The organism is Bradyrhizobium yuanmingense (assembly GCF_900094575.1).
Classification (GTDB): Bacteria; Pseudomonadota; Alphaproteobacteria; order Rhizobiales; family Xanthobacteraceae; genus Bradyrhizobium; species Bradyrhizobium yuanmingense.
Genome location: NZ_FMAE01000004.1, coordinates 672,644 through 784,530, shown reverse-complemented (window position 1 = coordinate 784,530; position 111,887 = coordinate 672,644). Strand labels below are relative to the sequence as shown.

104 protein-coding genes and 1 tRNA gene (1 of these 105 cut by a window edge) are annotated in these 111,887 nt (G+C 65.1%); 49 read left to right on the top strand and 56 right to left on the bottom strand.

The window, feature by feature from the left end; translation table 11 throughout:
- Positions 1-105: 105 nt before the first annotated feature.
- Positions 106-180 (top strand) — tRNA-Glu (locus tag GA0061099_RS17280).
- Between the two features lie 606 nt (positions 181-786).
- Here GA0061099_RS17280 and GA0061099_RS17275 read toward each other — a convergent pair.
- Positions 787-1,281 carry a hypothetical protein gene (locus tag GA0061099_RS17275; RefSeq protein WP_141697622.1) on the bottom strand — a complete coding sequence of 165 codons (495 nt, stop codon included), beginning with the start codon at positions 1,279-1,281 and terminating at the stop codon, positions 787-789.
- A 156-nt stretch (positions 1,282-1,437) separates the two neighbouring features.
- Here GA0061099_RS17275 and GA0061099_RS17270 point away from each other — a divergent pair, with 156 nt between their 5' ends.
- The 6 genes from GA0061099_RS17270 (at position 1,438) to GA0061099_RS17245 (ending at position 6,477) form a co-directional block, all read left to right on the top strand.
- Positions 1,438-2,055: a hypothetical protein gene (locus GA0061099_RS17270; protein ID WP_225156221.1), complete on the top strand. Its 618-nt coding sequence runs from the start codon at positions 1,438-1,440 to the stop codon at positions 2,053-2,055.
- A 149-nt stretch (positions 2,056-2,204) separates the two neighbouring features.
- Positions 2,205-2,831, top strand: coding sequence for a pilus assembly protein PilZ (locus GA0061099_RS17265; protein ID WP_036022965.1), 627 nt, complete (start codon positions 2,205-2,207; stop codon positions 2,829-2,831).
- A 97-nt stretch (positions 2,832-2,928) separates the two neighbouring features.
- Positions 2,929-3,171, top strand: a complete 243-nt coding sequence (locus tag GA0061099_RS41185; RefSeq protein WP_036022964.1) for a hypothetical protein — start codon at positions 2,929-2,931, stop codon at positions 3,169-3,171.
- Between the two features lie 295 nt (positions 3,172-3,466).
- Positions 3,467-4,507 carry a PrsW family glutamic-type intramembrane protease gene (locus tag GA0061099_RS17255; RefSeq protein ID WP_036022963.1) on the top strand — a complete coding sequence of 347 codons (1,041 nt, stop codon included), beginning with the start codon at positions 3,467-3,469 and terminating at the stop codon, positions 4,505-4,507.
- A gap of 70 nt (positions 4,508-4,577) precedes the next feature.
- Positions 4,578-5,156, top strand: a complete 579-nt coding sequence (locus GA0061099_RS17250) for an HdeD family acid-resistance protein (RefSeq protein ID WP_036022962.1) — start codon at positions 4,578-4,580, stop codon at positions 5,154-5,156.
- A gap of 235 nt (positions 5,157-5,391) precedes the next feature.
- A complete protein-coding gene (locus GA0061099_RS17245; RefSeq protein WP_036022961.1) occupies positions 5,392-6,477 on the top strand; it encodes a 3-deoxy-7-phosphoheptulonate synthase in 1,086 nt (361 codons plus the stop codon).
- Between the two features lie 62 nt (positions 6,478-6,539).
- Here the strand turns inward: GA0061099_RS17245 and GA0061099_RS17240 are convergent, their stop codons facing one another.
- From GA0061099_RS17240 to epmA, 3 genes are all read right to left on the bottom strand, one after another.
- Positions 6,540-6,794, bottom strand: a complete 255-nt coding sequence (locus tag GA0061099_RS17240) for a hypothetical protein (protein ID WP_035999808.1) — start codon at positions 6,792-6,794, stop codon at positions 6,540-6,542.
- A 68-nt stretch (positions 6,795-6,862) separates the two neighbouring features.
- Entirely contained in the window at positions 6,863-7,957 is a 1,095-nt protein-coding gene (locus GA0061099_RS17235; protein ID WP_036022960.1) for a lysine-2,3-aminomutase-like protein, read from the bottom strand.
- Complete coding sequence (gene epmA / locus GA0061099_RS17230) at positions 7,954-9,006, bottom strand: EF-P lysine aminoacylase EpmA (RefSeq protein WP_036022959.1); 1,053 nt, start codon at positions 9,004-9,006, stop codon at positions 7,954-7,956. The genes GA0061099_RS17235 and epmA overlap by 4 nt, the downstream gene beginning before the upstream one ends.
- Positions 9,007-9,168: 162 nt before the next feature.
- On the opposite strand from epmA, the gene efp reads away from it, so the two are divergent.
- The 3 genes from efp (at position 9,169) to GA0061099_RS17215 (ending at position 12,449) form a co-directional block, all read left to right on the top strand.
- Positions 9,169-9,735, top strand: a complete 567-nt coding sequence (gene efp / locus GA0061099_RS17225; protein WP_028136595.1) for an elongation factor P — start codon at positions 9,169-9,171, stop codon at positions 9,733-9,735.
- A 45-nt stretch (positions 9,736-9,780) separates the two neighbouring features.
- On the top strand, positions 9,781-11,382 hold the full coding sequence (locus GA0061099_RS17220; RefSeq protein ID WP_035999796.1) for a peptidase M23: 1,602 nt from the start codon (positions 9,781-9,783) through the stop codon (positions 11,380-11,382).
- A gap of 80 nt (positions 11,383-11,462) precedes the next feature.
- Positions 11,463-12,449, top strand: coding sequence for a DUF808 domain-containing protein (locus GA0061099_RS17215; RefSeq protein ID WP_035999800.1), 987 nt, complete (start codon positions 11,463-11,465; stop codon positions 12,447-12,449).
- Between the two features lie 29 nt (positions 12,450-12,478).
- Here GA0061099_RS17215 and GA0061099_RS17210 read toward each other — a convergent pair whose 3' ends face one another.
- Together GA0061099_RS17210 and GA0061099_RS17205 are read right to left on the bottom strand one after the other, a co-directional pair.
- Entirely contained in the window at positions 12,479-12,982 is a 504-nt protein-coding gene (locus tag GA0061099_RS17210) for a cupin domain-containing protein (protein WP_036022958.1), read from the bottom strand.
- 21 nt (positions 12,983-13,003) lie between these two features.
- On the bottom strand, positions 13,004-13,489 hold the full coding sequence (locus GA0061099_RS17205) for a carboxymuconolactone decarboxylase family protein (protein WP_036022957.1): 486 nt from the start codon (positions 13,487-13,489) through the stop codon (positions 13,004-13,006).
- Between the two features lie 54 nt (positions 13,490-13,543).
- Here GA0061099_RS17205 and GA0061099_RS17200 point away from each other — a divergent pair, with 54 nt between their 5' ends.
- Complete coding sequence (locus GA0061099_RS17200; protein WP_036022956.1) at positions 13,544-14,062, top strand: MarR family winged helix-turn-helix transcriptional regulator; 519 nt, start codon at positions 13,544-13,546, stop codon at positions 14,060-14,062.
- A gap of 35 nt (positions 14,063-14,097) precedes the next feature.
- Here GA0061099_RS17200 and GA0061099_RS17195 read toward each other — a convergent pair whose 3' ends face one another.
- The gene (locus GA0061099_RS17195) at positions 14,098-14,349 is read right to left on the bottom strand and encodes a hypothetical protein (protein WP_035999836.1); all 252 of its coding nucleotides are present in this window, start codon (positions 14,347-14,349) and stop codon (positions 14,098-14,100) included.
- Positions 14,350-14,541: 192 nt separating this feature from the next.
- Between GA0061099_RS17195 and GA0061099_RS17190 the strand changes: the two genes are divergently transcribed.
- Positions 14,542-15,771, top strand: coding sequence for a lytic murein transglycosylase (locus GA0061099_RS17190; protein ID WP_035999838.1), 1,230 nt, complete (start codon positions 14,542-14,544; stop codon positions 15,769-15,771).
- A gap of 50 nt (positions 15,772-15,821) precedes the next feature.
- On the opposite strand, the gene GA0061099_RS17185 is transcribed toward GA0061099_RS17190, so the two are convergent.
- On the bottom strand, positions 15,822-16,511 hold the full coding sequence (locus GA0061099_RS17185) for an FMN-dependent NADH-azoreductase (RefSeq protein WP_035999845.1): 690 nt from the start codon (positions 16,509-16,511) through the stop codon (positions 15,822-15,824).
- 108 nt (positions 16,512-16,619) lie between these two features.
- Here GA0061099_RS17185 and GA0061099_RS17180 point away from each other — a divergent pair, with 108 nt between their 5' ends.
- Positions 16,620-17,504, top strand: coding sequence for a LysR substrate-binding domain-containing protein (locus tag GA0061099_RS17180; protein ID WP_035999847.1), 885 nt, complete (start codon positions 16,620-16,622; stop codon positions 17,502-17,504).
- A 37-nt stretch (positions 17,505-17,541) separates the two neighbouring features.
- On the opposite strand, the gene GA0061099_RS17175 is transcribed toward GA0061099_RS17180, so the two are convergent.
- From GA0061099_RS17175 to recJ, 3 genes are all read right to left on the bottom strand, one after another.
- Positions 17,542-18,339 (bottom strand): aldolase, encoded by a 798-nt coding sequence (locus GA0061099_RS17175; protein WP_035999848.1) that lies wholly within the window; start codon positions 18,337-18,339, stop codon positions 17,542-17,544.
- 97 nt (positions 18,340-18,436) lie between these two features.
- Complete coding sequence (locus GA0061099_RS17170; protein WP_036022955.1) at positions 18,437-19,246, bottom strand: SDR family NAD(P)-dependent oxidoreductase; 810 nt, start codon at positions 19,244-19,246, stop codon at positions 18,437-18,439.
- An 82-nt stretch (positions 19,247-19,328) separates the two neighbouring features.
- Positions 19,329-21,170: a single-stranded-DNA-specific exonuclease RecJ gene (recJ, locus tag GA0061099_RS17165; RefSeq protein ID WP_036022954.1), complete on the bottom strand. Its 1,842-nt coding sequence runs from the start codon at positions 21,168-21,170 to the stop codon at positions 19,329-19,331.
- 283 nt (positions 21,171-21,453) lie between these two features.
- On the opposite strand from recJ, the gene GA0061099_RS17160 reads away from it, so the two are divergent.
- Complete coding sequence (locus GA0061099_RS17160) at positions 21,454-22,530, top strand: methyl-accepting chemotaxis protein (protein ID WP_035999854.1); 1,077 nt, start codon at positions 21,454-21,456, stop codon at positions 22,528-22,530.
- A 189-nt stretch (positions 22,531-22,719) separates the two neighbouring features.
- Here the strand turns inward: GA0061099_RS17160 and GA0061099_RS17155 are convergent, their stop codons facing one another.
- From GA0061099_RS17155 to GA0061099_RS17120, 8 genes are all read right to left on the bottom strand, one after another.
- Positions 22,720-23,781: a glycosyltransferase family 4 protein gene (locus GA0061099_RS17155; protein ID WP_036022953.1), complete on the bottom strand. Its 1,062-nt coding sequence runs from the start codon at positions 23,779-23,781 to the stop codon at positions 22,720-22,722.
- Between the two features lie 131 nt (positions 23,782-23,912).
- A complete protein-coding gene (locus tag GA0061099_RS17150) occupies positions 23,913-24,128 on the bottom strand; it encodes a hypothetical protein (protein ID WP_074447910.1) in 216 nt (71 codons plus the stop codon).
- Between the two features lie 136 nt (positions 24,129-24,264).
- On the bottom strand, positions 24,265-25,269 hold the full coding sequence (locus GA0061099_RS17145) for a 4-hydroxythreonine-4-phosphate dehydrogenase PdxA (protein ID WP_036022952.1): 1,005 nt from the start codon (positions 25,267-25,269) through the stop codon (positions 24,265-24,267).
- Positions 25,266-26,804 (bottom strand): tripartite tricarboxylate transporter permease, encoded by a 1,539-nt coding sequence (locus tag GA0061099_RS17140; protein WP_074447909.1) that lies wholly within the window; start codon positions 26,802-26,804, stop codon positions 25,266-25,268. Before GA0061099_RS17140 ends, GA0061099_RS17145 begins: the two co-directional genes overlap by 4 nt.
- 12 nt (positions 26,805-26,816) lie before the next feature.
- A complete protein-coding gene (locus GA0061099_RS17135) occupies positions 26,817-27,299 on the bottom strand; it encodes a tripartite tricarboxylate transporter TctB family protein (protein WP_035999869.1) in 483 nt (160 codons plus the stop codon).
- Positions 27,300-27,476: 177 nt separating this feature from the next.
- Positions 27,477-28,469, bottom strand: coding sequence for a tripartite tricarboxylate transporter substrate binding protein (locus tag GA0061099_RS17130; RefSeq protein WP_035999871.1), 993 nt, complete (start codon positions 28,467-28,469; stop codon positions 27,477-27,479).
- Positions 28,470-28,520: 51 nt separating this feature from the next.
- Entirely contained in the window at positions 28,521-29,780 is a 1,260-nt protein-coding gene (locus GA0061099_RS17125) for a CaiB/BaiF CoA transferase family protein (protein ID WP_074447908.1), read from the bottom strand.
- Positions 29,781-29,789: 9 nt separating this feature from the next.
- Positions 29,790-30,584 (bottom strand): enoyl-CoA hydratase/isomerase family protein, encoded by a 795-nt coding sequence (locus tag GA0061099_RS17120; protein ID WP_036022948.1) that lies wholly within the window; start codon positions 30,582-30,584, stop codon positions 29,790-29,792.
- A 117-nt stretch (positions 30,585-30,701) separates the two neighbouring features.
- On the opposite strand from GA0061099_RS17120, the gene GA0061099_RS17115 reads away from it, so the two are divergent.
- Positions 30,702-31,367, top strand: a complete 666-nt coding sequence (locus tag GA0061099_RS17115) for a GntR family transcriptional regulator (protein ID WP_036022947.1) — start codon at positions 30,702-30,704, stop codon at positions 31,365-31,367.
- Between the two features lie 218 nt (positions 31,368-31,585).
- Entirely contained in the window at positions 31,586-32,557 is a 972-nt protein-coding gene (locus GA0061099_RS17110) for an MBL fold metallo-hydrolase (protein WP_036022946.1), read from the top strand.
- Between the two features lie 62 nt (positions 32,558-32,619).
- Here the strand turns inward: GA0061099_RS17110 and GA0061099_RS17105 are convergent, their stop codons facing one another.
- Together GA0061099_RS17105 and GA0061099_RS17100 are read right to left on the bottom strand one after the other, a co-directional pair.
- On the bottom strand, positions 32,620-33,129 hold the full coding sequence (locus GA0061099_RS17105; RefSeq protein WP_036022945.1) for a DUF4269 domain-containing protein: 510 nt from the start codon (positions 33,127-33,129) through the stop codon (positions 32,620-32,622).
- Positions 33,130-33,152: 23 nt separating this feature from the next.
- Positions 33,153-33,881 (bottom strand): haloacid dehalogenase type II, encoded by a 729-nt coding sequence (locus GA0061099_RS17100; protein WP_036022944.1) that lies wholly within the window; start codon positions 33,879-33,881, stop codon positions 33,153-33,155.
- A 337-nt stretch (positions 33,882-34,218) separates the two neighbouring features.
- Between GA0061099_RS17100 and GA0061099_RS17095 the strand changes: the two genes are divergently transcribed.
- Positions 34,219-35,241, top strand: a complete 1,023-nt coding sequence (locus tag GA0061099_RS17095; RefSeq protein WP_225149562.1) for a hypothetical protein — start codon at positions 34,219-34,221, stop codon at positions 35,239-35,241.
- A gap of 64 nt (positions 35,242-35,305) precedes the next feature.
- Here GA0061099_RS17095 and glpX read toward each other — a convergent pair whose 3' ends face one another.
- The 5 genes from glpX to GA0061099_RS40055 form a co-directional block, all read right to left on the bottom strand.
- Positions 35,306-36,307: a class II fructose-bisphosphatase gene (gene glpX / locus GA0061099_RS17090; protein WP_036022942.1), complete on the bottom strand. Its 1,002-nt coding sequence runs from the start codon at positions 36,305-36,307 to the stop codon at positions 35,306-35,308.
- A gap of 144 nt (positions 36,308-36,451) precedes the next feature.
- Positions 36,452-37,768, bottom strand: coding sequence for a homoserine dehydrogenase (locus GA0061099_RS17085; protein ID WP_036022941.1), 1,317 nt, complete (start codon positions 37,766-37,768; stop codon positions 36,452-36,454).
- A 28-nt stretch (positions 37,769-37,796) separates the two neighbouring features.
- Positions 37,797-39,017 (bottom strand): LL-diaminopimelate aminotransferase, encoded by a 1,221-nt coding sequence (locus tag GA0061099_RS17080; protein WP_035999902.1) that lies wholly within the window; start codon positions 39,015-39,017, stop codon positions 37,797-37,799.
- Between the two features lie 228 nt (positions 39,018-39,245).
- Positions 39,246-39,521 carry a hypothetical protein gene (locus tag GA0061099_RS17075; RefSeq protein ID WP_036022940.1) on the bottom strand — a complete coding sequence of 92 codons (276 nt, stop codon included), beginning with the start codon at positions 39,519-39,521 and terminating at the stop codon, positions 39,246-39,248.
- A 12-nt stretch (positions 39,522-39,533) separates the two neighbouring features.
- Positions 39,534-39,776 (bottom strand): hypothetical protein, encoded by a 243-nt coding sequence (locus tag GA0061099_RS40055; RefSeq protein ID WP_141697621.1) that lies wholly within the window; start codon positions 39,774-39,776, stop codon positions 39,534-39,536.
- Here GA0061099_RS40055 and GA0061099_RS17070 point away from each other — a divergent pair.
- Entirely contained in the window at positions 39,775-41,583 is a 1,809-nt protein-coding gene (locus GA0061099_RS17070) for a PHA/PHB synthase family protein (protein ID WP_036022939.1), read from the top strand. The two genes, GA0061099_RS40055 and GA0061099_RS17070, sit on opposite strands and share 2 nt — an antisense overlap.
- A 121-nt stretch (positions 41,584-41,704) precedes the next feature.
- Complete coding sequence (locus GA0061099_RS17065; RefSeq protein ID WP_035999918.1) at positions 41,705-42,103, top strand: MAPEG family protein; 399 nt, start codon at positions 41,705-41,707, stop codon at positions 42,101-42,103.
- Positions 42,104-42,219: 116 nt separating this feature from the next.
- Here the strand turns inward: GA0061099_RS17065 and argC are convergent, their stop codons facing one another.
- Both argC and GA0061099_RS17055 read right to left on the bottom strand, forming a co-directional pair.
- The gene (gene argC, locus GA0061099_RS17060) at positions 42,220-43,203 is read right to left on the bottom strand and encodes an N-acetyl-gamma-glutamyl-phosphate reductase (protein ID WP_036022938.1); all 984 of its coding nucleotides are present in this window, start codon (positions 43,201-43,203) and stop codon (positions 42,220-42,222) included.
- Entirely contained in the window at positions 43,200-43,865 is a 666-nt protein-coding gene (locus GA0061099_RS17055) for an FMN-binding negative transcriptional regulator (RefSeq protein WP_036022937.1), read from the bottom strand. Before GA0061099_RS17055 ends, argC begins: the two co-directional genes overlap by 4 nt.
- A gap of 391 nt (positions 43,866-44,256) precedes the next feature.
- Here GA0061099_RS17055 and GA0061099_RS17050 point away from each other — a divergent pair, with 391 nt between their 5' ends.
- Positions 44,257-45,252: an MBL fold metallo-hydrolase gene (locus GA0061099_RS17050; RefSeq protein ID WP_035999929.1), complete on the top strand. Its 996-nt coding sequence runs from the start codon at positions 44,257-44,259 to the stop codon at positions 45,250-45,252.
- A gap of 53 nt (positions 45,253-45,305) precedes the next feature.
- Here GA0061099_RS17050 and GA0061099_RS17045 read toward each other — a convergent pair whose 3' ends face one another.
- Entirely contained in the window at positions 45,306-45,836 is a 531-nt protein-coding gene (locus GA0061099_RS17045) for a DedA family protein (protein WP_035999932.1), read from the bottom strand.
- Between the two features lie 274 nt (positions 45,837-46,110).
- Between GA0061099_RS17045 and parE the strand changes: the two genes are divergently transcribed.
- From parE to GA0061099_RS17025, 4 genes are all read left to right on the top strand, one after another.
- Entirely contained in the window at positions 46,111-48,153 is a 2,043-nt protein-coding gene (gene parE / locus GA0061099_RS17040) for a DNA topoisomerase IV subunit B (RefSeq protein WP_035999934.1), read from the top strand.
- Between the two features lie 440 nt (positions 48,154-48,593).
- On the top strand, positions 48,594-49,376 hold the full coding sequence (locus GA0061099_RS17035) for an outer membrane protein (protein ID WP_036022936.1): 783 nt from the start codon (positions 48,594-48,596) through the stop codon (positions 49,374-49,376).
- A gap of 193 nt (positions 49,377-49,569) precedes the next feature.
- The gene (locus tag GA0061099_RS17030; RefSeq protein WP_036000069.1) at positions 49,570-49,755 is read left to right on the top strand and encodes a hypothetical protein; all 186 of its coding nucleotides are present in this window, start codon (positions 49,570-49,572) and stop codon (positions 49,753-49,755) included.
- Positions 49,756-49,776: 21 nt separating this feature from the next.
- Complete coding sequence (locus tag GA0061099_RS17025; RefSeq protein ID WP_035999947.1) at positions 49,777-50,547, top strand: SDR family NAD(P)-dependent oxidoreductase; 771 nt, start codon at positions 49,777-49,779, stop codon at positions 50,545-50,547.
- 111 nt (positions 50,548-50,658) lie between these two features.
- Here GA0061099_RS17025 and GA0061099_RS17020 read toward each other — a convergent pair whose 3' ends face one another.
- The 4 genes from GA0061099_RS17020 to GA0061099_RS16995 all read right to left on the bottom strand — a co-directional run bounded on the left by GA0061099_RS17020 (position 50,659) and on the right by GA0061099_RS16995 (position 55,357).
- Complete coding sequence (locus GA0061099_RS17020; RefSeq protein WP_036022935.1) at positions 50,659-51,426, bottom strand: outer membrane protein; 768 nt, start codon at positions 51,424-51,426, stop codon at positions 50,659-50,661.
- A gap of 178 nt (positions 51,427-51,604) precedes the next feature.
- Positions 51,605-52,822, bottom strand: a complete 1,218-nt coding sequence (locus GA0061099_RS17015; RefSeq protein WP_074447907.1) for an FAD-dependent oxidoreductase — start codon at positions 52,820-52,822, stop codon at positions 51,605-51,607.
- Positions 52,823-53,033: 211 nt separating this feature from the next.
- Positions 53,034-53,462, bottom strand: coding sequence for a hypothetical protein (locus tag GA0061099_RS41180; RefSeq protein ID WP_036022932.1), 429 nt, complete (start codon positions 53,460-53,462; stop codon positions 53,034-53,036).
- 380 nt (positions 53,463-53,842) lie between these two features.
- Positions 53,843-55,357 (bottom strand): caspase family protein, encoded by a 1,515-nt coding sequence (locus GA0061099_RS16995; protein WP_074447905.1) that lies wholly within the window; start codon positions 55,355-55,357, stop codon positions 53,843-53,845.
- 205 nt (positions 55,358-55,562) lie between these two features.
- Here GA0061099_RS16995 and GA0061099_RS16990 point away from each other — a divergent pair, with 205 nt between their 5' ends.
- The 3 genes from GA0061099_RS16990 to GA0061099_RS16980 all read left to right on the top strand — a co-directional run bounded on the left by GA0061099_RS16990 (position 55,563) and on the right by GA0061099_RS16980 (position 59,569).
- Complete coding sequence (locus GA0061099_RS16990) at positions 55,563-56,528, top strand: helix-turn-helix domain-containing protein (RefSeq protein ID WP_085972046.1); 966 nt, start codon at positions 55,563-55,565, stop codon at positions 56,526-56,528.
- A 300-nt stretch (positions 56,529-56,828) separates the two neighbouring features.
- Positions 56,829-58,337: a DEAD/DEAH box helicase gene (locus GA0061099_RS16985; protein WP_036022928.1), complete on the top strand. Its 1,509-nt coding sequence runs from the start codon at positions 56,829-56,831 to the stop codon at positions 58,335-58,337.
- A gap of 164 nt (positions 58,338-58,501) precedes the next feature.
- A complete protein-coding gene (locus GA0061099_RS16980; RefSeq protein ID WP_036022927.1) occupies positions 58,502-59,569 on the top strand; it encodes a GGDEF domain-containing protein in 1,068 nt (355 codons plus the stop codon).
- Positions 59,570-59,657: 88 nt separating this feature from the next.
- Here GA0061099_RS16980 and GA0061099_RS16975 read toward each other — a convergent pair whose 3' ends face one another.
- From GA0061099_RS16975 to GA0061099_RS16935, 9 genes are all read right to left on the bottom strand, one after another.
- Positions 59,658-60,080 (bottom strand): TfoX/Sxy family protein, encoded by a 423-nt coding sequence (locus tag GA0061099_RS16975; protein WP_036022926.1) that lies wholly within the window; start codon positions 60,078-60,080, stop codon positions 59,658-59,660.
- Positions 60,081-60,246: 166 nt separating this feature from the next.
- On the bottom strand, positions 60,247-60,657 hold the full coding sequence (locus GA0061099_RS16970) for a HesB/IscA family protein (protein ID WP_074447904.1): 411 nt from the start codon (positions 60,655-60,657) through the stop codon (positions 60,247-60,249).
- Positions 60,658-60,706: 49 nt separating this feature from the next.
- Complete coding sequence (locus GA0061099_RS16965) at positions 60,707-61,078, bottom strand: SUF system Fe-S cluster assembly protein (RefSeq protein ID WP_036022924.1); 372 nt, start codon at positions 61,076-61,078, stop codon at positions 60,707-60,709.
- Positions 61,075-62,322, bottom strand: coding sequence for a cysteine desulfurase (locus GA0061099_RS16960; RefSeq protein WP_036022923.1), 1,248 nt, complete (start codon positions 62,320-62,322; stop codon positions 61,075-61,077). The genes GA0061099_RS16965 and GA0061099_RS16960 overlap by 4 nt, the downstream gene beginning before the upstream one ends.
- Positions 62,319-63,623, bottom strand: a complete 1,305-nt coding sequence (sufD, locus tag GA0061099_RS16955) for a Fe-S cluster assembly protein SufD (protein ID WP_036022922.1) — start codon at positions 63,621-63,623, stop codon at positions 62,319-62,321. The genes GA0061099_RS16960 and sufD overlap by 4 nt, the downstream gene beginning before the upstream one ends.
- 11 nt (positions 63,624-63,634) lie before the next feature.
- Positions 63,635-64,387 (bottom strand): Fe-S cluster assembly ATPase SufC, encoded by a 753-nt coding sequence (gene sufC / locus GA0061099_RS16950; protein WP_035999976.1) that lies wholly within the window; start codon positions 64,385-64,387, stop codon positions 63,635-63,637.
- A gap of 132 nt (positions 64,388-64,519) precedes the next feature.
- Positions 64,520-66,016, bottom strand: coding sequence for a Fe-S cluster assembly protein SufB (gene sufB / locus GA0061099_RS16945; RefSeq protein WP_036022921.1), 1,497 nt, complete (start codon positions 66,014-66,016; stop codon positions 64,520-64,522).
- Between the two features lie 113 nt (positions 66,017-66,129).
- Positions 66,130-67,269 (bottom strand): cysteine desulfurase family protein, encoded by a 1,140-nt coding sequence (locus GA0061099_RS16940; RefSeq protein ID WP_036022920.1) that lies wholly within the window; start codon positions 67,267-67,269, stop codon positions 66,130-66,132.
- Between the two features lie 52 nt (positions 67,270-67,321).
- On the bottom strand, positions 67,322-68,512 hold the full coding sequence (locus GA0061099_RS16935) for an acyltransferase family protein (RefSeq protein ID WP_036022919.1): 1,191 nt from the start codon (positions 68,510-68,512) through the stop codon (positions 67,322-67,324).
- Between the two features lie 189 nt (positions 68,513-68,701).
- On the opposite strand from GA0061099_RS16935, the gene GA0061099_RS16930 reads away from it, so the two are divergent.
- Both GA0061099_RS16930 and GA0061099_RS16925 read left to right on the top strand, forming a co-directional pair.
- On the top strand, positions 68,702-69,541 hold the full coding sequence (locus GA0061099_RS16930) for a LytTR family DNA-binding domain-containing protein (RefSeq protein WP_074447903.1): 840 nt from the start codon (positions 68,702-68,704) through the stop codon (positions 69,539-69,541).
- Positions 69,542-69,889: 348 nt separating this feature from the next.
- Complete coding sequence (locus tag GA0061099_RS16925) at positions 69,890-70,537, top strand: alpha/beta hydrolase (protein WP_025036034.1); 648 nt, start codon at positions 69,890-69,892, stop codon at positions 70,535-70,537.
- 10 nt (positions 70,538-70,547) lie between these two features.
- Here the strand turns inward: GA0061099_RS16925 and GA0061099_RS16920 are convergent, their stop codons facing one another.
- The 3 genes from GA0061099_RS16920 to GA0061099_RS16910 all read right to left on the bottom strand — a co-directional run bounded on the left by GA0061099_RS16920 (position 70,548) and on the right by GA0061099_RS16910 (position 72,773).
- The gene (locus GA0061099_RS16920; protein WP_036022913.1) at positions 70,548-70,871 is read right to left on the bottom strand and encodes a DMT family transporter; all 324 of its coding nucleotides are present in this window, start codon (positions 70,869-70,871) and stop codon (positions 70,548-70,550) included.
- A gap of 4 nt (positions 70,872-70,875) precedes the next feature.
- Complete coding sequence (locus GA0061099_RS16915) at positions 70,876-71,571, bottom strand: glutathione S-transferase family protein (protein ID WP_036022917.1); 696 nt, start codon at positions 71,569-71,571, stop codon at positions 70,876-70,878.
- Positions 71,572-71,669: 98 nt separating this feature from the next.
- The gene (locus GA0061099_RS16910; protein ID WP_036022911.1) at positions 71,670-72,773 is read right to left on the bottom strand and encodes an anhydro-N-acetylmuramic acid kinase; all 1,104 of its coding nucleotides are present in this window, start codon (positions 72,771-72,773) and stop codon (positions 71,670-71,672) included.
- Between the two features lie 166 nt (positions 72,774-72,939).
- Between GA0061099_RS16910 and tyrS the strand changes: the two genes are divergently transcribed.
- The 3 genes from tyrS to GA0061099_RS16895 all read left to right on the top strand — a co-directional run bounded on the left by tyrS (position 72,940) and on the right by GA0061099_RS16895 (position 76,160).
- Positions 72,940-74,193, top strand: a complete 1,254-nt coding sequence (tyrS, locus tag GA0061099_RS16905) for a tyrosine--tRNA ligase (RefSeq protein WP_036022909.1) — start codon at positions 72,940-72,942, stop codon at positions 74,191-74,193.
- Positions 74,194-74,249: 56 nt separating this feature from the next.
- Positions 74,250-75,521 carry an MFS transporter gene (locus GA0061099_RS16900; protein ID WP_036022907.1) on the top strand — a complete coding sequence of 424 codons (1,272 nt, stop codon included), beginning with the start codon at positions 74,250-74,252 and terminating at the stop codon, positions 75,519-75,521.
- A gap of 228 nt (positions 75,522-75,749) precedes the next feature.
- Positions 75,750-76,160 carry a DoxX family protein gene (locus GA0061099_RS16895; RefSeq protein ID WP_036000011.1) on the top strand — a complete coding sequence of 137 codons (411 nt, stop codon included), beginning with the start codon at positions 75,750-75,752 and terminating at the stop codon, positions 76,158-76,160.
- A gap of 86 nt (positions 76,161-76,246) precedes the next feature.
- Here GA0061099_RS16895 and GA0061099_RS16890 read toward each other — a convergent pair whose 3' ends face one another.
- Entirely contained in the window at positions 76,247-76,486 is a 240-nt protein-coding gene (locus GA0061099_RS16890; RefSeq protein WP_036022906.1) for a hypothetical protein, read from the bottom strand.
- Positions 76,487-76,550: 64 nt separating this feature from the next.
- On the opposite strand from GA0061099_RS16890, the gene GA0061099_RS16885 reads away from it, so the two are divergent.
- Positions 76,551-78,245: a methyl-accepting chemotaxis protein gene (locus GA0061099_RS16885; protein ID WP_074447902.1), complete on the top strand. Its 1,695-nt coding sequence runs from the start codon at positions 76,551-76,553 to the stop codon at positions 78,243-78,245.
- Positions 78,246-78,401: 156 nt separating this feature from the next.
- On the opposite strand, the gene GA0061099_RS16880 is transcribed toward GA0061099_RS16885, so the two are convergent.
- The gene (locus GA0061099_RS16880; protein WP_036022902.1) at positions 78,402-82,208 is read right to left on the bottom strand and encodes a YhdP family protein; all 3,807 of its coding nucleotides are present in this window, start codon (positions 82,206-82,208) and stop codon (positions 78,402-78,404) included.
- A gap of 195 nt (positions 82,209-82,403) precedes the next feature.
- Here GA0061099_RS16880 and GA0061099_RS16875 point away from each other — a divergent pair, with 195 nt between their 5' ends.
- Both GA0061099_RS16875 and GA0061099_RS16870 read left to right on the top strand, forming a co-directional pair.
- Entirely contained in the window at positions 82,404-83,105 is a 702-nt protein-coding gene (locus GA0061099_RS16875; RefSeq protein WP_074447901.1) for a peroxiredoxin, read from the top strand.
- Between the two features lie 111 nt (positions 83,106-83,216).
- Positions 83,217-84,572 (top strand): M23 family metallopeptidase, encoded by a 1,356-nt coding sequence (locus GA0061099_RS16870; RefSeq protein WP_193375177.1) that lies wholly within the window; start codon positions 83,217-83,219, stop codon positions 84,570-84,572.
- On the opposite strand, the gene GA0061099_RS16865 is transcribed toward GA0061099_RS16870, so the two are convergent.
- The 5 genes from GA0061099_RS16865 to GA0061099_RS16845 form a co-directional block, all read right to left on the bottom strand.
- The gene (locus GA0061099_RS16865) at positions 84,559-85,536 is read right to left on the bottom strand and encodes a DMT family transporter (protein ID WP_081492891.1); all 978 of its coding nucleotides are present in this window, start codon (positions 85,534-85,536) and stop codon (positions 84,559-84,561) included. The two genes, GA0061099_RS16870 and GA0061099_RS16865, sit on opposite strands and share 14 nt — an antisense overlap.
- 134 nt (positions 85,537-85,670) lie before the next feature.
- Entirely contained in the window at positions 85,671-86,552 is an 882-nt protein-coding gene (locus GA0061099_RS16860; RefSeq protein ID WP_036022899.1) for an NAD(P)-dependent oxidoreductase, read from the bottom strand.
- 2 nt (positions 86,553-86,554) lie between these two features.
- Positions 86,555-87,686, bottom strand: a protein-coding gene (gene prfB / locus GA0061099_RS16855; RefSeq protein ID WP_100213427.1) for a peptide chain release factor 2 whose coding sequence is annotated in 2 segments (ribosomal slippage) — positions 86,555-87,616 and positions 87,618-87,686 — 1,131 coding nt in all. Because the reading frame shifts where the segments join, the coding sequence is not laid out codon by codon here.
- A 107-nt stretch (positions 87,687-87,793) separates the two neighbouring features.
- On the bottom strand, positions 87,794-90,295 hold the full coding sequence (locus tag GA0061099_RS16850; protein ID WP_036022896.1) for a penicillin-binding protein 1A: 2,502 nt from the start codon (positions 90,293-90,295) through the stop codon (positions 87,794-87,796).
- 227 nt (positions 90,296-90,522) lie between these two features.
- Positions 90,523-91,818 carry an N-acetylmuramoyl-L-alanine amidase gene (locus GA0061099_RS16845; protein WP_036022894.1) on the bottom strand — a complete coding sequence of 432 codons (1,296 nt, stop codon included), beginning with the start codon at positions 91,816-91,818 and terminating at the stop codon, positions 90,523-90,525.
- A gap of 704 nt (positions 91,819-92,522) precedes the next feature.
- Here GA0061099_RS16845 and GA0061099_RS16840 point away from each other — a divergent pair.
- Together GA0061099_RS16840 and GA0061099_RS16835 are read left to right on the top strand one after the other, a co-directional pair.
- On the top strand, positions 92,523-95,630 hold the full coding sequence (locus tag GA0061099_RS16840) for an Rne/Rng family ribonuclease (protein WP_036000036.1): 3,108 nt from the start codon (positions 92,523-92,525) through the stop codon (positions 95,628-95,630).
- A gap of 66 nt (positions 95,631-95,696) precedes the next feature.
- The gene (locus GA0061099_RS16835; RefSeq protein WP_036022890.1) at positions 95,697-96,929 is read left to right on the top strand and encodes an NAD(P)/FAD-dependent oxidoreductase; all 1,233 of its coding nucleotides are present in this window, start codon (positions 95,697-95,699) and stop codon (positions 96,927-96,929) included.
- Between the two features lie 10 nt (positions 96,930-96,939).
- On the opposite strand, the gene GA0061099_RS16830 is transcribed toward GA0061099_RS16835, so the two are convergent.
- Positions 96,940-97,497, bottom strand: a complete 558-nt coding sequence (locus tag GA0061099_RS16830) for a biotin transporter BioY (RefSeq protein ID WP_036022889.1) — start codon at positions 97,495-97,497, stop codon at positions 96,940-96,942.
- 92 nt (positions 97,498-97,589) lie between these two features.
- On the bottom strand, positions 97,590-98,777 hold the full coding sequence (locus GA0061099_RS16825; RefSeq protein ID WP_036022888.1) for a pyridoxal phosphate-dependent aminotransferase: 1,188 nt from the start codon (positions 98,775-98,777) through the stop codon (positions 97,590-97,592).
- A 205-nt stretch (positions 98,778-98,982) separates the two neighbouring features.
- On the opposite strand from GA0061099_RS16825, the gene GA0061099_RS16820 reads away from it, so the two are divergent.
- The 10 genes from GA0061099_RS16820 (at position 98,983) to aat (ending at position 108,875) form a co-directional block, all read left to right on the top strand.
- Positions 98,983-100,383, top strand: coding sequence for a M48 family metalloprotease (locus GA0061099_RS16820; RefSeq protein WP_036022887.1), 1,401 nt, complete (start codon positions 98,983-98,985; stop codon positions 100,381-100,383).
- 96 nt (positions 100,384-100,479) lie between these two features.
- Positions 100,480-101,247, top strand: coding sequence for a DsbA family protein (locus tag GA0061099_RS16815; protein WP_036022886.1), 768 nt, complete (start codon positions 100,480-100,482; stop codon positions 101,245-101,247).
- A gap of 208 nt (positions 101,248-101,455) precedes the next feature.
- Complete coding sequence (locus GA0061099_RS16810) at positions 101,456-102,298, top strand: DUF1236 domain-containing protein (protein ID WP_036022885.1); 843 nt, start codon at positions 101,456-101,458, stop codon at positions 102,296-102,298.
- 226 nt (positions 102,299-102,524) lie between these two features.
- The gene (aroQ, locus tag GA0061099_RS16805) at positions 102,525-102,992 is read left to right on the top strand and encodes a type II 3-dehydroquinate dehydratase (RefSeq protein ID WP_036022884.1); all 468 of its coding nucleotides are present in this window, start codon (positions 102,525-102,527) and stop codon (positions 102,990-102,992) included.
- Between the two features lie 35 nt (positions 102,993-103,027).
- Positions 103,028-103,516 (top strand): acetyl-CoA carboxylase biotin carboxyl carrier protein, encoded by a 489-nt coding sequence (gene accB, locus GA0061099_RS16800; protein ID WP_036022883.1) that lies wholly within the window; start codon positions 103,028-103,030, stop codon positions 103,514-103,516.
- 82 nt (positions 103,517-103,598) lie between these two features.
- Positions 103,599-104,957 (top strand): acetyl-CoA carboxylase biotin carboxylase subunit, encoded by a 1,359-nt coding sequence (gene accC, locus GA0061099_RS16795; protein WP_036022882.1) that lies wholly within the window; start codon positions 103,599-103,601, stop codon positions 104,955-104,957.
- A 106-nt stretch (positions 104,958-105,063) separates the two neighbouring features.
- On the top strand, positions 105,064-106,590 hold the full coding sequence (locus GA0061099_RS16790) for a sensor histidine kinase (protein WP_036022881.1): 1,527 nt from the start codon (positions 105,064-105,066) through the stop codon (positions 106,588-106,590).
- Positions 106,587-107,027 (top strand): response regulator, encoded by a 441-nt coding sequence (locus tag GA0061099_RS16785; protein ID WP_036000093.1) that lies wholly within the window; start codon positions 106,587-106,589, stop codon positions 107,025-107,027. Before GA0061099_RS16790 ends, GA0061099_RS16785 begins: the two co-directional genes overlap by 4 nt.
- Entirely contained in the window at positions 107,024-108,139 is a 1,116-nt protein-coding gene (locus GA0061099_RS16780) for a sensor histidine kinase (protein ID WP_036022880.1), read from the top strand. Before GA0061099_RS16785 ends, GA0061099_RS16780 begins: the two co-directional genes overlap by 4 nt.
- 55 nt (positions 108,140-108,194) lie before the next feature.
- On the top strand, positions 108,195-108,875 hold the full coding sequence (gene aat, locus GA0061099_RS16775) for a leucyl/phenylalanyl-tRNA--protein transferase (RefSeq protein ID WP_036022879.1): 681 nt from the start codon (positions 108,195-108,197) through the stop codon (positions 108,873-108,875).
- 12 nt (positions 108,876-108,887) lie between these two features.
- Here the strand turns inward: aat and GA0061099_RS16770 are convergent, their stop codons facing one another.
- Complete coding sequence (locus tag GA0061099_RS16770; RefSeq protein WP_036022878.1) at positions 108,888-109,916, bottom strand: DUF2155 domain-containing protein; 1,029 nt, start codon at positions 109,914-109,916, stop codon at positions 108,888-108,890.
- Positions 109,917-110,120: 204 nt separating this feature from the next.
- Between GA0061099_RS16770 and GA0061099_RS16765 the strand changes: the two genes are divergently transcribed.
- Together GA0061099_RS16765 and GA0061099_RS16760 are read left to right on the top strand one after the other, a co-directional pair.
- Entirely contained in the window at positions 110,121-111,167 is a 1,047-nt protein-coding gene (locus GA0061099_RS16765; RefSeq protein ID WP_050995875.1) for a Na+-dependent transporter, read from the top strand.
- A 38-nt stretch (positions 111,168-111,205) separates the two neighbouring features.
- A complete protein-coding gene (locus GA0061099_RS16760; protein WP_036000102.1) occupies positions 111,206-111,460 on the top strand; it encodes a PepSY domain-containing protein in 255 nt (84 codons plus the stop codon).
- Between the two features lie 76 nt (positions 111,461-111,536).
- On the opposite strand, the gene GA0061099_RS16755 is transcribed toward GA0061099_RS16760, so the two are convergent.
- Positions 111,537-111,887, bottom strand: the 3' portion of a protein-coding gene (locus GA0061099_RS16755) for a GlxA family transcriptional regulator (RefSeq protein ID WP_074447899.1). Its footprint extends 588 nt past the window's final position; the window shows 351 of its 939 coding nt (coding positions 589-939); its start codon lies beyond the right edge, outside the window; its stop codon occupies positions 111,537-111,539.

Here is a 111,887-nt window from a genome sequence, read left to right as displayed (position 1 = left end):
TGCCCGGGAGCGCAAAGGCCACTATACGTTCGCCCGCTGCAAGCCGCCGGGCCCTGTTCGGCCGGCCAGCGGCCGTGCCGGGACAATCGGCAGGGCCCTGCGTTTGCTCCCTTCGTCTATCGGTTAGGACGCCACCCTTTCACGGTGGAGAGAGCGGTTCGATTCCGCTAGGGAGCGCCAGCAAAATCAATCACTCAAAGATCCACTCTGCCGCCGTGTCCAATGTGTGGCCAATAAACCCGTGCGAACACCCATGGACGTGGGGCTCGATCGCCGCCCCGCTTCGCGAGCGTGAACCGGCGGGCCATCGTGCTTACCGCCTGAGCCCGGGGCGGTGCGTCATCAGCCGCGGCCGGTCGCGCCTCCTGTGCAACCTGCGGTCGCCGCGAGGCAAGCCGCCGGCATCGCTCATTTATTTTTCGAAGCAGCCAGCGGCTACCCTGTTGCCGATTGAGTAGCAATCAGGAGGATTGGGCTTTGTGACCACGTGCTGGGGCGTTTCAACTCGTGGGCTCGACCACCCCCAAAGCACAGCAAGCAGGGCCAGACCCCCGAGGATCGCGAGCGCAACCATTTCAGGCGTGACGAGAGCGGGGCGCCGACAGAGCCCCTGGGGTGCAATCTGCTTCAACGAACACAACTCTGAACTGTAATAATCTAAACTGTAATAAAAATATCATATGTTAATTCCGGTTCCATTGCAAATGGCCGGTTGTTCCACGCGGAAATGCCCGAAACGAACGGCCCGCCAGCGTGAACCGGCGGGCCCTGCTCAATGGCGCTTCATTAGTCGCGCTCCGCCAGGATGCGGTTGATCTCGGCCGTCACGATCAGCTGGTGCTCAGGCGTGAGCTGGGCATACCTCGCCAAAAGGGCTCGCTCATCCCTCTGGTGCCCTCGGCGTTCGTCGATCATCCTCTTGAGGCCCCTTAGATCGCCGTCGAGTATCCAGTCGACGTTGATCCCGTGCTTCCGGCAGTAGTCGCACAGCTCGGCGCCGACCTTCGGAGCTCGTTCCAATCCCCATTCGATCGCGAGCCACAACAGGCGCCGGTTGTTGTTCTGCGCTGACGACGCGCCGTCGGCGTCGAGCCGCCCCCAACGGTGTCCGGAGGCGTAGCCGCCGACGCTTGGCGGCGTTGCGGCGCCGCGTGATGCCAGCGCGGGTGATGGGCTTCTCCTTTGCCACTGCGCGCGGATCTTCCTGAGCTTCGTTTGTGCCTTGTCGATGTCTATTTTTACGGAGGTGGACGGCCATGGACCTATTCTCATCTCTTTCACGATGGAGTGAGCGGTTCGATTCCGCTAGGGAGCGCCAGAGGCGCAAGCCGCCGCGGCAGCATGAACCTCCTCGCCCCTCGTCTCCGACCAATGTCAGGTCGAAACCGGTCGAGGCCCATGCCGCAGCTCAAAGCCGACATTGCAGACGCATCGCAGATGCCGGCGCTTCCCACATGGCTGCGCCACCCGCGCCAGCATGCGCCGGACCGGCGCGCCAAGATGCTGGCGCACATGGCCCACCTCCAATCACTGCCGGAGCGCCAAGCGGCGTTGACGCCGCCCTCGCCGGAGCGGTCAGGCCAGGCCGTCGCTGACATTCTCGGCGATGCCTTCGGCTACATCGTGCTGTTCGGTGTCATCGCCCTGCTCTTCCATTCGCGCGTTCCGCTCTACCTCGGTGCCTTTCTCTTCCTGACCGATGGCGAGCGCATCGAAAGCGCGCTGGCAAGCATCGGTATCCGCCTCGAGCCCGAAATGATCGGCCAAGACCTCGTCAAGCGCTTTGTATTCTGGTTCGGATGGTTCGCGTTGCTCGGCCCCCTGAAAGCCTCGGTTCCCGCCTGGCTCGCGTCTTGGCTGCCTCCGACCCAGTCATGGTCTTCCCTGGCCGGCATTGCCATTCTGCTCGCCCTCGTCGAAGCATTGACCGGGCTCGCGCTGCGGCGCGCATTGCCGCGCCTGCGATGGGAGATCCGTCCGAACGGACTGATATGGACGATGATCCAGTTCGCCTTTGCCGCATTGGCTATCCTGGTGCTGTTCGGACCTCGCTAGCCGTCGCTTATGCCGCGCTTCCCGCTGCTCTGCCGACCCGCGCCATTTACCGAAAATTCACCCCAGCTATTAGGCAGCAGTATCATTTGCTTAGAATTTGCTCGCTACCGTGGAACTACGGCAATCACCCGAACCCCCGGTCAGCGCTCATGTCCGTCGCAGACTTCCTGAGGCAGCGAGCAGTGGATGTTACGGTCAGCGGCAGCTACTCGCTGCCCCGCTGGTACGATTGCGAAGGCAAGCTGCGCAGCTTCGCCTGCCGCACCAAGCGCGTCTCGCCGTTCCGGATGATCGTGGACGTGCCCGTGGTCGGCAAGGTCGGCGAGCGCTTGACCTCCTACTTCGAGGATTTCGGCGAATTCCAGGGCACCATCAGCGCGACGCTGAAGGCGGGCTTCCTGATGGAGCTCGAGATGACGCGGGCGCGGCGCGCCTGGATGTCGGAAAAGCTGACCTGGCTCGAGAAGAAGCAGAAGGATGTCAATGTTCGGGACCTGCGGCGTGACGCGCGTTTCGTTCCGCAAGTCTCGCACACCGTGCTGACCCTCGCGGACGGCAGCTGCCATCCGTGCTTCATCATCGACGTCTCGACGGCCGGCGTCGCGGTGTCCTCCGAGTATGATCCGGTGGTCGGAACCCCGCTTGCGGTCGGCGCCTGTGTCGGGCGGGTGATCCGCAAGTTCGAGCACGGCTTTGCGGTCAAATTCGCCGAAAAGCTGGACCGTGACGACCTCGTCCGCCTGATCGTCCGCGCGCCCTTGCTGAAGTCGGCCTGAATTCGCCGCCCTATAGCGGCCCCAATGCCGGATCAGCTTTTGCAGGTCTGTGCCTCGGGCCGGACGTCATTTTGCAGACTTGCGATCGGGGGACCGAATGGCAGTCGACAAGATCACTTGGGACAGGGTCGGCCGGGTCACCGAGCCCGGACGCTACATGTACACGTTCGGTTGGCTCACCATCACCGCCGGCGATCTCGAAATCTGGAAACGATACCCGCGCGCCGCGTTCACGCTGCTGGCGCAGCGTTCCGGGTCACATGAGTCCGCCGGCGAGGAATTCCATCTCGGCGCCTTCGACGTCGCACCCGACGCGCCGCCCGCGATCACGACGCACTGACTAGACTAAGGCCAGCAGCCGGCACGCTGCGCAGATGCGCCAAGAATCGAGGAATCCCGCGCATTTCCTTGAGCTCGCTTGCAAATCTCGATCCGCAGCGCACCGGGCAATCGTTGCGGTGACTGGCGAGCTTCTGCCATCATGCGATTGATTGCGCTCGTATTCTACTCCCCACAATGAGCCCGGATGAACGGCAGCAGTCGCGCGCCTTCAGGGAGCCGACAGCCGGCGCATGACACATGGTCGCATCGGAGAACGTAGATAAGCGGATCAAGGGAACTTATTTTCGGCGCCAATGTACCTGATCGAAGCGCTCCCCACCGTCATCGGAACTGCCGCTATCGCCCCGGCGCTGCTGTTGCTCTGGCTCGTCATCGCTGCCGAGGAACGCCCGGGGCCGCCGGCCCAGGTCTGGACCGCATTCCTGTTAGGGGCGGCGAGCATTTCGCTCCTGGGCCTCGCCCGCGCCCCCTTCGCCAAGATGATCGCCGCCCCCGACGATCCCTGGGCGGCGCTGGCGATGCATTCGATCTTCGGCGTCGCGCTGCCCGAGGAAGCCGTCAAGGTGCTCGCCATCGTGCTGGTCTCCTCGACCAAGCGACGCACCTTTGCCAATCCGATGGACACCGTGGTCTACGGCGCCGCGGTCGGCCTCGGCTTCGCCGCCTACGAGAATCTCGCCTACCTGGTCCAGCACGCCGACATGTGGCGCTCGCTTGCCGCGCTGCGCAGCGTCCTGACCGTGCCGTTCCACGGCGCGCTCGGCATCATCGCCGGCGCCTACCTGACCATCGCGCGCGCCGGCACGGCGCTTGGCGCAAACCGCCACCATCGCGATTGGGCCCGTCTTTCCAGCCGGCTGTTGATCTTCGGTGGCCCGCTCGCGCTTCATACGGCCTTCGACTTCCCGCTGCTGACGCTCCAGCGCATGCCCGATCTCGATCCGACACTCCGCATGTGGTTGGGCGCTGCGAGCCTGTTGATCGGCTTCGGCTCGATCGCCTTCGCCATCCGCCTGGTCCGGCGCGTCGCGCGCCACCACGCGCCGCGAACCGATGTCGCGCGCGAGCGGCTCAGCCAGCTGCGCCGGATGTGGGCGCTGCTGCTCGCCGGCGGCGGCATCGGGTTCGTCGGGCTCGCCTTTGTCCTGACCTCGATCCATCACTGGCTGATCAACCCCGAGCGCAACCTGACGCTGGCGCTGATTCCGATCGGTTTCGTCTCGATCCTGCTCGGCCTTGCGCTTCTGATTGTCACATCGGCGATCTACATTCTCGGCCGCAACCGCATTCGCACCAACGCGGAAGGCTTTTCGTCGGCGCCCGGCGGCACTTGATCCAACGCATGGCGAACGCGCGACAGGCCCACTAGATTGGGACGCAATCCTCTCGTTCCGGAGCCAGACGATGACATCGCCCGAGGAATTTGCCCGCCTCCAATCCGAGATGAACCAGACGGTCAAGGCGCACTGGAAGGCTTTTCTGTTCGAAGGGATCCTGCTTGCCGTCCTCGGCATTGCCGCGCTCGTCCTGCCGCCGCTCGCCAGCCTTGCGACTGCGATCTTCCTCGGCTGGATGTTCCTGATCGGCGGCATCGGCGGACTGATCGCGACCTATTGGGCGCGCAGCACGCCGGGCTTCTGGTGGTCGCTGATCTCGGCTGCGCTCGCTGTGCTCACCGGCCTGCTGCTGCTGGCCCGGCCGATGCAGGCCGTGCTGACGCTGACCATCGTGCTCGGCGCCTATTTCCTCGCCGAGGGCGTCGCCACCATCATGTACGCGCTGGAGCACCGCCGTGAGCTCAGCGGCCGCTGGTCGTGGCTGCTGATCTCGGGCCTCGTCGACATCGCGATCTCGTTCATGGTGATCACGGGACTGCCGAGCTCGGCGGAGTGGGCCATTGGCGTCCTCGTCGGCATCAACCTGCTGTTCGGCGGCGCCACCCTGATCGGCATGGCGCTGGCGGCACGCAATGGCAACACCTGAGGCGCCTCGTCGCTCCACATTCTGATTGGGGGGTGACAAGGCGCCAGCGGCACGCTATATGGCCTTCCATGATCACCGTCGCCACCAGCTATTTTTGGTACTTTAGCTACGACAGCTCGCTGGCGGCGGGAGGATCGCGCTCAATCTGAAACATTGCAGCAAACGTCCGAACAGCCGCCAGACCCTGGCGGCTTTTTTGTTGGCCGGCAGGTTCTAAAACAGACAGGAGCCCGCCGTGCTGAGCACGACCGACGATCTTCGTATCCGCGAACTGAAAGAGCTGAGCACGCCGGAAGAGGTGATGCGGGAAGTCCCGCGCACGCTCACCGCGACGCGTGTGGTGATGGCCGCGCGCAACGCCATCCATGCCATCCTGAGCAATCAGGACGACCGCCTTCTGGTCGTCGTCGGCCCCTGCTCGGTGCATGATCCCAAGGCGGCGCTCGACTATGCCGAGCGGCTAGCAAAGCTTCGCGAGGATCTCGCCGATCAGCTCGAGCTCGTGATGCGGGTCTATTTTGAGAAGCCCCGCACCACGGTCGGGTGGAAGGGCCTCATCAACGATCCCGACCTCGACGGCAGCTTCGACATCAACAAGGGGCTGCGGCTCGCGCGCAACGTGCTCGCGGCGGTGAACAATCTCGGCCTGCCCGCCGGCACCGAGTTCCTCGACATGACCACGCCGCAATACATCGCCGACCTCGTCTCCTGGGCCGCGATCGGCGCGCGCACGACCGAGAGCCAGATCCATCGCGAGCTGGCTTCGGGCCTGTCCTGCCCGGTCGGCTTCAAGAACGGCACCGACGGCAATGTGCGGATCGCGGCCGATGCGGTGAAATCAGCCTCGCATCCCCATCATTTCATGGCCGTCACAAAGCTCGGCCGCTCGGCGATCGCCTCGACCGCCGGTAACGAGGACTGCCACATCATCCTGCGCGGCGGAGCTGAACCGAACTACGACGCGGCAAGCGTTGCGTCGGCCTGCAACGAATTGACCAAATCCGGCGTTGCCCCGCTGGTGATGGTCGATGCCAGCCATGCCAATTCGAGCAAGAAGCCGGAGAACCAGCCGCTGGTGATGGCCGATATCGCCCGTCAGATCTCGGGCGGCGAGAGCCGCATCATGGGCGTGATGATCGAGAGCAACCTCGTCGCCGGCCGGCAGGATGTCGTACCGGGCAAGCCGCTCACTTATGGGCAGAGCATCACGGACGGTTGCATTGACTGGGCAACGACGTCGAAGACGCTCGAGCAGCTCGCCGACGCGGTCGAAATCGGCCGCAACATCCGGCGCGCCGGACTGCACGAGCGATCAGCCTGACGGATGGCCGAGCTTGGGATGGCTCATTCCTCACCTCTCCCCGACGGGGAGAGGTGAAAGCCTCAGCAGCCGCGGCAGATGCTCTTGATCTTCTTGTCGAGCGCCTGGTTTTCCTTGCTGAGCGGATCGTTGGGATCGCTCAGATTCTTCTCGCTAGGCACATCGCTGGCACGCGGCTGGCGATGACCGACCGGCGCCGGCAACACCGACCCGGACGATGCGCCGCTTGAGGTCGATCCCTTGGAGCCGCCGGTCTGCGCAACAGCCGCGCCGCCAAGCAAGACCACGAGCGATACTGCCAGCATGATCTTCGTCATGTCCATTTCTCCATTCTCAAATCAGCGTCCAAGCCCAGCACTCAAGTCAGCGTCGATGCCATCGCCACTCATGCCTCGGGCGGATAGAGATGAACGTCGCCGCAATAGTCGACGATACGATAGCGCGTTTCTGATTCCGCTTCACTTGTCTCGTTTGCGGTATTTTTCACCGCCGACACGTAATTCGGACCCACCGGCGACTTGCCGGCACCGCCGGGAATGTCGATGACATAGTCCGGCTGACACAGGCCCGACACCCGCCCGCGCAACTGCCGCATCAAGGCCTGCCCCTCTGCCAACGTCGTGCGCAGATGCGCCGTTCCCGGGGCGAGATCGCCGTGGTGCAGATAATAGGGCTTGATCCGGCATTCGACGAAAGCTCGCATTAAATCCGAGAGAGCGGCGATGTCGTCATTGACGCCGCGCAAAAGCACGGACTGGCTCACCAGGGGAATTCCAGCATCGACGAGCCGCGCGCAGGCATCGCGCGCGGCCCTCGTCAGTTCGCGCGCGTGATTGGCGTGTACCGCGACCCAGGTGGCCGCGCCCGCAACCTTCAGGGCTGCAACCATCTCCGCGCTGACGCGCGCGGGTTCGGCCGCCGGGACACGGGTGTGGAGACGGATGATCTTGACGTGATCGATGGCCGCAAGATCGGCCATGATCTCGCTCATCCGCCGGGGCGACAGCATCAGAGGATCGCCGCCGGTCAGGATCACTTCCCAGATCTCGTCATGCGACCGGATGTAGTCGATCGCGGTGCGATAGGCGCTCTCCGACAGCGCATTCTCCTTGCCGGGCCCGACCATCTCGCGGCGGAAGCAGAAGCGGCAATAGACCGCGCAGACGTGCACGAGCTTGAACAACACCCGGTCGGGATAGCGGTGCACGATTCCCGCCACCGGCGAATGCGGGTGATCGCCGATCGGATCGGCATTCTCGCCCGGCTGCGCCTCGAGCTCGGCCGAAACAGGAACGAACTGCCGCGCGATGGGATCGTCGGGATCCGTCGCGTCGATCAGCCCGACCAGATCCGGCGTGATCGCCACAGCATAGCGCGCGGCGACGCGTTCGAGCGCCGGCAGCGCCGATGCGGGGACCAGGCCCTCGGCTACCAGCTCGGCAGGGTCGCGCAGAGTGCGTGCAAGGTTCGTCTTTGTCATCTCTCATCCGCAGGCGGTGTCCACACCACCTGATCAATTCGTGTGGCGCCGCTCGCCAGCATCACCAGCCGGTCGAAGCCGAGCGCGACACCGCTCGCCTCCGGCATTGCGGCGACCGCCGCCAGAAAATCCTCGTCGAGCGGATAGGCTTCGCCGTAGCGGCGCTGCTTCTCCGTCATGGATTCCGTGAAGCGTTTGCGCTGCTCCCCGGCATCGGTCAGCTCTCCAAAGCCGTTGGCGAGCTCGACGCCGCAGGCATAGACCTCGAAACGTTCGGCGACCCTCGGATCGTCCGTCTTCACCCGCGCCAGCGCCGCCTCTGGAGATGGGTATTCGAACAGGATGGTCAAACGCCCCTGCCCCAGATGTGGCTCGACGTGTTCGACCAGCACCTTGCTGAAGATGTCGGACCAGGTGTCATCCTCGGCGACACGGACCTTCCCGGCTGCCGCCTCGGCGAGCGCCGCACGGTTACCCTCGCCGCCCGAGATTGTCGACGACAGGTCGACGCCGGCGAACTGCGCGAAGGCGCCCTCGACCGTCAGGAGCTCCGGCTCGGCGAAGGGATCGGCGGTTCGGCCGCGGAAGGAGAAGGTCCCAATCCCGGTCGCCTGCGCCGCCCGGGCGATCACGACGACGCAATCGGCCATGATGGCATCATAGGGCGCTCCCGCCCGGTACCATTCCAGCATGGTGAACTCGGGCAGATGCAGGTCGCCGCGCTCGCGGTCCCGGAACACCCGTGCGAACTCGAAAATCCGCGTCTCGCCCGCCGCCAGCAGTTTCTTGCAGGCGAACTCGGGCGAGGTGCGCAGGTATCGGCTGGCCCGGCTGCCGTCGGGCCGCATGATCTCGGTCCTGGGGGCGTGCAGATGGGTCTCGTTGCCCGGAGAGACCTGGAGAACGGAGGTTTCGACCTCCACAAACCCCTGTTCGGCGAAAAAACCCCGCAAAGCTCCGGTCACGGCGGCCCTGGCCTGGAGGAACGGCCGTCGGTCGAGGTGGCGCGCGGGCGACCAGGACGGCGACATCGGCTTGTCCCCAGCCATCAACCGACCGCCCCGGCCGGCAGCAAAATGCTGGCATCCAACGGCAAAATCAGTATGTTGCGGCCCAAAACGGGTGCCGAGGTCCGGTTTGAGGCCCCAAGTCCCCCAGCAATTCGACCACGTCCTGGCTGGTGCCGGGCCAAGCAAGCAGGAAATACAGCTTTGAGAGTCATCGCCAGTTCTATTCGCAAGGGCAACGTGATCGAGCAAGACGGCAAGCTCTATGTCGTCGTGAGCGCCGAGAACATCCATCCCGGCAAGGGAACCCCGGTCAGCCAGATCGAAATGCGCCGAATCTCGGACGGGGTAAAGATCTCGGAACGCTACAAGACCACCGACCAGGTCGAAAAGGCCACCATCGAAGAGCGCAACTACACCTTCCTTTACGAAGATGGCGATGGCTACCACTTCATGAACCCCGAGACCTACGACCAGGTTCAGGTTTCCAAGGACGTCGTCGGCGACGCGGCCGCGTATCTTCAGCCGGACATGACCGTCAAACTGTCGATGCATGACACCAATCCGGTGTCGATCGCACTGCCGCAGCGCGTGACGCTGGAAGTGGTGGAGACCGAGCCGGTGACCAAGGGCCAGACCGCCTCCTCCTCCTACAAGCCGGCGGTGCTGTCCAACGGCGTGCGCACCACCGTGCCGCCGCACATCTCGGTCGGCACGCGCATTGTGGTGATGACCGAAGACGGCTCCTACTCCGAGCGTGCTAAGGACTAAACGAGCCATCGAGGATCGGAACAGGTACCGCCGGGGGGCGAAGCAGTGGGCAGGAACAGTCTCCGCTTCGTCTCGCTTCTCCTGGCGTTGCCGTCGCTCCTCGTTGCTGCACCGATCGCTGCGGATGAATTCCGCAGCCCCTCGCTGACGGCCCTGCGCATCGAGTGGCGCGCGGCGCTCGACCAGCTTCGCAGCGAGATCAACAGCCGTCCCCAGATTGCGGGCGACTTCATCTTCGCACCGCGCCGTTCGGTACCGCGCTACGATCCGCGCGCGATGCCGGCACTGGTGCAGCTCAACGCGGTCTCCTCGCGCTTCTTCACCGGCATTACCCGAAGTCCCGTCCCCGTGCTGCTGCCGTTCGACGCCGCCGCGTATCTCGACGCGCAGCGCAGCGGCGCGCCGGCGACGCTCGCGCTGTCGCGCTACCAGGCCGACTTCAATCCCGTCGACATGTTCGATGCCGGTCCTGCCGGCTACAGCGCGACCTTCTCGCTCGAGCCCGGCGCCGGTGACGGCATGCCAAGCCGGGTGTACGCAAAGCCCGTCGAGGTGCAGATCACGGGCTCGGCGCTGATCTACGACATCGCCGATCCGGCCGGGGGCAAGGGCGAGCCAGTCAAGCCGCTCGCCGCAACCTACCCGGATCTGCGTAGGTTCATCCGGGAAGGCTATGTGCGCTACGCCTTCACCCGCTTCGGCGCCACCTATGTGGTCTCGATCCAGTGCCTCGACAGTGTCGCGAGGCCACGGCGGCTCGCCTGCAAGGAGGCCTATCCGGTCGCCGAGCGCTTCCTGAAGGCGCTGCGCGTCGCAGGGGGCCAGCGCATGCGGCCCCTGGCGGACGTTGCCTCCAACATTATCGACCGCCCCGCGGTGCGTTCACCGGATTTCAGCTACCGGCCGAGCGGCGACATCATTCCGAACACCGGCTACCGCAAGCAGGGCGGTCATCCCGACGCCATGGCCTATGCCCAGATCCGCTTTCCCTTGGAGAAGGCGCCCGCCTTCGTGCGCTCCCAATCCTTCGGCAAGCGCGACAAGAGCGAAGGCCCGACCGCTTATCCCTGGCGCGACAATTTCTGCGAGTCGCGTAGTTTCGAGGTGTGGCAATGCGGCGGAGGTTACGGCCACCAGGGCGAGGACATCCGCGCCGCCGACTGCCCGCCACCCGGCGAAGCCCGCGAGCCCTGCGATTCCAAGCGGCGCGGCGTCGTCGCCGTGCGTGACGCGATCGTTATCCGTGGCGCCAAGGACCAGGCCGCAACGCTACAGGTCAATAGCCGCACCGAGCACATCCGTTTCCGCTACATGCACATGAATCCGCATGCGATGAACGCCGATGGCGTCATCAACGGCCGCATCGTCACCGAAGGCGAGAAGATCGGCGTGATCTCGAACTACCTCGACCGTCCCGCCGGCACCTCGATGCACCTGCATTTCGACGTCCAGGTGTTCACCCGCGATGGCTGGATCTGGGTCAGCCCCTACGCGACGCTGGTCTCGGCCTATGAACGGCTGATCCGCGCGCGCGGCCGCGAGATCGGCCCGGAGATCGCGGTCACGGCGCAGCCGGTGGCCCATGCGCTGCCGGAAGACGTGCTCAAGCCTGACCTGCGCGAGGGAGCGGGCGGCGAGGAGAACTGACAGCGTGCTGGTTCGTTGCTGGAGCGGGCAGGACGCATCTGGTCGCGCACTCCCCCGCTCGAACGAAGAAGGATGGGTTGATGAGTGTCGGACTGATCGGTCTTCTCGACGATATCGCGGGGATCGCAAAGGTGGCTGCAGCCTCGCTCGACGATGTCGCTAGCCAGGCAGCCAAGGCAGGCACAAAGGCCGCTGGCGTGGTCATCGACGATGCGGCGGTCACGCCGAACTACGTCATCGGTTTCGCTTCGAAACGCGAGCTGCCGATCGTCGGCAAGATCGCGGTCGGATCGCTACGCAACAAACTGCTGATCTTGCTGCCGATTGCCCTGCTGCTCGGCTATTTCCTTCCCGCTGCGGTCACGCCGCTGCTGATGCTGGGCGGCGCCTTTCTCTGCTATGAAGGCGCCGAAAAGGTGCTCGAAGCCGTGATGCCGCATCATGCGCACCAGCACGAAGCTCAGCTCGAGCCGATTGCGTTGAATGCCCAGTCGGTCGAGGACGAGAAGGTCGCTGGCGCCATCAAGACGGATTTCATCCTGTCGGCGGAGATCATGGCGATCACGCTGGCGGCCCTCCCGGCGGGCAGCATCTGGACGCAGGCGCTGGTGCTGGCGCTGGTCGGCCTCTTCATCACCGTTGGTGTCTATGGCGTGGTGGCCCTGATCGTGAAAGCGGACGATGCCGGCATCGCCCTCGCGCGGTTCGACGGCGCCTCGCTCGCCGGCGGCGCGATCCGATTGCTTGGGCGCGCGCTCGTCCGCGGCATGCCCGTTTTCCTGGCGGTGCTGAGCACGATCGGCACCGCCGCCATGATCTGGGTCGGCGGTGGCATCATCCTGCACGGCATCGAGAAGTACGGCCCACCCGCGATCGGCCACACGGTCCATGCCATAACCGAGGCTGCCGCACATCTCCTTCCATCCGTTGCCGGCATCGTCGAATGGTCGGTCGAAGCAGCCATCTCGGGTGCGCTTGGACTGCTCGTCGGCGCAGTCGCCATTCCGGTCGTCCAATACGGACTCGCGCCGGCTTGGAAGCGGTTGAGGCGATCGCGATCGGCCTGAGCACAGCCATTGCGGATGACGCGCGCAGCCTATTCCAGGAACGTCGTCAGTTGCGCGCCCTCATCCGCCACGAACACCGCGATCAGTTCCGCCGGCTCGGTCATGCTGGCATTGGCCGAGACCAGATGCGTCGAGCCCGGCGGTTCGAAGAAGGACTGGCCGACACCGAACGTCTCGACCGGGCCGCCACCGAGCTGCGAGCGGATCTCGCCCTTGGTGATGTAGGCGGTGACGGAGCCGGAGTGACGATGCGGCCGCGAAAACCCGCCCGGACCGTAGGACACGCGCACGATGGTAACGCGTTTGCCGGGCACGTTCGGAAGCGCGTAGGAGCCGATCGGCTCAACCTTGTCGAGCGGCGAGCCTTCCGCCGCCGTCGCGCAGAGCGGCGCGAGGGCGCTGGACACGCTGTCGATCGTCACCGGCAGAGCTTTGCCGATTGCCAGCGCGCAGACTAATCCTGCGATGACGGCGAACGCTGTCGAACGTGACGGCAACGGGTACTGCAGGGCCGAAAGGCTCATGACTGTCATCGTGATCCTCCCCTCTCTCCGTCAGGACGAAGCTGCAGCGGCGGCCGCTGCGACCGGCCGCTTTGCAGGCGTCCAGCGAAACGCCGCACCAAAACGGTTCCAGACGTTGATCGAGGCGACCGCCGAGGTCAGATACGTCAGTTCAGTCTCGGAGAATTCGCGGGACGCCTCGGCGTAAACCTCCTCGCTGACCCCGTCAGGCAGACAGGTCAGCGCCTCGGCCCAGGCGAGCGCGGCCCGCTCGCGCGGCGAAAAGATCGGCGCCTCGCGCCAGACCGCGAGCAGATGAAGCTTGTCGAGGGGAACGCCGATCCGTTCCGACAGCACGACGTGGTGTTGCACGCAGAACGCGCAGCCGTTGATCTGCGAGGCGCGCAGCTTGACCAGCTCGAGCAGCTGCTTGTCGAGGCCGGCCTTGGCCGCAAGCTGGCCCAGCGCCAGCACCAGATCAAACGCATCGGGCGCGATCTGCTTGAAATCTTCATATTCGCTGCGGGCGTGTGACATTGCCATTCACCTCGGCATATTATAAGAGCACGGACATCTTATAAGAGCTCTTATATGTCGCGCAAGACGAATGTCACGAAATCGCAATCGGGACCCAAGGCCGTTGCAGCCGGTGCGGTGCACGTTCCAGCACCGGGCGAAGGCAAGCGCGGCGAGCAAGGCTATCTCGGTTACCTGCTGCGCCAAGCCCACGCCGCCGTTCGGCTGACGATGGAACGCACGCTCGCCGATCTCGGCGTGACCTCGCCGCAATTCGCGGTGCTGACGATGCTGAACGCCTATCCGGGCCTGTCGGGAGCCGATGTCGCCCGCCTCACCTTCCTGACGCCCCAGACCGTCGGCGTCATCATCCGCAATCTCGAACGCGACGGCGCGATTGCGATGACGCCTCATCCCGTTCACGGCCGCATCCAGCAATGGACGCTGACGCCACGAGGCGCGACGCTTTTGAAGGCGTGCCGGCAGCGTGTGCTCGAATTGGAGAAGCGGCTCGCTCGCAATTTGGATTCAAAGGCGGAAACCACGATCCGGCGTTGGCTTTCCGGAATCGCGGCTGAGCTTAAGGAGGACTAGGCGGCCGGCATTCGCGGCTGTCGTGGCCGCTGGTGCTACCCGCCTTTCAAGGCGTTCTTGACTGCGCCGTCCGGCCAGCTCTCGTCGGCCGCGATCACCCGCACGCGGGTCTGGTCGGCGGGATTGACCAGCACGTGCGAATTCACCCGCTCACCGCTCGGCTCCAGACGCAGATCGGTTTCGGGCTTCCAGCTCAGCGTCGTCGCGAGGTCGCCGGGAAAGATCTTCCATTGCGATCCGTCGTCGAGTTCGACGATATGGCTTTCGGCATGCGTGCGTATCTTCATTCCACCCCGACGATTCGATGAACCAGGAAGGCCGGCCGTACCAGGACCGACTCTTCTCCTCCTGGCGTGGGAGGAATGCGGGAGTCCGGCACTTGTTCCGGTGGGAACGACCGACGGGGTCGGGCCGAGTTGCCGCACGCGGCCGTTTCGGAACCGACTCACGCGTGCCATGTTTCCGGCTAGAATGTGCCCATGAAGCACACTGATTCCTCGCCCCGTCACACACGCCGCGCCCTGCTCCAGTCGACGCTCGGTGCAGCCGCTTTGCTCGCGCTTCCCACCCGCGCTCTCGCCGCGCCTCCCGGCTTCGACGAATGGCGCGAGAGCTTTCGTGCGCGCGCGATGGCAAAAGGTATTTCCGCCGCGACATGGCAGCGCGCGATGGGACGGGTCGAACCGGACATGAGCGTGTTCGCGCAGATGCGCAACCAGCCCGAATTCCGCGAGCAGGTCTGGCAGTACATCAACCGCCGCGTCTCGGACTGGCGCATCATCAACGGCAAGATCGCGCTGAAGAACAACGAGGCGCTGTTCGCCCGCATCGAGCGCGATTTCGGGGTCGAGCGCGGCACGCTGCTGGCGCTTTGGGGCGTCGAGTCCGCCTATGGCGATCCGCTGGTGCAGCAGAACCACATGAGGCCGGTGTTTCCCTCGCTCGCCGCGCTCGCCTGGAACGAGCCGCGCCGCAAGGCCTATTGGGAGACCGAGCTGATCAATGCACTGCGCATCGTCGACAAGGGCTGGTCCACGCCTGAGGACATGCGGGGATCATGGGCCGGCGCGATGGGCCATTCGCAATGGATGCCGGAGGTCTGGCTCAATGTCGGCATCGACTATGACGGCAACGGCAAGGTCTCGCCATTCGGCAAGCCCGACGACGCGCTGGGCTCGACGGCAAAGTATCTCGTCAATCGTGGCAAGTGGCATCGCGGCGAGCACTGGGGCTACGAGGTGCGCGCGCCCGCCAACATGAGCGGCAGCCGGACCTATGCGGCCTGGCAGGCGGCCGGCGTGACGCGTGCCGACGGCCAACCATTTCCGCAGCCCAACGCATCCGCGCAGATGTGGACGCCGGTTGCGGGCGGGCCGACCTTCCTGCTCGGGCCGAATTTCTACTCGGTGAAGAGCTACAACCCTTCCATGAACTACGCGCTGGCGATCTGCCATCTCGGGGATCGCTGCCTGGGAGCTCCGCCCTTCATCCAGCCCTTCCCAGGCTCAGAGCGGGCGTTGACGCTCGCCGAGGTGCAGGAGATGCAGACGCGCCTGACCAAGGCCGGCTTCGACACGGGCGGCACCGACGGCCGGGTCGGCAACGACACCATGAAGGCAGTCAAGGAGTTTCAGCAGAAAGTCGGGATCGCGCCAGCCGATGGCTACGGCGGGCTGAAGGTGCTGGCCAAGCTGCGGCAAACCAACTAGCACGGCCGGAAGCGCCGGCGCTGGCGCCTCGCCGCAGCTGCAGCCGACCCTTAAGCCGCGTTTCGCTGTTCTGTCAGCTTCAGCAGCTCGTCGACGAGGTCATCCACGGTACGCTCGGCCGCGGCAATCGACGCCTGCAACCGATCGTCGGCGAATTCGTCGTACTCGACTGCGATGCTGTGGAAGGCCGTGATCCCGATGAAAGCAAACACGTCCCGGACGGCTCCTTCGACATGATTGACGGCGGCCATACGCCCGCCCGGATCGTACCCGTAGTCTCCGCGCGAGCCGAGCAGGACAAGGCGCTTGTCCATGCCCGCAAGCAGCGCCGAATATGGATTGTCTGGACATGATCGGTCGAAGCCGAACGTGCGTCCGACCCGAACGACGTTGTCTATGTATGCCTTGAACTGCGCTGGCACACCGAAGTTGTACATTGGCACGCCCGCGACGATCAGATCAGCTGTGAGCAACTCGTCGACCAACGCATCGCTTTCCGCCAAAGCCTCTCTCATCCATGGCTCGCGCCGATCGGGCTTCGCGAAGGCCGCCTTGACCCAGTCGTCCGTCACCGGACTCGGTGCGAAGCGACCGAGGTCGCGGCAGACGACGCGATCCCCCGGCCGCGACTGTAGCCATCGTTGGACGAAACGCTGAGTCAGACGCCTGGTGTGCGAACCGCGCGGATTTGCATCTGAAGGCTCTAACCGCGCGCTTGAATCGATTTGTAGCAGTTGCATTGCAGAACTCCTCTCATCTGTTTGCCCAATAGATCGGTTCAGGCCCCGTCGTTGACAAACGAAAGTTGCTCAGCTTATGGATGAACTGCATTCATCCTTGAGTTCGCGATGAGAAGGCTTCCTCCGCTGGCGGGATTGCGTGCATTTGAAGCGGCGGCACGTCACCTCAGCTTCAAGCGCGCCGCCGATGAGCTTCACGTCACGCCGACCGCGATCAGCCATCAGGTGCGACAGCTGGAGCAGACGGTCGGGGTCAGGCTGTTCGAGCGCCGGACACGGCAGGTTCTGCTCACCGCGGAAGGTCAGGTCCTGCTTCCGGTCCTGCGCGACGGCTTTGATGCGTTTGCGCGTGTTCTGGAGGGATTGAGCCGGAAGCGACGCCGGGCGGTGGTCACACTTTCGGCGACGCCGGCTTTCACAGCCAAATGGCTGGTGCCGCGTCTTGCTGGGCTCCGAAAGAGCAGAGCCGACATTGATCTCACATTGCTTGCGAGCTTGGAGGTGGCCGATCTCAATTCGACCGCGGACCTCGCACTTCGCTACGGTTCCGGTCCTTATCCCGATCTGATTGCCGAGCCGCTCACGGTCGATCGTTTCGCACCGGTGGTCAGTCCGCGCTTGGGCATCCGAAGACCGAGCGACCTGCGCTCAGCAACGCTGCTACATTTCGACTGGCACCGTCGTGATGCCCGAAATCCGACCTGGCGGCGCTGGTTCAAGACGGCCGGCATTGACGACGTTGATGCGCGCGCCGGCGTGCGTTTCAGCGATGAAACCCATGCCATCCAGGCAACCGTCGCCGGCGCTGGTGTCGCTTTGCACAGTCTTGTGCTCGTCGCCGACGAACTTTCGCAGGGAACGCTGGTCGCACCATTCGGGCCGGAGCTGGAAGGCTCTTCGCTGCACTTGGTCCGCAGCCGCGACCGGCCGCTCACCGAGCCGGTCGAGGCTGTACGACACTGGCTGAAGTCAGAGTTCGACGCGGCCCGCTGATACGCGCAGCTCTAGCGCGCCCGGAATGACATCGTGGTCAGTGCCGATATTGCGGCTCTTCCGCATCGAGCTGCCGCCGGATCGCGGCGAGATGCAGCCGGGCGGATTCGGTATCGCCCTCGCGCATCTGCCTGTAGGTCTCCGCCGCAACCGCGGGATCGACCGGCAGCACCTTCCGCCCCGTCGACATCGCCAGCACCTGCACCTCGGCGGCGCGCTCGAGATAATAGAGATCGTCCCAGGCTTCCGCGATGGTCGGCGCCAGCACCATCACGCCGTGATGCTTCATGAAGACGATGTCGGCATCGCCGACGGCGGACGCGATGCGGGCACCTTCGCGGCTGTCGAGCGCGAGGCCGTTGTAGTCGCGGTCGACCGCGGTGCGGCCGTAGAATTTCAGCGCGGTCTGGCCGGCCCAGATCAGGGGCTCGCCTTCGGTCATCGACAGCGCTGTCGCGTAGGGCATGTGGGTGTGGAAGGCGACCTTGGCGCGCGGCAGCAGCCTGTGCATCTCGGCATGGATGTAGAACGCGGTCGCCTCGGGCACGCCCTCGCCGTCGAGCACGTTGCCGTGGAAGTCGCAGATCAACAGCTTCGACGCGGTCAACTCGCGAAAGGCGTAGCCATAGGGATTGACGAGGAACAGATCGTCATGACCGGGCACCACGGCCGAGAAGTGGTTGCAGATGCCCTCCTCAAAGCCGTTGCGCGCGGCCATGCGGAAGCAGGCGGCGAGATCCTCGCGCGCGGTGCGGATCGCGTCGGTGGCGAGATCCGGCCGGTTGGAACGGAATGGCGCGGGCGCGGGTGAAGAAGCGTGAAGGCTGTGCGCCATGGCGAAGGACACCTCTTTCGGTCGGGAGCTGCCCAGTGTTGTACAGGGACTGCGCCTGCGCGTCAGCCCCTGCGGCCGCCACCCTGCCCTGCGCAGCTCAAGCGCGCCGCGGCACGCCGCCGGCATTCATGCCGCCGTCGATGACGAGCTCGCTGCCGGTGACGTAGCGCGAGGCATCGGAAGCCAAGTATAGCACGCCCGAGGCGATCTCCGCCGCCTGGCCCGCACGACCAAGCGGCGTCACCACCTTGGCGCGCTCCTCCGGATCGATCGGGGCGTTCTGGCCGGCGCCGGCCGCCCCCGTCGGGATCTTGCCCCAGATCGGGGTGTCGATGATGCCGGGGTGAACCGAGTTGACCCGGATGCCGTCGCCCGCCGCCGCGCACTCCATCGCAATGGATTTGGCGAACAGCCGCACGCCGCCCTTGGTCGCCGAATAGGCCGACAATCCGGGCGAGCCGCGCAGTCCCGCCAGCGAGGACATCATGACGATCGAGCCGCCCCCGATCTTGCGCATCAAAGGCAGGCAATGCTTGACCGAGAGGAACACGCCGTCGAGGTTGATCGCGTTCTGCTTGCGCCAGTCGGCGAGGGTCATGTCGACGATCGAAGGCACGGAGATGCCGATCCCGGCATTTGAGACGAGCACGTCGAGCCGGCCATGTCGCTTTGCGATCTCGGCGACGATCTCGATCCAGCGCTCTTCGCTCGTGACATCCTGCTCCAGGAAGGTCGCCTTGCCGCCCACGTTTGTTACGCGCCTGGCGAGCTCCGGGCCGCGCAGCTCGTCGATATCGGTGATGACGACAGTCGCGCCCTCGCGCGCGAACAGCTCGACGATGGCCTCGCCTATGCCGGAGGCGCCACCCGTCACCAGCGCGACCTTGCCCTCAACCTGCCCTGCCATGCTCACTCCCTTTTTTTGTTGTTTGGAACCGTTGTCTTTGATCGTTGTCGGAAAACCGCTTCGCACTTTTCCGGATCATGCGTCATCTAATCACGGATGGCCCCTGGTCCGGTAGCGCGACGTCGACGACACGGAATTGCACGCGCTCGGCGCCCTGGTAGCGATCGACCGAGAGCGAGCCCGCGACATGCATCTGCTGGCCGCGATTGGCGAGCAGCGCATTGCCGAGCTTCTGGCCGACTGAACGGAACGCGATGCCGTTGACGATGGCGCCGTCGCCCGCCTTGAAGCGCAGGCGCAGATGCGCCTGCCCGACCTCGTCGGCAAACACGAGTTGATGCGCCGGCAGCGCCAGCACCGGCTCCGGATTGCCGCTGCCGAAGGGACCGGCGCGGTTGAGCGTCGCCGCCAGCTCCGGCGTCACCGCACGGGCGGTGACTGCGCCGTCGATATAGAGCTCGTTGACGTGGCGCGCCTCGGCGACGTCGCGCGCCAGCGCGGTCTCGAGATAGGCGCGGAATTCGGCGAGCTTCTCCTTGCGCAGCGTCACGCCCGCGGCCATCGCGTGGCCGCCGCCCTTGAGCAGGATGCCGTCGGCGACCGCCTGCCGCACCGCCTTCCCGAGATCGACGCCGGCGATCGAGCGACCGGAGCCGGTGCCGATGCCGCCCGGCTCCAGCGCAATGGCAAAGGCCGGCCGCGAGAACTTCTCCTTCAGGCGGGAGGCAACGAGGCCGACCACGCCGGGATGCCAGCCTTCCGAGGCCGTGACGATCACGGCGAGCTTGTCCTCCAACCCGATCGAGGCCAGCGCCTCGGCTTCGGCCTGGGCTTCCGCCGCCTGCTCGATGACGCGACGTTCGCTGTTGAGACGGTCGAGCTCGGCCGCGATCCGCGCCGCCTCGACGCTGTCGCCTTCGAGCAGCAGCCGCACGCCGAGATCGGCGCGGCCGATACGGCCACCGGCATTGACACGCGGGCCCAGCATGAAGCCGAGATGCCAGGCCTCCGGCGGGCCGTTGAGCCGCGCCACGTCCATCAGCGCGGTGTGGCCGACATGGTCGCGCCGCCGCATCGCGATCAGCCCCTTGGCGACGAAGGCGCGGTTGAGACCGATCAGCGGCGCGACGTCGGCGACGGTGCCGAGCGCGACGTGATGCAGCATGCCCAGGAGATCGGGCTCGGGCATCTCGCTGGTCCAGAAGCCGCGCTGGCGCAGCTCGCGGTTGACCGCCACCAGCGTCACCAGCACGAGGCCGACGGCGGCGAGATGACCGAGGCCGGAGAGATCGTCGAGCCGGTTCGGATTGACCAGCGCATCCACCACCGGCAGCTCCGTGCCAGCCTGGTGATGGTCGATCACGACCACGGACATGCCGAGGCGCTTGGCCTCGGCGAGCGGCTCTATGCTGGTGGTGCCGCAATCGACTGTGATCAGCAGCGTGGCGCCCTTGGCCGCGAGCGCGCGCACCGCTTCCGTGTTGGGGCCATAGCCCTCGAAAATCCGGTCGGGAATATGGATCAGCGGATCGAGCCCGCAATGGCGCAGATGCCAGGCCAGCAGCGCCGCCGAGGTCGCGCCGTCGACGTCGTAGTCGCCGAAGATCGCAACCTTCTCGCCCTTGGTCGCGGCATCCGCGATGCGTTTGGCGGCGGTCTCCATCTCCGTCACCGTGAACGGGTCCGGCAGCAGCTTTCGGATGGTCGGATCGAGAAAGTCGGACACCGCGTCGATGTCGACACCGCGGCCCGCCAGTACCCGCGCCAGCAGTTCCGGCAATTGGTGCCGCTGCACGATGGCGAGCGCCTGGGCTGCCCCGCGCCCGTCCAGACGGTCGCGCCAGAGCTTGTCGGTCAGCGAGCGCGCGACGCCCAGGAAGGCCTGAGGCGCTTCGACGGGGAGTGCGGATGCGGGAGGCGTCATGACGAGGGCTATCGATTGGGAACTCGGGTCCGGGCGATCACGCTCGGGGCCGCGACTGGCTTGAAAGGATTGGCTGGGAAACCCCGGCGATTTGCAACGGCCGGGACGCACAAAGCGGTGGATGGCCGGCAGCCAGGCCGGAGTGACTATCATTTAGGCATCCCGTCAAACAGCAAATTAAGCAGGCGTTAGGCGGAATCCTCGAAAAAGAATCGTATTCGATCTGTAAGTCGTTGTTCCGGGTTCATTGCAGATCAGACCTCATTGCCAAGGGAAGTCCCCGATGTCTGCTGCGCTGGGTCTGAAAGCCAAGCCGATCGCCACCGAGCCCGCGGACGATGATTCCGACATCTCCGCGCTGATCAACCGTCTCACCGCCGAGGTCAACCAGATCGCGGTCGACAAGACCAAGTCGATCCAGCAGATCACCAACCAGATGAAGATGCTGGCGCTGAACGCGCTGATCGAGAGCTCGCGCGCCGGCGCGCAAGGCGCGGGCTTTGCGGTGGTGGCGCAGGAGGTGCGCGGCGTCGGCCAGCAGGTCGAGACCATCGCCCGCGAGCTCGAGACCCAATTGACGAAACGCACCGGCGATCTCGTCGCCTCGATCGACCGCATGAGCCAGCGCTCCCGCGGCGAGCGGATGGTCGACCTGTCGCTCAACGCGATCGAGCTGATCGACCGCAATCTCTACGAACGCACCTGCGATGTGCGCTGGTGGGCGACCGATTCCGCCGTGGTCGATTGCGCGGCCTCGCCCAGTGCTGCGGCCGTCTCCCATGCCTCGCAGCGCCTCGGCGTGATCCTCGGGGCCTACACCGTCTATCTCGATCTCTGGCTCTGCGACCTCGACGGCAACGTCATCGCCAACGGCCGCGCCGACCGCTTCCGCGTCGTCGGCCAGAACGTCGCCCACACCAGATGGTTTCGCGACGCGAAAGGCCTTCGCTCCGGCGACGATTATGTCGCCGGCGACGTCGAGAACCAGCCGCTGCTCGGCAACGCGCAGGTCGCGACCTATTGCGCCAGCGTCCGCGCCGGCGGGCAGGCCAACGGCGCGCCGATCGGGGTGCTCGCCATCCATTTCGACTGGGAGCCGCAGGCCCGCGCCATCGTGCAGGGCGTGCGCGTCGGCGACGGCGACAAGGCGCGCGTATTGCTGGTCGATTCCAATTTTCGCGTGATCGCGGCGTCCGACGGCCAGGGCATCCTCAGCGAACGCATCTCGCTGTCGCTGAACGGCCAGCGCTCCGGCTTCTATCAGGAACGCACGGGCACACTGGTCGCGTTCCATGCCACCCCAGGCTACGAGACCTATCGCGGGCTCGGCTGGTACGGCGTGATCGTCTGCGGCGCGTGAGGCGAGCGGGCCCGCCTCGATCAAAACTCGCGAAAACAACCCCATGCATAGTAGCCAAGGGGTTGTCTTACCTCGCTGTTTTTGCAACGCGCGAAGATTCTTTGACACGTCGGGCAAAACAGAAGGAATCCGGCTCGGCGACACCTCATTGGGCGCGGCGATCTAGCACAGCGACATCGCCGCCCCCCTTCACCTTTCCGACATTTGCGTGTTGACCTTCCGAGCTGCCGCGGCAGCCAGCTTGCGGTACTGATCTTCGTACTGGCGCGCCATTCGGTATGCGGTGAAGCGTTCTTCGAAGCGGGCGCGCACTCTCCTTCGATCCAGCTTGCCCAATTCGCCGACCGCCTTGACCGCCTGCTCCTCGTTCTCGACGATGAAACCGGTTAGGCCGTGCTCGATGACCTCAGGGACAGAGCCGGAGCGATAGGCGATCACGGGCGTTCCGCACGCCATCGCCTCGATCATGACCAGCCCGAAAGGCTCCGGCCAAGCGATCGGAAATAGCAGAGCGGCTGCTCCGCCAAGGAATGATTGCTTCTTCACGTCGTCGACTTCGCCGATAAGCTGGATCATCTCGCCGTCGATCCGGGGCGCAAGGTGTTTCCTGAAGTAGGCAGTCTCGGCGCGTGGAATCTTCGCGGCGATGCGAAGAGGCATCCGGGCTGCGTGCGCGATGCGGATGGCGTCCTCCGGACCCTTGTCCTCCGTGAGACGGCCAAGAAACGCCAGATAGGATCCCTCCTCATAGGATGGATCCAACAGCTCCGACGACAGCCCGTGCTGGATCGTTCCAATCCATTTCGCATCCGGAAGCGGCAGGCGCTGGTGATCCGAGATCGACACGAAGCTTGCTTCTGGGAACTGCCGAACCACGTCAGGCAAGCCAGGCAAGTCAAGGCGGCCGTGCATGGTCGTCAGGAACGGTACGCCAACGCGACTGAGCAACGGCAGCGGAAGCCAGTCGATATGGGCGTGGATCACGTCGAAGTCGTTGGCTCGTCTCGCGATCGCTTCCAGCAGCATCGCGCAGGCTGCGTTCGGATCGGCGCCCTTCCGGCCGAGACGCAGCGCGCGTGGCCATACCGGGTGGAGTTTGCCTCTCGTTCGGGAGTCACCGCTGGCAAACAGCGTGACGTCGTGACCGAGCTCGACAAGCTCATCCACAAGCCAGGCTACCACCCGCTCGGTGCCGCCGTAGAGCTTCGGAGGGACGCTTTCGGCAAGCGGAGCCAGCTGGGCGATACGCATTGGAGCTCGCTATATCGCTGAACGCACGATCAGCACGATGGCCGCAGACAGAAGGTTCGAAATCGCGAGCAAGGTCCAATCCGGCCTTGCGCTCGCGCTAGCCAGCCGACAGATACCGCCCTCGATGAGCCTCAACATTCGTCATCGGAAAGCCGCTCGAGATAGGCAAGCCCGAATGCTGCGAGTTCCTGGGCATCACCGTTACTCTCGCGCGCTTCCCGCCTCCCTTGCAGATGACGCTCGAGCAGGCAACGACGGCCATCCGCTGCATCGACGCTGCGATGCCGGGCAAGGTACACGCACCAAGCGGTGTCCACCGCTGTTCGTAGCGGGCTGTCGTCGACCATGTTCCAGCTCCGACGTGGAAGATGTTCATGGGGCGCCAACTCCTCGCGACGGCGGAAGTTTCCAGTTTTTCCCTAAAGTCTAAGTCTGCGCGCAAGGCGAGCGCAATCAGCGGTCGCTCCCTTCGCGCGTGCAAGTTCAGCCGAGACGACGCGCCGCCATCTCCGCGGCGAGCAGCAACGCGGCGCGGCTGGCGCCGATCGAGGCGATGCCCTGCCCCGCGATGTCGTAGGCGGTGCCGTGCGCGGGCGTGCAGATCGGGAACGGGAAGCCGCCGAGCAAGGTCACGCCGCGATCGAAACCCATCAGCTTCATCGCGATCTGGCCCTGGTCGTGATACATCGTCAGCACGGCATCGAAGGCGCCGGCCTTGGCGCGCAGGAACACGGTGTCGGCCGGAAACGGTCCCTCCGCGGCAATGCCCTCGCGCTGGCCCGCCGCAACCGCCGGAGCGATCACGTCGATCTCCTCGCGGCCGAAATTGCCGCCGTCGCCGGCATGGGGGTTGAGGCCTGCGACCGCGATGCGCGGCCGCGCAAAGCCGGCGTTCCGCATGCAGGAATCGGTCAGATCGAGCGCGCGACGGATGCGTTCGCCGGACAGTTTCGCAGCGACGTCCCTGAGCGGAATGTGCGAGGTGACCCGCGCGTTCCAGATCCCGTCGAGCACGTTGAATTCGCTTGCCGGCGTCTTGAGACCGACGATTTCGGCCGAGAACGCGATCTCGTCGTCGTACTCGGCACGGGCAAGGCGCATCGCCTGCTTGTTAAAGGGGGTGAAGCAGACCGCCTCGACATGGCCGTCGCGGCCGAGCTCGAGCGCATGCCTGTAATTGGCCAGCGCAAATTTTCCGCCGGCAAGGGTCGCTTTCTTCGGCTCGACCTCTCTGGGGTCGAGGTGGCGGAGATCGACGAACAGCGCATCTTCCTGCGCTGCGCGAAGATCGGCGCCCTGCTCTAGCATCTTCAGCTCCGGCTTGACGCCGGCAATGCGCGCGCCCTCGTCGAAAATGCGGCGGTCGCCGATGACGACGAGCCGGCAGCGCGCGCGGATGTCGTCCTGCGCCACGAGCTTGGCCGTCAGCTCCGGGCTGATGCCGGCTGGATCTCCCATGGCCAGCGCAATCAGCGGCTTTGCGGTCATATGATCGCCCTTTCCTGGACTGGCGCATCGGTCGCGGGCGACGCAGGTTTGCGCCAGAGCCGCGGCAGCTGCAACAGAAGCGGAAGCAGCAGCAGCGCGATGCCGCCCACGATCAGGCACGTCACCAGCTTGTTCGCAAAGAAAATGCCGAGAGATCCCTTGGAGATCAGCATCGACTGCCGGAAGGCGTCCTCGGCCTTGTCGCCGATGACGATCGCGAGCACGAGCGGCGCCAGCGGATAGAACAGCTTCTTGAAGAGATAGCCGACGACCCCGAAGCCGAGCATCATGACGACGTCGAGATAGGAGTTCGACACCGAATAGGCGCCGACGACGCAGATGATCACGATCAGCGGCGCGATCACCACGAAGGGAATCCGCATCAGGGCGGCGAACACCGGGACCGTCAGCAGCACCAGGGCGACGGCGACGATGTTGCCGACATACATCGAGGCGATCAGGCCCCAGACAAAATCCTTTTGGTCCACGAACAGCATGGGCCCGGGATTGAGGCCCCAGATCATCAACCCGCCCATCATCACGGCCGCGGTTGCCGAGCCCGGAATGCCGAGCGAGAGCATCGGCAGCAGCGCGCTGGTGCCGGCGGCATGATCGGCCGTCTCCGGCGACACGATGCCTTCGACCTCGCCGGTGCCGAAATGCCGGCCACGGTGTGAAAAGCGGCGCGCGATGCCGTAGCTCATGAAGGAGGCCGCGGTCGGGCCGCCCGGCGTGATGCCCATCCAGCAGCCGATCGCGGCGCTGCGCAGCAGGGCGACGCCGTGCCGCGGCAGGCGGCCGACGGCGCGAAACACCTCGCGCCAATCGATCTTGGAAGAGACCGCGCGGGCGTGAAACTCCTCCTCGACGGCGACCAGCAGCTCGCCAATGCCGAAGAGGCCCATCACCGCGACGACGAAGCTGACACCCTTGACGAGTTCGTCCACGCCCATGGTGAGGCGGACGCTGCCGGAGACGGTGTCGATGCCGATGGCGGCGATGGCAAAGCCGAGCGCCAGCGCCACGACGGTCTTGATCGGCGCCGCACCGCCCATGCCGACGAAGCTGGCAAAGGCGAGAAAATAGACCGCAAAATACTCGGCCGGCCCGAACGCGAGCGCAGCCTGCGCCACCCAGGAGGCGAGGAAGGTGATCAGGATGACGCCGACCAGCGCGCCGAACGCCGCCGAACCGAAGGCGGTCGCGAGCGCGGTGGTCGGCCTGCCGTCGCGCGCCATCGGATAGCCGTCGAAGGTGGTCGCCACCGACGACGGCTCCCCCGGGATATTGAACAGGATGGACGTCACCGATCCCCCGAATAGCGCGCCCCAATACATGCTGGAGAGCAGGATGATGGCCGAGACCGGCTGCATGCCGAAGGTGAGCGGCAGGAGCAGCGACACGCCGTTCGGCGCGCCCAGCCCCGGCAGCACGCCGACGAGAATGCCGAGCAGCACGCCGACCACCATCAGGACCAGATGCGGCACCGTGACCGCGATGGTGAAGCCGTGCAGGAGCTCCTGGAGATTGTCCATCCCGCTGCTCCCTCAGAACCCGAGCGCGGAAGCCAGTGCGCCGCGCGGCAGACTGACCTGGAACATGCGCTCGAACACGAGGTAGAGCGCGAGCGCCGTAGCTCCTGCCATAGCCAGCGCGCGCGGCACGGATTGGTGTCGGGGGATCGCCAGCACCGCGAAGACATAGAGAGCGGAGGCGACGTACATCCCGGCGAGCGGGATCGCAGCGACGAAGATGGCAGCCGGCACGAACAGGCCGACGAGCCGGCGCAGCTCGATCGACGTGATCGCGATGGGAACGCTTGCGAGCGTCGCGGCCGGCACCACGCCTCTCACCAGATTGTAGAGGCTGCCGAGCACGACGATGATCCCGGTCAGGAACGGGAATGTGCCGGCGTCCACGCCTGCGCTCGACCAGCCGATGCCGTTGTCGAGGCTGGAGACGACGACGGCCACGCCGAAGCTGCCGGTGAGCACGGCGGTCGCAAGTTCAAGCGCGCGACGGGAGATCATGGGCAGCTCCGGCGAAACAGTCCTCGTCCTGAGGAGCGCGCTTTTTCGCGCGTGTCGAAGGACGGCTCCAGGCGACATCGCATCCGCGGCCATCCTTCGAGACGCCCGCCTCCGGCGGGCCCTCAGGATGAGGACCAGGGCTACAGTTGGCGGCGCGATCGAAGCCCATCCTCGGCCTCACTTGACCAGCCAGCCCTGATCGCCCGCGACCTGCTTGATGCGCTCGAGGTCCTCCTTGATGAATTTTTCGAGCTCGGCACCGGTGAGGAACGTGTCGACCTGGGAGGTCTTCTCGATGTAGTCCTTCCACTCCGGCGTCGCCTGCACCTTCTTCATGAGGTCGACATAGAACGCGGCCTGCTCCGGCGTGACCTTGCCGGGCAGCCATACGGTACGCGGCTGCTCATATTGGTTGATGTCGAGGCCCTGCTCGACGCAGGTTGGAACGTCGCCCCAGCCTTCCGTCGCGGTGACCTTCGGCCCCTGCGGCAGCCGTTTCGGGCTGAACACGCAGAGCGGGCGCTGCGTGCTGCCGCGCCATTGCCCGAGGCTTTCGCTGGGGTTGTTGACGTGGGAATCGAGGTGTCCGCCGGCGAGCTGCACGGCGGTCTCGGCGCCGCTCTTGAACGGGATATAGGTCAGCTTGACCTTGCCGGCCTTCTCGATCATGCGCGTCAGCACCTCGTCGGTGTCCTTGGACTGCGCGCCGCCCATCTTGAATTCGCCCGCTGCGGCCGCCTTCAGATAATCGCCCGCGGTCTTGTACGGCGCGTCCTGCTTGACCCAGAGCAGGAACTCGTCCTGCGCCATCGCCGCGATTGGCGTGAGATCGGTGTAGTTGAAGGCGACCTTGGAGACGAGCGGCTGCTGCCAGGCATTCGAGGTGCCGAAGATCACCTTGTAGGGATCACCGGCGGAGGCCTTGCCGTAGACATAGCCTTCAGCGCCACTGCCGCCGCCCTTGTTGACGACGACGATCGGCTGCTCGATCAGCTTGTGCTTGGTGATGATGTTCTGCACCGCGCGCGCGAGATTGTCGGTGCCGCCGCCGGGGCCGGCGGTGGCCACGAACTCGATCGGCTTTTGCGGTTGCCAGGCGCTGAGCGCCGGCATGGTGCCGGCGAGCACGGCTGCGGCTGCGGAGAGCAGAAATGTTGACGTCCGACCCATGATTTCCTCCAGCTGATCTTTATCTTTTGTTGTTGTCGTATCGACGTCCGGTCAGGCGACGTGTTCCTCGCGTCGTTCCCGGGCCGAGACGATTGCGCCTTCTTTTTCGAGCGCTTCGATTCGTGACTGGTCGAACCCATGCTCGGCCAGAACCTCTTTCGTGTGCTCTCCATAGACCGGTGCGCCTGATCGCACTTTGCCCGGGGTCTCCGAAAACTTGATGGGAAGCCCGATCGTCTTGACGGACCCGAGCGTGGAGTGCTCGACCTCGACGACCATCTCGCGCGCCAGCGTCTGCGGATCGCTCAGCGCCTCCAGCATGTCGTGCACGGGGCCGCACGGCACGCCCTTCTCGTCCAGCGCCGCGAGCCAATGCGCCCGCGATTGCTTGCGGAAGCGTTCGCTGAGGACGGCTTCGAGCTCCTTCAGGTTGGCCATGCGATCGGCACCGGTGACGAAGCGCGGATCGTCGGCGAGCTCGCTCGCGCCGAGCGCTTCCAGCATCAACAGCCAATGCTTCTTGTTGGCGCCGCCGACCACGAGCCAGCCGTCCGAGGCTTCAAACGCTTGGTACGGCGCGTTGAGCGGATGCGCCGAGCCCATCGCGCGCGGCGCGGTGCCCGCGGCGAGCGCGATGGTCGACTGCCAATAGGTCTGCACCAAGGCGGCTTCATAAAGCGAGGTCTCGACCCATTGGCCTTCACCGGTCTTGAGGCGATGGGTGTAGGCGGCCAGGATGCCCATGCTCGCGAGCAGGCCGGCGGTGATGTCCGACAGCGGCGGGCCGCACTTGACGGGCGGACCGTCGGGCCGCTCGCCGGTAAAACTCATGATGCCGCTCATGGCTTGCGCGACGAGATCGAACCCCCTGCGATGCTTGTAGGGGCCGGTGCGGCCGAAGCCCGACAGCGAGCAATAGATCAGCGCCGGGAATTCCGCGTGCAGCGCCTCATAGCCGAAGCCGAGGCGCTCCATCGCGCCCGGCGCAAAGTTCTCGACCAGCACGTCGGCATCGGCGATCAGCCGGCGCAGCACCTCTTTGCCGCCGTCGGTCTTCAGGTCCAGCACGATGCCGCGCTTGTTGCGGTTCATCATCAGGAAGGAGGCCGCCTCGTCCCCGATCTTCGGCGGCACCGAATGACGGGTGTCGTCGCCGTTCGGCCATTTCTCGATCTTGATCACGTCGGCGCCCATGTCGGCGAGCATCAAGGTGCAGGTCGGTCCCGCCATGACGTGAGTGAGATCAATGACCTTGAGGCCGGCCAGCGGTCCCGAACGGCGGGAGGTGGATTGCGATGGATCGCTTTGCATCGGCTCGTCCTATTGGCCGCGCCATTGCGGCGCGCGCTTGTTGAGGAAAGCATCGAGCCCTTCGCGAAAATCCTGGCTCGTGTAGCACATCAGGATGAGGTCTTCGCCCTCGTCCTGCGTCAACCGGCGCTGCAGACGGCTGACAGCCTGCTTGGTCGCATTCAGCGTCAACGGCGCATGGCTCGCGACGAGCCGGGCCACCTCGTCTGCACGTCGTTCAAGGGCGGCAAGATCGTCGACGACCTCGCCGAGCAGCCCGACGCTTGCGGCCTCCCCGGCATCGACGAGGCGTGCGGTGAAGATGAGATCCTTGACGCGCGCGGCGCCGATCAGTGCGGTGAGACGGCTGACATTGGACATCGACAGGCAATTGCCGAGCGTCCTGGCGATGGGGAATCCGATCTTCGCAGCTTTTGTGCCGATGCGGAGGTCGCAGGCCGCGGCAATGCCGGCCCCGCCGCCGGTACAGAACCCGTTGATCGCCGCGATCGTGGGGACCCGGCATTGCTCGAGTGTGGTCAGCACCCGGTCGATGCGGTTCTCGTAGTCGACGGCGTCCTGCGGCGTCCTGAATTCGCGAAACTGATTGATGTCGGTGCCCGAGGCGAAGGCCTTGTCGCCGGCCCCCCGCAGCACCAGCACCTTGATGTCATGGTCGCGATTGGCCTCCTCGCAGATCGCGGCGAGCCGCTCGTACATGGCGAACGTGAAGGCATTGCGGGCCTGCGGACGGTTGAAGGTGATCCGCCCGATGCCGCCGTCGCGCTCGAACACGAGGTCTTCTGCCGCCACTTGCAGGTCCATTTCCTCATACCTTTCTGTTTTTTACATTTTTGAATGCAAAACTCTGAATTTTCAAGCTGGAACTTGGCCATATGGGCGTATAAGTTCATTTTTGCATTCAAAACAGAGCTCAGAGCCATGCTTCACGACGAGGTCGTCAACCGCATCCGCGCCATCCTGCTCGACGGCGAAATCCCGCCGGGCGCGCGGATTCCCGAGCGCGAGCTGTGCGAGCGGCTCGAGATTTCGCGGACGCCGCTGCGCGAGGCGCTCAAGGTGCTGGCGGCGGAAGGGCTCGTGCAGCTGCTGCCGCATCGCGGCTCGCGGGCAGCAAAGCTGACCGACAAGGACATGCGCGACCTGTTCGAGGTCTGCCAGGGCTTGGAGGCTCTCGCGGGCGAACTCGCCTGCGAGCGCATCAGCGACGCCGAGATCGATGCGATCGCCGCCGCACATGCGGACATGGTGCAGCATTATCGCGAGCGCGACCTGATCCAGTACTACCGTGGCAATCGCGCCATTCACGAAGCCATCGTGACCGCAGCGGGAAATCCTGTGCTCGCCGGGCTTTACGCCTCGGTGACCGCGCGCATCCGGCGCGCGCGCTATGTCACGCCGATGACGGCGCAGCGCTGGGCGCTCGCCGTGAAGGAGCACGAGGCAATCCTGAACGCGCTTCAGCGCCGCGACGGTGTCGGGCTCGCCCACATCCTGCGTGCGCATCTGCGTCACAAGCGCGAAGAGGTGCTGCAGGCGGGCTTTGCCGAGACGGAAGGCAATGACGTCACGTTGAGAATTGCGTAACGCGCAATTCCGCGCCTTGGCGCAGCCTGCCTTTGGACGTCGCTTTCGCGCTCCGGCTATCGTTCTCGTTCAGCGTGCCGTACCGGGTAATTCCACTTGCTAGCTTGTCGCAACCGGCGCAGCATGCTTTCCGCCGCCCTCCGGCCACGTGGCCGATCGGGCGGCCGCTTACCGCGCCAACGATTGCGCAAAACAAAAGACGAAAGCGGAGGAAAAGAATGACACTCGATGTCTCGCGTCGGTCCCTACTCGCACTTGGGGCCGGTCTCGGCGCCAGCGCCATGCTCGGCAGCAGCGCGATGGCGCGGGCGCCCAAGCTCGGCACTCAGACGCCCTACTGGCACCGCTTCATTCTCGGCGATGCCGAGGTGACCGTCGTATCCGACGGACCGCTTCCGCTCGGCGATCCCTCCGGGACCTTCACCGGCGTTCCCAAGGAAGAGGTCAAGAAGATGCTGGCCGACAATTTCCTGTCGCCGGACAATGTCGTGCTCGAACAGAACTCTCCGATCGTGAACACCGGTGACAAGCTCATCCTGTTCGACACGGGCATGGGCTCATCGAAGATGTTCGGCGCCAGCACCGGACGGCAGCAGAAGAGCATGACGGAGGCCGGCATCAAGCCGGGCGACATCGATGCCGTCGTATGCTCGCATGCCCATATCGATCATATCGGCGGCATCGTCGACGAGGGCGGCAAGCCGCTGTTCCCCAACGCGCAAGTCTACATTGCCCAGAGCGATTTCGACTTCTGGACCGACGAAGGCAAGCTCGGCAGCGCGGCCAAGGATTTCGTCATCCACGCCCGCAAGAACCTGCTGCCGGTCCGGGATCGGATCAAATTCTTCAAGGATGGCGAGGAATTCCTGCCCGGCGTGCAGGCGATCGCGGCCCCCGGCCACACCGTCGGCCACACCATCTTCATGGTGACGTCGGCCGGCAAGTCGTTCGCCTTCCTCGGCGATCTCTCGCACCATTCGGTGCTGCTGCTGGAGAAGCCACGGATGGAGTTCTCCTACGATTCCGACCCGAAGCAGGCGGCGGAGTCGCGCGTCAAGCTGCTGACGATGCTGGCGGCGAACAAGATCCCGGTGATGTCCTATCACTTCGCCTGGCCAGGCTATGGCCATGTCGCCAAAGCCGGAGATGGTTTCCGCTACTATCCGGAGCCGATGAAGATGACGTTGTAGCCGTCAGTTCAGATCCGGGCGGCGCGAGCCGCCCGGATCTGTGCGGTCCCACGCGGCGAACCTTACAGGCACTCCAGGCGGGCCCGCAGCTGGGCGTCGCTCTCACGGCCCAATGCAAGCAATGCGGAATACGGGTCCCCGGCAATGCCGAGCGCGGCGGCAAACGCGGGCTCGGTCTTCATCCCGCGCGCCCTATGGTCGGCCACGGCTTTGCGCAGACGCCCGTCGTCGAGCGCGAGCAATCTCCGCTCGATTTCGAAGTGCAGCCAGCCTTCCTGCTGATCGACCGGCTTGGGATCGCCGAACAGCTCGAACGGCCAGCCGTCCCACTCGAAGCGGGCGACCACCGGCCGCCGGCTGGAGCACCATTGGTAGAGCGCAAACCCGCCACAGGCGCGGTACCGGCGCCAGATCACTTCGGCGAAAGCCACCGCGTCCAGAACATGGCAGACGACATCGATGTCGCTCAATGGCGTCGCAAGCCCCAAAGGCAGCGTCCCGACCACGCGTGGATCGAACTCCCGCAGCTCGTCGAGCAATCCCGAACTGCCGATCGCACTTTCGTAGTCCATTGATCGCCGCTGCGCCGCGAATGTCAGCAGCCGAGCTGATCGGCGATGCCGCCAAAATCCTTCGCGACGATGTCCCACTTGCCGGTTGCTTCGAAATCGACCTTCTGAAGCGGGCCGTATTCGGTCGGTCGCGCCACGAAGGCGGTCTTCAATCCGTTCTTCTGGGCGGCAGCGAGATCGCCATTGTGGGCCGCGACCATCATCACCTCTTCCGGCTTGAGGCAGAGCAGCTTTGCTGCGCCGAGATAGGTTTCCGGATCGGGCTTGTAGTGCTCGAACAGCTCGGCCGACATGATGAGGTCCCACGGCAGGCCGGCGAACTTCGCCATGTTGGTGAGCAGCGCGACGTTGCCGTTCGAGAGCGGCGAGATCACGAACTTTGATTTCAGCCGCATCAAGCCGGCGACGCTGTCGGGCCAGGGATGCAGGCGGTGCCAGCCTTTGGTGAGGTAGTCGAGATCGGCCTCGGTGAGGCCCCTGATCGCGAATTGATCGACCAGCTGCTCCAGCGAGCGGCGATGCAGATCGTCGAGCATGACGTAGCCGCGCTCGGGATGTTGGCGCACGTCGTCCATCGAGGCCATGTACATGCCGCGCCAGCCGTCGACCAGCGCGGTCCAATCGGCGGTGATGCCGCGCTGCTTGCTCCACCACATGAAGTCGGTAATCAGGCTGGTGCGCCAGTCCACGACTGTGCCGAACACGTCGAAGACGAGGGCTTTGACGGCGGAGAGATTGGATGGTGTGGTCATGCTTCGCTCCGCTGATTTTGTTTTGGCCCGGCTAGCCGGCCGAGATCGAGGGCTTTAAAGCATGATCCGTTCCATGCAACAATAGCGCTAGTTCGGCGCATCAAGCACGTGAGGGACGAGTTTGGTCGCCTACCTCAACTCGTCGGGGTGAAGCGCACCGGCCATGACAACCGTCTCTGTCGCATACATATTGCTCGAGGATGCCCGCCTCCCGGACGAGGAGGCTTTGATCCAGTTCTTACGCGTTCGTCATGCCGACATACGCTGGAACCGTAGCACCTTCGCACCGAGCGACGGTGCTGACGGTCCCCTGTTCATCCGCGCAGGAGATCATCTCATGACGATCCTCCTGATGCCTGCGCCGATACCTTTCGATCAGCAATTGTGGGAGCGGGCTTCCTGGCTGTGGCCGGAAGCTTTCCACGCCGCTCGACGCCATCGTGCGCACCTCGTGGTCGCGCCGATGGGCTCTGCCGAAGGCAATACGGAAACGAAAGCGCTGGATTTTGCCGAGAATACGTACCTCACGACCGCCTTTGTGGGTGCCGTGGTTGCGGCACTGCCTAATGTTGTCGCCGTCATCTGGGACGGAAAAATCGGCCGTTCCCCCGAGATGTGGCTGGAGCAGTCAAGCCGCGCGTTCGAGGCGTATCCAGATCAGCCGTTCGGATTGTGGATGGACATCGTCCCCTTCCGTTCCGGCAAGACCCTGGGAGCTTATACGCTCGGATTGTCCGCGTTCGCTGGACGAGAGATCGAGTTTGAGGTGGACGGGCTTGACGAACGCACCGTCACCGGCCGGGTTGCCCAGCTCTCGGCATTTCTCATCGATGCCGACCCCGACGCGAGCTTCAAGAACGGTGAGGTGTTCAAACCGGACTCCGAGATCGACCATCGCGTTGCTGTGCTCCATCGCAAGTCGCGCTTCAACCTTGGGCCGGTCATCTCCTTCTCATCTCTTGATGATCGATCGGGGAGAATCAGGACCTATCCGATCATTCCTCCTTCCATCGCCGGAAATCATCCTCTGCTGATCATGCTGGCAAAGGTTGGGCATTTCGATCCGGCGCATCCAAGAAACAAAATCGGTCTCAAGCCTGATCACTACGTCTCCGAAGTACGCCTGGAGAGCTTCGATGAAGGCCTCGCGCAGGCGCTGTCCCGTATGATTGCAACTGACACCTATGCCGAGGCCGACATAAACGCGCGCAGCGCGCTCGCGCGCGGAGACATGGCGACCGCGAAGTCCATTCTTCAGCCCTGGGCCGATGAGGTTGGGCAGCTCCAGGGGGCCGTCATGCTGGCTCTGATGTTGCGCGACCTGCACATGTTCGCCCCGGCACCGCATCGCAGCCCATAGCAGACAGACGACGGATCCGTCTGCGACCAAAGCGCCGAGCAATCGCGCGCGGATGACCGCGGCCTCAATCCAGATGGAACTTTGCCAGCTCGCGATGCTCGGCCTTGATGTAGCGCACGGTGCCGGTGACGGAGCGCATCACCACCGTCTCGGTCTCGATCACACCGTCCTTGCGGAACTTGACGCCTGAGAGCAGCGAGCCCGTGGTGACGCCGGTGGCGGCGAACAGGCAGTCGCCGCGTGCCATGTCCTCGATGCCGTAGATCATCTTGGGATCGTTGACGCCCATCTTGGCGGCGCGCTCGCGCTTCTCCTCGGAATCGAGGATGAGGCGGCACTGCATCTGGCCGCCGATGCAGCGCAGCGCCACGGCGGCGAGCACGCCTTCCGGTGCACCGCCGGTGCCGAGATACATGTCGACGCCGGTGTTGTCGGGGTCGGCGCAATGGATGACGCCGGCAACGTCGCCGTCGGTGATCAGGCGTACGGCCGCACCGGTCGAGCGCACGCTCGAAATGATGTCGGCATGGCGCGGACGGTCGAGCACGAGAACGGTGATGCCCTCGGGCTTCACGCCCTTGGCCTTGGCGAGGCGGCGGACATTGTCGGCCGGCGAGGCATCGAGATCGACGACGCCCTTGTCGTAGCCGGGGCCGATCGCGAGCTTCTGCATGTAGACGTCGGGGGCGTGCAGCAGCGTGCCGCCGTCAGCCATCGCCATGGTGGCGATCGAGCCCGGCATGTTCTTGGCGCACAGCGTGGTGCCTTCGAGCGGGTCGACCGCGATATCGACCTCGGGACCTGCCTTGAGGCCGACCTGCTCGCCGATATAAAGCATCGGCGCCTCGTCGCGTTCGCCCTCGCCGATCACGATGGTGCCCTGGATCGGCAGCTTGTTGAGCTCGCGCCTCATGGCGTCGACGGCGGCCTGGTCGGCCGCCTTCTCGTTGCCGTGGCCGCGCAACCGCGCCGACGACACCGCCGCCCGCTCCGTCACCCGCACGATCTCCAGCGTGAGAATGCGCTCGAGCAAGGCGTGCGGGGGGACTTCAATATGGGTCGACATCGGCTTACTCCTTCGAAACGTTTGGGACGGAAATCTCCGTCCACATCAACTCACAACGCCCGGTGTTCGTTCGAACGAACGACCGCCTTATGGCTTGAGCATGACCTTTCCGGAAAACCGCTCAGACTTTTCCGAGGTCATGCTCTAGTTCTTCTCGATCCGGATCACCTGCGGCCGTCCGCTGATCACCTTGTCCTTCTGCACGGCGGCGAGCGCACGGCGCACGGCATCCTCGTGCGTGGCATAGGTGATCAGGATGACGGGCACCGGAACAGCCTTGCCGTCAGTGGGCGCAGCGCCGCCATTGGGATGACGCTGCACGATCGACTCGATCGAGATCTTCTGCTCGGCAAGCCGCGTCGCGATCGCGGCCGCAGTGCCGGGGAAATCGCGTGCGAGCAGGCGGATGTAATAGCCGCCCTCGTGACGCTCCATCGGCGCCTTCTTGGTGTCGCGCAGCTGCCCGATGGGCCGGCCGAACGGATTGGCGCGGATGCCGCGCGCGACGTCGGCGATGTCGGCGACGACGGCGGATGCGGTCGCGGCACCGCCCGCGCCGGGGCCGACCAGCGTGATCGGCGGAATGCCTTCGCCATCGATCGTGACCGCATTGGTGACGCCCATCACCTGCGCGATCGAGGAGGATTTCGGCACCATGGTCGGGTGCACGCGCTGCTCGATGCCCTTGGCGGTGCGAACGGCAACACCGAGCAGTTTGAGCCGATAACCGAGATCGTCGGCGGCGCGAAGATCTTCCGGCGCGATGGATGAGATGCCTTCGACATACACCGCACTTTGAGCAACTTTCGTGCCGAAAGCGAGGCTGGCGAGAATGGCGAGCTTCTGCGCGGTGTCGTGGCCGTCGACGTCGAAGGACGGATTGGCCTCGGCATAGCCGAGCCGCTGGGCATCCTTGAGGCATTCGGCGAAGGACAGGCCCTCCTGCTCCATCCGGGTCAGGATGTAATTGCAGGTGCCGTTGAGGATGCCGTAGACGCGGTTGACGCCGGTTCCGGCAAGCCCTTCGCGCAACGTCTTGATGACGGGGATCGCGGCGCCGACCGCTGCCTCGAAATTCAGCGCACCGCCGTGCTTTTCAGCCGCCTTGGCCAGCTTGAGGCCGTGCTTGGCGAGCAGCGCTTTGTTGGCTGTGACGACCGACTTGCCGGCACCGAGCGCAGCGTCCACCGCCGACAGCGCGGGATCGCCGGCGCCGCCCATCAGCTCGACGAAGCAATCGACCTCCGGATGCGTGGCGAGCGCGATCGGGTCCTTCGCCCAATCGAAGCCGCGCAGGTCGATGCCGCGTTTCTTCGCCTTCGAACGCGCTGTGACCGCAACCACGCGGATGCCCCGGCCGCTGCGCCCTGCGAGCACGCGCGCCTGTGTTTCGATCAAGCGGATAACCTCGGCACCCACGGTGCCGAGCCCCGCTATGCCCACTTTCAGCGGTGCGACCATGATACTTCAGAAAACCTGCAGAAGAGAATTACCGCCGATTGGCGAGAGGAACCACGTTGTGCAACGTTTCGATGCCGCTTTCAAGGAAGCGGCGGACGCCGCGCGCGGCCTGCCTGATCCGTTGCTCGTTTTCCACCATGGCGATGCGGACATATCCTTCACCATGCTCGCCGAAGCCGACGCCGGGCGAGACCGCGACGCCGGATTTCTCCACCAACAGGGTCGCGAACTGCATGCTGCCGACGCTGCGGAAGGCTTCCGGCAGCGGCACCCAGGCGAACATCGAGGCCTCCGGCGCCGGGATTTCCCACCCCGCCCGGCCGAACGATTCCACCAGCGCGTCGCGGCGCTTGCGGTAGGTGTCGCGCATCTCCTTGATGCAATCGTCGGGGCCGTTCAGCGCGGCGGTCGCCGCGACCTGCACCGGCGTGAACGCGCCGTAATCGAGATAGGATTTGACGCGGGCGAGCGCGGCGATCACGCGCTCATTGCCGACTGCAAAGCCCATGCGCCAGCCGGCCATCGAATAGGTCTTCGACATCGAGGTGAACTCGACGGTGCAGTCCATCGCGCCCGGCACCTCCAGCACCGAGGGCGGCGGGTTGCTCTCGTCGAAATAGACCTCGGCATAAGCGAGATCGGACAGGATCAGGATCTCGTGCTTCTTCGCGAAGGCGACGAGGTCCTTGTAGAAGTCGAGGCTCGCGACATAGGCGGTCGGGTTCGAGGGATAGCAGACGACGAGCGCGAGCGGCTTGGGGATCGAATGCACGATCGCCCGCTCCGCCGCCTCGAAGAATTGCGGCGTCGGCTCCGAAGGCACCGAGCGGATGACGCCGCCCGCCATCAAGAAACCGAAGGCGTGAATCGGGTAGCTCGGGTTCGGACAGAGGATGACGTCGCCCGGCGCGGTGATCGCCTGCGCCACATTGGCGAAACCTTCCTTCGAACCCAGCGTCGCCACGACCTGGGTGTCGGGGTTCAGCTTCACGCCGAAGCGGCGGGCGTAATAGGCCGCCTGGGCCCGGCGCAGCCCGGGGATGCCGCGCGAGGCCGAGTAGCGGTCGGTGCGCGGCTTGCCGAGCGTCTCCTTCAGCTTGTCCAGCACATGCGCCGGCGCCGGCAGGTCCGGATTGCCCATGCCGAGGTCGATGATGTCGGCGCCGGCATTGCGCGCAGCCGCCTTGGCCCGGTTGACCTGCTCGAACACGTAAGGCGGAAGGCGGCGAATGCGGTAAAATTCTTCCATGGCTCTCTGGGCTCCGGGCAACCGGTCAGGACAGAATCGACAGGCCGCGAGGGCCGGCACGAAAGCACTCAGGCTCCATCGCGAAAATTACTCAAAATCAAATACTTAGAGCAATCGTCGGCAACGAAGATTGAAGTCGTTCGCCCTGACTCCAGGCTGAACCGAGGTCTTTTAGCACGGCAAAGCGGAGGCGCCAGCGATTACCTTGCCGGTCTCGCGGCCACGGGCCTATTTGGCGTCCTTGGCGGCAGCGGCCTGGCGATCGCGCGCGGCGGCGAGCTCGGCCTCGATCTTGGCGCGCTGCTCCAGCGGGATGATCGCCTGATCGCGATCCGGGGGCAGATCGTGCACGGGCAGATAGCTCCCGGGCTCCCTGGTACGCGGCGGCGCATCCGCGGGCGCCAGATCCGCGAGTTGACTCGAACACCCGCCCAGGGCGAGCGCCGCCATCAGCACCGCGCCGCAGATCGGCAGCGTCTTTTGCAGGTCCCATAACGCCAACACTTGGGAAATCCCCTACTCGTCCCAAAGCACGGCCCGGGCAAGCTTACCCAAGACCGTGCCCAAGCTCAAACCATTGCTGCCCAAAATGGTTAGAGCAAGAAAACAGCCGATGCCCAACAAACCGAGCCGTGCGGCCCGATTGTGACGGAACCAAGAAGATTTGTCGCAGTGCAACACATCTTCGAGAGCGTTTAACGTCAAACCTGCGAGCTTCGCGGTGACGAATACGGAATGAATCGTTACTGTTCTGCCCATGAGTATGGCCACGACCGATACGCCGAAACCCGAGACGAAGTTCGACGCCGAAGCCTTTGCGATGAACGTCGCGCGGGCGATGGAGAGCGGCGGCAAGGCGCTCGCCGCCTATCTCAAGCCGCGCGAGAGCGGCGAAGTGCAGGACCGCCCGCCGGCCGAGCTTGCCGAGGTCGTCAAGACGTTCACGTCGGTCGCCGAATATTGGCTGTCGGACACGTCCCGCTCGTCCGATCTCCAGACCAAGCTTGCCAAGGACTATCTCGACCTGTGGGGCTCGGCGGTGCGTCGCATGGCCGGTCAGGACGCCGAGCCCGCGATCGCCCCCTCGCCCCGCGACAAGCGCTTTGCCGATCCGGAATGGAAGTCGAACCAGTTCTTCGACTTCGTCATGCAGCTCTATCTGCTCACGACCAAATGGGCGCAGGAGCTGGTGCGCGACGCCGAAGGGCTCGATCCGCACACGCGCCGCAAGGCCGAGTTCTACGTCCAGCAGGTCACCAACGCGCTCTCGCCGTCGAACTTCGTGCTGACCAACCCCGAAGTGCTGCGCGAGACGGTGGCGTCCAGCGGCGAGAACCTCGCGCGCGGCCTGAAGATGCTGGCCGAGGACATCGCCGCCGGCAAGGGCATGCTGAAGATCCGCCAGTCCAATCCGGACAATCTCGTCGTCGGCGTCAACATGGCGACGACGCCGGGCAAGGTGATCTACCAGAACGAGATGATGCAGCTGATCCAGTATTCGCCGACGACGGAGAAGGTGCTGCGCACCCCGCTCCTGATCGTGCCGCCCTGGATCAACAAGTTCTACATCCTCGATCTGAAGCCGGAGAAATCCTACATCAAGTGGTGCGTCGACCAGGGCATCACCGTCTTCGTGATCTCATGGGTCAATCCCGACAAGCGGCTCGGCAACAAGGGCTGGGAAGACTACATGAAGGAAGGCCCGCTCACGGCGATGGACGTGATCGAGAAGATCACCGGCGAGATGAAGGTGCACACCGCCGGCTATTGCGTCGGCGGCACGATGCTCGCGACCACGCTGGCCTGGCTCGCCGAGAAGCGCCGCCAGCGCGTGTCGTCCGCGACGTTCTTCGCGGCCCAGGTCGACTTCACTCATGCCGGCGATCTGCTCGTGTTCGTCGACGAGGAGCAGATCGCCGCGATCGAGCAGGACATGAAGACTGCCGGCGTGCTCGAAGGCTCGAAGATGGCCATGGCCTTCAACATGCTGCGCTCCAACGACCTGATCTGGTCCTACGTGGTCAGCAACTATCTGAAAGGCCAGCAGCCGAGCGCGTTCGACCTGTTGCATTGGAACTCCGATGCGACACGGATGACCCAGGCCAACCATTCCTATTACCTGCGCAATTGCTACCTGGAGAACCGGCTCTCCACCGGCACGATGGCGCTCGACAACACCCTGCTCGATCTCTCCAAGGTGAAGGTGCCGGTCTACAATCTCGCCACCCGCGAGGACCACATCGCGCCCGCAGAATCGGTGCTCTACGGCTCGCAGTTCTTCGGCGGCCCCGTGAAATACGTGCTGTCCGGCTCGGGCCACATCGCGGGCGTGGTCAATCCGCCTGCCGCGAACAAGTACCAGTATTGGACCAACGACAACATCAAGAACGTCAGCGTCGCGCAGTGGATGAAGGGCGCCACCGAGCACAAGGGCTCGTGGTGGCCGGACTGGCGGGAGTGGCTGGGCGAGCTCGACCCCGAGGAAGTCCCGGCGCGCGCGGTCGGCAGCGACGCATTCCCGCCGATCGAGGACGCGCCCGGCAGCTATGTCAGAGTTCGCGCGTAGCGGAATGCGGCGCGCTTTCGTATAGACTAATTGTTTGAGCATGATCTTTTCGGAAAACCGCTACTCACTTTTCCGGATCATGCTCTATCCTCAATCCAGCGACGACACAGGGACCGGCACTATGACACGCGAATTGTTCTGGCTGACACTGACGGTGATCCTGACGGGAGTTCTGTGGGTTCCCTACATCATCAACCGCTGCCAGGTTCGCGGGCTGAGCGGCGCCATGGCCAACCCCTCGCGCGGCGACAAGCCCCAGGCGGAGTGGGCCAACCGGCTGATGTTCGCCCATGACAACGCGGTCGAGAACCTCGTCATCTTCGCCCCGCTGGTGCTGATCCTGAACGCGATCGACTATTCCACGAAATGGACGGTGCTCGCCTGCGCCGTCTATTTCTGGTCGCGCATCGCGCACATCATCGTCTATGCGCTCGGAATTCCGGTGTTCCGCACCCTCGCCTTCACCGTCGGCTTCTTCGCCCAGGCCGTGCTGGTGCTGGCGATCTTCAGGGTGGTTTGAAGCACTTTCCACGTCATTGCGAGGAGCCCTTGCGACGAAGCAATCCAGACTATTTCCGCGGTGGAAGCTCTGGATTGCTTCGCTTCGCTCGCAATGACGGAGGATAGAGGCCTGCCTCACTCCTCCGGCAGGCCGAGCATCAGCCGCATGTTCTGCACGGCTGCGCCGGATGCCCCCTTGCCGAGATTGTCGAGCCGGGCGACCAATAGCGCCTGGTGATATTTGTCGCTGGCGAAGACGTAGAGCTCGAGCATGTTGGTCTCGTTGAGCGCCTCCGGCTCGAGCCGGCCGCCCTTGCTCGCCTCGTTTTGCAGCGGCATCACCTTCACGTATTTCGAGCCGGCGTAACGTTTTGCCATCGCCGCCTGCAGGTCGGCGCCGCCGGGCTTGCCCGGCAGCGTGTCGAGCTGGAGCGGCACCGAGACCAGCATGCCCTGCCGGTAGTTGCCGACCGAGGGAATGAAGATCGGCCGCCGCGTCAGGTTCGAATAGAGCTGCATCTCCGGCAGATGCTTGTGCTCGAAGCCGAGGCCGTAGAGCTCGAAGGACGGGGCGCTGCCATCCTCGAAGCTTGCGATCATCGACTTGCCACCGCCGGAATAGCCGCTCACCGCGTTGACGGTGACGGGATAATCAGGCGGCAGCAGGCCGGCATCGACGATCGGCCGCAGCAGCGCGATCGCGCCGGTCGGATAGCAGCCGGGATTGGAGACCTTCTTCGCGGCCTTGATCTTGCCGGCCTGGTCCGGCGTCAGCTCCGCAAAGCCGTAAGCCCAGTCCGGCGCGACCCGGTAGGCGGTCGAGGCATCCAGCACCTTCGGCGCGTGAGCCCCCATGCCGTCGACCAGGGCAACGGTTTCCTTGGCGGCATCGTCGGGAAGGCAGAGGATGACGAGATCCACCTCCTCCATCAGCGCCTTCTTGGCCGCGGGATCCTTGCGCTTGTCGTCGGCAATGGTCTTCACCGCGACGTCGCTTTGGAGCTTCAGCCGCTCATTGATGCCGAGGCCGGTGGTACCGGAACCGCCATCGACGAAGACGGTGGCCGGCTTCTTTGCCGCGCTGGTGGCCGGAGCTTTGGTGGTGTCAGCGAGGCTCATGATGCGCTCCCTTCGAGCATGTTCGTGTCGTCTGCGAAAACCTGCGGCCTTGCCTGCCGCATCAATTGTGAGATCCGCTTGGCATCGGCATCGCCGCCGTCAAGCGCATTCGCGATCGCTGCATAATCGGCCTCCGACTTGTGCTGGTTCAGCTTGAAGCTGCCTTCGACCTCCTCAACGGTCATGACCAGCCCAACGATCCCTTTTTTCATCGTCTCCAGCCGACCCGCCGTCATCTTGGCCGACGTCCACGGCTTTTTCGGCAGCAGCCAGCTCTCGAACTTGGCGCTGAGCACCTCGAGCTGCAGCGCCAGCTCGTCATCCGACAACAGCCGAACCGGCCCGCTCAGATGCACCGACTGGTAGAGCCAGGTCGGAACCTGATCCGGCGAGACGTACCAGTCCGGCGATACATAGGCATCCGGGCCGTTGACCGCGAGCAGCCACGACGCCTCGCCGCCCGCCAGCTTTAGCAGCGGATTGTGACGGGCGAGATGAAAGGCAGCCTGCGGCGTGCCATCTGCGGCATAGGTCAAATAGAACGGCAACGGCGAGGCGATCGGCCGCTTGCCATCGAAGGCGCACATCGTGCCGAAGCCGCGCTCCTCGGCGAATTTCAGGCTCGCGGCGCGGTCCTGCTTGAAAAAGGGTGGCGTGTACATCGTGGTCTCCTGCTGGGCCTCCTCGGGGGACCGCCGGATCAGATCGCGCTGACAGGAGAGAGGATGCCGCGGATCGGGTCCAGCGGCAAAGACGATGATCTCAAACGCGATCGACCGCCCAAACCGCTAAGCTGCGGCGGCGGCGACGGGCGAACAGAATGGTCGCGGCGTTGATCATGGCGCGCGGCTATAATGCCCGCTGGTTCCATGGTCAAGAGCAAATCGGTTCAGTGGGACGGCAGGATGCCGCACGCGCGACGGCAGGACGCGCACAGATGTCATCGGCCCGCCGTGGAATTTCCACTAGAAGTAGGGGTTTTCGAGAACGACCGGCGGGACACAACCTCTTCGCCGGCCCCGAGCCGTTCGCACCCAGCCTCAGGACATCACCATGACCGAGATTACTCGTCGCGCAACGCTAGCCGGCGCCGCCGCATCGGCGCTCCTGCCTTTCGTGAAGATTTCGCCCGCGGGCGCCGCCGCGCCGCTGGCCGAGAAGCAGAATGCGAGCTTCTATCGCTACAATGTCGGCACCCACCAGGTCACGGTGGTCTGCGATGGCGTTGCGACCGTCAATCTGACCGACAATTACGCCGCCGGCGCCAGCAAGGATGACATCAACAAAGTGTTCGCCGAGCACCACCTGCCAGCCGACAAGGTCACCCACACCTTCAACCCGGTCGTGGTCAACACCGGACCGAAGCTCGTCGTCATCGATACCGGGCTCGGTCCCGACCAGTTCACGCAGTCGAAGGGCAAGGTCGGCCAATTCCAGAACAATCTCGCCGCCGCCGGTATCGATCGCGCGGCGGTCGATACTGTCATCATCTCCCATTTCCATGGCGACCACATCAACGGCCTGCTGGCGGCCGAGAACAAGCCCGCCTTCCCCAATGCCGAGATCATGGTTCCGGCGGTGGAATGGAAGTTTTGGATGGATGACGGCGAGATGAGCAAGGGGATGGGCAATCCGATCCTCGAGAACAATTTCAAGAACATCCGCCGCGTGTTCGATGCCCTGGGCCGCAAGGTCACGCAATATGAGGCCGGCAAGGAAGTCGCGCCCGGGATCACCTCGGTGGCGAGCCCCGGCCACACGCCGGGCCACAATTCCTTCATCGTCGCCTCCGGCGCCGAGAAGGTGCTGGTGCAGGTGGATATCACCGCGGGCGCAGCGTTCCTGTTCGTGAAGCATCCCGAATGGAACATCGCATCCGACGTCGACAAACCGCTGGCCCAGCAGACGCGCCGCAAGCTCTACGACATGGCGATTGCCGAGAAGATGCCGATCCAGGCCTTCCACGCCGCCTTCCCCGGTCTCGTCCGGGTCGAGAAGGACGGCTCCGGATATCGCTGGATCCCCGCGATCTGGAACGCATCGCTGTAGGCTTGCTTAGAAGGCTTGGCCTGACGCCCTGACCGGGCGGCCCCGTTGCCCGGTCAGATCACCCGCCAGATCCATTCCATGATCTTGGCGAGCACGTCGCCGAACAGCAGGAGCACGGCCGACCAGATCAGGGCCGAGACGAAATTGGCCGCCTGGAAGGTCCAATAGGGCATCTCGAAGATGCCGGCCGCGAGCGGCACCGAGGCGCGCAGGGGTCCGAAGAAGCGCCCGATGAAAATGCTGGGGACGCCCCAGCTGCGCACGAAAGCCTCGCCTCTGGGGAGCAGTCCCGGATAGCGCGAGAGCGGCCACATCTCGGCGACCTTCTCCTTGTAGCGGTAGCCGAACCAGTAGGAGACCCAGTCACCCAGCGCCGCGCCGAGGGCGCCGGCAATCCAGACCGGAAAAAAGTTGATGCCGCTGACCCCGATCAGCGCACCGATTGCCACCAGCGCGCCCCAGGCCGGGACCAGCAGCGAGATGAAGGCGAGCGACTCTCCGAAGGCCAGCACGAACACGATTGGCGCTGCCCAAGCCTGGTGAACGCGCACGAAGTCAGTGAGGGCGTGCGCAAACTGCTCCATCCAAAATAGCCTTCCCGCCCCGTCTCAAGGTGCTGCTCGATGAAAAGGACTGGTAAGCCAAGGACTTGTGTGACATCAAGTCACAAAACCCAGACATCACCAAGCCGGCACGTCAAATTGCCGGGAAATGGCGAGGCTGCGGCGTAAAATCGCCCGGATTCGCTCCCAACCCACAGCGCCCAGTCCGCCCTACGGTAACCTTTCCAAGTCAGAAGTGGCATAGTCGGCTTAACCGATTCGCCGCTTCTGCGGCCCTCAAAACCCATCAAGATATATGTCCAAGCAGTTGAAGCCAAAAGCAAAAGACGATTTCTTCGGCGGTGACGAGCCGAAGCCCCGCACAGCCGTCAAGGCGGCGCCGCGCAGTGGGGGGGAAGCCGATTACACGGCAGCCGACATCGAGGTGCTCGAGGGGCTGGAACCGGTGCGGCGCCGGCCCGGCATGTATATCGGCGGCACCGACGAGAAGGCGCTGCATCATCTGTTCGCCGAAGTCATCGACAACTCGATGGACGAGGCGTTGGCCGGGCATGCGACCTTCATCGGAGTCGAGCTGAGTGCGGACGGTTTCCTGACCGTCACCGACAACGGCCGCGGCATCCCCATCGATCCGCATCCGAAATTCCCGAAGAAGTCGGCGCTCGAAGTCATCATGTGCACGCTGCATTCGGGCGGCAAGTTCGACAGCAAGGTCTACGAGACCTCGGGCGGTCTGCACGGCGTCGGCATCTCCGTGGTGAACGCCCTCTCCTCGCGTCTCGAGGTCGAGGTCGCGCGCAGCCAGAAGCTCTACCGCATGACCTTCGAGCGCGGCCATCCCAAGGGCAAGCTCGAGGACCTCGGCAAGGTCAACAACCGCCGCGGCACGCGCGTGCGCTTCAAGCCCGACACCGACATCTTCGGGCAGAAGGCCGCGTTCAAGCCGCAGCGCCTGTTCAAGATGACGCGCTCGAAGGCCTACCTGTTCGGCGGCGTCGAAATCCGCTGGAACTGCGCGCCCGAGCTGCTCAAGGGCGTAGAGGACGTGCCGGCGGAAGCGACGTTCCACTTCCCGGGCGGCCTCAAGGACTATCTCGCTGCCGCGATCCACGCCGACACGCTGGTGCATCCGGACATCTTCTCCGGCAAGTCGGGACGCAACGGCGCGCACGGCGCCTGCGAATGGGCGGTGGCCTGGACCGCGGATGCCGACGGCTTCCTTTCCTCCTATACCAACACCGTGCCGACGCCCGACGGCGGCACCCACGAATCCGGCCTGCGCAGCGCGCTGCTGCGCGGCTTGAAGGATCACGCCGAGCGCGTCGGCCAGGGCAAGCGCGCCGCCTCCGTCACCTCGGAAGACGTGATGGTGGGCGCCGCCGTGATGCTTTCGGTGTTCGTGCGCGAGCCCGAATTCCAGGGCCAGACCAAGGATCGCCTCGCCACCGCCGAAGCGCAGCGCATCGTCGAGCAGGCGATGAAGGACCCGTTCGACCATTGGCTGTCGGGCAATCCGAACATGGCCAACCGGCTGCTCGACTTCGTCATCGACCGCGCCGAGGAGCGGCTGCGGCGGCGGCAGGAGAAGGAGACCGCACGCAAGACGGCCGGCAAGAAGCTGCGCCTGCCCGGCAAGCTCGCCGACTGCACCGATGCCGGCACCGAGGGCTCGGAGCTGTTCATCGTCGAGGGCGACTCGGCCGGCGGCAGCGCCAAGCAGGCGCGCGACCGCAAGACCCAGGCCGTGCTGCCGCTGCGCGGCAAGATCCTCAACGTCGCCTCCGCCGGCAAGGACAAGCTGACGGCGAATGCGCAGCTCTCCGACCTCGTGCAGGCGATCGGCTGCGGCACGCTCGCGCAATATCGCGAGGAGGATCTGCGCTATCAGCGCATCATCATCATGACCGACGCCGACGTCGACGGCGCCCACATCGCCTCGCTCCTGATCACCTTCTTCTATCGCCAGATGCCGCGGCTGATCGACGAAGGCCATCTCTTCCTCGCGGTGCCGCCGCTCTACAAGCTGACCCACGGCTCCAAGTCGGTCTACGCCCGCGACGACGCGCACAAGGAGGCGCTGCTCAAGAGCGCGTTCAACGCCAACGCCAAGGTCGAGGTGAACCGCTTCAAAGGGCTCGGCGAGATGATGCCGGCGCAGCTCAAGGAGACCACCATGGACCCGGCCAGGCGGACGCTGCTCAAGGTGGTGCTGCTGGCCGACGACCGCGACACCACGGCGGATTCGGTCGAGCGGCTGATGGGCACCAAGGCCGAGGCGCGCTTTGCCTTCATCTCGGACAAGGCCGAGTTTGCCAGCGACGAGCTGCTGGACGTTTGAGGCGGCAACCAAACCGGCTGCACGCCAACACAGCCCCGGCCCAAAGCCGGGGCTGTGTCTTTGGGGCAGCGGCCCCCGTTTCGGACCAGTTTGCCTTGTGTGCTGCCGGGATCTTCGTTGCTTTCCGGATTCGTCTCGCGGCGACTCGGCCAGCGACTCAGCGGATGCTGCGGCCGGGAGCAGGATTGCCTCCGTCCCGGACAAAACCGAATTTGCTAACGAACCTTACTCAAAATCGAGTCGCCAGAATTCGGTCAAGGCCTTGAAACATAACAATTTTTCTAGATCTTGGCGAGGCCGCCGCAAAATACCCGCGCACCGGCGTTTTCCGGCGACTGTGCCTGTCCGGCAACAGCATTTCGGCAAGAACCGTCTATAGTCCGGTCATCAGATGACACGGACTTCAGTGCGCTCGCGCCGACAAGGTTTGGGGATTTAAAATGAAGAAGACATTGCTCGCTCTGACCGCGGTTGCGGCGATGACCGGCTCGGCCTCGGCTGCCGACTTGGGCGCCCGTCCCTACGCGAAGGCCCCGATGCCGGCGCCCGTCGCCAACTGGACCGGCTTCTACGTCTTCGGCGGCGGCGGCGGCGGCCTCTCCAATGCTGACCAGCAGATTGTCGACACCGCCACGGGTACCCCGCTGACCATCACCCAGCGTCAGGGCGGTTCCGGTTGGTTTGGTACGGTCGGCGCTGGTTACGACTGGCAGTTCAGCGGCACCTGGGTCGCCGGTGTGTTTGGCGACGCTCAGTTCGGCAGCATCCGCTCCACCATCCAGGATCCGATCTTCGACATCACTGGTAACCAGAAGCTGGAGACCTCTTGGGCCGCGGGCGTGCGCCTCGGCTGGCTGGTCGCTCCGAACGTTCTCTCCTACGTCAACGGCGGTTACTCCGGCGCTCACTTCGGCCGCACCAACTTCACGACGCTCGGCGGTACCCCGACCGGTGTTCACCTCAATGGCTACGATCGTCACGGCTGGTTCATCGGCGGCGGCGTCGAGAACAGCCTGAACATCTTCGGCATCACCTCGCCCGGCTGGTTCATGAAGACCGAGTACCGTTCGGCCTTCTACAATGCCAAGACTGAGGCTATCCGCACCGATATCGGCGATCTCCCGACCATCAACAGCGTCCGCGCCAACAGCTGGAACCAGACGATCTCGACCTCGCTGGTCTACCGCTTCAACTGGACCGGTCCGGTCGTCGCGAAGTACTGATCTGATCTCACGATCAAGCGTCAAAGCCCCGGCATCGCCGGGGCTTTTTCGTTTTGGGCCTAGCTAGCGTCCTTGCGGCCACGGCCCATTGTGTCCGTACCAGAGCTACGGCTAGTCTGTCGGCAAGTTTTCGTGGCTGCGGCAGTCGTTGATGCCGTGGAGCGCGACAGAAGCGGACCGATGGGAGGAAGGCATGCGCAGATTTCTGCTGGTGGCAGGCCTGTTTGCAACCGCTCTCGGGCTGCTCTGGATCGGACAGGGCACGGGCACGGTTCCGTGGCCGCGATCGAGCTTCATGGTCAACCAGCTGCACTGGGCCGGCTATGGCGCAGCCATGGCCGGGTTCGGGCTGGTGCTGATCTGGCAGAGCAACCAATAGAAGAAACCAGGGAATCCAAGCATGACATCCAGCCGGTTCGATCTCCGCGGCAAGGTCGCGATCGTCACGGGAGGCAATGGCGGCATCGGGCTCGGCATGGCGCGCGGCCTCGCCGATGCCGGCGCCGACATCGCCGTGGTCGGACGCAACGAGAGCAAGTCCGCCGCCGCCGTGGCCGATCTCAGGCAGCGCGGCGTGAAGGCGATCGCCGTCGCCACCGACGTGACCGACAAGGCGGCGGTCGCAGCCATGATCGACCGTGTCGTCAAGGAGCTCGGCCGCATCGACATCCTCGTCAACAATGCCGGCATGAGCATCCGCAAGCCCCCGCACGAGCTCGAGCTCGACGAGTGGAACAAGGTGATCGACACCAACCTCACCAGCGCCTTCGTGTGCTCGAAGCTGGCCTATCCGGCGCTGAAGGCGTCCGGCAACGGCAAGGTGATCAACATCGGCTCGATGATGTCGATCTTCGGCGCAAGCTTCGCGACCGCCTATGCGGCCAGCAAGGGCGGCATCGTGCAGTATACGCGCGCCTGCGCCAATGCCTGGGCGCCGGACAACATCCAGGTCAACGCCATCCTGCCGGGCTGGATCGACACCGATCTCACCCGCGGCGCGCGACAGCAGGTCTCGGGGCTGCACGAGCGCGTGCTGGCGCGCACGCCTGCGGGGCGCTGGGGCGACATCGACGACTTCGCCGGCATCGCCGTGTTCCTGGCATCGCCCGCGTCGAATTTCGTCACGGGTACGGCGATCCCGGTCGACGGCGGATTCTCGGTGATGGCCTGAAGCCGGCCTGCCCGCCATCCAACAACGCAAAAAAGAAGCCCCGGACGACGCCGGGGCTTTTGAATTGAGACAGTGCTTTTCTTGATCGTTGGTCGCGTTGCGTCGACGTGCTCAGTAGCGGGCGATGGTGGGTGCGTCGAACTTGTAGCTCGCGCGCACCACGGCCCATTGGATGTCGCGCGGCTTGGCATCGAAGGTGTAGTTTCCGGAGGTGCCGCCGAGCTGATAGGTCTGGCTGGTGAAGGCCGCGTAATTGTATTCGAGGCCGACGATCCAGTTGCGGGTGACGCCGTATTCCCAGCCGGCGCCGACGGTCCAGCCGTTGGCCCAATGGGTTTGTCCGCCCGAGCCCGTCGCCACACCGACGGTGTCGGTGACCGAGAGGCGGTTGTTCGCGCCGGCATAGCCGCCCTTGATGTAGAAGAGGTTGTTCTGCACGGCGAAGCCGGCGCGCCCGACCACGGTCGCGAGCACGTTGGTACGCCAGGAGAACACGTCATCCGCGGCGCCAAACACGGTGTTCGTGAACGAGCCCTTGTTGTCGAGACCCGAAATCGTGCCTTCCACGCCGAACACGTAATTGTTGGCCTGCCAATTGTAGCCGATCTGCGCGCCGCCCATGACGCCCGCGTTGCGCTGGCGATAGCCCTCTCCCGGCAGCAGATCGCCGAACGCCGCGCCGGTGCCGTTGTTGATGAACTGCTGGTTGGTCCATGCGCCACCGATGTGGCCGCCGACATAGAAGCCGGTCCAGTTGAACAGCGGCTCGACATAGGCGGGCGCCTTCGTGTAGCGCGCACCGAGATCGGCGGCGGAGGCCGCGCCGGTCGAAACCAGAGCCGTCGTGCAGGCAAAGGCGGCAATCAACTTATTACGCATGGTACACCCCGTGTCCTTGATGGACGTACGGTCACAGACGGCTCTTACTAAAATTGAAATCAACACGGTTAACGTGGCGGTTGGGCCCGCATCGCGCCGTGAATCCGATGGCGATGTTGCAAGCGTGCAACGCATCGCGCGCGAATTCACGCCGCGTTATCCCTACCGAAGTCCTCCGCTAGGATTGCGGCGCGGCGCGCAAATGCACGTGCTCGGGCCGCACGCCGAGCGCAAGCAGGCGCGCTGGAATGCCCTGGAGCCATGGCAGCGCGGTGATGAGGCGCACGACCAGCGGCACCTTCAGCGGCCGGTCGCCGCCCTGCAAGGCGCCACTGATGATGTTGTTCTGCACGACCACCTGCATAGCTTGCGTCATCTTCACCGGGAACGCGCGACGGCGCCTGATGGCATCGAGCTCGTGCTCGGACGGGCAGCCATGCTGCAGCTTGTGCGCCAGGAGGTTTGCGGTCGCAACCGCATCCTGCACGGCGAGATTGACGCCCACGCCGCCGATTGGCGACATCGCATGCGCGGCGTCGCCGATGCACAATAGGCCTGGCTGCGTCCAGCGCGTCAGACGGTTGATCGCGACGGTGAGCAGCTTGACGTCGTCGAAGCTCTTCACCTCGGCGATGCCGGAGCGGAGGATCGGCGCCATGCGCACGACGTCATCGAGCAGCGCCGATAGTCCCCTCGCCTTCACCGCATCGTACTGTCCCTTGGCGATGACATAGGCGCACTGCCAATAATCGCCGCGGTCGAAGGTGATCATCATCTTGCCGGGCTCGACCCGCGCGAACACGTTCTCGGTCTCTTCGGGTGTGCGGCCGGCGCGAAACCACAGCACGTCCATCGGCGCGCCGATCTCCTCGACGCTAAGGCCGGCGCGCTCGCGCACCGTCGAATGCCGGCCGTCGCAGGCGATGGTGAGATCGGCTTCGATGTCGATGATGCCGTCAGGCGTCTTCGCCCGCACGCCGGCGATCGTCTCGCCACGACGGATCAGTTCGATCGCCTCCGTGCTCATCATCACCTCGAGCGAGGGAAAGCGGCGACCGGCCTCGCGCAGAAAATTCAAGAAGTCCCATTGCGGCATGAAGGCGATGAAGGGGTATTTGGTGTGGAGCCGGCTGAGATCGGCAATGCGCACCGGCGTGCCGCCGAACAGGCCGTCCATCTTCTGCAGGCGCTGGTGCGGCAGCTTCAGGAAGCCGTCGATCAGGCCGAGCTCATCCATCACTTCAAGCGTCGACGAATGCACGGTATCGCCGCGGAAGTCGCGGAAGAAATCCGCATGCTTCTCCAGCACCACGACGTCGATGCCGGCGCGTCCCAGAAGGTAGCCGAGCATCATGCCGGCAGGTCCCCCGCCGACGATGCAGCAGCGGACTTTCATGGTCCTGTCAGATTGTGGGTTGGGTGTCACTGCAGACGCGAACCGCGAGGTGAGTATCGATGAAGAGATGTCCGCCGATACTAGCGCGATTCAGGTCAAAGAGAGTCCTAATTATGCAGGGCGCAGGTGGATCAATGCCGGTTGGGAGCAGCAGACCGGCGCCAAATGAAAGGCCCGCTTCGTGCGGGCCTTCCGTGACAATCGCGTTCGACTATTTCTGATCCTCGTTGCTGGTCCCGGACCCCGGACTGCCGATCGGCACCCCATTCGGAGCGCGCCCGGCACCCATGTTTCGCTCGGCCTGAGCTGCCGTGGGCGACTTGCCGGCGGCAGTCGGCGCCTGAACGTTGGGATTGGTCGGGCTGTTATTGGTGTTGATGTTGGCGCCTGTGGTGGTGCCCTGCGTTCCCATGCCGGAGGGAGCCGACGGCCCGGAATTGGCACTGCTGGGTGACGTTCCAATTCCGGCACCCGATGAGGCCGCAGATCCGCCGCTGGTTCCGCCTGTACCCGTACCTGCTGCAGCACCCGCACCTGCGCCACCGCCGCCCGCGCCACCACTACCACCGCCTCCTTGAGCAACGGCAGCCGTCGAAAGCGCAGCACAAGCGATCGTGACGAGGATGGATTTACGGATCATGGATCGTCTCCCTGGTTTGGCAGACAATCCAGCCCGGCAGGAGTTGTTCCTTCCGCGCGGGGGAAGGTAGCTTCTCGTCTCAGGACTTTGGCGACTTGCGGTCCCACGGCCGCTTGCCATCGGCGTCGCGATCCCATGGTCGCGTGGCCGGAGCCCCCTTCTCATCCTCGGCGGCCTTCGCGCGGTCCGCCTGGACGCGTTCGCGATCGGTGAGAGGTGGGGCTGTTGGAACTGGATTCGTTTGAGCCAGAACCGGAAGCGTCGTCAGGAGCGCGACAATAAGGAATTTTGTCATTCCCGGCTCTAGCACTTTCACCTTGGCTTGTCCGATTTAAGTTCGGCCGCTGCGCAAGATCATCCCGTCACAATCGAACAGCGCATCAATTATTACTCCGGTTCGCGCTCCTGAAGCTCTTGATCTCCGACACGCTGCCGTCGCGATAGGTCAGCTCCACCGAGATGGATTTCGTGCTTGGCGCGAGCTTCATGTAGAGCGGCATGCCGGCGCTGACCGCGCTGGGGTCGCGCATGTCGCAGGGCGGCATCTTCAGCACCTGGTTGGGCACGGCGCTGTCGACGCCGATGCGCACCTCGCGGATGGCGCAGCGGTAGGAGACGAGATGGGTGTAGTAGACGAGCAGCCCGTTGAACTCGCGGAACGACAGCCAGCTCGTCGAGGTCATGTCGAGGATCTTGCGCTGGTCGCGGATCAGCGCGGCCTCGGGATCGAACCTGATCGGGAACGGGCCCTGCATGTCGCCGGACTGATCGACATAACGGACCTCGATCGTGCCAGCCCGCGCATCCGGCGGCAGCTCGATCGACGGGTTCGGCATCCGCTTGCGGGTGCGCGGATCGAGCGTGTCGATGAACCCGGTCTCGCGGAAATCGCCCGTGCCTGCAATGCGCCAGGAAATGCCGAGCGTCGGATCAGCGAAAGAGAAGGTCACGCTCCAGCCGCCATTGTGACGCGAGAAGCTCGCGATCGGCGCGTTGAGGGTCTCCTCCTTGGGCATCTGCGGCACCGACACCGGCGGTAGCGCCGCAAGCTTCGTGGGCGGCGGATCGTCCGAACGCGCGGCGGTGTCCTTGGCGAGGCCGCTGAGGAAGACATCGTCGACCATCTGGTCGAAATAGACCGGCACCTGCCTGTGCTTCACGGTGTCGGCGAGCTCGCTGACGGCACGGCGGGTACGCTGCGCCACCTGCACCAGATTCTCGCCGGGCTTGAGCAGCTCCTTGGCGAAGGTGCGCGTAAACACTGAGTTTGGATTGGCGTCGTCATTGGAGAGCCGATCGAGCGCGGTCTGGCGGGGACCCGCGGAGAACACCGAGAACACGCCCTCCGGCAACTGGGTCATCGGCGCGAGCCCGCCGGCGCCGGCAACCGCGCGGGTGCCCTTGCGCTCGAACGGATTGTTGCGGCAGGCGTCGAACACCAGGATCGAGGTCCGCGCCTTCTTGTTCTGCAGCCGCTCGACGATGCGGTCGGCCAGGATCGAGGCGTCGCGCACCAGCTCCTCCTGCCCTTCCGTCGCAGCCGGCACGTCGGTCGGCAGCAGATAGTTCTGGCCCGCGATCTCGAAGCCGTGGCCGGCATAGAAGAAGAAGGCGGTGTCGCCGGGCTCGATGGCCTTGTCGAAGGCGAGCAGCGTCTCGGAGAATTGCTGCCGGCTCTGGTTTTCGGCGACCATCACCGAGAAGCCGAGCTGCTTCAGCGTGTCGCCCATGGTGCGAGCGTCGTTGACCGCCTTGAGCAGCTTCGGCACGTTCTTGTAGTCGTTGTTGCCGACGACGAGCGCGACACGCTTAGCGGCCCAGGCGGGCCCCGCGAAACCGCTCAGGCCCGCCGCGAGGCCAAGGGCCGCCAGAATTCTGAAAAGCCGACGCGTCATCGCAAAATTTCCCGTTGCAGAACCGGCCCTGCCACCGATCTTCGAACGGCAGTTCATGGGACCCCCCCTGCCGCTGTGTGATAGTCGGCCCAGACCTGACGACGGTTCAAGGACCCCGGGGGCTCCGATTGTACGATCCGACTATGGCCGATTCCGCTGGAATCTGTTTCCTTTTGGACAATTTCGCCGGAAGCGAGGGGCTGCCGTGTTGCACTGGTGTACGGACGAGGTCGACCCGAAAGATCGCTTCGACTATTGGCGCGAGGTGCGTGCCAAGGGGTTGTTCGGTGTCACCGCCGAGCTCGGGCGCGAGCGGCGCGCGGACTTCTTCGGCGAATTCTCGCTGCGTAAGCTGGGCGGCGCCGGCCTCGTCGAGCTGAAGGCCTCGCCCTACGCGGTCGAGCGCAGCGCGTCGGACATCGCCTATGCCCCGGGTGAGGCGATCTGCGTCTACCAACAGCTCGGCAGCGGCGGCTGGTTCGGCGGCATGCGCGCAAGCGACTTTGCCATTGCCAATGGCAGCTTCGCCACCAGCCATACCGACCTGCCGTACCGCACCGCCCCGCTGGGCACCGGGGGCTTCCACCTGCGGATCCTCAAGATCCCCGTGAGCCACATCCCGGTGCAGGACAAGCGCATGCGCGAGCTGGCGCCCCGGACCTTCAACGATCCGGCCTTGGCGCCCCTGCTCGCGGCCTGCTTCGCCGATCTCGGCGAAATCGCCGCGGACGATACGGCCTCTGCCGTCCAGTCGTCCTTGGTTCAGGCTTTGGCCCATCTGGCGCTGATCGAGCGCGGCGTCGTGCGGCCCGGCAGCCGGCGGGGACAGCAGGCACTGCGGACCGCCCGCCTCTCGCAGTCCCAGCGGCTGATCGCGCGCCACCTTCAGGACCCCAATCTTGCGCCGGCCATGGTGGCCGACCTGCTCGGCGTCTCCGTTCGTCACCTGCACATGCTGTTCGAGATGGCAGAGAAGAGCTTTTCCCAGACGGTGACCGACGAGCGCCTGAAACAGAGCCGCCGCCTGCTGCGCGAGGCGCCGGAACGGCTGATCGCCGACATCGCGTCGTCGTGCGGCTTCGAGAGCCTGGCGACCTATTACCGGGTGTTCAACGCCGCCTATGGCATGGCCCCAGGTGATTTCCGGGCCAAAGGCACGGACGGCCGTTAGCTGCTGTCTTGGCGGTTGCGGCCAGGCGGAGGGGGCTCGGGGGAAAACCCCAGCCGCGCCCGTGATTTGGGCAAAAACCTCAGGCTTTTTAGGCTCTTCCCGCGCCCGCTCCATTGACTTTGGCCAATTCCCAACTATGTTCCGGGTCGACGCGGCTCAGATCGAAGAGCGATTCCTGAGCCTTGCGCTTTGTCCGCGTGAGTCAGCACCCCCAGCTTCTTCGAGAGCGCGCCGTTTCGGGGTGGAACGCGACAGCCTTATTACCCTCGATTCCGAACGGCGGTTTCGACCAGAGGCTCAATGTCCTTTTCAGATCTCGGACTGTCCGAAAAAGTCCTCGCCGCAGTGGCGGCCACCGGTTACACCACCCCCACCCCCATTCAGGAACAGGCGATCCCCCACGTCCTCGCACGCAAGGACGTGCTCGGCATCGCCCAGACCGGCACCGGCAAGACCGCGGCCTTCGTGCTGCCGATGCTCACCATCCTCGAAAAGGGCCGCGCCCGGGCGCGCATGCCGCGCACGCTGATCCTCGAGCCGACCCGCGAGCTCGCGGCCCAGGTGAAGGAAAACTTCGATCGCTACGGCGCCGGCCAGAAGCTCAATGTCGCCCTCCTGATCGGCGGCGTCTCCTTCGGCGACCAGGATGCCAAGCTGATGCGCGGCGTCGACGTGCTGATCGCCACCCCCGGCCGGCTGCTCGACCATACCGAGCGCGGCGGCCTGTTGCTCACCGGCGTCGAACTGCTCGTCATCGACGAAGCCGACCGCATGCTGGACATGGGCTTCATCCCCGACATCGAGCGCATCTGCAAGCTCGTTCCCTTCACGCGGCAGACCCTGTTCTTCACCGCGACCATGCCGCCGGAAATCCGGCGCATCACCGAGGCCTTCCTGCACAATCCGCAGAAGGTCGAGGTCTCCAGGCCCGCCACGACCGCCGTCACCGTTACGCAAGCCCAGGTGCCCGCCGGCCGCGAGGCGCACGAGAAGCGCGAATTGCTCCGCCGTTTGCTACGCGAGGCCAAGGACCTCAAGAACGCGATCATCTTCTGCAATCGCAAGCGCGAGGTCGCGATCGTTCACAAATCGCTGCAGAAGCACGGCTTCAGCGTCGGTGCCCTGCACGGCGACATGGACCAGCCGGCCCGCATGGCCGCGCTCGACCAGTTCCGCAAGGGTGAGCTGCCCCTCCTCGTCGCCTCCGACGTCGCCGCCCGCGGCCTCGACATTCCCGAGGTCAGCCACGTCTTCAATTTCGACGTTCCCCACCACGCCGACGATTACGTCCACCGCATCGGCCGCACCGGCCGCGCCGGCCGAACCGGCACCGCGATCTCGATCGTGACACCGCTCGACCAGAAGTCGATGGCCGCGATCGAGAAGCTGATCGGCCAGAGCATTCCGCGCGCCGAAGGCGACTATGACGTCCACGCCGAAGCGGGCGAACAAGGCGAGCGTCCGCGCGAGCAGCGCGGCCGCGAGCGTTCACGCGGCGGACGCGGCAAGCCGCAGCGCGGCGAGCGGCGCGGTCATGACCGCGAACGCAGCCACGAGCCGCGCGAGGCGCGTGGCGAGGCACGGGCGGCTCCCGAGGCGAGGCCGGCACGCGAGGCACGGCCTCCGCGCGAAGCCAGGCAATCATCCGAGCCGCGCAATGGTGCGCGCCCGCAAGCGAATTCGTCGCATGTGCCCTCGATCGGCCGTCCCGAGCCGCGCCGCCAGCGCGAGATCGACAGCGAGCCGGGCGATCACTCGCATCTGCCGGCGTTTCTTCTGCGGCCGGTGCGCTCCCCCGCCGGCGCCTGAAGCGCGCTGGCGCGCCAGATTTCGGTTGAAAATCCTCGATTTGCAATTTTTTGGATGTCCCGTGAACGTATATTTACGGGGCGTTCACGATCGTCCGTTAGCCTACGAACATAATTTAAGGATTGCTGCGGTCGATGGCGCGTCGGCCGCTGTGGGGATGTTCAGTGATCAAGGTGCTCGACGAACACGAACGCACGCTGGCGTTCGCCGAGGTGGCGCTCGGTCAGATCCGATCGCTTCGACAGACGGCCATTCCCCGCAATTACGAGATCTGGTACATCTACGCCACCGGCTACAATGCACCGCTCAACAAGATCATCAATGAGACGCTGGCGCGCAGCGGCAAGCTGACCGAGGCCGATCTCGAGCAGATCTACGAGACCTATCTCTCCCATATCAAGACCACCGACCGCATCGACAAGGTCGGCGCGCGCGTCGTCGGCGAGATCGACGACGTGGTGAAGGTGTTGGGCGAGGCGCTCGGCATGACCGGGGCCTACGATACCAGTCTGTCGGATGCGACCGAGAAACTGTCGTCGGCCGAGAACCGCGACCAGGTCAAGGCGATCGTCGAGGCGCTGCTGCGCTCCACCAGCGAGATGCGCGAGACCAACAAGGCGCTGGAGGACCGGCTGACGCTGTCGAAGAACGAGATCAGCAATCTCCAGCAGAGCCTGGAGGCGATCCGCGCCGAGAGCCTGACCGATCCGCTTACGGGCCTGGGAAATCGCAAATATTTCGACCGCATGATCGGCATGGCGGTGCAGAGCGCGCTCGTCTCGGGCGAGCCGCTGTCGCTGCTGCTGTTCGACATCGATCACTTCAAGTCGTTCAACGATTCCTACGGCCATCTCACCGGCGACCAGGTGCTGCGGCTCGTCGGCCTTTCGCTGAAGCAGACCATCAAGGGCCAGGACATCACGGCGCGCTACGGCGGCGAGGAATTCGCGGTCGTTCTCCCCAACACCGCGATGCGCCAGGCACTGACGGTGGCCGATCACATTCGCCGCGCCGTGATGGCGAAGGAATTGAAGAAGAAATCGACCGGCGAGATCCTCGGCCGCGTCACCATCTCCGTCGGCGTTTCCATGCTCAGGGAGGGCGACGACACCGACGCGCTGATCGAGCGCGCCGACGCCTGCCTCTACGCCGCCAAGCGCAACGGTCGCAACCGGGTGATCTGCGAAGCCGATCCGGAATTCGCGATCGAGAGCCACAGCCGGGTGGCGTGACGTTCATCCTCGCATCTGTAGGGTGGGTTAGCGCAGCGTAACCCACCTCTTGTCTATCAAGATGTATGAAGTGGTGGGTTACGCTGCGCTAACCCACCCTACGCATCGCCTTCCTGGCAACCTTCTTCGCCACACCCTTCTTCGGCGCAACCTTCTTCTTCGCCGCCGCTTTCTTCGCCTTCGGTCGCTTCTTCACCTTGGCGCGCTGCGCGGCGGTGAGCGCCGCCCTCGCCCATTGCGCAAGCTCCTGGGAATCGTCGAACAGGCGCGCCGGCAGCTCCCAGTAGGAATTCACAACCACGGTCTTGGCGCGGGTCGAATACTGGAACGGCTTCGAGCCTTCGGCTTCGAAGTCGGGAATGGTCGTCTCGTCGGCGCGAAAGAACAGGCCGGCGCGCAGTGACAGCGCGAAATTGACGCCGCCGGCCGAGATGCCGTAGCCGGAGAACATTTTCCGGATGGTGACCGGGCCGAAATCGGCGAACAGGTCGATCAGGAATTCGCGATCCATCGGAGGCTTCCCTGCGCAAGCAAGTGAGCCTTCATAGCATTTCCGTCATTGCGAGCGAAGCGAAGCAATCCAGACTTCCGCCGCGGAGGCAGGTTGGATTGTTTTGTCGCCAGCGCAAAATTGCTCGCAATTTTGTCGCGGGCTCCTCGCAGTGACGCTGGAGAGTCTACCCGTCGATCTTTGCCGGCCGCAACTCGACCGATTCGCCGCAACCGCAGGCGGAGACCTGGTTGGGATTGTTGAAGACGAACTGGGCCTGCATCTTGTCGGCCTTGTAGTCCATCTCGGTGCCGAGCAGGAACAGCACGGCCTTGGGATCGACCAGGATCTTGACGCCCTTGTCCTCGACGACCTCGTCGGTCGGGCGGATGTCGTGGGCGTATTCGACCGTGTAGGACTGGCCGGCGCAGCCGCCGTTCTTCACGCCGACGCGCAAGCCCACGATCTCCGAGTCCGCACGCTGGGTCAGCTCGGTGATGCGCTGGGCAGCGGCATCCGTCAGCCGCATCACTTGCGGGCGCGGGCGCCGCGGCTTCGGAGTGGATGCTGGTGTCGAGCCTGACGAAATCTGGGTCATGTTGTCTATGTGGTCCGTTGCGGAGCGAATTCAATGCGGCCCGAGGGCGTCACCACATGTTCAGCACGAGGCGGGCCTCGTCGCTCATGCGTTCCGGCGACCACGGCGGCTCCCAGATGACCTTGACGTCGACCACGCCGACGCCGGGCACGCTCGCGACCGCGTTCTCGACCATGGTCGGCAGCTCGCCGGCAGCCGGACAGTTCGGCGTCGTCAGCGTCATCTGCACGTCCACGGAACGGTCGTCCTTGATCTCGACCTTGTAGATCAGGCCGAGCTCGTAGATGTCGGCGGGGATTTCCGGGTCGAACACGGTCTTGAGCCCGGCGATGATCTCGCGGGTCAGCCGCTCGGTCTCCTCCGGCGGCAATGCCGAATGGGTCTCCATCGGATTGGCTTTGATTTCGGCCGTGTCACTCATGCAAACAAATCCCGCGCCTTCAGCAGCGCCTGTGCCAGATGATCGACTTCTTCCCGCGTATTATACATGCCGAACGAGGCCCGGCAGGTGGCTGTGACGTTGAACCGCTCTAAAAGCGGCATGACGCAATGGGTGCCGGCGCGCACCGCGATGCCCTGGCGGTCGATCACGGTGGCGACATCGTGGGCGTGCGCACCCTTGAGCTCGAAGGAGATCACGGGGCCCTTGCCCCGCGCCGTGCCGATCAGCCGCAGCGAGTTGATCTCGCGCAGGCGCTCCTGGGCGTAGGCGGTGAGGTCCGCCTCGTAGGCGGCGATGCGTTCCTTGCCGATCGAGTTGACGTAGTCGATGGCGGCGCCAAGGCCGACGGCCTCGACGATCGCCGGCGTGCCCGCCTCGAACTTGTGCGGGGGATCGCCGTAGGTGACGACGTCGCGCGAGACCTCGCGGATCATCTCGCCGCCGCCGTTGAAGGGGCGCATCGCGACGAGGTGGTCGTACTTGGCCCAGAGCACGCCGATGCCGGTCGGACCATAGACCTTGTGACCGGTGAAGACGTAGAAGTCGCAGCCGATATCCTGGACGTCGACCGGCAGATGCACCGCGCCCTGGCTGCCGTCGACCAGCACCGGAATGCCGCGGGCATGGGCGATCCTGACGACGTCCTTGACCGGCACGATGGTGCCGAGCGCGTTCGACATCTGCGTGATCGCGACCAGCTTGGTCTTCGACGTCAGCAGCTTCTCGAATTCGTCGATGAGGAAATTACCCTCATCGTCGACCGGTGCCCATTTGATCACGGCACCCTGGCGTTCCCTCAGGAAATGCCAGGGCACGATGTTGGAATGGTGCTCCATGATGGAGATGACGATCTCGTCGCCTTCCCCGATATTCGGGGCGCCCCACGAAGACGCGACCAGGTTGATCGCCTCGGTCGCGTTGCGGGTGAAGATGACTTCCTCGGTGCGCGCAGCGTTGATGAACTGCGCCACCTTGGTGCGGCCGCCCTCATAGGCTTCGGTCGCGGCATTGGCGAGGTAGTGCAGGCCGCGATGCACGTTGGCGTATTCGGATGTATAGGCCTGCGTCATGCGGTCGAGCACAGCACTCGGCTTCTGCGCCGAGGCGGCGTTGTCGAGATAGACGAGCGGCTTGCCGTAGACCTGCATGGCGAGCGCCGGAAAATCCTGGCGCACGCGCGTAACGTCATAGGCGCCGTTCTTGACCGCCGGATGCGTGCTCATGACCGCCGCTCCAGCCAGCGCTCGGCGATGCCGATCACGTGCTCGCGCAAAGTATCATCGGCGATCTGCTCGATCGCCTCGCCGACAAAGGCCTGGATCAGCAGCGCCTGGGCCTGCTTCTCCGGCAGGCCACGGGCCTTCAGGTAGAACAGCAGACTGTCGTCGAGCGCGCCGGCGGTGGCGCCGTGGCCGCAGGAGACGTCGTCGGCAAAAATCTCGAGTTCGGGCTTGTTGTCGGCCTCGGCCTCGTCCGAGAGCAGCAGCGCGCGCGTCATCATCTTGCCGTCGGTCTTCTGCGCGTCGGGACGGACGATGATGCGGCCCTGGAACACCGAATGGGCGCGGTCGTCGATCACCGCACGGAAGATCTCGCGGCTGACGCAGTTCGGCACGGCATGGTCGACCACCAGTGTGGTGTCGCCGTGCTCGGTCTTCTTCAACAGGTTGACGCCGTTGACCGAGAGCTGGCTGCCCTCGCCCGCCAGCGTAATGAAGCCCTGCAAGCGGCTGACCGCAGCGCCGCTGGTCATGTTGAAGACGTTCAGCTTGGTGTTGGCGCCGACGGTGACGAACTGCGAGGTGATGTTCACCGCATCGGCCGCATCGTCCATCAGGCGGATATGCGCGACGTCGGCGTCGTCACCGATCGAGACGATGACGGCGTCGTTGACCTGGTAGGCCGCAGCGCCGGCGGCGGCGAAGCTCTCGATGATGGTGGCGCGGGCGCCCTTCCCGATCGCCACCTGCGAGCGGGTGAAAGCCGAGGCCGATGCGGCGATCGCAACATGGATGATCTGGACCGGCGCAGAGAGCTGCGTTCCATCCGCGATCGACAGCACCACGCCGTCGGTCGCCAGCGCCGCGTTGACCGCGATCACGGCATCGGTGGACGCGGTCTTGAGGAGACCGGCATCCTTATCCAGCGTCTCGCGCAGAGTCTTGAAGCCGACCTCGGACGCAAGCGCCTTCACGTCTGAAAGCTCAGCCGCGAACACGCCGTCGACCAGCACCAACTTGCGGGCGCCCGCGATGGCATGCGCCTTGACCGCGTCCGCAGCGCGCTTCAGCGCGGTCGCATCGGGCACGGCGGCCAGCGGCAGCACCTCGCCGACCAGCGCGCGCAGGTCGGTGTATTTCCATTCCTCGATCCGGCGGTGCGGCAGACCGAGACGCTCATAGGTCTCGAACGCCTCGCAGCGCGCCGCCATCACGTCAGGCGAACCCGGCAGGCGGCCTTCGGCGCTGGCGAAGAGATCGCTCACCGCGCGGCCGCTCCCGGTCTTTGCCACAGCAACGTTCATCTTAAAATTCCTTACGCGGCATCCTCGAACTGGGCGTAGCCGGAGGCTTCCAGCTCCAGCGCCAATTCCTTGCCGCCGCTCTTCACGACGCGGCCCCTGGACATCACGTGCACGACGTCGGGCACGATGTAGTTCAGCAGCCGCTGATAATGGGTGATGACGACCATCGCGCGCCCCGGCGAGCGCAGTGCGTTGACGCCGTCGGCCGCGATGCGCAGCGCGTCGATGTCGAGGCCCGAATCCATCTCGTCGAGGATGCACAGGCTGGGCTCGAACAGCGCCATCTGCAGCACCTCGTTGCGCTTCTTCTCGCCGCCGGAGAAGCCGACATTGACACCGCGCTTGAGCATGTCCTGCGGGATGTTCAGCGACTTCGAGACTTCGCGGACCTTCTTGAGGAAGTCCGGCACCATCAGCTCGCTCTCGCCGCGCGCCTTGCGCTGCGCGTTCAGCGCCGTGCGCAGGAAATTCATGGTGGTGACGCCGGGGATCTCGACCGGATATTGGAACGCCAGGAACACGCCCTTGGCGGCACGCTCGTCGGGATCCATCTCCAGCAGGTCCTCGCCCCTGAACAGGATCTGGCCGTCGGTGACCTCGTAGCCGGGCTTGCCGGCGATGACATGGGAGAGTGTCGACTTGCCGGAGCCGTTCGGCCCCATGATCGCGTGCACCTCGCCCTCGTTCACGGTCAGCGTCAGCCCGTGGAGGATCTCACGCTCCTCGACACGAACCTTGAGGTCTTTCACTTCAAGCAAAGCCATAATGTTTTTCCATCTATCCCCTCATCCCAGGGAGCGCCGCAGGCGCGTCTCGAAGGATTGAGGCCACCAATCTTTCCGGTATCCATCCTTCAAGGCGGCCGCTTGCGCGGCCTCTTCAGGACGAGGTCCGAGCTAGCCGACCGACCCTTCGAGCGAGATCGAGATCAGCTTCTGCGCTTCCACCGCGAATTCCATCGGAAGCTGCTGCAGCACGTCCTTGACGAAGCCGTTGACGACGAGGCCGACCGCTTCTTCCTGGCTGAGCCCGCGCTGGATGCAGTAGAACAGCACGTCCTCGGAGATCTTCGAGGTGGTCGCCTCGTGCTCGAACGTCGCGGACGAGTTCTTCGCCTCGATGTACGGCACGGTGTGCGCACCGCATTTGTCGCCGATCAGCAGCGAGTCGCAGGCGGTGAAGTTGCGCGCGCCAGTCGCCTTGCGATGCGCGGTGACGAGACCGCGATAGGTGTTCTGCGACTTGCCGGCGGCGATGCCCTTGGAGATGATCCGGCTCGACGTGTTCTTGCCGAGATGGATCATCTTGGTGCCGCTATCGACCTGCTGATAGCCGTTCGAGATCGCGATCGAGTAGAATTCACCACGGGAATTGTCGCCGCGCAGAATGCAGCTCGGGTATTTCCAGGTGATGGCGGAGCCGGTCTCGACCTGGGTCCAGGAGATCTTCGAGTTGGCGCCACGGCAGTCGCCACGCTTGGTGACGAAATTGTAGATGCCGCCCTTGCCTTCCGAATTGCCGGGATACCAGTTCTGCACCGTCGAATATTTGATCTCGGCGTCGTCGAGGGCGACGAGCTCGACCACGGCGGCATGCAGCTGGTTCTCGTCGCGCTGCGGCGCGGTGCAGCCTTCGAGATAGGAAACGTAGGAGCCCTTGTCGGCGATGATCAGCGTACGCTCGAACTGGCCGGTGTTGCGCTCATTGATGCGGAAATAGGTCGACAGCTCCATCGGGCAGCGCACGCCCGGCGGCACGTAGACAAACGAGCCGTCGGAGAACACCGCCGAGTTCAGCGTCGCATAGAAATTGTCCGAGGTCGGAACCACCGAGCCCAGATATTTCTGCACCAGCTCGGGGTGCTCGCGGATGGCTTCCGAGATCGGCATGAAGATCACGCCGGCCTTCTTCAGCTCAGCCTTGAACGTGGTCGCAACCGAGACCGAATCGAAGACAGCATCGACCGCGATCTTGCGGCGGGCCGGATCTTCCTCGCCGGGCTTGGGCTCGACGCCTTCGAGCATGGCGACTTCCCGCAAGGGGATGCCGAGCTTCTCGTACGTCTTCAGGATCTCGGGATCGATCTCATCCAGCGAGGAGACCGTCTTCTTCGGCTTCGGCGCCGCGTAGTAATAGAGGTCCTGGAAGTCGATCTTGGGATAGTCGACGCGGGCCCAGGTCGGCTCCTGCATGGTCAGCCAGCGCCGATAGGCTTCGAGCCGCCACTGGAGCATCCAGTCGGGTTCGTTCTTCTTCTGCGAGATGTATTTGACGATCTCTTCCGACAGCCCCTTGGGGGCCTTCTCGGATTCGATCAGGGTCTCAAACCCATAACGATACTGGTCGACGTCGATGCGCTTCACGCGCTCGACCGTCTCTTGTACGGCTGGCATTCCATCCTCCGCTCGCGGTTTCAAGGACCGCGGTGGATCAAACTCGGACGAGTATTACGATATTTCTCTGCGGAAAGCACGGGCTTAGAACCGTTCAAGCCGTGTTTCATCGCTCAACCCTTAAGTAGGGTATTACCAAGCTTTCGCCAAGCCTCTAACGCCCTATTGATGTCCGCCGGTTCCGTGGACCAGCCCAGACTGAGACGCACCGCTCCCTGGGCCACCGCGGGATCATAGCCCATCGCGGACAGGACGTGAGAGGGCTGGACCTTTCCGGAGGAACAGGCGGAGCCGGAGGAGACCGCGATGCCTTCCAGATCGAAGCCGATCACGGCGGTTTCGGCCTTCAAGCCGGGCGCCGTCAAGAGGACGGTATTTGGTAACCGCGCCACGTCTTTCGCAAAAACGGTCGTCCCGGGAACCTCGCGAAGGCCATTTTCCAAGCGATCTCTGAGACTTGCCATATGCTTCACATCCTCCGGCAGAGCCTGAAGCGCAGCCTTCACCGCGGCCCCAAAGGCGGCGATCCCGGCTACGTTCTCGGTTCCGGCCCGGCGGTTGAACTCCTGCCCGCCGCCCCGCAGCACCGGCTCCAGCCCGCCGATTCCTTCGCTCATCACCAATGCGCCGACCCCCTTGGGCCCGCCAATCTTGTGCGCAGAAAAGGTGGCAAGGTCGGCGCCTACCGTGTTGATATCAAATGGCATTTTGCCCAGCGCCTGGATCGCATCGACATGGAGCAAGCCGACGGCCTCGTGGACGATCCTTGCAGCCTCCGTGACGGGCTGAAGGGCGCCGGTCTCGTTGTTGGCGGCCATGATCGAGACCAGGGCCGGCGGGCCGCCCTTCAGCAGCGCCTTCAAATGATCGAGGTCGACCAAGCCGGAGCGCGTGACCTGGATCAGCCCGATCTTGTCCGCCGGGAACCGGCCGCCGGCCAGCACCGAGGCGTGCTCGACCGCCGAGACCAGCAGCCGCTCGACGGGTGCGCCGGACGGGCCCCGCAAACCCGGCGAGAGCGCCAGCGCATTGGCCTCGGTTCCGGCGGAGGTGAAGACGATGTTGCGCGGCTGCGCCCCCACCGCGGCGGCGAGTGTCGCGCGGGCTTCTTCGACCAGCCGCCGCGACTCCCGCCCCTCGGCATGGACCGAGGATGGATTGCCGACCAGGTCGAAGGCCGCGACCATCGCCGCCCGCGCCTCGGGGCGCAGCGGCGTGGTCGCATTCCAGTCGAGATAGACACGGTTCGGCATCTGGCCCTCTTAGCACCTTTTGTCGTCCGGCCAATCGGACGGCGTGCGCTCGTCAGGCCGGCTGCTGCTCCATCCTCGCAACACTTCGCGGCACCGCGCGCAACCCGAACAGCGGCCGCAGCCAGGCAACGCGCCGGACGATCTCATAGGTCGCCACACATGTGAGCGCAGTCCCGACGATGACAATGGACGCTTCGGTCCCGGCCGACAGACCGCTGCCATGCAATTGATGCGCGATCACGATGATCGCGGTCTGATGCACGATGTAGTACGGGAAGATCGCATCGGTGAGATAGCGCCGCGAAGGGCTGTCGGCTGTGAGATAGCGCCGGGCAAAGCCCAGCACGGCGGCGATCGCGAGCCATTGATAGCAGCCATAGGCCGAGGCGGCGAACCACTTCAGCATGGGCGATGGCGCAAACAGGCCGGCGCGTACCAGGATGAAGCCAGCGAAACAGGCGGCGGCCGCCAGCAGGGCCGCCCAGCGCTGGCGCTCGAGTTCGCGCCAGATCCCCTCCTGCTTGGCCAGCAGGAAACCGATCAGGAAGGCTGTCGCGTGGTCCGCGTGGTTGTACCAGTCGCCGAACAGCGCGTGCGTCGACGGGAAAGCCGGGAACAGCACCAGCCGCCAGGCCGCATAGAGCAGGCACGGCGCGATCAGGAGCCATGGGCCGGTGAGCACGCGAGCCAGCTTTCGGCCAAGCCAGTCAGCGCCGGCCGGCCATAGCGCGAGCACGCCGATCAAGGCCATCGTGTAGACCCACAGATAGACCACGAACCAGAGATGGTTCCAGGTCGGCAATACGATGCACGGGTTCGGACAGAACTGCGCGCCGAAGGCAAAGTAGTGCCTGGTGTAGAAATCGAAGAAGCCGGCGGGATAGCCGAGGCTTTCGACGATCTGGAGATAGGCCTGCGGCGGCACGATCACGAGCATGCCGAAGATGAGCGGGATCAGGAGCCGCGCCGATCGCGCGCCGGCAAGCGAGGCCAGGCTGGACTTGCCGAGCATGAAGCGGGTGGCAACCCCTGATACCAGGAACAGCAGCGACAGCCGCCATGGGTTGACGAACAGCATCACGGGTTCCAGCCAGGTCAGCCGGTGCGCGCTCTTGATGTGGAATCCCCAGGACACGTAGAGCATGCCGACGTGGTAGAAGATGAGCAGCCCGAAGGCTAAAATCCGCACCCAGTCCAGTGCGATACGCCTTTCAGAGCTTTGAGATTGCTGTGGTGTTGTCATGGTTTTCTGCTCCTTGACGGGACGACGAACGCGGTTTTCGAGCCATGGCTGACCGAAATGGCTGACACCGAAAATGCTCCACCTGGGGCCCGCGTCGAGCCGGTTTGGGATCAGAATCGGACCCGAGGGGATGAGCCGCCGGCAGCTGGGACGAGTCGCGGCTATTTCGGGATCAGCGGCGGCGACCGGATGATGTTCGCAGCGATCGCGGCCGTCGCGCTCGTGATCGGAGTCGTCAATGCGTTTTCGTTCGCTCAGGACGCGGCCTGGCGCGGCGACAGCTACGACATCGGTCGGCGGCTGTTCTGGGAGATGTCGAGCATCGCCGTCATCCTGCTGTTGCTGCCGATCCTGGTCCTGGCGGTCCGCCGCATGCGCCGGACACAAGGCCTCGCGGCACAGGCGGCCATCGGGGCGATCGCCCTGCTCGGCTTCTCCACCCTCCACATCACCGGCATGGTCTGGGTGCGAAAGCTCGCGCTCTGGCTCGCCGGCGGCGCCTACGATTTCCGTTTCTCGCTCGCGACGGTCCTGTACGAATTCCGCAAAGACGCCGTAGCCTTTGCCCTGATCGCCGCCACGATCTGGCTGCTCGAGAGCCGGCGTGAGCTGAAGAGCGCCGCAGTCGCATCATCGGCGCCGCCCACCCCCTTGCTGCCGTCGTCACCCGATCTGATCTGGCTGCGCGACGGCACCAGCCGCATCCGCGTAGTGCCTCGCGACATCCTCTGGGTCGCGTCCGCCGGCAACTACATCGAATACAGCCTCGCCGACGGCACCCAGCACCTCATTCGGGGCACGCTTGCTGCGGCGGAAAGCGAGCTGGCGCGCTTTTCCATCGTTCGCGTCCACCGGACCAAGCTTGCCAATCTCGACCGGGTGCGCGGCGTGGACCTCAAGCCATCAGGGGATTTCGAGCTCGCCTTCGACAACGGCCAGACGCTCGGCGGCAGCCGGCGCTACCGGCCGGCAGTCGCCTCGCTCGGAAGCCGAACCGCGCCAGCGGGAATCGCCCCCAGCGATCCCTAAACAATCGTGATTTCAATGGGTTGAATACTGCCCTCCGGCAGGACGGCCGGCTCTTGCCGTGCTTCGGCTGATTCAGGCAGGTCCAGGTCGCGGGAGGCAAGCTAGAGATGACATTGCGATGACCGGCTAAGCGCTTGAGCGGATTGAGAGATGTCGAAGAAGCTTGCTTTTTGACCCTGGCCTTGTGTTAGAAGCGCGCGTCAGTTCACCCGCGCGCCACTCGCGCATCATCCGAGGGCGCGCCTCTCCACCCTTCATCCGTGCACTCGTCGGCGGCAACGCTGCGAGAGCCACAATCGGACGATTGCGCAGGGATCACCTCCAAGGGACTTAAATCAGAGATCATCGATGCCTGAAGTCATTTTCACCGGCCCTGCCGGCCGCCTCGAGGGCCGCTATCACCCGGCCAAGCAGAAGAACGCGCCGATCGCGATGATCCTGCATCCGCATCCGCAGTTCCACGGCACGATGAACCATCAGATCGTGTACCAGTGCTACTACGCCTTCGCCCATCGCGGCTTCTCGGTGCTGCGCTTCAACTTCCGCGGCGTCGGCCGCAGCCAAGGCTCGTTCGACCACGGCACCGGCGAATTGTCGGACGCGGCCGCCGCGCTCGATTGGGCGCAGACCATCAATCCCGAGGCGCGCGCCTGCTGGGTCGCCGGCTTCTCCTTCGGCGCCTGGATCGGCATGCAGCTCCTGATGCGCCGACCCGAGGTCGAGGGCTTCATCTCGATCGCTCCGCCGGCCAATCTCTACGACTTCTCGTTCCTCGCGCCCTGCCCGTCCTCAGGCCTGATCGTGCATGGCGAGAAGGATGCGGTGGTGCCGCCGAAGGACGTCAACACGCTGGTCGAGAAGCTGAAGACCCAGAAGGGCATCGTGATCGATCAGCAGATCATCCCCGGCGCCAACCACTTCTTCGACTCCAAGCTCGAGCCGCTGATGGAAACCATCACGGCGTATCTCGACATGCGTCTGGCCAACGTGCGGTGAAGACTGCCGCTCAAGCCAGCTTGAGCGCGACGATCCCCATCAAGACGAGCGCGATGCCGACAAGCTTCATCGCGCTCAAACTCTCGCCGAACAATACGACGCCCATGATGAAGGTGCCGGCCGCGCCAATGCCGGTCCACACCGAATAGGCGACGCCGACCTCGAGCACCTTCAAGGCGCGCCCGAGCAGGAATACGAAGGCGGCAAGCAGCACGAGCGAAACAACGCTCCAGCCTGCCCGCGTGTAGCCTTCGGCGTACTTCATCGAGATCGCCCAGCCGACGTCGAGCGCGCCGGCGATCATCAGCAGCAGCCAGGCCATTGATTGCGACATGCGCTCAGGCCGCAAGCTTGAGCAGATGCGCGTCGTGACGAACGAGGAAAGCGCGCAGCAATTGCGGATAGTCTTCGCCGACGGCAGTGCGGACACTCGGACGCTTCGCCAGTTCGGCGCGCCAGGCACGGACCTTCGGCACATCGCGGAAGATGCCGTGCTCGGTCAGTTCGTCGAACAGATCGAAGTAACGGAAGACAGGTGCGAACACCGCATCGACCAGACTGAACGCCTCGCCGGCGAAGTACGGGCCCGCGCCGAGCGCGGCCTCGACCCGCGCGAATTTTGCCGCGAGTGCCTGGCGCTTGCTCTCGAAGATCGCCGGATCGGTCGTGGTTTCCAAGCCCCAGAGGTCGCCGAGGATCGCCGAGCCGAACTCCATCCAGGCGCGGTGCTCGGCGCGCTTCAGCGCGTCGACCGGATGCAGCTTCGCGCCGCCTTGGGTTTCCTCGATGTATTCGCAAATCACGTTGCTCTCGAACAGCGCGACCTCGCCCTGCTCCGTCGTCACCACCAGCACCGGCACTTTGCCGAGCGGCGAGAGTTTTAGAAACCAGTCCGGCTTGTGGGCGAGGTCGATGTCGATCCGCTCGAACGGCACGCCCTTCTCCCTCAGCGCAATCACGGCGCGCTGCACGTAGGGACAAAGCTTGTGGCTGATCAGTTTCAGTGAAGCGGGCGTATTAAGCGACGATGTCATGGCAACGATCCCGACGGTTAGATGCAATTGCATCCAATATAGATGCATCTGCATCCACTCGTCAAGATCAATGCAATTGCATCAACCGAGCGTGATCGTCACGGTCGCGCGATTACCCCGCCGGTCATCGGCATCGGCACGCCCGTGGTCGCGGGATAAGACAGCGGCAGCCCCTTCATGCCGCGGACGGCGAGAAAGCCGAAGGCCTGGGCCTCGATGGCGTCGGAGGCCCAGCCGAGCGTTTCGGCCGCCTCGACTGTGGCCGAGCCCACCCGCTCCCGCAGCATCCGCAGCATGGTGAGGTTGCGGGCACCGCCGCCGCAGACGATCCAGCTGCGCGGCCGCCGCGGCAACAGCGGAATGATGCGGGCGATCGCGGCCGCGGTGAAGGCAGTCAGCGTCGCCGCGCCGTCGGCAGGCAGCACGTCGCCGAGCCGCAGAGCCGCAAAATCGTTGCGGTCGAGCGATTTCGGCGGCGGACTTGCGAAGAACGGCAGCTCCAGCGCCCGCGCGATCCAGGTCTCATCGACCTTACCGAGCGCGGCAAACTTTCCTTCGGCATCGAACGCCTGGTTCATGCTGCGGTACATGAAATCGTCCAACAACGCGTTGCCGGGCCCGGTGTCGCAGGCAATCAACGCATCGTTGCGGTCGATATAGGTGATGTTGGAGACGCCGCCGATATTAACCACGACGGTCGGCCCTTCGCGCTCCAGCGAATGGGCGAGCGCGCGGTGGTAAACCGGCACGAGCGGGGCGCCCTGCCCGCCAGCCTCGACGTCGGCGGCGCGGAAGTCGTGCATCACGGGAATATGGATGGCCCTTGCGAGCGCCGGCGCGTCGCCGATCTGCACCGTTAGCCGCCTCTCGGGCCGGTGCAGCACGGTCTGGCCGTGGAAGCCGACAATGTCGACGTCCTCCGCCCTCATCCGATTCTGGGCGAGGAAGGCCGCGACCGCTTCGGCATGGGCCTGCGTCACCGCACGCTCGGCATCGCCCAGACTGCCCGGGCGGGCGTCGCGTTGCTGCAGATGCACGGCCTCGCTCAGCGCCTGGCGCAGCAGGTTGCGCTCGGCCGGGCCGTAGGGCCGGTAACCGGACGCTCCGAACGCCTTCACCTGTTTTCCGTCGGTCTCGATCAGCGCGACATCCACCCCGTCCAGCGAGGTGCCGCTCATCAAACCGAGTGCCGTCAACATCATGGACCAGCATCCTCAAGAGACCCGCGCTGGCATGCCGATCTTGTGCCAGAGGGGCACATCTTATAATGCCAACGCGCCAAGTGGCGGGCGGCCAACCGGGTTCCCGCGGAAGACCCTTAAATTGCCCCCAAAACGGTAAACCAAGAATTGTCAGGCACGCCGACAGATGACTGCATTTAAATCGGATTTCCTCAACACCCTGCAGGAACGTGGATTTATCCACCAATGCTCCGATTTCGAGGGGCTGGACGCGCTCGCCGCCAAGGGCGAGGCCACCACCTATGTCGGCTACGATTGCACCGCCCGCTCGCTGCACATCGGCAATTACCTGACCATGATGATGCTGCACTGGCTGCAGCAGTCCGGCAACAAGCCGATTACGCTGATGGGCGGCGGCACCACCATGGTGGGCGATCCCTCCGGCAAAGACGAGACGCGCGCGATGCGCACCATCGCCGAGATCGAGGCCAACAAGGAATCGATCCGCGGCGTGTTCGCCAAGGTGCTGCGCTACGGCGAAGGCAAGAGCGACGCGGTCATGCTCGACAATGCGGAATGGTTGACCAAGCTGAACTGGATCGAGATGCTGCGCGACGTCGGCCGGCACTTCTCGGTCAACCGCATGCTGACCATGGATTCCGTGCGGCTGCGCCTCGAGCGCGAGCAGGAAATGAGCTTCATCGAGTTCAATTACATGGTTTGCCAGGCCTACGACTTCGTCGAGCTGGCCAAGCGCACCGGCTGCCGCCTCCAGATGGGCGGCTCGGACCAGTGGGGCAACATCATCATGGGCGTCGATCTCGGCCGCCGCATGGGCACCCACCAGCTGTTCGCGCTGACGACGCCGCTGCTGACGACCGCCTCGGGCGCCAAGATGGGCAAGACCGCGCAAGGCGCGGTGTGGCTCAACGCCGACCAGTTCAGCCCTTACGACTTCTGGCAATACTGGCGCAACACCGAGGACGCCGACGTGGGCAAGTTCCTGAAACTGTTCACGACACTGCCGATGGCCGAGATCAGAAGGCTCGAGGCGCTCGGCGGCTCGGAGATCAACGAGGCCAAGAAGGTGCTCGCAACCGAAGCGACCGCGCTGCTGCACGGCCGCGACGCCGCGAAGGAAGCCGCCGAGACCGCGCGCCGCACCTTCGAGGAAGGCGCGCTCGCCGAAAGCCTGCCGACCGTGGAAATTCCGCGCGGCGAGCTCGATGCCGGCCTCGGCGTGCTCAACGCCTTCGTCAAGGCCGGCCTCGTCGGCTCCAACGGCGAAGCCAGGCGCCAGATCAAAGGCGGCGGCCTGCGCGTCAACGACGCGCCCGTGACCGACGAGAAGATGGCGCTGTCGGCAGGCCATCTGACGCCGGAAGGCGTGATCAAGCTGTCCTTTGGCAAGAAGAAGCACGTGCTCATCAGGCCTGCATAGGCGTATGAGCTTTTCACTGCTTGTCAGGGCGCACGGATGCGCGCTCCCTGACGGCAATGAAACAGGACAGGCCCAAGGAAACGAAAGCGGAAACGGGCAAGGAAAGGGTCGGCGGCGCCCGGCGGGACGCGGTGCGCACCGCACTCGTCGTGCTCGGCCTCTGCTTCACGCTGGCTGTTCTTGGCCGGGGCTTGAGCGAGAGCTTCACGGTCTTCCTCAAGCCGATCTCCGAAAGCCTCGGCTGGGATCGCGCCCAGGCCGTCTCGATCTACTCCCTCACCTGGCTCGTCAGCGGCATGACTGCACCCCTGGTCGGGCGCCTGTTCGATCATTCCGGGCCACGCCTCGTCTATGCGCTCGGCTTGCTCCTGCTCGGTTCGGCCTTTCTGATCGCGAGCCAGGCGCAAGCGCTCTGGCAATTCCAGCTTTCGATCGGCATCTGCGTCGGCATCGGCGTTGGCTTCATCGGCAATGTGCCGAACTCGATCCTGCTCGGTCGCTGGTTCGGACCAAAGCTGCCGACCGCCATGGCGGTGGTCTATTCGGCGATGGGCGGCGGCGTGCTGGCCTTGCTGCCGGCCTCGCAGCTCCTGATCGATCATCTCGGCTGGCGCGAGACCTACCAGCTGTTCGGCTTTGCAGCGCTCGGGCTGCTGGCGCCGCTGCTGCTGCTGCCCTGGCGCATGTTCGCGGCCGGCTCGCCGCACGTCGCCAAGAAGAGCGATCCTGACTTCGTCGACAGCGGCTGGACGCTTGCGAGCGCGATGCGCCACCACGCATTCTGGGCGCTGTTCTCGACCTTCTTCTTCACCGCGGTCGGCATGTATGCGATCGCGGCGCAGATCGTGGCCTATCTGATCGACGCCGGCTTTCCGCCGCTCCAGGCTGCGACCGCCTGGGGCTTCTCCGGAATCGTGCTGGTGTTCGGCATGCTCGGCGTCTCCGCGCTCGACGGCCTGATCGGACGGCGGCCGTCGGTGCTGCTCAGCTACGCGATCTCGATTCTCGGCATCGTTCTGCTCTGGCTGCTGCAGTACTATCCGAACGTCATTCTGCTCACCGGTTTCGTCGTCTGCTTCGGCAGCATGATGGGCTCCCGCGGGCCGCTGATCAGCGCCACCGCCATGAAGATCTTTCGCGGCAAACGCGTCGGCACCATCTTCGGCACGATCTCGATCGGCAGCGGCCTCGGCTCGGCCTTCGGTTCATGGAGCGGCGGCCTGATCCACGATGCCACGCACGGCTACGATCTCCTGCTCGTCTTCGCACTTGCGAGCGTGATCCTCGGAATGATTCCGTTCCTGGTCGTCCCTGCTTTGCGGGAGTAGGTCTCCCCGACGTAACCTGCACACCCTGGTTTCACCGGAATCCTACGGACGAGCGCGAGGCGAACGTGCAAAAAAGAGGGTCGCGTGCAGCTGGTGGCGGCGCCTTGCGGTGTTTTGTCCGACATGACGAAAATGTCAGCGCTGAATTGATCCTGGTGGCTTGCGAGGCGGAAGCGAATGCGATCCAAGTCGCAGCATTGGGTCCAGCATTGGATGGAGGGCAAACCAATGGACTTTCCTTATCTCACTCGCTTTCAACCGGTTCTCCTGAGCCTGTTTCGCTTCATCACCGGCCTGCTGCTGTTCCAGTACGGCGTCGCCAAGCTGTTCAAGTTTCCGGCTGTCCCAATGTTCGCCAAGGTCGAGCTGATGTCGCTTTACGGCGCCGCCGGTGCGCTCGAACTGGTGCTTGGCGGGCTGCTCATGATCGGCCTGTTCTCGCGCCTCGCAGCCTTCATCTTGTCCGGTGAAATGGCTTTCGCCTACTTCATGGGCCACATGTTCAGGGGCGAGACGCCGATCTTCCTGCCGCTGCTGAACAACGGCACCCTGGCGATCCTGTTCTGCTTCGCCTGCCTGTATCTCTCGGCGGCGGGCGGAGGCCCGGTCAGCGTCGACGCAGCGATGGGCAAGAAATAGCCGCCGGACCGGCGGCGCATCCGCGCCCCGCTGAAGCACATCTCATCCGCTAAGCACGACGGCACCGGAAGATCTCCGGTGCCGTCTCAGCGCGCCCCCAGCACGTTCCAGATCAGAACGAGGGCGGCGACGAGCAGCAGAGACATGATGATGCGATGAACGAATCGATTCATTGCAGGTCCGTCCAGACGGTCTAGCTGCCAAAACCCAAGATCGATTCCCTTCTCCCGGAAGGACTGGAGCCCATCGGCAAGGCGATTTGCCTTGCACGATTGCGCACGCGCCTGCAAACGCTGTCCGCGCAGCAGGCCGCCGCATGCCTCCATTCATGATTGGTAAGAACTTCATGCTACCGGTGCGAGCAATAACAACCATTCCGTAGGGGCTGTGATGAAACTGCTGAGTCATTTGAAGATCCGCACCAAGCTTGCCAGCATGGTCTGCCTTGCGGCTCTCACGATCACAGCCATCATCGGCGTATCGGCTGTGCTCAGCAAGAGCCGGATGATGGAGGACCGCGTCGAGCAGATGCGGACCGCCGTCGAACTCCTCTACAACTACGCCCAAGCGCTCCAGGACGAAGTGACCGCCGGCAAGCTGACGCCGGCCGAGGCCAAGAGCCTGTTCCACCAGCGCGGCCGCCGCATGAACTTCAACGGCAACCAGGGCTATCCGGTGGTTTACAATCCGGACGGCTCCCTGGTCGTGAACGGCGCCAACCAGCAGCTCGAAGGCAAGATCACCGGCGCCAAGGATTCAAACGGCGTGCTGATCGCCGACGCCATCATCAAGGCCGGCAGCGAGACTGCGCAGGGCGGCGTCACCTCCTATCTCTACCCCCGTCCCGGCCAGACCGAGCCGGTCCGCAAGACCGTGTTCGCGCGCAAATTCGCGCCCTGGAACGTCATCATCAGCTACGGCCTCTATGTCGACGACATCGACGCCGATGTGCGCGCCTTGACGCTGGAGCTTGGCGCCATCGGCATCGGCCTGATGCTGCTGATGGCGGCGCTGTCCTGGCTGATCGCCCGCGACGTGCTCGGCGCGCTCGACCGTCAGAAGAACCGCATGCAGGCGATTTCCGAAGGCGCCATCGACAAGCCGGTCGAGGAGACCGACCGCGGCGACGAGATCGGCCGCATGGCCGAGACGCTCGAAATCCTCAGGCAGACCGCGCTCACGGCCCACACGCTGGAGGCCGAGCAGGTCGCGGCCAAGGCCCGCAGCGAGCAGGAGAAGCGCGAGGCCCTGATCGCCCTTGCCGACCGCTTCGATGCCTCCGTCGGCCAGCTCGTCGGCCTGATGGCCTCCGGCTCCGGTGAATTGGAGACCACGGCCAAGTCGATGTCGTCGACCGCCGAAGGCACCAATCGCCGCGCCGCCGTGGTCGGCTCGGCCGCCAATGAGGCCAGCCAGCGCGTCCAGACCGTCGCCTCCGCCGCCGAGGAGCTCTCCTCCTCCATCACCGAGATCAGCCGCCAGGTCGCGCAATCGGCCGAGGTCACGGGACGTGCGGTGGACAGCGCCCGCCGCACCGACACCATCGTGCGCGCACTCTCGGACGGCGCCCAGCAGATCGAGCATGTCGCCGAGCTGATCTCCAACATCGCGGCGCAGACCAACCTGCTCGCGCTCAACGCCACCATCGAGGCCGCCCGCGCCGGCGAAGCCGGCCGCGGCTTTGCCGTGGTCGCTTCCGAGGTGAAGTCGCTGGCGAGCCAGACCGCGGAAGCCACCCGCGAGATCGGCGACAAGATCGCCCAGATCCAGGGCGCCACCAAGGAAGCTGTCGATGCGATCGGCGGCATCACCGCCACCATCGAGGAGGTCAGCCGCATCGCCACCTCGATCGGCGCGGCCATCGAGGAGCAAGGCGCCGCCACCGCCGAGATCGCCCGCAGCGTCTCGCAGACCGCGGAGGCGACCAAAGAGGTCACCACCAATATCGGCGGCGTCTCCACCGCAGCCAACGAGACCGGCAACGCTGCCGGCATGGTGCTCGCAGCAGCCAGCAACCTCTCCAAGCAGGCCGAGCAGCTCTCCGGCGAAGTCGGAACGTTCCTGAAGGGCGTGCGCGCGGCCTGACGCCCCGCTCCAGCCTCAAAACGTTTGGCGCGAAAGCATCGCCACATTCGTCATGGCCGGGCTTGTCCCGGCCATCCACGTTTTTGGCCGCGCCGCACGAAGAACGTGGATGCTCGGGACAAGCCCGGGCATGACGAGCACCTGGGAATGTGGGGATTACCGCCGCGCGAGGGTGCAACCGCTCGACAGCTGGCGCGTCGATCCGGTCGAGCCGTCGTTCGAATGCGATGGGAATTCCTCGAATGGCGAGTTCTGCTTGCCGGTGTTGAACTCGAAGATCTTGCGGAACAGGCCCGGCGCCATCGCCGAGATCGGATTGACGCGCATCACGGGCGCGGCTGGCGTGCCGACGACCTCGTAGGTCACGCCGATCAGCCCCTCATTGTTGCCGCCACCGAGGAAGATGCCGAACAGCGGGATCTGGCCGAAGATGTTGTTGACGCCGTACATCGGCACGAAGGTGCCGCTCATGCAGACCTGGTTGCCGGGATAGTCGATCGAGCCCTCGATGGTGGCACCGATCATCGGCCCCTTGACCACGCCGTCACGGACCGTAAGCGCACCGTTCTGCCGCGTGAACTCGGCGCGAAGTGCGCTGAAGGAGACGCCATTCCCGGTCCCGTTCGGCGCGCCGGCGGCAACGCGTTCGAGCTGCGCCTCGCCCTTCACGGTGAAGTCGCGGACATTGATCAGGCCCTCGCGCGCGGCGTTCGGCTCGGAAGACGGCGGCTCCATCGCGACCACCATCTGGCCGCCGACCGCCTTGGTGTAGGTGTCGGTGAAACGCAGCAGCGCGCCGGCGTCGTTGGTCTGCAGGTAGATCACCTCGCGGTTGCCCTGGGCACGGCCGCCGCGCAGGTCGGCAGCGACAGGCGTGTCGCGGCCGATCTTGCCGCTCAGCGTGAACGCCTTGATGGCCCCATTGCGCTTCGACATCTTGGCATCGAGGCTGCGCATGGCCTCGCCGTTGAAGCCGGCGACGGCACCGAGCTTCACGTCGATGTCGAAATCGACGTTCTTCAGCTTGTTCTTGTCGTCCTTGGAATTGCCTGAGATCGCCGACTTCAGGAAGCCGCGGCCGTCGAACACGTCGCCACGCATGGTGCCGCGCAGCACACCGTCCTGGCTGCGCTCCACCCTGAGCGAGGCCTTGTCGCCGTCGGACGGCGCGTAGGTCGGGAAGTTCGCGTTCACGAGATCGCTGTTCGCGTCGAGCTCGAGCGAGCCCTTGATCGAGGCGCCGCCGCCTTCGATGACGATGTCCTCGAAACGCGTCGATTGCGCCGTCGGCACCACCTTGAAGCTGGCCTTGCCGGACTTGCCCGGCAGCTTGACCCAGCCGGGCAGGATGTTGTCGAGCCTGACCGAGGTCAGATCGGCCTCGACGCCGAGCTTCGTCGTCTGATCCGCGCCGCTCGCGATCTTGCCCGACAGCTTGATCGGCAACGATCCGATGACGGCGGGGCTGAGATCGAAGCCGAGCCGCGCGCGGCTGGCATCGTCCAGCGTCGCCTGCAGCCTGACATCCGCGTCGCCCTCAGCCGGCTTGCGATAATCGAGCGAGGCCGCCTGGCCGTTGATCTTGACGTCGCCCTTGACCTGATAGCCCTGGTTGTTGGCTGATATCTTGAGGTTGTTGGCTTCCAGCTTCTGGTTCATCACCAGCTTGTCGGCGGCAAAACCGTTGAGATCGGCGGTGACGGCGTAGGTGGTGTCGGCCTTGGTCAGCTCGCCCTTGACCGGCATGCCGAGCTGGATGTTCGCCGAGAACGTTCCCTTGCTGGTGTTGGGATCGACGACGGTCGCCGACAGGTCGCTCAGCCGATCATTGGCGAGCATTTCAGCGGCCGCGGGCACCGGCCCTTCCACACGGAACCTGCTCCGCGACGGCGACGGCTTGGGCGCCATGTCGGGCACCTCGAACACGAAATCGGAGATCGTGACCTTGCGGCCCGCGGGGGTATCGGCAATGCCCTGCCCGATGTTGACGGTCGCGGTGCGTCCGGTCACGCGCGCCTTCAGATCGGCATCGCGCACCACCGGCATGCCGTCCACGGGCCGGACCGCAACGCCGCTCGCCACGATGTTGACCGACAGGCCGTCGTCCGGAATGGGCGGACCCTTGCGCGGCAGGTTCCTGGTCGGCGAGTTGACGCCGATCTCGATGCGCTGGAGCGTGCCGCGCTCGATCCGTTCTATCACCCATTCACGCAATTCGGGGACGATCAGCGTCGGCCACATCCGCTTCAAGGCGGAGGCCGACATCGGCGTGCCCGCGAAACCGAGGGTGAGCCGCGGCTCGCCCGAATAGTCGAGGGCGCCGGTGCCGGCGACGCCGATCTCGCCGTTGGAGACGTCGGCCTGTGTCAGCAGGATGCGCTTGTGGTCGGCGTCGAAGCGGAAGCCGATCGCGATGCGGTTGAAGACGAGCGGCGGCTCGTTGTCGATGCCGCCGAGCAGGATCGAACCGCCGCTGAAGCCGAGCTGCCAGTCGTTGATGTTGCCGTTGGGTGGCTCGAGATGGGCCAGCAGCGTCAGGCGGTTCGCGCCGGAGAGAACCTTGAACGGCGCGACCAGCACCCGCCGGTTCGCATCCCACTCGACGTTGATCTCGGCCGAGTCGATTGCCATCGGGTAGTCGGGCGTGTCGGTATCGATGATATTGCCGGCGCCGGCCGCGATCTTGCCGCGGAAGAAGGTCGGCACGCCGTCGCGGCCGAGCTCGCCCTTGAGCTCGCCCGTCAGCGGCAGGTCGGCGGTGTAGGTGAGGTCCTTCACCCGCAGCGCCAGCAGGATGTTGGAGGTCGAGACCTTGTCGGCCTTGATGTCGACCGAGCGCACGCCATTCTCGGCCGGTCCGATCGTGGCGCGCAGCAGCCACGGACGCGCGCCCTGCTCGCCGAGGCTGAGCGCGACGCCGCCGCGGCTCGGCCGCCTCAGGCTGAGCGTGATGTTCTCGAACGACCATTTGCTGCCGCGCTGCTGATCGTCGACGATCAGGACGCCGTTTTTCAGACCGATCTCGTTGAGGTTCTGACCGTCGAGGCCCGTCATGCTCAGGCTGTCGAGCCAATCGAGGCCCTGAAGGATGCCGCTCTGCGCGGTCGCCTGCGGTGCGGCCTGCGATGCGTCCGGGCTCGCAGGCGCGGTCGCGAATGGCGGCGGGGGGACACCGCTGCGCGGGAATGTCGGCGGCAGGCCCGCATCCTTCTTGGACGCGACACCGGTCGCGAGCGGCTTTGCGGTGTCGCCGGCGGACACGGTGACGGTGCCATCGGGCGCAATGCGGATGGCGAGCTCGGCATCGACCAGGTTAAGACTCTCGGCACGCAGGTGCCCCATCAGGAGGGCCGCACCCGACAGCCTCACCTCGGCCTTCGGCGCGCTGGCGACGACGGCGTGATCGCGGTCGCGAACGATGATGTCTCGGATGCGGACGGCGACGCGGACCCGGCCGGCCCGCTCGATCTGAGTGCCGCCGACCTCAACGGTGTTGCCGTGGCCGATATTGTCCTCGATCGCGGCTGCGAGCCACGGCGTTGCGATGTCCAGACTGATGGGACCGGCACCGAGCCGCCACCACAGCGCACCGAAGCAGCCGATGAAAATGACGATGACGGTGGCGACGGCCACCGCCAGGCGCTTCAGCCAGCGTCCCCCACCCGTCCAGCGGCGCAGCGCGCTAAATCCACCACCGAAGCGAAGAAAGCCCGAACCGGAACGCGCCAGCAACCGGCGTGCGCGATTGCGCGCAGCCGCTTCCTGATCCGGATCCCAGTCGGCGTCGTCCCATTCCTGCGGCTCGAGTTGGCCGCCGCGCCGATCAAAATCCCGGTTGTAGTCCTGGGGCGACGTATTCCTTGCCATTGCCTCTCGATACAGGCGCCCGTCATAGGACTGAGCGCCGCCGGGACCGCAGCCGTTCGCGGGAAGTGATGCTCCCTGCGCCGGCACTGCCGCCATACCTCGAATATTCCTGCTGTTCGTCATTTCGCCCCGGGAGCGCGTTCAACGAGCAGTGGGGTGGTGCGTGGAATTCCTTGTAACCATACTCCGGCGTCGCCAGACTTGCCCAGCCGAGGGCACGATTCCGGCTCGCCGGACAAGAGCTGCAATACCGCTTCGGTTGACCTGCCGAAAGCGTCGAAAGGAAGGCGTATGTCCAAGAAATCCCGAAAGAAATCGTCCAAAACGCCCTCCGGCAGTCCGACCGCTGCAAAGAAGTCCGCAAAAACGCGGGCATCGACTCAAACAAGATCCGCGAAAACGCAGCGCACACCGGCACGCAAATCAGCTGCGACCGTAGCAAAAGCAGGATCGCATAAGGCCGCATCGAAACAGTTAAAATCCTCCAAATCCGCCTCTTCTCCGGCTGCCGCCAAGTCGGGCTTGAAGTCCGGCTTGGCCGAGGGCCAAAAGGCCCCGGCCTTCCGCCTGCCGCGCGATGGCGGCGACGTGGTCACGCTCGCCGACTACGCCGGCCGAAAGCTCGTCCTGTTCTTCTACCCCCGCGCCGACACCCCCGGCTGCACGCGGGAGGCGATCGACTTCACGCGCCTGGCGGGCGCCTTCGCGGCCGCCGGCACCGCCGTGCTCGGCATCTCCGCCGATCCGTTAAGGGCCCAGGAGAAGTTTCGCGACAAGCACAAGCTCGGCGTCCCCCTCATCTCGGACGAGACGCATGAGATGCTGGAGGCTTATGGGGCCTGGGGCGAAAAGTCCATGTATGGCAAGAGCTTCCTTGGGATCCTTCGCACCACGGTGCTGGTCGGGACTGACGGTAAAGTGGCGCGGATCTGGCGCAATGTCCGGGTCGATGGCCATGCCGACGAAGTGCTGGAGGCGGCAAGGAGCCTTTAACCAATCCTTTAAATTCGCGCGTTCCCATTTGCGGAAAATTAACCATGAGCGGCCCAGATTGCGGCGGCAATTGAGCCGCAAGGAACCCATCCGACCGGCGCGGGAGTGCCGATGTCGAAAAGTTCTGCCCAATACTCGCAGTACCCCCAACATCATCCTCACGATCACGGACGCGCCTTCCGGCGCCCTCTGGGTGCCCCGGCGGCGGTGACCGCGATTCCCCTGCCCGCCACCGACGATGCCTACACCATCGTGCATGCCGGCAAGCAGGTCCGCTTCGGACCCGTGGTGTTCTGGATCGTGGTCGGCACCGTGGTGCTGCTCGGGCTGTGGTCGGCCGCCACCGCCACCTATTTCGCGTTCCGTGACGACGTCCTGACCCGGCTGATCGCCCGCCAGGCCGAGATGCAATACGCCTATGAGGACCGCATCGCCGAGCTGCGCGCCAAGATCGATCGCACCACGAGCCGTCAATTGCTCGACCAGGAGCAGTTCGACCAGAAGCTCGATCAGATCATGAAGCGCCAGACGGCGCTCGAGTCCCGGGCCACGGCGCTCGGCGCCATGCCCGACGTGACCGGCTCGATTCCCCGCGCCGCTCCGCAGCGCAGCGATGCAAGCCCGACCACGCCAAAACCGTCGCCCATCAGCGACACCGTGATCTTCGTGGCGCCACCGGATCGCGAAGCGCGCCTCGAATCGCGCGCGCCGAGCGTTGCGGCAACGCCGACCAGCCAGTTCGCCAAGAACCGCGGTTTCGACAACGTGCTGGTCCGGCTCACGACCTCGCTTGATCAGGTCGAGCGGCGCCAGATGGCGACGCTCAACGCGGTCGAGGAAAGCATGGATTCGCGCATGCGCCGGATGCGCAGCGTGGTCAGCGACCTCGGCCTGAACCTTTCCCATCTCGAAGCCGCCGTGCCGCGCAGTGCGATGGGCGGACCGTTCGTCCCGGTCAAGCTGACGGCGAATGCCGGACCGTTCGAGAAGCAGCTCCACCGCATCCACACCACGCGCGCCGAGATGGACCGTCTCAACCGCACGCTGGCGTTGGTGCCGTATCGCAAGCCCGTCATTGGCGAGGTCGAGTTCACCTCGGGCTTTGGCGTGCGCAGCGATCCTTTCCTGGGTCGGCCTGCGATGCACACCGGCCTTGATTTCCGCGCCGCCAGCGGTGATCCCGTCCGCGTCACCGCCTACGGCAAGGTGGTTTCCGCCGGATGGTCCGGCGGCTACGGCCGCATGGTCGAGGTCGACCACGGCAACGGGCTTTCGACCCGCTACGGTCATCTCTCCGAGATCAACGTCAGGGTCGGCGAGACCGTGAAGATCGGCCAGGTCATCGGCCTCGTCGGCTCGACCGGCCGCTCCACCGGTCCGCATTTGCACTATGAGACCCGCATCGAAGGCGAAGCGGTCGATCCGCAGAAATTCCTGCGCGCCGGCGTGCGGCTCAGCGCGGGTTAGGCCCGCGCTTTTCAGTTTCGCAGCGCAGAGCTTCCCGAGAGCCAGAGATGGCGGCCGAGAGCTTGCGCAGTAAGCTGAATGCACGCCCATCAATCACCAGCAGCGCGCTGGCGATGACGATCGAGCCGGCGATCTCGCGGCCGGAGATCGGCTCATCCAGCACCAGCCAGCCCAGTAGGATGGCGGTGACGGGAATGAGCAGCGTCACCAGCATCACGTTGCTCGCACCCGAGCGCCGCACGATCTGGAAGAAGACGATGTAGGCGAGCGCCGTCGAAAGCCCGGCGAGCCCGAGCACGGCGAGCCAGGTCGTGAGGCTCGGCATCGGTAACTGCCAAGGCTGCTCCACGACGCCGGCGACGACCGCTATCATCACCGTGGATGACATCAATTGAAACGTCGCCGTCCCCAGCGGCGCTGCGTCCTTCAGCAAGGGCCGCGCAGCCAGCGCCGCAAAGCCGTAGCTCAGTGCCCCGCCGAGGCAGAGCAGAATGCCGAGCCCCTGTCCCGGCCTGGTCTCGAAGCCCCATCCGCGCAGCAGGATCACGCCGACAAAGCCCAACGCCACCCCGGCCAGGCGGCGCATCTGCAAGGCCTCCTGGCCCGCTGCAATCATCACGGCCACCGTGAACATCGGCGTGGTCGCGTTCAGGATCGAGGCCAGCCCACTCGGAATGAAAGTTTGGCCGATCGCGATCAGCGAAAACGGGACGACGTTGTTGAGCAGCCCGATCGCAATGAACGGCGCCCAGCCCGTCCAGCTCCTGGGAAAGCCGATGCCATGTGCGCGCAGTAGCGGCAGCAGCATTGCAGCGCCGAGCGCGACGCGCAAAAACACCAGTGTGAGCGGCGGCAATTCCCGCAAGGCTGCGCCGTTGAAGAAGAACGAGCCGCCCCAGAGGATCGAGAGCAGAGCGAGCAACGACCAGTCGCGTGCATCGATCCGGTGGTCATTGTCGGGCATGGGGTCTTACCTCAGCCCCATGGCCTAGAACGGTGCGATCAATGTCGCCACCCGATTTCTGACGAGGTCCCGGTTTACAAACCGATGCTCGGCGCGAATGGAGTGACTGAGGGGCACCGGTTAGCGCGGTTTGACTAGGATGGCTTCTTCGGCCGCGACACCAGCTCGATCATCCTGCCTTCATCATCGTCCGGCATCACCGCTTTCGCCTGCGCGTACGCCTCGACCGCGGCGCGCGCGACCAGCGGCTTGCCCGCGAGCAGGCTCTCGGCGAGCTTCACGGCGTAGGCGGCATCCTTGTGCCGCAGCGCTGCGGTGAAGGTCGCGCCGCTGAAATCGCGGGCGAACATGCGCTTGGAGTGACGCGCTACCTGCGGGCTTGCCGCGACGCCTGCCTGGATCGATTCCAGCACCAGGTTCATGTCGAGCCCGGCCTGCTCGGCAATCGCAAGGCCCTCGGCGAGGCCGGCGATCTGGATCGCGCCCATGAGATTGTTGATCAGCTTGTAGACCGTGCCGGAGCCGACCGCGCCGAAATGGCGGATGGTCGAGCCGATCGGCGTCAGATAGGGCCGCGCGCGCTCGAGATCGGCCGCGTCGGCGCCAACCAAGAGCGTCAACTTCCCGGCCGCCGCCGCGTCCGGCAATCCCGTCACCGGGCAGTCGATATAGATCAGCCCGCGCGCGTTGAGCTCGCGGCCCATCTCACGGGAATGGTCATAGGAGACGGTGGAGCATTCGATCGCGATGGTGCCGGCCTTCGCCGTCTTGGCGGCGCCGTCAGGCCCGAGCCAGACCGCGCGCGAGGCCTCGTCGTCGGCGACCATGGTCACGACCGCGTCGGCATCGATCGCGGCATCCTCCGGCGAGGTCGCCCAAATCGCGCCGCGCGCGATCAGGTCCTCGGCCTTTGCCTTGCTGCGATTCCAGATCGTTACCGTGAAGCCGGCATCGAGATAGCGGCCGGCCATGCCATGGCCCATCCGCCCAAGCCCGATGAAGGCGATTCGGGACATGGCTAGTCCACGTCCTCGACGTCGCCGGCGGTGGTGCCGAAGGCGCGCTGCGCCAAGGTCGCGGCCATGAACTCGTCGAGCTCGCCATTGAGCACGCCCGATGTGTCGGAAGTCTGCACGCCCGTGCGCAAATCCTTCACCATCTGATAGGGCTGCAGCACGTAGGAGCGGATCTGGTGGCCCCAGCCGATATCGGTCTTGGCGGCCTGGTCGGCGGCGGCTTTCTCCTCGCGCTTCTTCAGCTCGATCTCGTACAGACGCGCGCGCAGCATGTCCCAGGCCTGCGCCCGGTTCTTGTGCTGGGAGCGGCCGGCCTGGCAGACCACGGCGACGCCGGTCGGGATATGCGTCAGGCGCACCGCGGATTCGGTCTTGTTGACGTGCTGGCCGCCGGCACCGCCCGATCGCATCGTGTCGACGCGGACGTCGGATTCCTTGATGTCGATCTTGATGCTGTCGTCGATGACGGGGAACACCTGCACGCTCGAGAACGAGGTGTGCCGCCGCGCGTTGGAATCGAATGGCGAGATGCGCACCAGCCGATGCACGCCGGCTTCAGTCTTCAGCCAGCCGTAGGCGTTGTGACCGGAGACCTGGATGGTCGCCGACTTGATGCCGGCCTCTTCGCCCTCGGACTCTTCGAGATACTCGACCTTGAAGCCGTGGGTTTCGGCCCAGCGCGTGTACATGCGCAGGAGCATCTGCGCCCAGTCCTGGCTCTCGGTGCCGCCGGCGCCGGCATGGACTTCGAGATAGGAATCGAAGCGGTCGGCTTCGCCCGAGAGCAGTGCCTCGAGCTCGCGCCGCGCCACTTCCTTCTTGAGGTTCTTCAGCGCAGCTTCGGCTTCGGCGACGACGCCGTCATCGCCCTCGGCCTCGCCGAGCTCGATCATGCCGATGTCGTCTTCGAGCTCCTGCTCGACCTTGCCGATGCCTGAGAGCGCATCCTCAAGCGAGGTGCGCTCCTGCATCAGCTTCTGGGCTTTCTGAGGGTCGTTCCAGAGATTGGGATCTTCTGCGAGCTTGTTCAGCTCAGCGAGGCGCGCCGTCGATTTCTCGACGTCAAAGATGCCTCCTCAGCAGCCCGACTGACTGCTTGATCTCTTCTACCAACCGTTCGATTTCGGCGCGCATGTTGTTCTCTGTCTTGCGGAATCCCGCGTGCAGTTCGAGAGGGGATGTAGCGGCGGCGGCCGCAAAGCGCAACCGCCCAAACCATGATCGCCGGCCTTATCCGCGGCCTACCACAACCCGCCAGTGCCCGGCCGGAAGAGGAAGCCGGAATCCGGCTGCTGCTGCTGCACCGGCATGCCGCGCCCGTCGGCGTCGGCAACGCCGATGACCGAATAATTGTCCGGCGGCGCCGTGCCGGGCTTGAAGGCTTCGAGGATGGTTCCGCCGGTCTCGCCGGGGCCGGCGCGCATGCCGGTCTTGGCGACGACGCGAACGAGCTTGATGCCGGCGGGCACCTTGAACGGGACCGCGGGCTTGTCGGCGAGCGCGAGCTTGAGGAAGTCACGCACGATCGGAGCAGCGAGATGACCGCCGGTCGCGGCATTGCCCTTACCGAGCGGACGAGGCTTGTCGTAGCCCATGTAAACTGCGACTGCGATGTCCGGCGAGAAGCCGACGAACCAGGCGTCCTTGGCCTCGTTGGTGGTGCCGGTCTTGCCGGCGACGGGCTTGCCGACCTCCTTGATCACCGTGGCCGTACCGGACTGCACCACACCCTCCATCAGCTCGGTGATCTGATAGGCGGTCATGGAATCCAGCACCTGCTCGCGGCGGTCGATCAGCTGCGGCTCGGGCTGGTTCTTCCAGCCGCCCGGCGCGTCGCAGCCTCGGCATTCGCGCTGGTCGTGCTTGAAGATGGTGCGGCCGTAACGGTCCTGGATGCGGTCGATCAGCGTCGGCTTCACGCGGCGGCCGCCATTGGCGAGCATCGAGTACGCCGTGACCATGCGCATCGCCGTGGTCTCGCCGGCGCCGAGCGCGTAGGAGAGATAGTTCGGCAGTTCGTCATAGACGCCGAAGCGGCGGGAATATTCGCCGATCAGGGGCATGCCGATGTCCTGCGCGAGGCGCACCGTCACGGTGTTGAGCGATTGCCGCAGCGCATTGCGCAGCGTCACCGGTCCCTGGAACTTGCCCGAGGAGAAGTTTTCAGGCCGCCACACGCCGGCGCCCTGCCCCTGGTCGATCTCGATGGGCGCGTCGAGCACGACGGTCGAGGGCGTGTAGCCGTTGTCGAGCGCGGCCGAATAGACGATCGGCTTGAACGACGAACCGGGCTGCCGGTAGGCCTGCGTGGCGCGATTGAACTGGCTCTGGTCGAACGAGAAACCGCCGACCATCGCGAGCACGCGGCCGGTCCAGGGATCCATCGCCACCATCGCGCCGGAGACTTCCGGAATCTGGCGAAGCCGGTACTGGCCCTCGACGGGGTGGCCGTCCTTGTAGAGGGGATCGGCATAGATGACGTCGCCGGGCTGGAGCACCTGCGACACCGCTGTCGGCGTCTTGCCTCTCGTGCCGCCCTGCAGCGCCCGCGCCCAGCGCACGCCGTCGACCGTCACGATGCCGGTCTCGCGCTGCTTGCTCACCGCGCCGCCGAGCTCGCGGCCAGGCTGAAAGCCGATCCGTGCCGACTGATCGCTGGTCTCCAGCACTACCGCCATGCGCCAAGGCGAGATGTCGGACAGCGACTTGATCTCGGCGAGCTTCACGCCCCAGTCGCCCGAGATGTCGAGCTTGCTGATGGCGCCGCGATAACCCTGCTGCTCGTCATAATTCACGAGGCCGGCGACCATGGCCTTGCGCGCCATGACCTGAATCTTCGGATCGAGCGTGGTGCGAACCGACAGGCCACCCTCGTAGAGCTTCTTCTCGCCGTAGCGCTCGAAAATGTCGCGGCGGACTTCCTCGGCGAAATATTCGCCGGCAAAGGTGTGGGCGCCGTTGGAACGGCTGGTGACGGCGAGCGGCTCCTTGCGCGACTTGTCCGCGTCGGCCTGCTTGATCCAGCCGTTTTCCACGAGACGGTCGATCACGTAATTGCGGCGCTCGATGGCGCGGTCGCGGTTGCGGACCGGATGCAGCGTCGCCGGCATCTTCGGCAGCGCCGCCAGATAGGACGCTTCCGCCACCGTCAGCTCGTTCACCGACTTGTCGAAATAGACCAGCGAGGCCGCCGCGATGCCGTAGGCGCCGAGGCCGAGATAGATCTCGTTGAGATACAGTTCGAGGATTTTGTCCTTCGAATAGGTCTTCTCGATGCGCATCGCCAGCAAGGCTTCCTTGATCTTGCGTGAGAAGGAGACCTCGTTGGTGAGCAGGAAGTTCTTGGCGACCTGCTGCGTAATCGTGGACGCACCCTGCGGACGGCGGTTGGAGCCGTAGTTCTGCAGATAGAGCAGGCCTGCGCGAGCCATGCCGGTGTAGTCGATGCCGCCATGCTCGTAGAAATTCTTGTCCTCGGCCGCGAGGAAGGCGTTGATCACGAGCTTCGGCACCGCCTGGATCGGCAGATACAGCCGCCGCTCCTTGGCGTATTCGCCGACCAGCGAACCGTCGACCGCGTGCACACGCGTCATCACCGGCGGCTCGTAATCCTGAAGCTGAGAGTAGTCCGGCAAGTCCTTGGAGAAATGCCAGATCAGGCCTGCCACGGCCCCGACGCCAACAAGGAACACCACTGTTCCCGCGGCGAACAGGAAGCCCATGAACCGCACCAGCAAGCGCATTATCTGTTTATCCGTTCAAACTCTGGATCAGCCCAGTATCAGCCCTTTGGCACACAAAACGGTACCAACCTCACGCCGCGAATTCACCGGCTTACGCAATCACATCGAGGCCGGACTTAAGACGCTTGCCGAACAGGTTCTCGCCGATTCCGGAACCCTCTACCGGTTTCTATAAAGCGTCCGCTGTGGCCAAACTAGGGCCTTCGGGCCGGGAGGAACAAACCGGCTCAGTTCGACGTCCCCGCCGTGGCCATCCGCTTGGTCAAAAATCCGTCGATCGCCTGGGCCATCGAGCCCACGGCGCGGGAGCGCCAGCCCTCGGAGACCAGCTGCTCGAGATCGCCCTTGTTGGAGACGTAGCCGATCTCGACCAGCACCGATGGCACGTCGGGCGCCTTCAGAACCCGGAAGCCGGCGGATTTCAGGGGATGCTTGTGCATCCGCACCGTCTGCTTCATTTCGCTCATCAAATGGCGGGCGAAACGGTTTGAAAAGGTGCGGGTTTCCCGCTGCGTGAGGTCGATCAGGATGTCGGCGACGTCGGTCGGCTCCTCCGCGAGGTTGAAGCCGGCGATCGCATCGGCGCGGTTCTCCGCATCCGCCAGCCGCTGGGCCTCGGCGTCGGACGCCTTGTCGGAGAGCGTATAGATGGTCGCGCCCTGCGCATCCCCTTCCGCCCGCGGCAGCGCATCGGCGTGGATCGAGACGAACAAGGCCGCCTTGAGATTGCGGGCGATCTTGGTGCGGTCATTGAGCGGAACGAAGGAGTCGTCGTCCCGCGTCATGACCACGCGGTACTTGCCGGCTTTTTCCAGCTTGTCGCGGAGCGCCAGGCCAAAGGCCAGCACCAGGTTTTTCTCGCTCTCGCCGCTCGACTGCGTCCCGTTGTCGATGCCGCCGTGGCCGGGATCGATCACCACCACCGGTCGAGTATCGGCCTTCTGCTGCGCGCCATCCGGGGCCGCGGCACTGGGAACCGTGGCAGGCGGCGCTTCAGCGATCGCGGGCCGCAGCTCGGGACGGTTTTCGGGGGCACGTGACGACACGAAGGCGGTGCGCTCGACCTCCTCTAGCTCGAGCACGAGCCGGGCGGGTTGGCCGTTGGCCGCCTCCAGCACGTAGGATTTGGCGATCTTCGCCGGTCCGGTCAGGTCGAACACGATTCGCGAGCCGCCGGGCATGACGAGCCCGTAGCGGAAGGCCTTGACCAGCCCCCGCCCCCCGCTTCCGGTCCCGGCGGGCAGCTGAAAATTGACCTGCGGCACGTCCACCACCACGCGGTAGGGGTCGCCCAGCGTGACGGCGCGGAAGGTGACGGTCTGGTCGAGGTCGAGGATGAAGCGGGTCTGCTTGCCGTCGCCGGCCAGGCGGGCGGCCGAGGCGACCGGAAAATTCGCCGCAACGGCAGCAGGTTGCAGCCGGCTCTCGGCGGCGATCAGGCGCGCGGAATCGGCACAGGGCAATGCCGCAGTGCACAGCAACACGCCCCCCAGCAAAATCCGTCGATTTGTGCGGCTCGCCACCGATTCCGTGCCTCCGAGCAGCTCTCTTAGCGCAATAGAACCACAGGGTTAATCGATCCTTAATGACGGAAACGCGAAACTCGGCGACTGTGACCGCCGTGCGACGCTCCCTTGCACGGATGGCTCATTCCTCGTATGTACGGAATGCTGACGGCCGATATTTCCGGTTGTGTCGCATTCAGCCTCCCGGTGCAGCGCCGGAACTCTCAAGGTTTGAGAATTCCAGCGTTTTCCACTTCCCTCTATGACCAGCGCGGTGCGCGGCAGCGAGGTGGAGCGGGTCAAGCCCCGGCGGCGGACGGTCTCGGGCTACCACTCATGTTGCCGGGACGGTTCTGACAGCGGCGTAACCATTACCCGGTCCCTTGATCCCAAGGGGGCGGTTCGTGATCCCCAAGGCGAGCGCGCTCGCGCCGTGCCTGGCCAGCAGCAACTGATTGAAGGGCGGCCTCGCCGCCCAGTGTTTCATACGGGCCGACGCTTGATGCGCCAGACTGTGCCGACGAAATCTGAAGGAGCATTCGCGACGCTGCGGAGTGACAATCCCGTGCGTCGCAATGGTCCTGAAGCTTCCGGTTCGGCAAGGCGCGAGAGACGGCGTTTCGGCCTTCCCCTCACCCCCGAATCAGGTGGACCGTCGCGTCACCCGCCGGCGCGATACGCGCCCACGGCTTATCGCGTCCGCCGCCGCCAAGAGTTAAGACATGCCCAACAAGATGTTGATCGATGCCACCCACCCGGAGGAGACCCGGGTCGTCGTGGTCCGCGGCAATCGTGTCGAAGAGTTTGATTTCGAGACCGCGCAACGCAAGCAGCTGCGCGGGAATATCTACCTCGCCAAGGTCACAAGGGTCGAACCCTCGCTCCAGGCTGCTTTCGTCGAATATGGCGGCAATCGCCACGGCTTTCTCGCCTTCAGCGAAATCCATCCCGACTATTACCAGATCCCGGTCGCCGACCGGCAGGCGCTGATCGAGGCCGAGGAACAGGCCCATCGCGAGGCCGAGGAAGAAAGCGAGAACCGCTCGCACGGCCGTCGCCGCTCGCGGCACCGCAACGCCCGCCGCCGCGGTCATGGCGAGCGCGTGCGCAGCGACATCGTCGAAGGTCTCGAAGCCGGCGCCGATCCCGCCGCTCAGCCGGTCGAAGGCGCCGCGCTGCCCGAGCATGCCGAGGGCGAGCATCCGCACGCCGATACGGAGCATCATGGCGAGCACGAAGGCCACGATCCCGATCATGGTGACCATGATCATGACGAACATCGTCATGCCCGCGATGACGAGCACGATCACGCTCACGATGATGCCCACGGCCGCGAGGACGAACGCGATCATCACGATCATGATCACGCCGACGAGACGCCCGCGCCTGTCGCGGCGGTCGGCGCCGAGCCCGCGGTCGAAACCGCTGCCGAGCCGCAGCCGGCGTCAACCTTCGACGTTCCCGCTCCAGAAGCTCATGCCGCGGAAGCGCAGGCGGAGCCTCTGGCCGAAGCCGTGACATCGGCCGCCGAGCCGGCCGAGGCCATCTACACCGCCGGCGAAAGCACGGAAGCCCCGCATGCGGACGCCGGGGAAGCAGCCGAGGAGGACGACGAGGACGAGGACGGCGAGGATGCCGAAGAGGAAGTCGTCGAATCCGTCGGCGGCGACGACGTGCTCGAGGAAGTGCCGGAGCGCACCTTCCGCCCGCGCCGCCAGTACAAGATCCAGGAAGTCATCAAGCGCCGCCAGGTGATGCTGGTTCAGGTCGTCAAGGAAGAGCGCGGCAACAAGGGCGCGGCGCTGACGACCTACCTCTCGCTCGCCGGCCGCTACGCCGTCCTGATGCCGAACACCGCACGCGGCGGCGGCATTAGCCGCAAGATCACCAGCGCGCAGGACCGCTCGCGCCTGAAGGAAGTGGTGCAGGACCTCGACGTGCCCGAGGGCATGGGCATCATCCTGCGTACCGCGGGCGCCGCCCGGACCAAGCCCGAGATCAAGCGCGACTTCGAATATCTGATCCGGATGTGGGAGACGGTGCGCGACCTCACGCTGAAATCGCAGGCCCCGACCCTCGTCTACGAGGAAGGCTCGCTGATCAAGCGCTCGCTGCGCGACCTCTACAACAAGGAGATCGACGAGATCCTGGTCGCCGGCGAAGCCGGCCACCGCGAGGCCCGCGACTTCATGAAGATGCTGATGCCCGCCAATGTTGGCGCGGTGAAGCAATATCGCGACGGCCAGCCGCTGTTCTCGCGCATGGGCGTCGAGAGCCAGCTCGATGCGATGTTCTCGCCGACCGTGCAGCTGCGCTCCGGCGGCTACATCGTCATCAACCAGACCGAGGCGCTGGTCTCGATCGACGTCAACTCGGGACGATCGACGCGCGAGCACCATATCGAGGACACCGCGCTCAAGACCAACATGGAAGCGGCTGAAGAGGTCGCCCGCCAGCTCCGCCTACGCGACCTCGCCGGCCTGATCGTCATCGATTTCATCGACATGGACGAGAAGCGCAACAACCGCGCGGTCGAGCGCAAGCTGTCCGATTGCCTCAGGCAGGATCGCGCGCGCATCCAGGTCGGCCGCATCTCGCATTTCGGCCTGCTCGAGATGTCGCGCCAGCGCATCCGCGCCAGCGTGCTGGAATCCTCGACCGATCCGTGCCCGCATTGCGGCGGCACCGGCCACGTCCGCTCGGTGTCCTCGGTGGCGCTGCAGCTCCTGCGCGGCCTCGAAGAGATCCTGATGAAGGGCGCCACCCACAATCTCGTGGTCCGCACCCGCACCGACGTCGCGCTCTATGTGCTGAACCACAAGCGCGGCCATCTGCGCGATCTCGAGAACGGCTTCAAGGTCACGCTGTCGGTGATCGCCGATCCCGGCGTCAGCGGTCCGCAGGCCTATGTGATCGACCGCGGCGAGCAGGTGCATACGCTCGAAGCCGCCAAGGCGCTGCTCGTTGCGCAAGCCGCTGCGAGCCCGCCGCCACCGGCCGAAGAGGCCTATGACGACGAGGACGTCTTCGACCTGGAGACGGAATCCGAGGTCGAAACCGACGAGACCGAAGGCCTTGCCGACGAGCAGGCTGGCGGCGAGGCAGCCTCGGAGCAGGACGGCCAGCGCCGCAAGCGCCGGCGCCGCCGGCGCGGCCGCGGCGGCCAGCGCGAAGGAGAGTTGCGCGAGGATACGGCGCCGACCGTGCCTGAGCCCGCGATGATCGCCGGCGAAAGCGAGGAGGAGACCGAGTCCGAGCAGGACGGTGAGGAGGGCGAGGAACAGGCCGCCCGTGGCGAACAGCAGGGCAGCGGTGATCGCCGGCGTCGGCGTGGCCGCCGCGGCGGTCGCCGCCGTCGCGGTGGCGGCGAGGAAGGTCTTGCCGGCTCCATCAGCGACGAGCTCGGCACCAACCCGCCGCCGGAAGCTGCCGATGCAGTGGCCGATTTCGACGGCCTCGGCAGCCAGGCTTCGCCTTCGATCGCGCAGGCCGAGCCGACCGGCGAGCCGCAAGTTGCGGAGCCTGAGCCGCACGCCGAGATCCGAACCGAGGCGCCGGCCCAGCCGGAGCCCGCTCCCGCCGCGACGACCGCAACGCCGGACGAAGAGTCAGCCGGCGACAGGGCCGCGCGGCGCCGCTCCACCGTGCGCGAAAAGGTGAGCTTCCTGGCGAACAGCCAGGCGGAGCCCGCAACGCCGGCGGCGGAGGCGACCGAGCCGGTTGCTGCACCCGCGCCGGCACCTGAGCCCGCGCCGGAGGCGGCAAGCGAAACCCCGGCCGCCCCACGTCGTGCCGGCTGGTGGTCACGCCGTTTCGGCGGCGGCGAGTAAAGGGACAAATGGAATTGAAACCGCCCGGCCCAACCGGGCGGTTTTGATTTGATGAGGTCAGTTGCGATGCAAAGCGCGATCATTCTCGGCGGCGGCATGGTGGGCGTCGGCGCCGCGCTGCATCTGCAGCGGCGCGGCTGGTGGGTGACGCTGATCGATCGCAGGGAGCCGGGCCGCGAGACCAGCTACGGCAACGCGGGGATGATCCAGGCCGAAGCGGTACGCCCCTATCCGATGCCGCGCGACCTCGCTTCGCTTTTGAAGATCGCGACCGGCCGCACCAACGACGTGCGCTACAGCCTCTCCTCGCTGCATCTCCACATCGAGCCCCTGCTCCGCTATTGGTGGCATTCGGCGCCGAGGCGGCATCGCGAGGCGATCGAGGCCTGGGCACGGCTGATCGCCTACGCAACGGCCGAGCACGACATCCTGATCCGCGAGGCGCATGCCGACAATCTCATCCGCCGCGCCGGCTACCGAGCGCTGTTTCGCGATGCCGCTTCGTTGGATCTCTCGGTCAAGGCTGCCGAGGAAGATCAGCGCGAATTTGGCGTGAACTACCGCGTGCTGTCGGGCAGCGAGCTTGCCAGGGCCGAGCCGATCCTGCGCGATGATCTCCCGGGAGCGATCCACTGGCTCGACACCTGGACCGTGTCCGATCCCGGCGCGCTGGTCACGGCCTATGCCGAGCTGTTCGTACGGCTCGGCGGCAGGATCGTGCTCGGTGATGCGCAGTCGCTGCGACAGACCGCGACCGGCTGGTCGGTGGACACCGACCAGGGCCGCATCGACGCTGCCCACGCCGTCGTGACGCTCGGGCCGTGGTCGCCTGATTTATTGTACAAGTTCGGCTATCGCATCCCGCTGGTGCGCAAGCGCGGCTACCACATGCATTACAGCGGCGGCGCTTCGCTCGACCTGCCGCTGGTCGACAAGGCCCGTGGCTACGCCATGGGGCCGATGGCCAAGGGCATCCGCATCACCACCGGCGCGGAATTGACGGGCGCGGACGCGCTCGCAACCCCGGTGCAGCTCGCCAGCGCCGAAGCCTCGGCGCGCGAGCTGATCGACCTCGGCAAACGGGTCGAGCCGGATCCGTGGTTCGGCACGAGGCCCTGCACGCCCGATATGCTCCCGGTGCTCGGCCCAGCCCCGCGCCACCCCGGCCTGTGGATGAATTTCGGCCACGGCCACCAGGGTTTTACGCTGGGACCTGCGACCGGGCGCCTGCTCGCGGAAATGATGAGCGGCGAAACGCCCGCGGTCGATCCCACGCCGTACCGGCCCGAGCGATTTTAGCGAGCGCGTCCTATCCGCGACGCTCGACAATCCGGCGCGCCGCCGGAATCAGGGTCGCGCCGAGCGCATTCTTGACCAGCGAGGCCGCGATGAACGGCACGATGCCGACCTGCCAGGCCTTGGTGGCGCCGAGACCAAGGCCGAATGCCAGCCAGCCGAATCCGGCCGCGAGAATGACGATGTGGCCAACAGCCATCGCCGCAAACAGCAGCACGACGCTGCGATCCCAGCCGCGCTCGGCGAGCCAACCGGTCGCGAACGCAGCCAGCACGAAACCGAACAGATAGCCCGCGGTCGGGCCGACCAGCGGCGCGATCCCACCCACGGGGCCGGCGAACACCGGAAGCCCGATCGCGCCCTCGGCGAGGTAAGCGATCATGGTCGCGCTGCCGAGGCGCCAGCCATAGGCGGCGCCGATCATCAGCACCACCAACGTCTGCAACGTCATGGGCACGTAAGGCAGCGGCAGATTCACCTTGGCCGACAGCGCCATCAACGCCGTGCCGAGCGCGACCAGCACGACGGCACGCAGCGCGCCGACGGCTTCGCCCGGTCGCGTCGGCCACATCAATGCGGCGAGAGAGGAATGTGGCGTAGCGGCGGACGGGACGGAACGGTCTGACAAGCTGAACTCCGGAAGGCTGAAGAAAACTGGCGCAGTTATTTAAGCCACTCAGCAATCCGGTCAACTGCCTCACGCATCTCCCCTGGCGAGCGCGCATAGGAGAAACGAATGAACGAGCGGCCATGGATGGGATCGAAATCAAGGCCGGGCGTTGCCGCCACGCGCGCCTGCTCCAGCATCTGCTTTGCGAATTCGAAACTGTCGGCGGTGAAGTCCGAGACGTCTGCATAGAGATAGAAGGCGCCGTCGGCCGGCAGGAATTTCGTCAGTCCCGCCTTGGGCAAACCATCGATCAGGACGCGCCGGTTTTCCTGGTAGCCGTGCTTGATCTCCTCCATCTCGGCCGTGCCGTCGAAGGCAGCCTCCGCCGCGATCTGCGACAGCGAGGGCACCGAGATCGAGAGGTTCTGCTGCAGCCGCTCGATCGGCCGCACCAGGATCTCGGGCACCACCATCCAGCCGATGCGCCAACCGGTCATGCAAAAATACTTCGAGAACGAATTGATCACGAGCGCGTGCTCGGACAGCGCAGCCGCTGTCACGGCCGGAAACGCGTAATCGAGCCCGTGATAGATCTCATCGGAGATGAAGCGGATGCCGGCGTCTTCTGCGGCCGCGATCAGGCCGGCGAGCGCTTCACGGGACATCATCGTGCCCGTCGGATTGGCGGGGCTGCCGACCAGAACACCCTTCAGCGGCGCCTTGCGATGCGCTGCGAGCAGGGCCTCGCCGGTGAGCGCGTGACGCGTTTCGTTCGTGGTCTCGATCAGCACCGGCTCGCAGCCGAGCGCGGTCAGAATATGTCGATATGGCGGATAGCCCGGCACCGTCACGGCGACGCGATCGCCAGGTTCGAACATCGACAGAAAGGCCAAGATGAAGCCGCCCGACGAGCCCGTCGTCACCACGATCCGCTCGGGGCTGACATCGCAGCCATAGGCGTCGCGATAATGGCGCGCGATGCGCGCGCGCAGACTGGGGATGCCGAGCGCGGACGTATAGTCGATTCGTCCGGCCTCGAGCGCCGCATGGGCGGCCGCGATCGCGGTCCTGGGCGCGCCGGCCGCGGGCTGGCCGACCTCCATGTGGATCACATGACCGCCGGCGGCCTCGATTCGGGCCGCCGCGGCCATGACGTCCATCACCATGAACGGGGGAACATCGCTGCGGCGGGAGGGCTCGAGCCACTGCCCCAACCGGTTCCTCAATGTCGCGTCGTGCATCGATTTCTGCTATTGGCTGGCGAACCGGTCCGTCCGGTCCGTAAACGGGGCGCTTGTGCCCCAGACTGGCCGCATTGTACGGCTCATAAGGGCACCGCTCACAAGGGCATATCGCGTATCCGGTCCGCCGCCAATCGCCAAGACCAATCACTGAACTGCTTGACCAAGACCACTTGACCGAGCCCCTTTTGACCAAGACCGCTTGATGTCGCTCCAGATCGCATTGCGCAAGAAGGCCTCCGCCCTCACCGCCCTCGTCACGGCCACGGCGATCGCGCTGACGCCGTTCTCGGCCGCGCGCGCGCAGGCCAAGGGGCCGCCGGTCCTGCGCGACACCGAGACCGAGCAGCTGCTGCGCGAATACACGCGTCCGATCCTGCGCGTTGCGGGTCTGGAGAAGCACAACATCCAGATGGTGATCATCAACGACGGCTCGTTCAACGCCTTCGTCGCGGATGGCCGCCGCATCTTCGTCAATTGGGGCGCGATCCTGCAATCGGAGACGCCGAACCAGATCATCGGCGTGCTCGCGCACGAGACCGGACACCTGGCGGGCGGCCATCTGTCCAAGCTGCGCGAGCAGCTCGCCGCCGCCCAGACCCAGATGATCATCGCGATGCTGCTCGGCGCCGGCGCTATTGCGGCCGGCAGCACGCAGCGCAGCAGCGTAGGCAACAACGGGCTCGCCAATGCTGGCGCGGCCGCCATCGCCGCTCCGCAGGAGGTGATCCGCCGCACGCTGCTGTCCTACCAGCGCCAGCAGGAGGAGAATGCCGACCGCGCCGGCGTGAAATTCCTGGCTGCGACCCAGCAATCGCCCAAGGGCATGTACGAGACGTTCAAGCGCTTCACCAGCGAGAGCCTGTTCGCCGCGCGCGGCGCCGATCCCTATCTGCAGTCGCATCCGATGCCGGCCGAGCGCGTCGCCGCACTACAGGAGTTCGCAAGCTCCAGCCCCTACTGGAACAAGAAGGACGATCCCGCGCTCCAGCTTCGGCACGACATGGTCCGCGCCAAGATCTCCGCCTTCATGGAACGGCCGGAGACGGTCTACCGCCGCTATCCCCAGACCAACGACAGCCTGCCGGCGCGCTATGCCCGCGCCATCAGCACCTATTTGCACGGTGATCTGCGCAGCGCGCTTGCCCAGATCGACGCGCTGATCCAGGTGCAGCCGAACAACCCGTATTTCTACGAGGTGCGCGGCCAGGCGCTCCTGGAAAGCGGCAAGGCGGCCGAAGCGATCGCTCCCTTGCGCAAGGCCGTCGCCCTCTCGAACAACGCCCCCCTCATCGAGATGTTACTTGGGCAGGCTCTGGTCGGAACCGATAATAAGGCCTACACCGACGATGCCGTTCGGATTCTCCGCGCCGCGGTGGCCCGGGAGCCCGAGGCGGCGCTCGGTTACACCCAGCTCGCGATGGCCTATGGCCGGAAGGGAGATTATGCGGAGGCAGATCTCGCCTCGGCCCAGGCCGCATATTTGCGCGGCGACAACAAAACCGCCCGCGAGCTTGCCACGCGCGCGAAAACACGTTTCGCCGTCGGCACCCCCGGATGGGTCAAGGCCGACGACATCGTGGCGGCGAAGCCGCCGCGCAACTGACGCAAACCCGAACGACGCCCGACCACGACGTCACGACACCGGGCTTGCTCCGCCGGGACGTTTCTCGAAACCCGCTTTGGATAAGAGGATTTGACTATGCCTTCGCTGCGCCTGCTCGCTCCTGCCCTGTTCGCGCTCGCCATGTTCGGCGCAGCCGTGCCCGCCTCGGCCGACAGTTTCTCCGACAGCCAGCGCACCGAGATCGAGAAGATCATCAAGAACTATCTCGTCAGCCATCCCGAGGTGCTCGAGGAGGCCATGGCCGAGCTCAGCAAGCGCCAGGCCGCGGCCGAAACGCAGAAGCACCAAGCCAGCATCGCGCAGAACGCCGAGGCGATCTTCAACTCGCCACGCCAGGTCGTGCTCGGCAACAGGGACGGCGACGTCACCTTCGTCGAGTTCTTCGACTACAATTGCGGCTATTGCAAGCGCGCGATGGACGACATGCTGACCATCATGAAGGGCGATCCGAAGCTGAAGGTGGTGCTGAAGGAATTTCCGGTGCTGAGCCAGGGCTCGGTGGAAGCGGCGCAGGTCGGGGTCGCCGTGCGCATGCAGGATCCCTCCGGCAAGAAATATCTCGACTTCCATCAGAAACTGCTCAGCGGCCGCGGCGCCGCCGACAAGGCCCGCGCGATGCAAGCCGCCAAGGAAGCCGGTCTCGACACGGCTCGCATCGAGAAGGACATCGCCAGCCCCGAGGTGCGCGCCACCCTCGAGGAGAATTTCAAGCTTGCCGAAGCGATGGGCATGAACGGTACGCCGAGCTACGTGATCGGCAAGCAGATCGTGATCGGTGCCGTCGGTGTTGAAAGCCTGAAGGAGAAGATCGGCATTGCCCGTTGCGGCAAGGCGACCTGCTGATCACAGTTTTACGATAGCGAGAACACAAAAAGGCCGGCAGACATGCCGGCCTTTTTTCTTGCGCTGAACGTTGGCGCCTTCGTGCAAAGTCATTCATCTGGCGTTCAACAAACAAAAGCCGCGGAACAGTCGAAGTTCCGGAACAACTCAAATCCCCTTTCGTTGTCGGCGCGGGCAATGAGCGAATGAACACGTGAGGAGAATTTCGATGTTGAACCGCTTTATGATTTCGGTTGCCGCAGTCGCGCTCGTCGCGGGCACTGGCCTCGCGAACGCGCAGGGCAATATGGGCCGCGACAGCGGCGGCGGCGCCGGTGGCGCGCAGATGCAGCATTCGCAGCCTTCCGGCGGCGCTGCTGAGCGCGGTGGCTCGATGAGCCAGGACAAAGGGACCGTTGGCCAGGCCGGCGGCTCCGGGACGATGAAGTCCGAAGACAAGTCCGGCGCGATGAAGGACGAGCGCCCCTCGGGCGGCGCGATGAACAAGAACGCGGCCGAGGACAAGTCTGGTACCACCAAGGGCCAGCGCACCGATGATCGCGCGCAGGGCCAGATGGACAAGTCCCAGCAGGACAAGTCCAAGAGCATGAGCCAGGACACCAGCAAGTCCGGTGCTAAGGACCAGAAGGACATGAAGGCTGAGGGCAGCAAGGGAGGCACCTCGACCACCGAGACCCGACAGGGCGCCGGCACCACGAGCACCAACCAGAACGTGCAGGGTCAGACTGGCACCAGCTCGACCCAGAACGCGCAGGGCCAGAGCTCGACCACGGTCGGCCAGGCCGGCGCCGCTGCCAAGCTTTCGACTGAGCAGCGCACGCAGATCACGTCCGTGATCCGCGAGCAGCGCGTCGCCCCGGTGACCAACGTGAACTTCTCGATCTCGGTCGGCACCCGCATTCCGCGGGAGGGCATCACCCTTCACGCCCTGCCGTCTCGGGTCGTGTCGATCTATCCGGAGTGGCGGAGCTACAAGTATGTCCTGGTCCGGGAAGAGATCGTCATCATCGATCCGGACACCTACGAGATCGTGGCCGTCCTGAACGTCTAAGGCGGACACGGGCAATCTCAGGGGCGGGCAGCGATGCCCGCCCCTTTGCATGCGCCGGGCAGCCATGCTTCGGACTGGTTAACAAGCAATTTCCGTGGTTTCCGCACAGGTTTTTGCGCACTGGATGAGGCGGTTGAACCCGCCGCTGAGGCCCTTCAAGGCTTCCCCTCACGCGCTTTGTTACCTATAACCCCCGCCACGCCGAAACACCTCTTCCGGGATTGGAATGGCCGAACCTGCAACCGACACGATCCTCGTCCTGAACGGGCCGAACCTCAACATGCTAGGGACCCGCGAGCCCGACAAGTATGGCCATGCGACGCTGGCCGACGTCGAGGCGCTGTGCCGGGACACGGCCGCGACGTTCGGCCTGAAGGCGGACTGCCGGCAATCCAACCGCGAAGGCGAGTTGATCGATTTCATCCACGAGGCGCATGCGCGCAAGATGAAGGGCATCATCATCAATGCCGGCGGCTATTCCCACACCTCGATCGCACTGCACGATGCGCTGCTCGCGGTGCAGATTCCGACCGTCGAGGTGCACGTGACCAACATCCACGCCCGTGAGAGTTTTCGTCACCATTCCTACACCGCGCGCGCGGCTTTCGCCTCGCTCTGCGGTTTCGGCATCGAGGGCTACCGCCTCGCCATCCAGGGCCTTGCCGCCAAGCTCGGCATCAAGCCCAACGCCTGACGCTCCCTTCCAACAGAACATTCGGATCAAACAACATGGCGCGCCAGCCAGACGACAAAGCAGCCGCAAAGTTTTCTAGCGAGGATTCCGCGCTCGTCCGCGAGCTGGCACTTCTGCTCGATGAGACCAGCCTCACCGAGATCGAGATCGAGCGAGCGGGTCTGCGACTGCGCGTTGCCCGCAACATCAGCGTTGCCGCGACCATGCCGATGCAGGTGACGGCTCCTCCGGCCGCCCTGCCGGTGGCAGCAAGCCCCGCGGCCCCTGCCGCGGCCGATCTGTCGAAGCATCCCGGCGCCGTGACCTCGCCGATGGTCGGCACCGCCTATTGGGCGCCGGAGCCGGGCGCAAAGCCGTTCATCGACGTCGGCACCAAGGTCTCAGTCGGCCAGACCCTGCTGATCATCGAAGCCATGAAGACGATGAACCAGATCCCCTCGCCGCGCGCCGGCACGGTGACGCAGATCCTGGTCGAGGACGGCCAGCCGGTCGAGTACGGCGAGCCGCTGGTGATCATTGAGTGACGCGAATGGGGAATAGCGAATAGCGAATGGCGTCAGCCTTCCCTACTCGCCATTCGCCACTCGCCATTCGCTGCAGGACAACATGTTCGACAAGATCCTCATAGCCAACCGCGGCGAGATCGCCCTTCGCATCCTCAGGGCCTGCAAGGAGCTCGGGATCGCCACCGTCGCCGTGCACTCCACCGCCGACGCCGATGCCATGCATGTGCGGCTGTCGGACGAGAGCGTCTGCATCGGGCCGCCGGCGTCCAAGGACAGCTATCTCAACGTGCCCGCCCTGCTCGCGGCCTGCGAGATCACGGGCGCCGACGCGGTGCATCCCGGTTACGGCTTCCTCTCCGAGAACGCGCGCTTTGCGGAAATCCTCGCCGAGCACAATCTGCACTTCATCGGTCCGAAGGCCGAGCACATCCGCCTGATGGGCGACAAGATCGAGGCCAAGAAGACCGCCAAGCGCCTCGGCATCCCCGTGGTGCCCGGCTCGGACGGCGCCGTCGGTCCCGACGACGATGCGATGGCGATCGCGAGGAAAATCGGCTTCCCCGTGCTGGTGAAGGCGGCGGCGGGCGGCGGCGGCCGCGGCATGAAAGTCGCGCACAGCGAGGCCGACCTCCAGGTCGCCTTATCGACGGCGGCCAACGAGGCCAAATCCGCCTTTGGCGATGCTTCCGTCTATCTGGAAAAATACCTGCAGAAGCCGCGCCACATCGAGATCCAAATCCTCGGCGACGGCCGCGGCGGCGCGATCCATCTCGGCGAGCGCGACTGCTCGCTGCAGCGCCGCCACCAGAAGGTCTGGGAGGAAGGCCCCTCGCCCGTGCTTGCTGCCGCGGCGCGCGCCAAGATCGGCGAGACCTGCGCGAAAGCGATGCGCGAGATGAAATATCTCGGTGTCGGCACCATCGAATTCCTGTTCGAGGACGGCGAGTTCTACTTCATCGAGATGAACACCCGCATCCAGGTGGAGCATCCCGTCACCGAGAGCATCACCGACATCGACCTCGTGCTGGAGCAGATCCGCATCGCCGCCGGCGGCGACCTGCCGGCCAGGCAGGACGAGGTCCAGGTCATCGGCCATGCGATCGAGTGCCGCATCAACGCTGAGAATCCGCAGACCTTCCGCCCCTCGCCCGGCCGGATCCTGCAATATCATCCGCCCGGCGGCCTCGGGGTGCGGATCGATTCCGCCGTCTACCAGGGCTACACGATCCCGCCCTATTACGACTCCCTCGTTGGCAAGCTGATCGTGCACGGCAAGACCCGCGCCGAATGCCTGATGCGGCTGCGCCGCGCCTTGGACGAGATGGTGGTCGAGGGCATCGAGACCACGCTGCCGCTGTTCCGCGCGCTGGTGCGCGAAGCCGACATCATCAACGGCGACTACCACATCCACTGGCTGGAGCAGTACCTGGCCGGCAAGGTGGAACCAGCGCCGCGATAATCACGTCGTCTCATGGAACCCCTTGCCTCCAATCGCGTTCTGGATGGTTGGGGCCAGTTCCAAGGGGGCGTTTTGAACTCCATTGCCTGCAGACAGGTGAACCGTCGTGACGGCTGAAGGCCAGCGACGGCGCGCATTCTGGCAGATCCTGCTGTTCGCGGCGGGCCTTTTGGTGCTGACCGTGATCAGCGCCGGTTCCGTCTACCTCGTCAACAAGGCGCGGGAGGACAGCAAGTGGGTGGTTCACACCATCGAGGCTGAAAACCAGATCAACGCCCTCCTCTTGGAAATCCGGCGTGCGGAAAGCACCGCCCGCGGCTACCTGCTGACCCAAAGATCGGATTTCAAGGCAGACCACGACAAGGCCATCGCTGCAATCGTGCCAGCGCTCGACAGGCTTACACGCCTGATCGGCGACAATCCGCAACAGCGCAAGAGCATCGAAAAGCTGAGTTCGGTGATCGAGACGCGGCTCGGCCAATTCGCGCAGGAGATGGATTTCATCCGTCAGGGTCAGCCGGAGAAGGCCGCAGGGTTGGTGCGCGAGCTAGCCTCCGCCGATACCACGGCGGCGATTGCCGAAGTCGCGACGGGAATGCTTCAGGAGGAGGAACGGTTATTCCGCCTCCGCACGGCCAACTCCGACCGCAGCCAGACCCTGGCCGCCTCGATGACCGGTATCGGATCCGGCCTGGTTGTGGTGCTGGCGCTGATCTCGATCTGGCTGGTGCGGCGTTCGACACGCGAACGCGATGCGGCCGAAGCGCGCCTGCGCGATGCCAACCTCAATCTTGAGGCCGTCGTCGACGAGCGCACGGCGGATCTGCGCGAAGCCAACGACGAGATCCAGCGCTTTGCCTATATCGTCAGCCACGATCTGCGCTCGCCGCTCGTCAACATCATGGGCTTCACGAGCGAGCTCGAAGAGCTCGGCGGCGACATCTTCCGCCGCATCGGCAGCCTCGCGCACGCCCCCGCGGATGGAGCGCCGCTCGCGCCCGCCGCTCCGGGCGAGATCGCGCTCGAGGGCGCCGACAAGCAGCTCCATGAGGATTTCTCCGAAGCGCTCGGCTTCATCAAATCGTCGATCGCCAAGATGGACCGGCTGATCTCGGCCATCCTCAACCTCACCCGCGAGGGCCGGCGCGAATTCCAGCCGGTGAAGGTCGACACGCGCGAGCTGATCGAGGCCATCGTGACGACGCTGGCGCACCAGGCCGCCGAGGCGCAGGCCGAGATTCACGTCGAGCCCCTGCCGGACCTCGTGAGCGACCGTCTCGCCCTCGAGCAAATTTTCTCCAACCTGATCGACAATGCCATCAAATATCTCAAGCCCGGCGTGCCCGGCGAGATCAGAATCCGCGGGCGGACCAAGCTCGGCTACGCTATCTTCGAGGTCAGCGACAACGGCCGCGGCATCGATCCCAAGGACCACCAGCGGATATTCGACCTGTTCCGCCGCGCGGGAACCCAGGACAAGCCCGGCCAGGGCATTGGTCTTGCCCATGTGCGTGCACTTGTGCGTCGCCTCGGCGGCACCATGTCGGTATCATCGGAACTCAACACGGGCAGCACCTTCACGATCACGCTGCCGATCGCCTGGAACGTGAGCAACCGGAACAGAGATCGATGACCCAGCCTGTCACCATCATCATGGTCGAGGACGACGAGGGCCATGCCCGTCTGATCGAGCGCAATATCCGCCGCTCGGGCGTCAACAACGAGATCGTCTCCTTCACCACCGGGACCGACGCCATGCGGCACCTGTTCGGCGCCGACGGCTCCGGGCTGGTGCAGAAGGGCAACGCGCTCCTGATCCTGCTCGACCTCAACCTCCCCGACATGACCGGGATCGACATCCTGAAGCAGATCAAGGAGAACAAGTACCTGAAGGCCTCGCCCGTGGTGGTGCTGACCACCACCGACGATTCCCAGGAGATCAAGCGCTGCTACGAGCTCGGCTGCAACGTCTACATCACCAAGCCCGTCAACTACGAGAATTTCGCCAACGCCATCCGGCAGCTCGGTCTGTTCTTCTCGGTCATCCAGGTCCCGCCCGCCGCCACATGAACCAGCGCACGCCGACACTGCTCTACATCGACGACGACGGGGCGCTGGCGCGCCTGGTCGATCGCGGCCTGACGCGGCGCGGCTTCCGGGTCGTCCATGCCGCGAGCGGCGAGGAAGGTCTCGAGCACATCCGCCGCGCCGCCGCCCAGAACAGCACCGTAGGCGGCATCGACGTCGTCGCGCTCGACCAGTACATGCCAGGCCTCGACGGGCTCGAGACGCTCGAGCAGATCATGGCGATCCCGGACGCGCCGCCCGTCGTGTTCGTGACCGCCTCGCAGGATTCCAGCATCGCGGTGACGGCGCTCAAGGCGGGAGCGGCCGACTATCTGGTCAAGGACGTCCAGGGCGACTTCATCCCGCTCCTCCACGTCGCCGCCGAAGGCGCGCTACGCCAGGCCGAGCTGCAACGGGCTCGCGAGGAAGCCGAGGCCGAGATACACGCCTCGCGCGACCGCTACGCGGCGCTCGCCGCCGAACGCGAGCTCCTGCTGCGCGAGGTCAATCACCGCGTCGGCAACTCGCTCCAGATCATCGCCTCGCTGCTGCATCTGCAGGCAAGCTCCGCCGCGCAGGACGAGGTCAAGGCGGCGCTGACCAACGCGATGGGCCGCGTCGCCGCGGTGGCGCAGGTGCACCGCCGCCTCTACACCTCGCAGGACCTCAAGAGCGTGGTCCTCAATCAGTATCTGGACTCGCTGCTCGAGGATCTCCGCCGCTCGGCCGAAGGCAACCGCATGTCGCGCCTGACGCTGAAGGCTGAGCCGATCGAGATCGATCCGGACCGTGCGGTCGCCGTCGGCATCATCGTCAACGAGCTGGTGATGAACGCGGTGAAATACGCCTATCCCGACGGCGCCGGCCCGATCCATGTCGAGCTGATCTCGCAAGGCGACGATCTCCTGCTCTCGATCACCGACGACGGCGTTGGCGACAACGCCAAGGCCGATCCGCGCTCCACCGGCATGGGCCAGCGCATCGTCGCAGCCATGGCCACCAAGCTCGACGCCACGGTCGAGCGCGATCCCACGCATTCCGGAACCCGGGTCGTGCTGAAGTTCGGCCGCATGCCCGCAAGCGTCGGCAAGACCAGCACCGCTGCCACGGGCTGAGCGGTTCGGCCGCACCCATCGCAACTGCATTGCGATCCTGCTATGATGGCAAGCCATGACTTCGCGCGACTCCGCCCCGTCTGAAATCACGCCGGCCGTGCTGCTGCGCGCTTATGCCTGCGGCATCTTTCCGATGGCCGAAAGCGCCGACGATCCGACCCTGTTCTGGGTCGAGCCGGAGCTGCGCGGCGTCATCCCGCTCGACGGCTTCCGCGTCGCCTCGCGCCTCGCGCGCACGGTGCGCTCGGATCAGTTTCGCGTCACCGTCAACACCGCATTCAAGGCGACCATCGCCGGCTGCGCGGCGCCGCAAGTGGGCCGCGAGGACACCTGGATCAACAAGCGTATCCGCGACCTCTATGGCGGGCTGTTCGAGCTCGGCCATTGCCACAGCGTCGAAGCCTGGCAGGGCGACGAGCTCGTCGGCGGTCTCTACGGCGTCAGCCTGGGGCGGGCCTTCTTCGGCGAGAGCATGTTCCACAATGTGCGCGATGCCTCGAAGGTCGCGCTGGTGCATCTGGTCGCGCGGCTCATTCACGGCGGCTTCGAGCTGCTCGACACCCAATATGTCACCGAGCACCTGAAGAGCTTCGGCGCCGTCGAGATCTCGCGGCGACGCTATACCGCGCTGCTCGACAAGGCGCTGGCGGGCGAGCCCGGCGATTTCCTGAAGCTCTCCGCCGGCGAAGCGATCCCGGGCGCACGAGCCCTCGAGATCATCGCTTCGCGGCAATAACGAACAGCTCGGTTAGCGGCCAAATCCGGGGATGCCGAACAGGCCTGGGCGCTGCTCCGGTGGTGGCGGCGGCGGCGGCGCCGGTTGCTGCTGCTGGATCGGCGGCAGCGGCTGCGGCGGGCGCTGCTGCACCTGCTTGGGCGCGGCCTTCTTCTGCGTGGGCGGCGGTGGCGGCGGCTTGGCCGCGGCCGGATCCGGTGCCGCCGTCGCCACGGTCTGCTGCGGCTCTTTGCAGTCGGTCAGCCAGATGTCGTAGATCGGATGCTCGACGCCGTGCAGGCCGGGGCTCGCCGCGTACATCCAGCCCGAGAAGATCCGCTTCACCTCGCCCTGCAAGGTGATCTCGTCGACCTCGACGAAGGCGTCGGTGTTGGCCGCTTCAGTCGCGGGACGCGTGTAGCAGGCGTTGGTCTTGACGCGGAGCGCACCGAACTGGACGGTCTCGCCGATCTCCTCGTCGAAATTGATGATGCGCCCGGTGATCTTGTCGAGGCCGGAGAACGTCGCCTTCTTGTTCACGATCTTCTGGGCCGGCGGCTCCGTCACGACCTCGTCGCCCGGCTGGAGGCTGGCCGGCGTCTGCGGCACGCCGCCCTTCTGCTGGGGCTGCCGCTGACCGGGCGCTCCGGGAGCGCCTTGCGGACCCGGCGGAGTGATCGCGGCCGAGGGCGGCTGGTTCGGCGGCGCGAGGGTCGAGCCCGGCGGCGGTGCTAGGGGCTGGGTCTCGACCGGCCCGGGCATCACGTTGCCCTGCCGGCCCGGAGGCGGCGGCATCGGGCGCGACGGCAGCACCCGGCCCTGCGGCGGCAGCTCCGGCACCTCTTCGTCGTCCTCGGGCATCTGCTGCGGCTGGGGCTGGCCGCGCGGAATGCTGCCGGGCGGCCGCAGCGGCGGCGGATCGGAGAAGATCGTGCCGATCTGCGCACTTGCCGGCGTCGCAGCCGTCAGTGCGGTGGCGGCCAAAAGCGCCGCAAGACCGGTCAGGGAAAAGGTTTTGAACATTTCGCGCGGCTTCAACAGCGAATCGGGCTCGTTGGACATTCTACAGGGGATACCGCCGCTCGCAGGCCTTCCGGTTAACACGCCGAATACGGCGGGGGAAGGGCGGCATCCCTGCCCTTCCCGGCCCGGTCTGGCCAGGCCGGCTCCCGGATGGGATAGTCCTGAGCCCCTCGCCGGGGCACCCCCATGGCCGAAGGCGAGCATGCCCTCCAAAGCGCTACGCAGCCGATAATACCGACAGAAATGCCCTCCCTCCTCCGAGCCGTCCTCGCCCTTCCCCTGCGTGCCCTCGGCTGGCTTGGTGGCCAGGGCACGCGCGCGGTGGCGGCGATTGCCTTCATCGCGGTCGCGGTGCCGCCGCTCGGCGCGCTGCTGCGCCCCTACGTCACCGAGGCGATCTTCCTTCTGCTCTGCATCTCCTTCATGCGCGTCGATCTCGGCGCGCTGTACGGACATCTGCGCCGGCCGGCGCTGGTCGCGGCCGCCACCGTTTGGACCACGATCGGTGTGCCGCTAATCTTCGCCCTCGCTGCCCACGCGACGGGGCTCTCCACGAGCTCTCCAGGCCTTGCTCTCGCGCTGATGCTCCAGGGCATGGCCTCGCCGATGATGGCGGCGCCAGCGCTTGCCGCGCTGATGGGCCTCGATGCCGCGCTGGTGCTGGTCACGCTGGTGACCTCGACCGCGCTCGTGCCATTCACCGCCTCGCTGTACGCGAGCCTGTTTCTCGGCGGCATGCTCAGCATCTCTCCGATGACGCTCGGCTTGAAGCTGCTCGGCATCCTCGCCGCATCACTGGTGACCGCCACGATCATCCGCCGTCTGGTGGGCAGTGATGCAATCCAGCGCCACAAGCGGCCGATCGACGGCCTCAACATCATCATACTCTTGGTGTTCGCCTCCGCAGTGATGGGCGACGTCGCAACCGAGTTTCTCGCCGATCCGCTGTTCACGATCGCCGTCGCGCTGCTCGCTTTTGCGGTCTACTTCACCCTCCTCGCCGCAACCACGCTGATCTTCCGACGTGCCGGCACCGAGCGCGCGTTCGCGCTCGGCCTGATGGTGTCACAGCGCAATCTGGGCCTGATGCTGGCGGCCACCGCCGCCGCGCTGCCGGCGACGACCTGGCTCTATTTCGCGCTGACGCAGTTTCCGATTCACTTTGCGCCGTACATGCTGATGCCGATCGCAAGGCGCCTGACGGCACGCACGAATGGGTCCAGCGAGGCAAAAAAGGTCGAAGTTCACTCGTTTGTGTCACAGGAGCGCCGTGAAGGAACAACAATCTAAGGTGGCCGTTCAAGGTCTGTTACCCAAAGGAGGTCGCGATGAGGTTTGCCGTGATTTTGGTTCTCGGCTCGCTCGCGCTGGGCTCGGCCGCGAGAGCCGATCGACCCGGCCCCGACTGGATGCCGATGCAACAAGTGATAGCCAAGATCCTGGAGGCGGGCTATTCCGAGGTCACCAAGCTTGAAGCCGACGATGGCCGGTGGGAAGGCGAAGGCATCAAGAACGGCCAGAAGATGGAATTCCGTGCCGATCCCAAAACCGGCGCCATCGTGAGCGAGAAGCCGGACAAGTGAGCATCGCCGAAGTCCGCTTCTGAGCAACGCCCGACTTCGCCGTTCCGCAGGGCTCGCCAAGGTCAAGAGAAACGTCCTACCCCGCCCGCGCCGCGCGCCGCAGCGCCTGCGGCGGCTGGCCATAGGCGCGGATGAAGGCACGCCGCATGCGCTCGGGGTCGCGGAAGCCGGTCACCTCCGCCACGCGCTCGATCGCCTCGCGCGAGGACTGCACGCGCTCGCGCGCGACTTCGAGCCTGAGCCGCTCGATCGCCTTGGACGGCGTCGTGCCGGTCTCGGCGGCGAAGGCGCGGGCAAAATGCCGTGCACTCATGCCGGCGCGATCGGCGAGATCCTCCACGGTCAGCGGCGCATCGAGATTTTCGCGTGCCCAGGACAATAGCGTGCCGAAGCGTCCGTTCGGCGCCTTCAATTCCAGCAGCGACGA

Excerpts from the sequence above, each read along its gene's own strand:
- GA0061099_RS17270 (WP_225156221.1), top strand. The coding sequence starts at position 1,438 with ATGCCGGCGCTTCCCACATGGCTGCGCCACCCGCGCCAGCATGCGCCG.
- GA0061099_RS17265 (WP_036022965.1), top strand. The coding sequence starts at position 2,205 with ATGTCCGTCGCAGACTTCCTGAGGCAGCGAGCAGTGGATGTTACGGTC.
- GA0061099_RS41185 (WP_036022964.1), top strand. The coding sequence starts at position 2,929 with ATGGCAGTCGACAAGATCACTTGGGACAGGGTCGGCCGGGTCACCGAG.
- GA0061099_RS17255 (WP_036022963.1), top strand. The coding sequence starts at position 3,467 with ATGTACCTGATCGAAGCGCTCCCCACCGTCATCGGAACTGCCGCTATC.
- GA0061099_RS17250 (WP_036022962.1), top strand. The coding sequence starts at position 4,578 with ATGACATCGCCCGAGGAATTTGCCCGCCTCCAATCCGAGATGAACCAG.
- GA0061099_RS17240 (WP_035999808.1), bottom strand. The coding sequence starts at position 6,794 with ATGACGAAGATCATGCTGGCAGTATCGCTCGTGGTCTTGCTTGGCGGC.
- GA0061099_RS17235 (WP_036022960.1), bottom strand. The coding sequence starts at position 7,957 with ATGACAAAGACGAACCTTGCACGCACTCTGCGCGACCCTGCCGAGCTG.
- epmA (WP_036022959.1), bottom strand. The coding sequence starts at position 9,006 with ATGGCTGGGGACAAGCCGATGTCGCCGTCCTGGTCGCCCGCGCGCCAC.
- GA0061099_RS17215 (WP_035999800.1), top strand. The coding sequence starts at position 11,463 with ATGAGTGTCGGACTGATCGGTCTTCTCGACGATATCGCGGGGATCGCA.
- GA0061099_RS17210 (WP_036022958.1), bottom strand. The coding sequence starts at position 12,982 with ATGACAGTCATGAGCCTTTCGGCCCTGCAGTACCCGTTGCCGTCACGT.
- GA0061099_RS17205 (WP_036022957.1), bottom strand. The coding sequence starts at position 13,489 with ATGTCACACGCCCGCAGCGAATATGAAGATTTCAAGCAGATCGCGCCC.
- GA0061099_RS17200 (WP_036022956.1), top strand. The coding sequence starts at position 13,544 with ATGTCGCGCAAGACGAATGTCACGAAATCGCAATCGGGACCCAAGGCC.
- GA0061099_RS17195 (WP_035999836.1), bottom strand. The coding sequence starts at position 14,349 with ATGAAGATACGCACGCATGCCGAAAGCCATATCGTCGAACTCGACGAC.
- GA0061099_RS17190 (WP_035999838.1), top strand. The coding sequence starts at position 14,542 with ATGAAGCACACTGATTCCTCGCCCCGTCACACACGCCGCGCCCTGCTC.
- GA0061099_RS17185 (WP_035999845.1), bottom strand. The coding sequence starts at position 16,511 with ATGCAACTGCTACAAATCGATTCAAGCGCGCGGTTAGAGCCTTCAGAT.
- GA0061099_RS17180 (WP_035999847.1), top strand. The coding sequence starts at position 16,620 with ATGAGAAGGCTTCCTCCGCTGGCGGGATTGCGTGCATTTGAAGCGGCG.
- GA0061099_RS17175 (WP_035999848.1), bottom strand. The coding sequence starts at position 18,339 with ATGGCGCACAGCCTTCACGCTTCTTCACCCGCGCCCGCGCCATTCCGT.
- GA0061099_RS17170 (WP_036022955.1), bottom strand. The coding sequence starts at position 19,246 with ATGGCAGGGCAGGTTGAGGGCAAGGTCGCGCTGGTGACGGGTGGCGCC.
- recJ (WP_036022954.1), bottom strand. The coding sequence starts at position 21,170 with ATGACGCCTCCCGCATCCGCACTCCCCGTCGAAGCGCCTCAGGCCTTC.
- GA0061099_RS17160 (WP_035999854.1), top strand. The coding sequence starts at position 21,454 with ATGTCTGCTGCGCTGGGTCTGAAAGCCAAGCCGATCGCCACCGAGCCC.
- GA0061099_RS17155 (WP_036022953.1), bottom strand. The coding sequence starts at position 23,781 with ATGCGTATCGCCCAGCTGGCTCCGCTTGCCGAAAGCGTCCCTCCGAAG.
- GA0061099_RS17150 (WP_074447910.1), bottom strand. The coding sequence starts at position 24,128 with ATGGTCGACGACAGCCCGCTACGAACAGCGGTGGACACCGCTTGGTGC.
- GA0061099_RS17145 (WP_036022952.1), bottom strand. The coding sequence starts at position 25,269 with ATGACCGCAAAGCCGCTGATTGCGCTGGCCATGGGAGATCCAGCCGGC.
- GA0061099_RS17140 (WP_074447909.1), bottom strand. The coding sequence starts at position 26,804 with ATGGACAATCTCCAGGAGCTCCTGCACGGCTTCACCATCGCGGTCACG.
- GA0061099_RS17135 (WP_035999869.1), bottom strand. The coding sequence starts at position 27,299 with ATGATCTCCCGTCGCGCGCTTGAACTTGCGACCGCCGTGCTCACCGGC.
- GA0061099_RS17130 (WP_035999871.1), bottom strand. The coding sequence starts at position 28,469 with ATGGGTCGGACGTCAACATTTCTGCTCTCCGCAGCCGCAGCCGTGCTC.
- GA0061099_RS17125 (WP_074447908.1), bottom strand. The coding sequence starts at position 29,780 with ATGCAAAGCGATCCATCGCAATCCACCTCCCGCCGTTCGGGACCGCTG.
- GA0061099_RS17120 (WP_036022948.1), bottom strand. The coding sequence starts at position 30,584 with ATGGACCTGCAAGTGGCGGCAGAAGACCTCGTGTTCGAGCGCGACGGC.
- GA0061099_RS17115 (WP_036022947.1), top strand. The coding sequence starts at position 30,702 with ATGCTTCACGACGAGGTCGTCAACCGCATCCGCGCCATCCTGCTCGAC.
- GA0061099_RS17110 (WP_036022946.1), top strand. The coding sequence starts at position 31,586 with ATGACACTCGATGTCTCGCGTCGGTCCCTACTCGCACTTGGGGCCGGT.
- GA0061099_RS17105 (WP_036022945.1), bottom strand. The coding sequence starts at position 33,129 with ATGGACTACGAAAGTGCGATCGGCAGTTCGGGATTGCTCGACGAGCTG.
- GA0061099_RS17100 (WP_036022944.1), bottom strand. The coding sequence starts at position 33,881 with ATGACCACACCATCCAATCTCTCCGCCGTCAAAGCCCTCGTCTTCGAC.
- GA0061099_RS17095 (WP_225149562.1), top strand. The coding sequence starts at position 34,219 with ATGACGATCCTCCTGATGCCTGCGCCGATACCTTTCGATCAGCAATTG.
- glpX (WP_036022942.1), bottom strand. The coding sequence starts at position 36,307 with ATGTCGACCCATATTGAAGTCCCCCCGCACGCCTTGCTCGAGCGCATT.
- GA0061099_RS17085 (WP_036022941.1), bottom strand. The coding sequence starts at position 37,768 with ATGGTCGCACCGCTGAAAGTGGGCATAGCGGGGCTCGGCACCGTGGGT.
- GA0061099_RS17080 (WP_035999902.1), bottom strand. The coding sequence starts at position 39,017 with ATGGAAGAATTTTACCGCATTCGCCGCCTTCCGCCTTACGTGTTCGAG.
- GA0061099_RS17070 (WP_036022939.1), top strand. The coding sequence starts at position 39,775 with ATGAGTATGGCCACGACCGATACGCCGAAACCCGAGACGAAGTTCGAC.
- GA0061099_RS40055 (WP_141697621.1), bottom strand. The coding sequence starts at position 39,776 with ATGGGCAGAACAGTAACGATTCATTCCGTATTCGTCACCGCGAAGCTC.
- GA0061099_RS17065 (WP_035999918.1), top strand. The coding sequence starts at position 41,705 with ATGACACGCGAATTGTTCTGGCTGACACTGACGGTGATCCTGACGGGA.
- argC (WP_036022938.1), bottom strand. The coding sequence starts at position 43,203 with ATGAGCCTCGCTGACACCACCAAAGCTCCGGCCACCAGCGCGGCAAAG.
- GA0061099_RS17055 (WP_036022937.1), bottom strand. The coding sequence starts at position 43,865 with ATGTACACGCCACCCTTTTTCAAGCAGGACCGCGCCGCGAGCCTGAAA.
- GA0061099_RS17050 (WP_035999929.1), top strand. The coding sequence starts at position 44,257 with ATGACCGAGATTACTCGTCGCGCAACGCTAGCCGGCGCCGCCGCATCG.
- GA0061099_RS17045 (WP_035999932.1), bottom strand. The coding sequence starts at position 45,836 with ATGGAGCAGTTTGCGCACGCCCTCACTGACTTCGTGCGCGTTCACCAG.
- parE (WP_035999934.1), top strand. The coding sequence starts at position 46,111 with ATGTCCAAGCAGTTGAAGCCAAAAGCAAAAGACGATTTCTTCGGCGGT.
- GA0061099_RS17035 (WP_036022936.1), top strand. The coding sequence starts at position 48,594 with ATGAAGAAGACATTGCTCGCTCTGACCGCGGTTGCGGCGATGACCGGC.
- GA0061099_RS17030 (WP_036000069.1), top strand. The coding sequence starts at position 49,570 with ATGCGCAGATTTCTGCTGGTGGCAGGCCTGTTTGCAACCGCTCTCGGG.
- GA0061099_RS17025 (WP_035999947.1), top strand. The coding sequence starts at position 49,777 with ATGACATCCAGCCGGTTCGATCTCCGCGGCAAGGTCGCGATCGTCACG.
- GA0061099_RS17020 (WP_036022935.1), bottom strand. The coding sequence starts at position 51,426 with ATGCGTAATAAGTTGATTGCCGCCTTTGCCTGCACGACGGCTCTGGTT.
- GA0061099_RS17015 (WP_074447907.1), bottom strand. The coding sequence starts at position 52,822 with ATGAAAGTCCGCTGCTGCATCGTCGGCGGGGGACCTGCCGGCATGATG.
- GA0061099_RS41180 (WP_036022932.1), bottom strand. The coding sequence starts at position 53,462 with ATGATCCGTAAATCCATCCTCGTCACGATCGCTTGTGCTGCGCTTTCG.
- GA0061099_RS16995 (WP_074447905.1), bottom strand. The coding sequence starts at position 55,357 with ATGACGCGTCGGCTTTTCAGAATTCTGGCGGCCCTTGGCCTCGCGGCG.
- GA0061099_RS16985 (WP_036022928.1), top strand. The coding sequence starts at position 56,829 with ATGTCCTTTTCAGATCTCGGACTGTCCGAAAAAGTCCTCGCCGCAGTG.
- GA0061099_RS16975 (WP_036022926.1), bottom strand. The coding sequence starts at position 60,080 with ATGGATCGCGAATTCCTGATCGACCTGTTCGCCGATTTCGGCCCGGTC.
- GA0061099_RS16970 (WP_074447904.1), bottom strand. The coding sequence starts at position 60,657 with ATGACCCAGATTTCGTCAGGCTCGACACCAGCATCCACTCCGAAGCCG.
- GA0061099_RS16965 (WP_036022924.1), bottom strand. The coding sequence starts at position 61,078 with ATGAGTGACACGGCCGAAATCAAAGCCAATCCGATGGAGACCCATTCG.
- GA0061099_RS16960 (WP_036022923.1), bottom strand. The coding sequence starts at position 62,322 with ATGAGCACGCATCCGGCGGTCAAGAACGGCGCCTATGACGTTACGCGC.
- sufD (WP_036022922.1), bottom strand. The coding sequence starts at position 63,623 with ATGAACGTTGCTGTGGCAAAGACCGGGAGCGGCCGCGCGGTGAGCGAT.
- sufC (WP_035999976.1), bottom strand. The coding sequence starts at position 64,387 with ATGGCTTTGCTTGAAGTGAAAGACCTCAAGGTTCGTGTCGAGGAGCGT.
- sufB (WP_036022921.1), bottom strand. The coding sequence starts at position 66,016 with ATGCCAGCCGTACAAGAGACGGTCGAGCGCGTGAAGCGCATCGACGTC.
- GA0061099_RS16940 (WP_036022920.1), bottom strand. The coding sequence starts at position 67,269 with ATGCCGAACCGTGTCTATCTCGACTGGAATGCGACCACGCCGCTGCGC.
- GA0061099_RS16935 (WP_036022919.1), bottom strand. The coding sequence starts at position 68,512 with ATGACAACACCACAGCAATCTCAAAGCTCTGAAAGGCGTATCGCACTG.
- GA0061099_RS16930 (WP_074447903.1), top strand. The coding sequence starts at position 68,702 with ATGATGTTCGCAGCGATCGCGGCCGTCGCGCTCGTGATCGGAGTCGTC.
- GA0061099_RS16925 (WP_025036034.1), top strand. The coding sequence starts at position 69,890 with ATGCCTGAAGTCATTTTCACCGGCCCTGCCGGCCGCCTCGAGGGCCGC.
- GA0061099_RS16920 (WP_036022913.1), bottom strand. The coding sequence starts at position 70,871 with ATGTCGCAATCAATGGCCTGGCTGCTGCTGATGATCGCCGGCGCGCTC.
- GA0061099_RS16915 (WP_036022917.1), bottom strand. The coding sequence starts at position 71,571 with ATGACATCGTCGCTTAATACGCCCGCTTCACTGAAACTGATCAGCCAC.
- GA0061099_RS16910 (WP_036022911.1), bottom strand. The coding sequence starts at position 72,773 with ATGATGTTGACGGCACTCGGTTTGATGAGCGGCACCTCGCTGGACGGG.
- tyrS (WP_036022909.1), top strand. The coding sequence starts at position 72,940 with ATGACTGCATTTAAATCGGATTTCCTCAACACCCTGCAGGAACGTGGA.
- GA0061099_RS16900 (WP_036022907.1), top strand. The coding sequence starts at position 74,250 with ATGAAACAGGACAGGCCCAAGGAAACGAAAGCGGAAACGGGCAAGGAA.
- GA0061099_RS16895 (WP_036000011.1), top strand. The coding sequence starts at position 75,750 with ATGGACTTTCCTTATCTCACTCGCTTTCAACCGGTTCTCCTGAGCCTG.
- GA0061099_RS16890 (WP_036022906.1), bottom strand. The coding sequence starts at position 76,486 with ATGGAGGCATGCGGCGGCCTGCTGCGCGGACAGCGTTTGCAGGCGCGT.
- GA0061099_RS16885 (WP_074447902.1), top strand. The coding sequence starts at position 76,551 with ATGAAACTGCTGAGTCATTTGAAGATCCGCACCAAGCTTGCCAGCATG.
- GA0061099_RS16880 (WP_036022902.1), bottom strand. The coding sequence starts at position 82,208 with ATGGCGGCAGTGCCGGCGCAGGGAGCATCACTTCCCGCGAACGGCTGC.
- GA0061099_RS16875 (WP_074447901.1), top strand. The coding sequence starts at position 82,404 with ATGTCCAAGAAATCCCGAAAGAAATCGTCCAAAACGCCCTCCGGCAGT.
- GA0061099_RS16870 (WP_193375177.1), top strand. The coding sequence starts at position 83,217 with ATGTCGAAAAGTTCTGCCCAATACTCGCAGTACCCCCAACATCATCCT.
- GA0061099_RS16865 (WP_081492891.1), bottom strand. The coding sequence starts at position 85,536 with ATGCCCGACAATGACCACCGGATCGATGCACGCGACTGGTCGTTGCTC.
- GA0061099_RS16860 (WP_036022899.1), bottom strand. The coding sequence starts at position 86,552 with ATGTCCCGAATCGCCTTCATCGGGCTTGGGCGGATGGGCCATGGCATG.
- GA0061099_RS16850 (WP_036022896.1), bottom strand. The coding sequence starts at position 90,295 with ATGCGCTTGCTGGTGCGGTTCATGGGCTTCCTGTTCGCCGCGGGAACA.
- GA0061099_RS16840 (WP_036000036.1), top strand. The coding sequence starts at position 92,523 with ATGCCCAACAAGATGTTGATCGATGCCACCCACCCGGAGGAGACCCGG.
- GA0061099_RS16835 (WP_036022890.1), top strand. The coding sequence starts at position 95,697 with ATGCAAAGCGCGATCATTCTCGGCGGCGGCATGGTGGGCGTCGGCGCC.
- GA0061099_RS16830 (WP_036022889.1), bottom strand. The coding sequence starts at position 97,497 with ATGTGGCCGACGCGACCGGGCGAAGCCGTCGGCGCGCTGCGTGCCGTC.
- GA0061099_RS16825 (WP_036022888.1), bottom strand. The coding sequence starts at position 98,777 with ATGCACGACGCGACATTGAGGAACCGGTTGGGGCAGTGGCTCGAGCCC.
- GA0061099_RS16820 (WP_036022887.1), top strand. The coding sequence starts at position 98,983 with ATGTCGCTCCAGATCGCATTGCGCAAGAAGGCCTCCGCCCTCACCGCC.
- GA0061099_RS16815 (WP_036022886.1), top strand. The coding sequence starts at position 100,480 with ATGCCTTCGCTGCGCCTGCTCGCTCCTGCCCTGTTCGCGCTCGCCATG.
- GA0061099_RS16810 (WP_036022885.1), top strand. The coding sequence starts at position 101,456 with ATGTTGAACCGCTTTATGATTTCGGTTGCCGCAGTCGCGCTCGTCGCG.
- aroQ (WP_036022884.1), top strand. The coding sequence starts at position 102,525 with ATGGCCGAACCTGCAACCGACACGATCCTCGTCCTGAACGGGCCGAAC.
- accB (WP_036022883.1), top strand. The coding sequence starts at position 103,028 with ATGGCGCGCCAGCCAGACGACAAAGCAGCCGCAAAGTTTTCTAGCGAG.
- accC (WP_036022882.1), top strand. The coding sequence starts at position 103,599 with ATGTTCGACAAGATCCTCATAGCCAACCGCGGCGAGATCGCCCTTCGC.
- GA0061099_RS16785 (WP_036000093.1), top strand. The coding sequence starts at position 106,587 with ATGACCCAGCCTGTCACCATCATCATGGTCGAGGACGACGAGGGCCAT.
- GA0061099_RS16780 (WP_036022880.1), top strand. The coding sequence starts at position 107,024 with ATGAACCAGCGCACGCCGACACTGCTCTACATCGACGACGACGGGGCG.
- aat (WP_036022879.1), top strand. The coding sequence starts at position 108,195 with ATGACTTCGCGCGACTCCGCCCCGTCTGAAATCACGCCGGCCGTGCTG.
- GA0061099_RS16770 (WP_036022878.1), bottom strand. The coding sequence starts at position 109,916 with ATGTCCAACGAGCCCGATTCGCTGTTGAAGCCGCGCGAAATGTTCAAA.
- GA0061099_RS16765 (WP_050995875.1), top strand. The coding sequence starts at position 110,121 with ATGCCCTCCCTCCTCCGAGCCGTCCTCGCCCTTCCCCTGCGTGCCCTC.
- GA0061099_RS16760 (WP_036000102.1), top strand. The coding sequence starts at position 111,206 with ATGAGGTTTGCCGTGATTTTGGTTCTCGGCTCGCTCGCGCTGGGCTCG.